Origin of the sequence: Nocardia transvalensis NBRC 15921, from assembly GCF_000308875.1 — a bacterium.
GTDB classification, from domain to species: domain Bacteria; phylum Actinomycetota; class Actinomycetes; order Mycobacteriales; family Mycobacteriaceae; genus Nocardia; species Nocardia transvalensis.
In genome coordinates this window covers 113310-227254 of record NZ_BAGL01000055.1, presented here as the reverse complement: position 1 = coordinate 227254, position 113945 = coordinate 113310, and the positions used below count along the sequence as shown (strand labels likewise).

The window sequence follows — 113945 nt, the reverse complement described above, 5'->3', positions numbered from 1 at the left end:
TGGGTTTGCGGCAGTCCACGGTCAGCGGGCACATCGCCCGGCTCGAGAAGGCCGCCGGGCGCGAGCTGTTCCGCCGCGACACCCGCAATCTCGCCCTCACCGCCGACGGCGCCGCCATGGTCGGATTCGCGCGCGCCATCCTGGACGCGCAGGCGCGGGCCGAGCGCTACTTCTCGGAATCGCGCCTCACCGGCCTGATCCGCCTCGGCGCGTCCGACGACGTCATGGCGCGTGAGCTGCCGGACGTGCTGCTGGAATTCCAGCAGTCCCATCCGGGCGTCGACCTCGAACTGACTGTCGGTCTCAGCGAGAACCTGAAGACCCGGATGGCGGCAGGCGAACTGGACCTGGTGGTGGGCAAGCGGCTGCCCGGCGAGCGCCACGGCGAACTGCTGTGGCGCGACCGCCTGGTGTGGGCGGGCCGTTCCGGCGCAACGGGTTTCGACGATCCGGTCCCGCTGGTCACCTATCCGCCGCCGAGTCTCACTCGCCACGTCGCCCTGCGCGCCCTCGAACGCGAGGGCCGCACCTGCCGCATCGCCTGCACCAGCGACAGCCAGCTGGGCCTGCGCGCCGCGGTCCTGGCCGGCTTGGGGGTGATCGCCCACGCCGAAAGCCTGCTGCCCGCAGGGCTTTTCGCCGTAGACGACCCCCGCCTGCCGGAACTGGGCGAACTCGACTTCGTCCTCCTGCGCCGCCGCAGTCGCCTCTCCGGCCCCGAACGCGCCCTCTACGAGGCCATCAAGTCCAACACCCGCCGCATGCAGCCGGTGTGAACACCACCCGGCCGCTCCGAGGGATCGCTCGTCATCGCGCGTCCACCGGAACTCGGGCCGCCTCGCGTTCGGCCCGCCGCAGGACGGTGACCGCGGTGAGGGCGGCGAGGAGGCTGAAGCCCGCCGCGACGAGGGAACCGCGCCGGAAGCCCTCCGTGAGAGCCGCGGCCGGGCCCGCGGAGACGCCACGCGCGGCCGCGATCGCCACCGCCGCGACGACGGCCGTGCCCAGCGCGCCGCCGATCTCGCGCGCGGTCTCCACCATGCCGCCCGCCAGCCCGCTGACCTGCTCGGGGATACCGACGAACGCGGCGACCTGGACCGCTACCAGCGACAGCCCGACGCCCACCCCGACGCCGAGGAACCCGGGAAACAGATCCGGCCAGTACGCGGCGCCGACCGGGACGCGGGCGAGCCACAGCAGCCCGGCCGCCGCGCTGCCCTGCGCCAGCACGATCGTCCATCCGGCGCCGATCCGCGACAGCAGCGCGGGCGCGATACCGGCGGCGACGACCACCGCGGTAGCGGCGATCGCCAGGTAGGCCACGCCCGTGCGCAGCGCGGAATATCCGAGCACCTGCTGCATGAGCAGCGATGCCTGGAAGATGGTCGCGAAGAAGGCCGCGTACACCAGCGCGGCAACGAGATTCGCGGCATTGAGCGTCGGCCGGCGGAACATCGTCAGGGGCACCAGCGGCTCCGCCGCGCGGTATTCGACGGCGGCGAATACCGCCAGCAGGGCGAATCCGGCCGCCAGCAGGCCGAGTGTGATCGCGGAGCCCCAGCCGTGATCGACGCTCTTGTTGATGGCGTAGACGAGCGCGGTGAGCCCGGCGGTCACCGTGACCGCACCCGCGAGATCGAACGGGCCGCGCTCGGTCCTGCGGTCGGCGGGTACGTATCTCGCGATGAGCGCCAGCATGACCCCGACGATCGGCACGTTGATGAAGAAGATCCACTCCCACCCCGGCCCGGCGGTCAGCGCCCCGCTCACCACGACGCCGACCGAGGCCGCGCTCCCGCCGGCCGCGCCGAGCACTCCGAGCGCCTTGGTGCGCGCGGCGCCCTCGGGAAAGGTCGCGACGAGTACGGCCAGTGCGGCGGGCGCGGCCAGCGCCGCCCCGGCTCCCTGTGCGGCCCGCGACGCGACCAGCTGGGCGAATGATCCCGCCAGCCCGGCGGCGAGCGAGGCGCCCGCGAACAGCGCCAGTCCGGCCAGCAGCACTCGCCGCCGGCCGAGCAGATCCCCGGCGCGCCCGCCGAGCAGCAGCAGGCCGCCGAGCAGCAGGACGTAGGTGATGACCACCCATTGCAGATCGTTCGCCGCGAGGTCGAGATCCCGCTGAATCGACGGCAGCGCGACATTCACGATGGCGATATCGAGTGTGATGATGAACTGTGCCCCGCACATCAGCGCGAGGATCACTCCGGGTTTCAGCGCCCTCGGCTCGATTCGCCGGGACGGTGTGAACATGTCGTTGACCATGCCTGCCACAACCGCCCCGACTCCGGAAACTCGTCGCGCCACCGGGGAGACAGGCATCCCGGGGGCCGACCGGCACGACGAGTTTCGCGGTCGGCGGCGGTTGTGCAGGGTATGTGTCCCGACGTGCAGATGCCTCGCGGCGCCGCAGCATCCGGCCCGGCGACCGTAGCGCTCGGCGGGGTGGCGTGTGAGCGCGCCACCGCGGCGTGGTGCGCGCGGGTCCGGACGCTGATCGCCGACGGCCATCGGACCGTCGACTGCGATGTCCGCGACCTCGCGGGCTGCGCCGCGGCCGTGATCGAGGCGCTGGCACGTATTCACCTCGCCGCCAACCGGTCCGGCGGGCGCATCCGGATTCTCGGCGCGGACGAGGGGCTGCTGCTGGTGCTCGGCCTGGCCGGGCTTACGGACCTGCTGCCCGATCGGTAGCGGTCAGCCGAGCGTCTCGGGCAGCCCGAAGATGCGGAACAGTTCGGGTTGCAGGAAGACGTGTAGTTCGGAGATCTCGCCACCCGAGCACACCAGCACCTGGATCCCGACCGCCTCGAAACGCCCGTCGTGCTCCCGGTACACCGCCGCGGCCGGGCAGCCGTTGGCCTCGATCGGCACCAGCCGCTTGCGGCGGCAGCCGACCTCGGAGTGGGTCAGCCACTGGCGGAAGGCCTCGCGGCCGCGTAGCCAGAACGACACCGGCGGCATATCGATCACGGCGTCGTGCCGCAGCAGCGCGACGATGCCGTCGATGTCGAACCGTTCGAACGCGGCGACGTACCGCTCGAGTAGTCCGGTATCGATCGGTTCGCCGGCCTCCGGCCCCGCCGCGGCCAGCGCCGACCGTGCCCGCCGCAGCATGCTGTTGATCGCGTCGACACTGGTGTCGAGCAGTTCGGCCACCTCGGCGGCGCGCCAGCACAGCACGTCACGCAGGATGAGGACGGCGCGCTGCCGGGGCAGCAGGTACTGCAGCGCGGCGACGAAGGCAAGCCGGATCGATTCGCGGGAGACCGCCTCCTCGGACGGGTCGCCGGTGGCCGAGGCGCTCGGAAACGGTTGCACCCAGGTCGATTCCGGCAGCGCCGCCCCCAGATCACCGCGGGGGTCGGCCGCGGCGACGAGGTCCATCGGCAGCGCCCGCCGGCGTCGATCGGTGGTCGCGTCGATACAGACGTTGGTCGCGATCCGGTACATCCACGGCCGCAATCCGGCAGGGTCGGTGAGCCGATCGGCGGACCGCCACGCTCGCATCATCGTCTCCTGGACGGCGTCCTCGGCCTCGAGCGCGGAACCGAGCATCCGGTAGCAGTAGGTCAGCAGCGGACGGCGCAGTGCGGCCAGCTCCCGTGCCAGCGCGGACCGCGCCGGGGTGAGGGTCGGGTTCATAGGAGTTACGACCGCCGCGGCCGCGAAAACTCGTCGGAGCCGGTCGATAGGCTTGTCGGGTGGCAGATCCAGCGACGTACCGGCCGGCGCCGGGCACCATCCCCGTCGAACCCGGCGTGTACAAGTTCCGGGATGCGTATGGGCAGGTCATCTACGTCGGCAAGGCCAAGAGCCTGCGCAGTCGGCTGAACTCCTACTTCGCCGATATCGCCGCGCTGCACCCGCGTACCCGCCAGATGGTCACCACCGCCGCGAGCGTCGAGTGGACGGTGGTCACCACCGAGGTGGAAGCGCTTCAGCTGGAATACAACTGGATCAAGGAATTCGATCCGCGCTTCAACGTCCGCTACCGCGACGACAAGACCTATCCCATGCTCGCGGTGAGCATGAACGAGGAGTACCCCCGGGTCTTCGTCTACCGCGGCGCGCGGAAGAAGGGCGTGCGGTATTTCGGCCCCTACGCGCACGCCTGGGCCATCCGCGAGACCGTCGACCTGCTGCTGCGGGTGTTCCCGGTGCGCACCTGCTCGGCGGGGGTCTTCAAGCGGCACCGGCAGATCGGCCGCCCGTGCCTGCTCGGCTATATCGACAAGTGCTCGGCGCCGTGCATCGGCCGGGTCAGCGCCGAGGAACATCACCGGATCGCCGAGGACTTCTGCGACTTCCTGTCCGGCAAGACCGACCGGATGGTGCGCGATCTCAAACGCCAGATGCAGGCCGCGGCGGAGGATCTGGACTTCGAGGCCGCCGCCCGCCTGCGCGACGACGTGCAGGCCCTGGAGCGCGCGCTGGAGAAGCAGGCGGTGGTGCTGGGCACCGGCACCGACGCCGACGTGATCGCCTTCGCCACCGACGAACTCGAGGCGGCCGTCCAGATCTTCCACGTGCGCGACGGCCGGGTGCGCGGCCAGCGCGGCTGGGTGGTCGACAAATCCGGCGACGCTGCCGACGACATCGGCGGCGAGATGCCCGCGCTGGTCGAGCAGTTCCTCACCCAGTTCTACGGCGAGCAGGCGGCCTTCGCCGAGCACACCGACACCGATTCCCCGGCCGCCGTCGTGCCGCGCGAGGTCCTGGTCCCGGTGCTGCCCGCCGAGCCGGACCAGATCCAGGGCTGGCTGTCGGAGCTGCGCGGGTCGGGGGTGGGCCTGCGGGTGCCGCAGCGCGGCGACAAGAAGGCGCTGATGGAGACCGTGCAGCGCAATGCCACCGAGGCGCTGGCCCAGCACAAACTCAAGCGCGCGGGCGACCTGACCGCGAGATCGGCCGCGCTGCAAGGCATTCAGGACGCCCTCGATCTCGACAGCGCCCCGCTGCGCATCGAATGCGTCGACATCAGCCACGTGCAGGGCACCGATGTGGTGGCCTCCCTGGTGGTGTTCGAGGACGGCCTGGCGCGGAAATCCGAGTACCGGCACTACGCGATCAAGGAGGCCGCGGGCGAGGGCCGCTCCGACGACGTGGCCAGCATCGCCGAGGTCACCCGGAGGCGGTTCCAGCGGCTGCGCCGGGACCTCGACGCGGCCGAGGCCACCGAACTGCGGTCCGGCCCGGTCCCGGCCGACGGGGGACCGACCGCGCTCGTGGACGTGGGCGACGACGCCGAGCCGCACGTCCCGCCGGGCATCGATCCGAAGACCGGCAAGCCGCGCCGGTTCTCCTATCCGCCGAACCTGTACGTCGTCGACGGCGGCGCGCCGCAGGTGAACGCCGCCGCGGAGGTCCTCGACGACCTCGGCATCACCGATGTCGCGGTGATCGGCCTGGCCAAACGCCTGGAGGAGGTGTGGGTCCCCGGCGAGCCCGACCCGGTGATCATGCCGCGCAACAGCGAGTCGCTCTACCTGCTGCAACGCGTCCGCGACGAGGCGCACCGGTTCGCCATCACCTTCCACCGCAGCAAGCGGTCGCGGCGCATGACGGCCTCGGCGCTGGACTCCGTCCGTGGCCTCGGCGAATCCCGGCGGACCGCCCTGGTCACCCACTTCGGCTCGGTGGCCCGGCTGAAGGACGCTACGGTAGAGGAGATTACGGAGGTCCCGGGCATCGGTGTGGCCACAGCGAAGGCGGTGCTCGCCGCCCTGAACCCGGGCGAGGTGAACGGCGGATGACGGCCCCGGCCCTGGTCCCGCCCCACAACCGGCCGGTCGTGGGGCGGCCCATGGCCGACCGTGGTCGCGGCCCCACAGCCAGGTTGCAGCCGCAGCTCACGGCCCGGTGGCTCCTGGGCCGGTCCGCGGCCCGGTGGCTCCTGGCCCGGTCCCGACCCCGGCGCGCTTCTGGCCGGGGCCGCGACGCGCCCGGGCGCGGGACACGATTATCGACAGACAGGCAGACACGGATCCGGTAGGACATGACCAGCGTCGAATCGAACAGCAGCCCGGCGACCACCCCGTCGTCGGCGGCCGCGTACCCAGAGCCCGCACCCCCCTCGCCTGCCCGTGACGACGGCGGGCGTGTCGAGGTCGTCATCGTCACCGGCCTGTCCGGGGCGGGACGCGGCACGGCGGCCCGCGTGCTCGAGGATCTCGGCTGGTACGTCGCCGACAACCTGCCGCCGGAGCTGATCGGGCGGATGGTCGAACTCGGCGCCTCCGCGGATCCGCCGATTCGCAAGCTCGCCCTGGTCATGGACGTGCGCAGCCGGTTCTTCACCGGAGATCTGTCGGGAGTCACCGAACAGCTGCGCGGCGCCGGGGTGCGGACCAGGGTGCTGTTCCTGGAGGCGTCCGACGACGTGCTGATCCGCCGGTTCGGCTTCGCGCGGCGCCGCCACCCGCTGCAGGGCGAGAGCGCCGACGGTACCCTGACCGCCGGTATCGCCGCCGAACGCGAGCGGCTGTCGCCGGTGAAGAAGGTCGCCGACCTCGTCATCGACACCACCGAACTGTCGGTGCACCAACTGCACCGGCGGCTGGAGGAGGCCTACGGGAGCGGTGCGCCGGCCACCCTCCAGATCACAATCCAATCGTTCGGTTTCAAGCACGGAGTACCGCTGGACGCCGACATGGTGTTTGATGTGCGTTTCCTACCCAATCCCCATTGGGTACCGGAACTACGCGAACACACGGGGCAGGACGCGGTGGTCAGCGAGTACGTGTTGTCCCGCCCCGGGGCCCAGGACTACCTGCGGACCTGTTCGCACCTGATCGACGTCACAACGAACGGGTACCGGCAAGAGGGGAAGCGATACATGACGGTGGCAGTGGGCTGCACCGGCGGTAAGCACCGCAGCGTGGCGATCGCGCTGGCGCTGGGCGAGTTACTTCGCGACCGCGAGCCCGATCCGGGCGACGCGATCCGGGTGGTCCATCGGGATCTGGGGCGCGAATGACCGACCGCGAGACTTCCGCGGCGGCCGAGGATCCGGCGTCCGCGGCGGACCGCGAATCCGGGCCCGCGGTCGTCGCGCTCGGCGGCGGGCACGGTCTGTACGCCACCCTCACCGCGGTGCGGCGGCTCGCCGGGGCGATCACCGCGGTCGTCACTGTGGCCGACGACGGCGGCTCCTCCGGCCGGTTGCGCGCCGAACTGGGCATGCTGCCGCCGGGTGATCTGCGCATGGCCCTGGCCGCGCTGGCCGAGGAGACCGACGGGGTGTGGGCGCGCACGGTGCAGCACCGCTTCGGCGGCACCGGCGCGCTGGCCGGGCATTCGGTCGGCAACCTGATCGTGGCCGGCCTGACCGAGGTGCTGGGCGATCCGGTCGCGGCGCTCGACGAGATGGGCCGGATACTGCGCACCAGCGGCCGCGTGCTGCCGATGTCGCCGACCGCGCTGACCATCGAGGCCGACGTCTCCGGCCTGGAGGCCGACCCCCGGGTGAGCCGCTGCATCCGCGGTCAGGTCGCGGTCGCGACCACGCCGGGCAAGGTTCGCCGGGTGCGGCTGATCCCGTCCGACCCGCCCGCCAGCCCCGAGGCGACCTCGGCCATCGAGCACGCCGACGTGGTCGTGCTGGGACCGGGATCGTGGTTCACCAGCGTCATCCCGCACGTTCTCGTGCCTGGTCTGCGCGAGGCGCTGGTACATACCAGGGCACGAAAAGTGCTGGTACTCAATCTCGCTGCGGAGCCCGGCGAGACGGCCGGATTCTCCGCCGAACGGCACCTGCATGTATTGTCCCAGCACGCACCGGATTTCGCGGTCGAGGATGTGGTGGTGGATTCCGGCTCCGTACCGGAGGGTAGGGAACGCGAACATCTGGCAAGAGCTGCCGAACAGCTGCAAGCACGAGTAACCTTCGCTGATGTCGCCGAGGCGGGGACGGACCGGCACCACCCCGGAAAGCTTGCCGCCGCACTGGATCAGGTGATCCGGCAACCTCGGCCGGAATCAGCAGGGCTTCGAGTCGAAGGACGGCACATGGGCCAGCAAGTGCGGTCCGCGTTGGGTGGAAAGGAGCGGGTCTCGTGGCGATGACAGCCGAGGTCAAGGACGAGCTTAGCCGTCTGTCGGTCTCGCAGGTGAGTTCACGCAAGGCGGAACTGTCGGCGCTACTTCGGTTCGCCGGCGGCCTGCACATCGTCGGTGGCAGAGTGATCGTCGAGGCCGAGGTGGACATGGGATCCATCGCGCGTCGGCTGCGCCGGGAGATCTTCGAGCTGTACGGCTACGGCTCGGATGTGCACGTGCTCGGCGCCGGTGGGCTGCGCAAGACTTCCCGGTATGTCGTGCGGGTATCGAAGGAGGGCGAGGCGCTGGCCCGGCAGACCGGTCTGCTGGATGTGCGCGGTCGCCCGGTGCGCGGCCTGCCGGCCCAGGTCGTCGGCGGCAGCATCGGCGATGCCGAAGCCGCCTGGCGCGGCGCCTTTCTCGCGCACGGCTCGCTCACCGAACCCGGCCGGTCCTCGGCGCTCGAGGTGAGCTGCCCGGGTCCGGAGGCGGCGCTGGCACTGGTCGGCGCGGCCCGGCGGATGGGTATCTCGGCCAAGGCCCGCGAGGTGCGCGGCACCGATCGGGTGGTGGTGCGTGACGGCGAGGCCATCGGCGCGCTGCTGACCCGGATGGGCGCCCAGGACACGAGACTGACCTGGGAGGAGCGCCGCATGCGCCGGGAGGTGCGGGCGACCGCCAACCGCCTGGCCAACTTCGACGACGCCAACCTGCGCCGCTCGGCGCGCGCGGCGGTGGCCGCGGCCGCCCGGGTGGAGCGCGCGCTGACGATACTGGGCGAGGATGTGCCCGAACATCTGGCCGCCGCGGGCCGGCTGCGTGTGCAGCACCGCCAGGCCTCGCTGGAGGAACTGGGCCAGCTCGCCGAGCCGCCGATGACGAAAGACGCGGTGGCGGGCCGCATCCGGCGGCTGCTGTCGATGGCCGACCGGCGCGCGAAGGAACTGGGCATCCCCGACACGGAGTCGGCGGTCACCGCGGAACTACTCGAGGACGCGTAGGCCCGGACGGGAAGAAAGCGGGCGGCGGGCGACGCTGTACCTGAAGGCGGCCCGCCCGCCGAACGCTTTCCCCGTTCCTCACGAAAGGGCACGATCGTGACCGCAGGACACCGCATCACCGTCGAACAGGGCGACCAGCACGTGCGCGTGGTACGCGGCGACCAGGTCCTCGCCGAGAGCACCCGCCCCCTGGTGCTGCGCGAGACCGGCTGTCCCGTGCGCTACTACCTCCCGCCGGAGGACGTCCGCACCGACCTGCTGACGGCGTCGGACACCACTACCTTCTGCCCGTTCAAGGGCACGGCCTCCTACTGGTCGGTCCCCGACGCGCAGGACCTGGTCTGGGGCTACCCGGAACCGAAGGACGAGGTGGCCCAGATCACGGACCACTTCTGCTTCTACGACACCGAGGAAGTCGCGGCAGGTCAAGCCCACTGATCATCCGCGCCACCCCCACCCCCTTTTTCCGGCACGCTTTTGGCCGGAATCTCCCGGTAGATTCCGGCCAAAAGCGTGCCGGAAAAAGGAGAGTGGTTGCGCTGCAACAAATTCCGGAATATGTGTCGGATACCAGGGTCTCCGGTGACGATTCTGTTACTCGAACCCGGGTCCTCCACTGCCCCCACCGAACCGCCGTACCGGCCGGTAACATGATGGCCTGCCGCCGACCGGCCCGGATACGGCCCGTAGTGCCTCGTCACAGTGGGCAGGGGCGTGGCGGATGCCGGAGAACGCGGGCATTAGGGTGGATCTGCAACGGAACGAATCCGCTGAAAGCTGAGGAGCGATAACGTGACTGTCCGGGTAGGTATCAACGGCTTCGGCCGCATCGGTCGGAACTTCTTCAGGGCGGTCGAAGCGCAGAAGGCGCTCGGCACCACGGATATCGAGATCGTCGCGGTCAACGACCTCACCGACAACGCCACGCTGGCGACGCTGCTGAAGTACGACTCGATCCTGGGCCGCCTGCCGAAGGATGTCTCGCTCGACGGCGACGACACCATCGTGGTCGGCGACCAGCGGATCACCGCGCTCGCCATCAAGGAGGGCCCGTCGGCGCTGCCGTGGGGCGACCTGGGCGTCGACGTGGTGGTCGAGTCGACCGGCATCTTCACCGACGCCACCAAGGCGAAGGGCCACCTGGCCGCCGGCGCCAAGAAGGTCATCATCTCCGCGCCCGCCAAGGGCGAGGACCTGACCGTCGTCATGGGCGTCAACGACGACAAGTACGACGGCAGCCAGAACATCATCTCCAACGCCTCGTGCACCACCAACTGCCTGGGCCCGCTGGCCAAGGTCCTCAACGACACCTTCGGTATCGAGCGTGGCCTGATGACCACGATCCACGCCTACACCCAGGACCAGAACCTGCAGGACGCCCCGCACAAGGACCTGCGCCGCGCCCGCGCCGCCGCGCTGAACATCGTGCCGACCGGCACCGGCGCCGCCAAGGCCATCGGCCTGGTGCTCCCCGAACTGCAGGGCAAGCTGGACGGCTACGCGCTGCGCGTCCCGGTCCCGACGGGCTCGATCACCGACCTGACCGCCGACCTGCGCAAGCAGGCCTCGGTCGAGGAGATCAACGCCGCGTTCCAGGCCGCCGCCGAGGGTCCGCTGAAGGGCATCCTGAAGTACAACACGGACCCGATCGTCTCCAGCGACATCGTCACCGACCCGCACTCGTCGATCTACGACGCGCCGCTGACCAAGGTCATCGACGGCCAGGTCAAGGTCACCTCCTGGTACGACAACGAGTGGGGCTACTCCAACCGCCTGGCCGACCTGATCGGCCTCGTCGGCAAGTCGCTGTAAAGCTATGGCAGTCAAGACACTTCACGATCTGCTGAGTGAGGGTGTCGAGGGCCGGGGCGTACTCGTGCGCTCCGACCTCAACGTCCCCCTCGACAGTGCCGTTTCGAGCGACCCGCAAGCGATCGCTAGCGGCGGGACGATCACCGACCCGGGCCGCATCATCGCCTCGGCGCCGACCATCAAGGCGCTGGCCGAGGCCGGGGCCAAGGTCGTCGTCACCGCGCACCTGGGCCGCCCCAAGGGCGAGCCGGACGCGAAGCTCTCGCTGGCTCCTGTGGCGGCGAAGCTGGCCGAGGAGCTGGGCCGCAATGTCCAGCTCGCCGGCGACGTGGTCGGCCAGGACGCGCTGGCGCGGTCCGAGGGCCTCACCGACGGCGACGTGCTGCTGCTGGAGAACATCCGCTTCGATCCGCGCGAGACCAGCAAGGACGACGCCGAGCGCGGCAAGCTGGCCCGCGCCCTGGTCGAACTGGTCGGCGACGACGGCGCGTTCGTCTCCGACGGCTTCGGCGTGGTGCACCGCAAGCAGGCGTCGGTCTACGACGTGGCGCAGCTGCTGCCGCACTACGCGGGCACGCTGGTGGCCGCCGAGGTCGACGTGCTGCGGAAGCTGACCGCCGACCCGGAGCGGCCGTACGCGGTCGTGCTCGGCGGCTCGAAGGTCTCCGACAAGCTGGCCGTCATCGAGGCGCTCGCGCCGAAGGTCGACACCCTGGTGATCGGCGGCGGCATGTGCTTCACCTTCCTTGCGGCACAGGGCCTTTCAGTGGGCACCTCGCTGCTGCAGGAGGAGATGGTGACCACCTGCCAGGACCTGCTGGACCGCTTCGCGGACGTCATCCACCTGCCCGTGGACATCGTGGTGGCCGACAAGTTCGCCGCCGACGCGGAGTCGAAGACCGTGCCCGCGCACGAGATCCCGGACGGCTGGATGGGCCTGGACGTGGGCCCGGAGTCGGCGAAGCGCTTCGGCGCGCTGCTGACCGAGGCGCGGACGATCTTCTGGAACGGCCCGATGGGCGTCTTCGAGTTCGAGGGCTTCGCCGCGGGCACCCGCGCCGTCGCCGAGGCGATCGTCACGGCCACCGGCAAGGGTGCGTTCACGGTGGTCGGCGGCGGCGATTCGGCCGCGGCCGTGCGTTCGCTGGGTCTGCCGGAGGACGGTTTCTCGCACATCTCCACCGGCGGCGGCGCGTCGCTGGAGTACCTGGAGGGCAAGGAACTTCCCGGCATCGCGGTTCTGGAGGACTGATGGCACGCAAACCGCTCATCGCCGGCAACTGGAAGATGAACCTCAACCACCTCGAGGCCATCGCCCTGGTGCAGAAGATCGCCTTCGCGCTGCCGGACAAGTACTTCGCCAAGGTCGACGTCACGGTGCTCCCGCCGTTCACCGACATCCGCAGCGTGCAGACGCTGGTGGAGGGTGACCGGCTGCTGATCACCTACGGCGCGCAGGATGTGTCGACCCACGATTCGGGCGCCTACACCGGCGAGATCAGCGCTCCCATGCTGGCCAAGCTGGGTTGCACCTACATCGTGGTCGGCCACTCCGAGCGGCGGCAGTACCACACCGAGGACGACGCCACCGTCGCCGCCAAGGCCAAGAAGGTGCTGGACAACGGGATGACCCCGATCGTCTGCATCGGCGAGGGCCTCGGCGTCCGCGAGGCGCAGACCCACGTCCAGTACAACCTGGAACAGCTGCGTGGTTCGCTCAAGGGCCTGTCGGCGGAGGAGATCGCCAAGATCGTCATCGCCTACGAGCCCGTCTGGGCCATCGGCACCGGCCGGGTCGCCACTCCGGCCGACGCGCAGGAGGTGTGCGGCGCGCTGCGCGCCGAACTGGCCGACCTGGCCGGTCCGGAGGTCGCCGGTATCGTCCGCGTCCTGTACGGCGGTTCGGTGAACGCCAAGAACGTCGGCGAGCTGATCGCGCAGACCGACATCGACGGCGCCCTCGTCGGCGGAGCCTCCCTCAAGGGCGACGAATTCGCCACGCTCTCGGCCATCGCCGCGGGCGGCCCCCTGCCGTAAATCGTTGCGGCGCAGTGCAATCGGCCCGGCATCACACGGTGGTGCCGGGCCGAACCTTTGCCTTTCTTCTTTTTCCGGCGTGCTTTTGGCCGGAATCCATCGGTAGATTCCGGCCAAAAGCGTGCCGGAAAAGGGGAGAGGCTCGGCGTCAGGGGATGCGGCCCACGGCCCCCAGCATGGACACTGCCTCGGGCCGGGGGTGGGCCCGCCACCCTTCCGGCCGCCACGACATGATCGACCCGATGCCCGGGGGCACCACCTCGGTGCCGGTGAAGAAGCGGCTGAATTCGGCGGTGGACCGTAATCGGAACGGGATGCCGCTGCGCTGGTTGGCCTCGTCGCTCTGGGCCAGGTCCTCGGCGGTGAGGTGGTCGCTGGTGGCGTGCGACATGACCAGGTAGCTGCCCGAGGGCAGGGCCTCGCACAGCGTCCGGACCAGGCCGTAGGGCTGCTGGTCGTCGGTGATGAAGTGCATGACCGCGACCAGCATGAGCGCCACCGGCCGGGTCAGGTCGAGGGTGGCGAGCAGGTCCGGATGGGTGAGGATGCGCTCGGGCTCGCGGACGTCGGCCTCGAGGTAGGCGGTGCGGCCCTCGGGGCTGCTGTGCAGCAGCGTGCGGGCGTGGATCGCCACGATCGGATCGTTGTCGACGTAGACGATGCGCGATTCGGGCGCGATGTCCTGGGCGATCTCGTGCACATTGCCCGCGGTCGGCAGCCCGGCGCCGATATCGAGGTACTGGCGAATCCCGGCCTCGGCGGCCAGGTAGGTGACCACCCGCCGCAGGAATCCGCGATTCTCCAGGGCGGAGAACTGCACGCTGGGGAAGGCCTCGGCCACCATCTCCGCGGATTCGCGGTCGGCCTCGAAGTTGTCCTTGCCGCCGAGCCAGTAGTCGTATCGGCGCGCCGGGTGCGGTTTACTCACATCGATACCGGGAGGTGCCTGCTCGGAGTTCACGCCGGTGTCCTTCCTCTCGACTACTGTGATCATGTCAGCTCGCAGCGTGAGAACCGGTAGCGACCCGTCGCACCGTCCGGAAGGCTTGCCATGCAATTGCAGTACAGCCCCTATGATTTCGAGGTCCACGCCGACCCGTATCCGTACTACGAGCGGCTGCGCGCGCACGCCCCGGTCTTCCGCAACGAGACCGACGATTTCTGGGCCCTCTCCCGGCACGCGGATGTCCTTGCGGCGCTGCGCGATTCGGACCGATTCTCGAGTGCGAACGGGCTGCGCATGGAGCCCGCCTTCTGGGGTCCGCAGGCCGAGCAGTTCTTTTCCTTCGTCGCGATGGACCCGCCCAAGCACACCCGGGTCCGCGGCCTGGTCACGCGGGCATTCACCGCGCGCCGGGTGCAGGCGCTGGAGCCGCGACTACGCGAGATCGCCCGCGGCCTGCTGGAGCCGATGCTGGCCCGCGGCGACTTCGACCTGGTGGCCGAGTTCGCGGGCCCGTATCCGACCGAGGTGATCGCCGAACTGGTCGGCGTCCCGGCCGCCGACCGCGACATGCTGCGCAAACTGGGCATGGAGATCATGTACACCGACGAGGAGTCGACCGATCTGCGGCCGGAGGCCATGCAGGCGATCGGCGCCCTGGTCGGCTACTACACCGAGCTGACGGTGGAGCGCAGCCGCCACCGCGGCGACGACCTGCTGTCGGCGCTGCTCGACGCGGCCGACGACGACGATCGGCTGACGCCCGAGGAGATCGTGGGCGTGCTGATCCTGCTGATCGGCGCCGGTGTCGAGACGGCCATGCTGACCCTGGGCAACCTCTGGCACGCGGCGTGGGAGTTCCCGTCGCAACGCCGCCAGGCCCTCGACGGCCGCATCGACGACTGGATCGCCGAGGGGATGCGCTACGACCCCGCCACCCAGTCCAACCTGCGGACCACGACCGAGGAGATCGAGTTGCACGGCGTGCGCATCCCCGCCGGGGCCCGCATGCTGCTGCTCACCGGTTCCGCCAACCGCGACGCCGAGGTCTTCTCGAATCCCGACACCCTCGACCTGGACCGCGACACCGGGGCGTCGCTGGTCTTCGGCAGCGGCCGCCACCACTGCCTGGGCTCGAACCTGGGCCTGCTGGAGTTGCGCGTCGCGCTCCAGGAGATCTCCGCGCGGGTGGCCGATTACGACATCGATACCGCCGGGCTGCGCCGTATCCACTCCTCGAACAACCGGGGCTTCGCCGCGCTGCCGACCAGCGTCGTCACCCGCTGACGGAGAATTCGGCGAGTTTCTCGGCCGCGGTGACGATCGCGGCCTCGTCGAGCAGGACGGTACCGGTGGCCGGGCCGAGGGGGACGAAACTGTCGGCGCTGGTGACGCGCGCGATGCGGCCGTCGAATCCGGCGTCGAGCAGTGCGGCGCAGACGGATTCGGACACGCCGCCCGAGCGCCGGGTCTCGTCGGCGACCAGGACGCGGCCGGTGGCCCGGGCATGGTGTAGCAGGTCGTCCTCGGGCAGCGGTGCGAGCCAGCGTAGGTCGAGTACGCGGGCGCGAATTCCCCGCTCGGACAACCGCTCCGCGGCGCGCAGGCTCATGGGCACGCCGTTGGCGAAGGTGACGATGGTGAGATCGGTTCCGTCGCCGTAGATTCGGGCCTGCCCGATATCCACCGGTTCTCCGGTGACCGGGGCCAGCCAGCCGTCGTCGCCGGGCCGGTACAGATCGCGGGTGTGGTACAGCGCGATCGGCTCGAGAACGATGCACACCCGGCCGTCCACCCGCGCCGCGGAGACGCAGGTGCGCAGCATGGCGGCCGCGTCGTCGGCGCGGGCGGGGGAGGCGACCACCACGCCGGGGATATCCCGCAGTGCCGCAACGGAATTGTCGTTGTGGAAATGCCCGCCGAACCCCTTCTGGTAGGCGTAGGCGGCGATCCGCGCGACGAGCGGATTGCGGTACTGCCCGGTCGCGAAGAACTGCAGCGTGGCCGCCTCGCCTCGGATCTGGTCGAGCGCATTGTGCAGGTAGGCGAGATATTGGATCTCCGGAATCGGCACGAATCCGGCCAGCCCCGCGCCGAGGGCGGTGCCGAGCACGCTCTGCTCGTCCAGCAAGGTGTCGAAGACACGGCGGGCCCCGTGGACTCGCTGCAATCCCTTCGTGACCCCGTAGACACCGCCCTTGCGGCCGACATCCTCGCCGAACACCAGAACGTCGTCGTCCCGCTCCAGCAACTCCGACAGCGTCCGGTTGATCGCCTGCGCCAGCGTCGCCGGACTCGCCTCGGCTTCGTTCCCCGAATCGGCCGGTGTGGCGACGCCGTCGCGACCGGATGCCTCGTCGGCGATCGGCACCGCGCCCGTGTTCTGCGTGATACCGGGCCCGGGTGAGCCGTGCGTCTCGGCCGCGGGCACCGAGCCTGTGACGGCGGCCGTGGTGCTCATCCGATCCGTCGTGCGAACGGTCGCGGGGATTCCCGTTTCGGGTAGACCGTCGGGGAGATGGCCGGTGCGCCGCACATCGGCGCGCACCCGGTCGGGCCGGGCGGGGGCCAGGGGCGCGGTCACGGCGGCGGGCGAGGTGAGTTTCGGTTCGTGCGCGACACTCTCGGCGACCTCGGCGACGTGGTCGCCGATGGCGTCGTAGCGGGCGAGCACCTCGGCGGCGTCGGCGACGCCGGCGGTGACCAGGAGGCGGGCGGTCGCGGTGAGCGGGTCGCGCGCGAGATCGCCGGAGACGTCGGCGGCCCGGCGGTAGGACGTCTCGACATCGGATCCGGCGTGACCCAGCAGCCGCACCGTGCGCAGCCGCAGAAACGCCGGCTCGCGCTGCTCGCGCACCCACTCCACCGCCAGCTCCGCGACCGACAGCGCCTGGAGGAGATTGCAGCCGTCCGCGCTGAAATACCGCATGCCCGGCCGGGAGCCGTACGCGTGCTCGATCCACTCCGGCGGGGTGGGGACGCTGATACCGATGCCGTTGTCCTCGCACACGAACAGCACCGGCATCGGGATCCGCTGGTGCGCGGTGTGTATCGCGGCATTGATCGCCCCGGCGGCGGTGGAATGGTTGGCGGAGGCATCGCCGAAACTGCACAGCACCACCGCATCCGACGGCCACTCCGTGAACCGGCCGAGCCGTCCGGCGCGGTCCAGCGCGAACGCCAGCCCCACCGCGCGCGGCACGTGCGAGGCGATGGTGGAGGTCATCGGAATGACCGCGGCGGGCTTACTGCCGAAAACCTTGTGCCGCCCACCGGAAATCGGGTCCGAGGCCGCGGCGACGACGCCCAGCAGGACGTCGCGCACCGGATCCGCGTCGGGCACCCGGCGGCTGCGATGAACGAAGAACGCGCCCGAACGATAGTGCAGCAGTGCGGGATCCGAGACGCGCAGCGCGGCCGACACCGCGACGTCGCCCTCGTGCCCGGCCGAGCCGATGCTGTAGTACCCGCGACCGGCCGCGGTCAGCCTGCGCGCGGCGAGATCGAGGTGCCGGCTGGTCGCCTGCGCGTCGAAGTACTCGAGGCAGTCGGCCGCCGTATACGGATAACCCTTCTGGACGGGTTCGTCCGGGGCGCAGCGGGTTCCGGGCTGCGCCGCCGTCACCGTCGCGCGCAGCCGCCGATCCAGGTCCGCTTCCCGTTCGTTGCTCATCTCACCCATGATGGCCGTACTCACCGTGCCCGGAGAACCAGCCCCGTATTGTTGCCCGAATTGCGCAGTGTGAGTGTGTCGGCGTCGATCGTGGTGGTGGTCTTGCCGTCCAGCGCCTCGAGGACCTGTTGCTCGACCTCCATGACCTCGGGCGGGCAGGCCATCCGGGTGGTGGCGATGTCGTGGAAGGTGACGTCGCCGCCGGCGATCTCGGCGCTGCCCGTCATCCGGTTGCATCCGGCGCTGCCGGTCACCTTGCCGTCGGGGGCGAGGGTGAGGGTCGGCTGGACCTCCTCGAGCGTCGCCGACCGCACCTGGCCCTCGGGCCGCAGCAGCGCGGTGACCACCCAGTCGGTGCCGGTCAGCGGCCGGTCGGGCTGAGCGACCTTCTTGTCGAGCAGGGTGACGGTGGCATCGTCGGAGGTGACCGTCAGCGTATCGGCGTCGAGGGTCCACCGAGGGCCCGACTGCAACAGTTCGGTCTGCCAGCCGTCGGCCCCGGCGCGGCCGTCCGGACAGGCCATCAGCGTGGTCGCCATGCCCGTCACCCGCAGCACGTCACCGTCGAACGACACCGGGCCGCTGCCGGTATTACAGCCCGAGTTGGCCGATACCCGCCCGTCCGCGAAGCTGAGCTGGAGTGGGCCGCCGCCCGGGATCGGGGTGCCCTCCACCTTGGTCGATACGAAGGTGCGTCCCATCGGCGTGGGGCCGGGCGCCTCGTCGCCGCCGGAGGAACAGGCGACCGCCAGTCCGAGCACGGCCAGGACCGGAACGAGACGCAGCGTCGCCGACATGCCGCGATCCTACCGGCGGCCGCGCCCGCCATAGGGACCGAACGTGCCGAGCGCGCCGGGATCGAGGATCGTGCCGGGCACGTCCCGGGTGACGGATGGCCCGGGCGGGCGAATTCACTTGGTGGAGGCGGGGTTCGGATGCACAGTCGCTGGTAGGGGGATCGTCGATTCCCGGTGGAAGGTGCGGTAGGCGAGGGCCGCGGTGGTGGCGAAGCCGAGGCACAGGCCCAGCCAGACACCCGGGCCGTGCCAGGACAGGGCGTAGCCGAAGAGGGCCATGGCCGGGATGCCGACGGCGAAGTAGCCGATGAGAGTGTTCTGCATACCCGCCTTGGTGTTCCCGAGTCCGCGCAGCAGGCCGATACAGAGATTCTGGGCGCCCTTGCAGTACTGGTGGACGATGGCGAACCAGAGCAGGGTCGCGGCCGCGGCGGCGACCGCGGCGTCGTCGTGCCGGTCGCGCAGGAACGGGGCGAGCACCGCGTCCGGTGCGGCGATGTACACCAGGCCGACGACGGTCATGAAGGTGAAGGCGAGGGTGAACGTGCGCCGGGCGATCCCGCGCGCGGCCCCGCGGTCGCCACGCCCGACCACGCGGCTCACCAGAATCGAGGAGCCCTGGGACAGGCCGATAGTGAACTGGTAGACGATCTGGGCGAGGTTGTTCACGATATTGCTCGCCGCCAGGGGCACCGGCCCGAATCCGCCCATCATCAGGGTCGCGACGGAGGTGATCGCGGCCTCCGAACCGTAGGTGAGCGAAATCGGGGTGCCCATCGTGACGATCCCGCGCACCGTCGCGGCGTCGGCCCGCCAGGCCCGCAGCGACAGCAGCCCGCCCAGCAGCGGGTCCCGCCGCACGGAGTTCAGGTAGACGCCGCAGGTCCACAGCTGGACGAGGGTGGTGGCCAGCCCGATACCCGCCAGCCCCAGCCGTGGCAGACCCGCCCAGCCGTAGATGAACGCGGCGTCGAGGAGGGCGTTGACGCCGATCGACAGGATCGTCACCCGCATCAGCGATCCCGCCCGGCGCATGCCGACCGCGAACTGCCGCAACACGTTCAGCCACAGCATGGGCACGAGCCCGGGCGCGAGCGTCCAGATGATCGAGCGCGCCGCCGACACCACCTCCGGGCGCTGGCCCAGCACGCCGAGCAGATACCCGATCCCGATCAGGATCGCCCCGCCCGCCAGCGAGACCAGCGTCGCGACGGCCAGCCCGGCCCGCACGTAACCGCGGATCTCGGCGCGCGCGGTCGCGTCGAGTTCGTCACCGCCGCCGCGCTTCTCGGCCTGCCCGACCGCGCCCGACACCATATTGCCGATGCCCGTGACCATTCCGACGCACATTGTCCGAATCTGGTTGTACAGCAGCAAAGCCAGACCACCGGCCGCTACGGCGGCGACCCCGATCAACCCCATCATGGCGAGATCGACTGTGGTCAAGGCGATCTGGGCGAGCTGGATGCCGATGATCGGCCCGGCCGCGGCCAGGATGGCGCGATGGCCGGCCCAGCGAATCGTCATGTGCGTCCTCATGTTCCGGTGCGTTCCAGGTCGGTCGCGGCGAGGCCGACCGAATCGTCGTAGGCGGCGAGCAGGCGCGCGATGCGCTGGTGCGCGAGATGATCGAGCAGGCCGCGCTCCAGCAGCCAGGCGTCGTCGTAGACCGAATCCAGATACTTCTCCCCGGCGTCGCACGCCAGCACCACCACGGTGCCCCCGCGCGGAACGCGCAGCAGCCGGTGCAGGGCGGTATGAATGGCGGCCCCGGCGGTTCCGCCGAGCAGCAGCCCGGTGCGCCGGGCCACGACGCGCGCGGTGGCGAACGCGTCGGCATCGGCCACCTTGCAGCCCTCGTCGATGTGGCGGTAGTCGACATTGCGTCCCACCTCGAATCCGGCCGGGCTGCCCGCGCCGCTCTGCCAGTACGGACTCCCGGCCCCGCCGAAGATGATGGATCCGGCGGGTTCGACGCCGATCGTGCGCACTCGCGAGCCGTGGCGGCGTAATTCGCCGACCGTCCCGCACAGCGAGCCGCCGGTGCCGACCGCGCCGATCAGCCAGTCGACATCGGTATCCAGATCGGCGCGCAGTTCAGCGGCCAGATCCCGGTAACCGGCGCCGTTGCCCGGGTTGTTGTGTTGGTCGGGCCAGTACGCGCCGGTGGCCGCGGCGATCTCGGCGGCCTTGCGCCGCCGCGCGACCGTACTCGGCCCGCCGTCGCCGCCGTCGACGAACACCAGCCGCGCACCCAGGGCCCTCATCGCCCGGAGTTTGTCGCGGGCGGCGTGACCGTCGACCACGGCGGTGAACGTATAGCCGCGTTCGAGCGCGACGAGCGCCAGCCCGGTCCCGGTATTGCCCGAGGTCGGCTCGACGATGTGGCCGCCGGGCCGCAGCAGCCCGGCGCGCTCCGCGTGCAGCACCATCTCCCTCGCCATGCGCACCTTGGCCGACCCGGTGGGGTTGAACTGCTCGAGTTTCAGCAGCAGCCGGGTACCGGTGCCCGTGCGGGTCAGCTCGAACAGCGGCGTGCGCCCGATCAGCTCGGAGGCGCGGCGCACGATGCGCCCGCGGCGGCGCGCGAGCGTGGCGGTCATCGGTCGAGACTCCACTGCCACCGCCCGTCCGCCCGCGTGACCACGACCTTCGGCGGCAGCGGCAGCTGATGGAACTCGCTCTCGTTCTTGTCCATCTGGTAGCCGGCGGTGTTCGGATAGATCAGCAGGTCACCGGCCGCGGGCGGCTGCGGGAACCGGATCTTGCGCCAGGTGAGCACGTCGTACTCCATGCAGCTGGCCCCGCCCACACACGAGGCGATCGGCCGCGATTCCGGTGCGGGATTGCGCGGCAGCAGAATCGGATCGGGCAGGAATTCGCTGCCCTTCCACTGCTCGGACACGCTCATGCTCAGGCCCCCGACCGTGGTGATGCCGTGGTCGTCGTTGCGCTTGAACCCCTGGACCGGGAAGACACTGAATCCGGCGTCGATGAGCAGCGACCGGCCGGGCTCCAGGAACAGCCGGATGTCGTTGTCGCGCAGCTGCCGGGCCAGCGGGACCCCGTCGAACTCGGTGGCCAGGACGGCGTCGAGCATGGCCGCACCGGTCGGGCCCTGGGCGTACGGATAGAACTTGTCGAATGTCTTCCCGGCGTGGAACCAGTCGGCGGTGCGGTCCCGGGTGAACGCTTCCCAGTCCTCGTCGGCGAGATAGCGGCACGCGAACCCGCCGCCCAGGGATATGGCCCGCGCCGCGAGGCCCGCCGCGCGCGCCTTGGCGACGAATTCGACCATCCCCCAGCATAATTGGGCGCGGGGAGCGACGGCGTAGCCGTCCAGGTGGAAGGAGAATCCCGTCATGTCGAGGTGGTCGCGCAGCGTCGCACAGCGGATCAGGGCCTGGTGCAGATCGCCGGGGGACAGGCCGAAACGGCTGTGCGGCGCGCCCGGCGGCAGGACCCGCAGCAGGATGCGAGCGGGCCCGTCGGCGCGGGCGAGTGCGGCGATCCGGTCCAGTTCGTCGAGCGCGTCGACGGCGATCAGGCATTCGTGCCGGACCGCCAGCCAGAGCAGTTCCTCGCTCTTGGCGGCGCCGGTGACCCCGATATCGCGGCCCCGGATGCCGTGGGCGAGTGCGTGGACCAGCTCCGGCGCGCTGGCGACATCCACCGCGCCGCCGAGTTCGGCGACCCGCGGCAGCCAGCATCCGGCCTTGTTCGCCTTCTTGCCGAAATACACCTGCCCGTGCAGCCCGCGTCCGTCGAGCACCGCTTGAAACGCGCGCAGATTGTCGGCGAACTGCTCGGGATACACGACGTGGAACGGCCCGCCGACGGCGTGCGCGATATCGAACAGCAGCCGCGGATCCGTCCGGACCTCCTGTGCCCAAGGCTTTTCCAGGGCGGGCAGCGCGATGGTATTCACGACCACAGCGACACCTGCTGTCCCCGCCCGGCCGCCACGGCACGGGTGGCGAGCGCGTGCGCGACCGGGATATCGGTGATCACCATGCCGCTCGAGAAGGCGAATACGCGGTCCCGCGGGTCGCGGCGTCCGGGTGCGCGGCCGGCGACGATCTCGGGGAGTTCGGCATGGATCGTCACCTTGCCGTCCGGCCCTGCCAGGCGTGTCCCGGTGACGCCCAATTGTCCTGTGCTGGTGGCGATCGCGTAGTCGGCGTCGCGCAGGGCCCCGCTCTCGACGCCCTTGCTGGCGACCGAGATCAGCAGTCCGCCGGGTTTCAGCCAGGCCGTCTGCACCTTCGGATGGGCCGCGCGGCCCGAGGCGGCGACGACGATATCGGAGTCGGCCACCGCGGCCGGAACGTCGTCGACCAGGTCGAGGTCCCGGTCCGGGAAGTACCGCGAGAGCGTGGCCTTCGTCTCGGCGATGCCGTCGGGATGGGTGCCGAACAGCCGCAACTCCCGCAGACCGGGCAGCACGCTGAGCAGGTACGGCAGCGTATTACGGCCCTGGACGCCGGTGCCGATCATCAGCGCGCTGGTCGCGTCCGGCCGGGCGCAGTACTTGGCGATGAGGGCGGTGGTCGCCGGGGTGCGGGACGCGCCGACGCGCTGGCAATCCATGTACGCGAACGGCAGTCCCGTGGCGTCGTCGTACAAACCGATTGTCGTGTAGTACTTCTCGGCGCTGTCGTTGCCCTGCCGGTAGGAGGTCTTGAAGCCGACCTGCTGCAGCGATCCGTCGTAGCCCAGCATGGAGTACGACACCGCGTCCCGCTCCTCGACCGGTATCGGCATCATCAGCTTGGTCGGACACCGCGAATCACCCTGGGCGAAGGCCCGATAACCGTCCTCGACGAGCGCGATGACCTCGCCGGGCGAGATGTCGACGTCGGCCAGATCCGTGCGGGTCAGGATGTGCAGCGTGGGATTCATGTCGTTTCCTCGGTCGAATGACGGCTTGCGCTGTCCCAGTGGCGGATCGAGGCCCCTCAGCTCCCCGGCATCGATGACACGAACCGATCGGCCCGCGAGCGTGACTGCGGCGCAGGGCATTCCGTGGCAGAGGCGGCGAAGAGTATTGCGGCGAAATGTATCCCCACCCGGAGCGAACGCATGTGATCACTTTAAGCTAATGACAATCATTGTCAATAGTGGGTGATTCGTGATCTGGCCCACCGAGGTCGGCGAAGGGGGATTCCCACAACGTTAAGCTGGCGGTTTGTGATCACCTCCAGCACCGAACTGCCGGTGTCGACCTGGTCGCCGCTGGCGTCGCGGATCTTCCGTGCGCTCTGGATCGCCCAGCTGGTGTCGAATCTGGGGACCTGGATGCAGACGGTCGGCGCGCAGTGGCTGCTGGTCGGCGAGCCGAACGCGGCCACGCTGGTGTCGCTGGTGCAGACGGCGACGACGCTGCCGGTGATGCTGCTGGCGGTGCCCTCGGGCGTGCTGGCCGATCTCGTCGATCGGCGCCGGCTGCTGCTCGGCGCGCAGACGGCGATGGCGGTCACCGCGGCGGTGCTGGCGATCGTGACCTCGACCGGCCACATCACCCCGCCGCTGCTGCTGACACTGCTGTTCATCCTCGGTGTCGGCCAGGCGCTCACCGCCCCCGCCTGGCAGGCGATTCAGCCGGAACTGGTGCCGCGCAACCAGATTCCCGCCGCGGCGGCGCTGGGCAGCATGGGTTTCAACGTCGGCCGCGCGGTGGGCCCGGCGATCGCGGGAGCGCTGGTGTCGCTGGCGGGGCCGACGCTGGTGTTCGGGCTGAACGCCGCGTCGTTCGCCGGAATCGTGGCGGTGCTGATCTGGTGGCGCCGCCCGTCCGACGAGCAGGACCTGCCCGCCGAGCGGCCGATCGCCGCGCTGGCGGCCGGGCTGCGCTTCATCCGCGCCGCGCCCGCGATACGGCGGGTCCTGTTGCGGTCGCTGCTGTTCATCGCGCCGGGCAGCGCGCTGTGGGCGCTGCTGCCGGTGGTCGCGCACGCGCGGCTGGGTCTCGGCTCCTCCGGATACGGTCTGCTGCTCGGCGCGCTGGGCGTGGGCGCGGTGCTCGGCGCGACCCAGCTGTCGCGCCTGCGCCGCGTGCTCAGCCCGACGCGGCTGCTCGCCGTGGCGTCGGTGCTGTTCGGCGTCGCGACCCTGGCCGCGGCCGTCGTCTCCAGCCTGCCGATCGTGCTGCTGTGCCTGGTCCTCGGCGGATTCGCGTGGATGAACTCGATGTCGACCCTGAACGCGACCATGCAGCTGCTGCTGTCGTCCTGGGTGCGGGCGCGCGGCATGTCGGTGTATCAGCTGGTGTTCATGGGCGGGCAGGCGCTCGGCTCGCTGGCGTGGGGCCTGGTCGCCGGGGCGTTCGGCACGGTGACCGCGCTGCTCGCGGCGACGGCCCTGCTGGCGCTGTGCGCGATCAGCACGGTCGTACTCCCGATCAAGGTCACCACGATCGATACCACGCCGGCGTCGTACTGGCCGGAGCCGGTGCTGGATTTTCAGCCCGACCCCGACGACGGCCCGGTTCTCATTCTCGTCACGTACCACGTCCCGGACGACACGGCCGCCGACTTCACCGCCGCGATGGCCCGGGTCGGCCGGTCTCGTCAGCGCACGGGCGCGATGGAATGGCGGCTCTACCGGGACGTCGGCGTCGCCGACCGCTATGTGGAGGCGTTCGTGGTGCGATCCTGGCAGGAGCACATCCGCCAGCACCAGGTGCGGCTCACCGCCCAGGACCGGCTCGCCGAACAGCGCATCGAGGAGTTCGTCGTGGGCGAGGCCCGCACCCGGCATCTGGTGGCCGTGCAACCGGTGCGCGGATGGCGCCGAAGTTGATCATCGACGGCCTGTGCGCGAGCTCCGGTGGCGACCGCATAAACTGTCGGCCATGCGCATGTTCCTGGATATCCTCCTGATCATCACCAGCATCCTGCTGGTGCTGCTGGTGCTGCTGCATCGCGCGAAGGGCGGAGGCCTGTCCAGCCTGTTCGGCGGCGGTGTGCAGTCGAGCCTGTCGGGTTCGACCGTGGTGGAGAAGAATCTCGACCGCATCACCATCTTCCTCGGCGTCGTCTGGCTGATCTCCATCATCGGCATCGGCTTCGAGATCAAATTCGCCTGACCGGCAGCATCGCCACGGCGGCGGCCGCCAGTACCGCGGCGGCGATACCGAACGCCGCCGCATAACTCGACCCCAGCACCGGTGCGACGAGCACCGGGCCCAGCATCTGACCGAATCCGTACCCGGCCGTGAGTGTCGCCGCGGCCGCCGGTCCGGCGATATCGCCGCCGATCTCGATGGCCAGCATCGTGATCCCCATGAACGTCGCACCGAACAGCGCCGCCGACGCGATCGCCGGGACCACACCCGTCGAGAAGACCGGCAGCAGCGCCGACACCACTTGCAGGAGCAGCGCGACCGTGAGCGCGGTCACCGGCGACCAGCGCCGCGCGGCGACGCCCCACAGCACGGTCGCGGGAGCGCCCGCCACGCCGACGACCACCCACACCGCCGTCCCCAGCGACTCGTGCCCCGGCGTCCCCACCGCCGCCACCAGAAACGTCCCGATGACGATATAGCCGAGCCCCTCCAGGAAATACGAGACGCGCAACGCCCGCCAGGCGCGCCCCGAGCGGGCCGCCGTGGCCGCGGCGCGAACGCCCGCGACGATATCGAGCCGCAGCGCCGGCGCCAGCAGCAGCGCGGTGAGCGCGGCCGCGCCCAGCCACATCACCTGCCACGACACCACCGGCCGGGCCGCCAGCGCCAGCAGCCCGGTGAGCGCGATCCCGCACCCGACGCCCGAGAACGCGATCCCGGCCGCCCGCCGGCGATTCTCGTGCCGCGCCGCGATCCCCGCGCAGCCGATGAACACCACCGCGCTGGCGGCCCCGGCGAGGAACCGTAGGATCACCGGCGCCGCGACCGGCGCGGGCCAGGCCATGAGCAGCTCGCTCGCCACGAGAACGCCCGCCGCCGACCGGAAGGTGTTGCGGCCGTTCCATTCCGGACGCCGCGCCAGCACCACCGCCCCCACGAGGTACCCCGCGTAGTTGGCCGCGGCGACGATCGCGCCCGCGTGCGCGTCGAGCCGTCCGGCATCGATCATCACCGGCATGAGCGGCGTATAGGCGAAGCGGCCGATCCCCATGGCGGCCGCGAGTCCGGCCGCCGCCGCCAGCGCGGGGGCCAGGCTCTGCTGTCGAGGTGCTGCGATGGTCACCGTATCGACGATAGGATTCGCGCTCCATCCGGTGAAATGCTTTCTGCGCACCATGTATACGCTGGACGTATGGATCTGGAGCTGCGGCATCTGCGGGCGTTCGCCGCGCTGTGCGAGGAGCGGAACTACACCCGCGCCGCGCACCGGCTGCACCTGGCACAACCGTCGCTGACCCGCACGATCCAGCAGTTGGAGCGCATTCTCGACTGCCGCCTGGTCGACCGCACGCCGCGCCGGTTCGACCTGACCGGGGAGGGCGAGGAATTCCTGGCCCACGCCCGCCGCATCCTCGCCGACCTGGACGGGGTGGTCGCCGATCTGCAATTGCGGTCCGGGGTGGCGGTGGGATTCGCGTGGCTGCTGCCCGACGCCTGGTTCGCCGCGGCGCGGACGCGTTTCGAATCCGTCGGCGGCCACGTCGAGATCCACCGCGTCGACGACCCGATCGCCGCCCTGGCCTCCGGATCCATCGATATCGCGCTGTACCGCAAGGACATCCGGCTGCCGAAGACGATGGCGGCGCGCACGATCGGCACCGAGCGCCGGGTGCTGGCGGTGTCCATCTCGTCGCCGCTGGCACGGGCGACCGGCCTGCGCTGGCAGGATCTGGCGGGATACCCCTTGGTGGTCAACACCGTATCGGGGACCATCGACGAAACCTCCTGGGCGGAACCGGATCCCGCGCGCGAGGTCGTCGCCTGCACGAATTTCGACGAATGGATCGAGCTGGTGGCGGCGGGCCGGGGGATCGGCGGCGTCCCCGAACTCGCGCGCACCCGCGCCCCGCATCCGGGTGTCGCCTATGTCGATGTGGCGGATGTACCGCCGTCGCGCATCTACCTGATCTGGCGCACCAAACCCGCGCCGTCGCGCTCGGTGCAGCGGTTTCTCGAGATCGCCTGAGCCCCGGCGCTAATCGATGCCCGCGGCGAATTCGGTGAAGCGCTCGGCGATCCGGTCCGGGAACTCGCCGTTGACGGCGTGGGAGGCGTCCGGCCAGAGTTCGACCCGGGCGCCGGGGATCCGGCGGGCGGCCGCGGCGGCCCGCTCGGCGTCGTGCACGATGCTGCGACCGGCGATGATCGCGAGGACCGGGAGGTCGATGGCCGCGAGTTCGGCCTCGGTGGGCCGCGCGGGCGCCGGCTGCGCGGAGCTGAAATCCCGCATGGCCGAGGCGATCAGGCGGCCCTCCGGCACGGAGTCGTCGCTGCGGGCGCCGCCGGAGATCCAGCCGAGCAACCGGTGCCGGACCGCCATCGGCAGGCCCGGGATCACGCTGCCCAGCGAGACGACGATCATCTTCCAGGTCAGGGGCGCGAAGGTGTTCGCCGGATCGAGCAGTGTCACCGAGGCCGCGCGGCCGGGCCGGTGGATCGCGACCTGGGTGGCCAGCCAGCCGCCGATGCTGACGCCGAACAGGTGCGCCCGCTCGATCCCGAGCCCGGCGAGCGCCTCGTCCACCCATGCCGCCTGATCCGCCGCGCCGGTGAGGGGGCGGTGCTGGCTGCTCGCCCCCGGTTCGCCGATGCTGTCGATCGACCACACCGTGCGGCCGGGGACCAGGCCCGGTAGATTCGCCCGCCACATCGGTGTGGACGCCTGCCTGCCCGACAGCAGCACGAGCGGGATCCCGTCGCCGTCACCGAACCGGTAGCCGCGCACGGGACCGAATGTGGTTGTCGCCGCGGCTGTCTCGTCCGGGACGGGCAGGGTCGCGAGGCCGTCGCGATACGCGGCGGCGAACCGGTCGAAACCCGCCCGGGTCGCGAAGTACCCGATCTTGTCGGCGGGTTTGCCGATGGTCGGCTCCAGGAACAACTCGTCGGCGGTCATGGCAGCAGCGTAACCGCCGGGCGAGCCGCTACTCGAGCCCGCGCTTTCCAGGGGTCCAGAACGGCTTGGTCAGCACCGCGCGGCGCGGCCAGCCCCGGTCCTGGACCAGGTGCTTGCGGATCAGCTGGATCGTCCGCGCCTCGCCGCCGAGGTACGCGATGCCCGGGGCGTCGGGCAGGTCGAGTGCGCGGACGGCGGCCAGCAGGATCTCCGAGGCGGCCGCCGACGCGTCGCCGCGCAGCGGGTGGGACAGCTCGTCGGCGCGGGGGAGCGGCAAGCGGTCCGCCTCGGTGGCGGTTTCGACGGCGCCGTAGACCGGGGTGCCCTCCGGCACCGCGCGCAGCATCGCGCCGAAGGCGACCGCGGCCGTCTCCTCCCCGGCGAACAGATGGTAGGGCGCGCCCTCGCGCAGGGTGAATGTGCCTGTGGGGCCCCGGAACCGGGCCTCCTGGCCCGCCTCGGCGGCCCGGCCCCAGCGCGAACCGGGCCCGTCGCCGTGGTCCATCACGCACAGGTCGAGGAAGCCGGCGGCCCGGTCGGCCTGCCAGACGGAATACGTGCGCGGGTCACCCATGCGGCCGTCGATCCCGGTGAGGAGCCGAACCTGTTGTCCGGGCGTGTAGTCCAGGCGCTCGAGGGCGGGGCCGCCGATGCGCACCCGCTTCATCCGGGCGGCGATCGGCTCGGTCTCCACGATGGTGCCGGCGGCGAGGAACCGATCCATGATCATGGCGCGCAGGCCCCGGGGGCCGCGGGCGGGCGGTGGCGATGCGGTCTGGCGGGTGTCGGTGCGAGGCGAGGACGATTGCGGATTCGGTGTCATGGGAATACCTCGGATCGTTCGGAACCGGAACGGTGTTCACTCGCGGGGCCGGCGGCGTCGCCGGCGGGGGTGCCGAGGCGCGTCGGCGTCGACGTCCTCGATCTCTCGGGTGGCGGCGACGATGATGTCGCGCACCTGCTCGACGACCGTCGGGTCGCCGTGCGCATGGGCGATGGTGGCGGCGGCGGTCTTGAACAAACGCAGTGCGGGACCGAGGATCTCGGCGGCGTCGGGGTCGCGGAACATGCCCCATTCGCCGCGTCGCGTGGCCCGCGCCCAGATGCGTTCGAGCTGTGCCTCGTGCTCGCGAATCTCGTCGCGGCCGGCGGCGGAGAGGTGGAAGACCTTTCTGCCGCTGTCGGTTTCGACGGTGGCGAGCCCCTCGTCCTCGAGTTGCTGCAACGTCGGATAGACCGCCCCGGCGCTGGGACGGTACGCCCCGCCGCAGCGATCCTCCAGGCGCGACATGAGGTCGTACCCGTGGCCGGGCTGCTCGTCCAGCAGGGCGAGCAGGGCGAGGCGAAGCTCCCCGGGACCGAAGAACCTTCCCGGTCCGGGGCCGAATCCGCCGAATTCGGCGAACCGCCGTGGATTCATCTTTCGAAGATATAACTTACGATATACCGGACGCAAGAGGTTCGAGCGTGTCGGACCGTAGACGCTCGGAGGGTCAGCCGACCCGCGGGACGCGTCCGTCGATGTCGGTGAAACCGTAGGCGTCGGCCAGATCCGCTACGCGCCACGCCTTTCCCGTGCGGGCGCGGCGATCGTCGTCGGCGGCCAGGGCCACCACGGCCCGGCCCGGGAAGCGGGGAGTCTCGGCGTCGTTCAGATCGAAGGTGCCCTCGCCGGGCAGGGTGATCAGGCGGCGGCCGTCGGGGCCGGGCGGAACCAGTTGCAGCAGTTCGGTATTCACGATGCCCGGCCAGATCGAGACCGCGGTGACGCCGGTTTCGGCGAGATCGTGGGCCATGTCGGCGGTGAGGCGGTCGACGGCCGCCTTCGCGACGCCGTAGGTGGCGTTGTGGGTGTAGTGCTCCGCGCCCGGGGAGGAGACGCTGACGATGAGCCCGCGGGACTCCATCAGCAGCGGCGCCGCGAAATGGCTTGCCACGTAATGGGATCGCACGCCGATGTCGAAGCTCTCGTCCCATGCCTCGGGCGGCACCTCCCAGAACGGCTTGCCCAGCCAGCGCGACGACGCCGGGGCGTTGTAGACGTTGTTGACCAGGACGTCGAGGCGGCCCTGATCGGCCCGGATCGTCGCGAACAGTTCGAGGACCGCGGCGTCGTCGCGATGGTCGCAGGCGAACGGCACCCCGGCGCCGCCGAGCGCGTCGATCTCCGCCGCGGTCTCGGTGATCGTGCCCGGCAGCTTCCCCGGCGTGGCGGTGCGGCCCGTGACGTACACGGTCGCGCCCGCCGCGCCCAGCTCCAGTGCGATGCCCTTGCCGATGCCGCGGCTGGCGCCGGTGACGACGGCGACCCGGCCGGTGAGTATTCCGTTCACGACTCCGGGACACTACCGTGAAACAAGAACACGTTCTAGGCGTACCTCCGCATTCGCTCCGGCCGTGCGCGGACTGAGGACGGCTACGCCGACTGCACACTAGTCCTTGGGAGGCGAAGTGGAGCCGACACATCGGTTCGTGGAGACCAACGGCGTCCGGATGCACGTCGCCGAGCAGGGGGAGGGGTATCCGGTCGTCTTCTGTCACGGTTTCCCGCACGGGTGGTTCGTCTGGCATCGGCAGCTGGCGGCCGTGGCCGCGGCGGGCTACCGGGCCATCGCCCCGGACCTGCGCGGATACGGCCGGACCGAGGCGCCGGACGGGGTGGAGGCGCATACCAATCGCGCGGTGATCGGCGATCTGCTCGGCCTGCTCGACGAGATCGGCGCCGAGCGCGCGGTCTTCGTCGGCCTGGATTTCGGCGCGCAGCTGGTGTGGGAGCTGGCGTTGCGCGCGCCGGAGCGGGTGGCGGCGGTCGTGGTCCTGAACAACCCGTTCGCGCCGCGCCCGCCGAAGCCGCCGTCGGCGTTCTGGGTGAAGGCCGCCGAGCGGCACTTCCTGCACCTGGCCTACTTCCAGACGCCCGGTGTGGCGGATGCCGAACTCGCGGCCCGACCGCGCGAGTTCCTGGCCCGCGTCTACTACTCGCTCAGCGGCGACTACCACTACCTCGACACCTGGAAGAACCCGCCCGGACTGGGCTACCTCGATGTCCTCCCGCAGGCGCCCGACCTGCCGTGGAGCTGGCTGAGCGAGGCCGAATTCGACACCCTGGCAACGGAATTCGAACGCACCGGTTTCACCGGCGGCCTTACCTGGTACCGCGCCCTCGACCGCAACTGGGAGCTGACCGCCGATCTCCCGACCACGGTCTCCGTCCCCACCTACTTCCTCTACGGCGAGAACGATCCGGATATGGAGGGTTTCAGCGGCCGCGACCCCCTCGCCACCCTCCGCGCCCACGTCCCCGGCCTCCGCGCCGTCGAAAAGGTCCCCGGCGCAGGCCATCTGGTCCAGCTGGAGGCGACGGAGGCGGTGAACACCTTCCTCACCACCCACCTCGAGGCCCTCGAGCTACACCCAGGTCAGAAGGTCGGTGACCGGTAGGCGGCCGCGAGGAATGGCTGTCGGTGCGGCGTGGCGGTTCGGATCCGGATAGCCCGCCGCGACGGCGTGGCGGGGAAGCCAGCCCGGGGGAGCGGCCAGCAGGTTCGCGGCGCGCTGCACGTTGTCGTCGGGGTGGAAGGTGGTCAGGCAGGTGCCGAGACCGCGGTCGTGGGCGGCGAGGCACAGGGACTGGGCGACACGGCCCATATCGAATTCGGTATCGGCGAACCCGTTGTCCTGCGACAGCAGGACCAGCACCAGCGGCGCGCTCGCGAGATGGAGGGCGAAGTTCCCCAGCCGGGACAGCTCCGCGCGCACACCCGCATCGGTCACGGCCACGAAGCGCCACGGCTGGCGGTTGCGCGCGGACCCGGTCCAGCGGGCGGCATCGACAATCCGCTCGACCTCCTCGCGCGGCACCGCGTCGGGAAGGAAGTACCGCACCGACCGCAGCGTCCTGATCGTCTCGTCCACTATTCGCTCTGCTCCCACGCGGCGACCGGAAGCGACAGATAAACGCCGAAATTCTCCAGCCCCGTGGCCTTTTCGATATCCCGGTGCAGTCCCTCGACGCGCTCCTGCCGGTTGTCCGCTCGACTGGCGAACCACTTCGACCGCACCTCGATCACCACGTCCAGCCCGCTGCGATCGAACGGCCCGAGCGCCCGGAATCGAACCTCCACATCCCCGGCCCGCAGATCCCCGTCGTACGGCTCCTCGGGACACTCCACGGCCACCGACACCAGGTGCGGAAGCCGATCTCCCAGGTCCCGCAGCATCCCCTCGGAGACGTGCGGGGCATAGGTCACCTCGACAAGCGGCATCCCACCACCCTATCGACCGCCGGGGAGGTCAGCGGGGGAGGTCGGCGGCGGCGGGCTCGTCGAGGAGGAGGGTGGTGGATTCGGTGCCCTCGGCGCCGGCGGCGGGGATATCGACGGGGGAGGCGCCCGAGACGACGGCGGCTACGGCTTCGGATTTGGCGGCGCCGCCCACGACGAGGACTACGTGGCGAGCACGGCGGACAGCGGGCAGGGTGAGGGTGACGCGGACCGGCGGGGGCTTGGGCGAATTCGTCACGGCCACAACGAGTTCGTGTTCCTCGCGTACGGCGTCGGTGTCGGGGAACAGGGAGTTCACGTGACCCTCGCCGCCCATGCCGAGCAGGTGCAGGTCGAAGGAACCGTGCTCGGCGAGGTGGGCGTGCACCGCCGCGGAGTACTCCGCGGCCGCCTCGACCGGGTCCGGGTACTCGCCGTCGGAGGCCGCCACCGGGTGCACCCGCGCGGGGTCCACCGGCACGTGGTCCAGCAGCGCCTGCCGGGCCTGCAATTCGTTGCGCTCGGGATCGCCTGCGGGAACGAACCTCTCGTCGCCCCAGAACACGTCCAGCCGGGACCAGTCGATATCGCCCGGCGCCTTGCGGACGACCTCCAGCAGGCCGATGCCGGTGCCGCCGCCGGTGATCACGACGGAGGCCGACCCGCGCTGCGCCTGCGCCTCGGTGACGACCGCGACGAACCGTGCGGCGGCCGCCGCCACCAGGTCGTCCGTGCCGGCGAAGACTTCGACAGCGCGTTCACTCATACCCAGCCCTTTCGGTTGCCAACTCACGAGACGTCACTCGTAGGTCACCTTGTCGATACCCGCCAGCGCCTCGGCATAGGTCTCGTCGTCGTCCAGCCGCCGCAGTTCCTCGACGAGACAGTCCTTGGTCTCCCGGCGCGCGAGGGCGAAGCGCTGGTCCGGTTCCCCGGTGCGTGAGAGGGTCGCGGTGCGGCCGGTCTGCGGACGGGTGATCGCGATCGACACCGTCGGCCGGTGCAACTCGACCTTCAACTCGCCGACCCGCCGCCGGACCGGGCATTTCAGCCGGGCCGCCAGCCAGCCCGCCAGCACGTCCAGCGCCGGCTCCTCGTACAGCCCCGACACGGTCACCGACTCCACCGGCTCGTACGGCGGTTCGTCGAGCGCGGCGGCCAGCAGCGCCCGCCAGGACGTGATCCGGCTCCACGCCAGATCGGTGTTGCCGGGCGCGTAGGACACCATCCGCTTCTTGATCGCCTTCTGCGGATCGGCGGCGAAGGTGGCGTCGGTGATGCGGCGAATCGCCAAGCGCCCCACCGAATCCTTCGACGGGTACTCCGGGGCGCCGCGCGGCCACCACGCCACCACCGGAGTGTCCGGCAGCAGGAACGGGATGACCACGCTGTCCTCGTGACTGATCAGCTCGCCCTGGAGCCGCAGCACGATCACCTCGGACGCGCCCGCGTCGCCGCCGACGCGGATCTGGGCGTCCAGCTTCGTCTCCGAGAAACGGTCACCGCGCGCGAGAACGATGACGCGGCAGGGATGTTCGCGGCTGGCGTCGTTGGCCGCGTCGATGGCGCCCTCGGCCTCGGAACTGTCCAGCGTGCACACCACCAGGGTGAGCACCCGGCCGGTGGTGATGACGCCGTTGCTCTCCGCCAGTTGCACCAGCCGCTTGGCGACGTCGCGGGTGCTGGTCGCGGGCATGTCGACGATCACGGCCGCCGCCATTCCCGCCCGGTGCGGGCGAGCATCGAATCGGCCGACCAGGGACCCCAGGTCCCGGCCTCGTAGGATTCGGGCCGCCCGTCGGCCGCCCAGTGCTCGAGCACGGGATCGAGGATGCGCCAGGACAATTCGACCTCCTCGTTGACCGGGAACAGGGACGGCTCACCGAGGAACATGTCCAGGATCAGCCGCTCGTAGGCCTCGGGCGACGACTCGGTGAACGACTCGCCGTAGCTGAAATCCATATTGACGTCGCGCACTTCCATGCTCGACCCGGGCACCTTGGACCCGAAGCGCAGCGTGATGCCCTCGTCCGGCTGCACGCGGATGACCAGCGCGTTCTGCCCCAGTTCCTCGGTCATGGTCTGATCGAAGGGCAGGTGCGGGGCCCGCTTGAACACCACGGCGATCTCGGTCACCCTGCGGCCCAGGCGTTTTCCGGTGCGCAGGAAGAACGGCACGCCCGCCCACCGCCGGGTGTCGACGTTGAGCGTGATGGCCGCGTAGGTCTCGGTGCGCGAGTTCGGGTCGAAGCCCTCCTCCTGGAGCAGGCCCGCCACCTTCTCGCTGCCCTGCCAGCCGGCCGTGTACTGCCCGCGCGCGGTGGTCTGGTCCAGCGGCTCCACGAGTTTCGTGGCCGACAGCACCTTGATCTTCTCGATCTGCAGCTGCCGCGGCTGGAAGCTGACCGGATCCTCCATCGTGGTCAGCGCCAGCAGTTGCAACAGGTGGTTCTGGATGACGTCGCGTGCCGCCCCGATACCGTCGTAATAGCCCGCGCGCCCGCCCAATCCGATGTCCTCGGCCATCGTGATCTGGACGTGGTCGACGAAGTTGGAATTCCAGATCGGCTCGAACATCTCGTTCGCGAACCGCAGCGCCAGCAGGTTCTGCACCGTCTCCTTACCGAGGTAGTGATCGATGCGGAACACCGTCTCCTCGGGGAACACCTGGTTGACCAGGGCGTTGAGTTCCTTCGCGCTCTTCAGGTCGTGCCCGAACGGCTTCTCGATCACCACCCGCCGCCACGGCTTCGACCGGCCCTCGCCAGGCTCCGGCGGCTGCGCCAGCCCCGTGCGGGAAAGCTGTTGCAGCACAAGGGGAAACGCGTTCGGCGGAATCGACAGGTAGAAGGCGTGATTGCCGCCGGTGCCGCGGTCGTGGTCGAGTTGCTTCAACGTCGTCGCGAGTTGCGAGAAGGCGGCGTCGTCCTCGAAGCTGCCCTGCACGAAGCGGATTCCCTCGGAGAGCTGGTCCCAGACCTCCTGCCGGAACGGCGTCCGGGCGTGCTGCTTCACCGCCTCCAGGACGACCTCGGCGAAGTCCTCGTCCTTGTAGTCCCGCCGCGCGAACCCGACCAGCGCGAAACCGGGCGGCAGCAGCCCCCGGTTCGCGAGGTCGTAGATGGCCGGCATGAGCTTCTTACGGGACAGGTCACCGGTGACACCGAAGATCACCATGCTGCACGGGCCCGCGATCCGGGGAAGCCGCTTGTCGCGCTCGTCGCGCAGCGGATTCCCCGGAGCGGCCGTCGTCTCTGCGCCGGCCATCGCGGTCAGTTGTTCCCGGTGGTTTCGAGCTCGGTGGTCGTCGCGGTGAGCAGTTCCTCCCACGACTTCTCGAACTTCTCGACACCCTCGCGCTCGAGCACCACGAAGACGTCGTCGAGGTCGACACCGACGGCGGTCAGCTTGTCGAAGACCGCCTGGGCCTCGGCCTTGGTGCCGCTGATCGCGTCGCCGCGCAGCTCACCGTGGTCGGCGTAGGCCTCGAGGGTCTTCTCCGGCAGCGTATTGACCGTATTCGGGCCCACCAGCTCGGTGATGTACATGGTGTCGGGGTAGTCCGGATTCTTCACGCCGGTCGACGCCCACAGCGGCCGCTGCCGGTTGCCGCCCGAGGACGACAGGTGCGCGAACGTCGAGGTGTGCTCGCCGCCGTCGAAGACGTCCTGGTACTCGGCGTAGGCCAGGCGCGCGTTGGCGATTCCGGCCTTGCCGCGCAGCTCGAGGGCTTCCGGCGTGCCGATGGCCTCCAGCCGCTTGTCGATCTCGGAGTCGACGCGGGAGACGAAGAACGAGGCGACCGAATGGATGTAGCCCAGATCGTGTCCCGCGATCCGCGCATTGCGCAGGCCGTCCAGGTAGGCGCCCATGACGCTGCGGTAGCGGGCCACCGAGAAGATCAGCGTCACGTTCACGCTGATGCCCTCGCCGATCACCTTCGAGATCGCCGGCAGGCCCTCCTCGGTCGCGGGGATCTTGATGAACAGGTTGGGCCGGTCGACGATCTTCCACAGCTCGATCGCCTGCGCGACGGTCTTGTCGGTGTCGAAGGCCAGCCGCGGGTCGACCTCGATCGAGACCCGGCCGTCCACGCCGCCGCTCGCCTCGAAGGTCTCGGCGAACACGTCGCAGGCGGCGCGCACGTCGTCGGTGGTGATGGTGCGGATCGCCGATTCGACGTCCGCGCCCCGCGCGGCCAGCTCCTTGATCTGGTCGTCGTAGGCGTGGCCCTTGCTCAGGGCACCCTGGAAGATGGTCGGATTCGTGGTGACGCCGACGACGCTGCGGGTGGCGATGAGGTCGGCGAGGTTGCCGGACCGGATGCGGTCCCGCGACAGATCGTCGAGCCACACCGACACTCCCGCTGCGGACAGTGCGGCGAGTTTCTCGTTCTGTGCCATGTCGCTTATCCCTTCACCTTGTCGAGCGAACGCCGGGCGGCCTCGACCACGGCGTCGGCGGTGATGCCGAACTCGCGGAACAGGGTCTTGTAGTCGGCCGACGCACCGAAGTGCTCGATCGACACGATCTCACCGGCGTCACCGACGAACCGGTACCACGGCATCGAGATGCCGGCCTCGACGCTGACGCGCGCGCGGACCGCGGGCGGCAGCACCTCGTCGCGGTAGGCCTGCTCCTGCGCGTCGAACCACTCCACGCACGGCATCGAGACCACCCGGGTGCCGATGCCCTGCGCCTCCAGCGTAGTCCGGGCCTCGACCGCGAGCTGCAGTTCGGAGCCGGTGGCGATCAGGATCACCTGCGGTGTGCCGGTGGACGATTCGGCCAGGACGTACCCGCCCTTGCGCACGCCCTCGTAGCTGGTGCCCTCCACGACGGGCAGGTTCTGGCGGGTCAGCGCCAGGGCCGAGGGGCCGTCGATGTGCGGCTTCTCCGACACCTGGTACGGCGAGTGGTGCTCGCCGCTCTCCAGCTCCAGCACCGCGCGCCAGGCGTGCACGGTCTCGTTGGCGTCGCCGGGGCGGACCACGTTCAGGCCCGGGATGGCGCGCAGCGCGGCCAGGTGCTCGATGGGCTGGTGGGTCGGGCCGTCCTCGCCCAGGCCGATCGAATCGTGGGTCCAGACGTAGACCGCGGGGACCCGCATCAGCGCGGCCAGGCGCACGGCCGGGCGCATGTAGTCGGAGAACACCAGGAAGGTGCCGCCGTACGGGCGGGTGTGGCCGTGCAGCGCGATGCCGTTGAGGATCGCGCCCATCGCGTGCTCGCGCACACCGAAGTGCAGCGTGCGGCCGTACGGGTTCGCCTTCCACATGCCGGTGGAGATGGACTCCGGGCCGAAGCTCGGCACGTCGGGCATGGTGGTGTTGTTGGATTCGGCGAGGTCGGCCGAGCCGCCCCACAGCTCCGGCAGCACCGGCGCGAGCGCGGCGAGCACCTTCCCGGACGCCTTGCGGGTGGCGACCCCGGCCGGGTCCACGTCGTAGGAGGGCAGGCTGTCGGCCCAGCCCTCGGGCAGCTTGCGGGCCTGGATGCGGTCGAACAGCTGCTTGTTGTCCGGGTTGGCCTTCGCCCAGGCGTCGAACTGCTCCTGCCAGGTGGCGCGGGCGGCCTTGGCGCGGTCGGCGGCGTTGCGGCGGGTGTGCGCGATGACCGCGTCGTCCACGTCGAAGTTCTTGTCCGGGTCGAAGCCCAGGGCCTTCTTGGCGCCGGCCACCTCGTCGGCGCCCAGCGCGGCGCCGTGCGCGGCGCCGGTGTTCATCTTCTTCGGGGCCGGATAGCCGATGATGGTGCGCAGCAGGATGAACGACGGCTTGTCGGTCACGGCCTGGGCCTCGGTGAGGGCCTTCTCGATGGCGACGACGTCCTCGCCGCCCTCGACGACCTGCACGTGCCAGCCGTAGGAGCGGTAGCGCTCGGCGGTGTCCTCGGAGAGGGCGATGGAGGTGTCGTCCTCGATGGAGATCTTGTTGTCGTCGTAGATCACGACGAGATTGCCCAGCTGCTGGGTGCCGGCCAGCGACGACGCCTCGGAGGTGACGCCCTCCTCGATGTCACCGTCGGAGGCGACGACATAGATGAAGTGGTCGAAGGGGCTCTCGCCCTGCGCGGCGTCCGGATCGAACAGGCCGCGCTCGCGGCGGGCGGCCATCGCCATGCCGACCGCGGAGGCCAGGCCCTGGCCGAGCGGGCCGGTGGTGATCTCGACGCCGGGGGTGTGCCGGAACTCCGGGTGGCCCGGGGTCAGCGAACCCCACTGGCGCAGGTTCTTCAGATCGTCGAGTTCGAGGCCGATGCCCGCCAGATACAGCTGGATGTACTGGGTGAGGCTGGAGTGGCCGCACGACAGCACGAAACGATCGCGGCCGACCCAGTCGGGGTCGGCCGGATCGAAGGTCATGACCCGCTGATAGAGGGTGTAGGCCAGCGGCGCCAGGCTCATTGCGGTACCCGGGTGGCCGTTGCCGGCCTTCTGCACCGCATCGGCGGCGAGCACGCGGACGGTGTCGACGGCTTTGGTGTCCAGATCGGTCCAGTCGACCGGGTGGTTCGGCTGGGTGAGGGCGCGGATGTCGTCTGTGACTGACACGACCGAGGTTCTCCTGACCTTCTCGTCAACTATGCGGTTTACGGCGGCGTGCTGCTGTGCGCGCGGGATGTACCACCACCCTAGAGGCCGATCGAATCGCCGCACGCGGGAACCCGGCAACGACGGGCCCGTGTCGCGGGTTCGTTACCGGGAATCGGGGATGCGGGAGCCTCCGTCGCTGTGCCGTTATCGGAGAATCCGGTGGTCGTGTGCTCGCACGACGCCTGGGGCACGGGCGGATTCGCGGCGGGTGGGTGCGGGACCACATCCCCCGTGGGTCTACCATCCTGTGTAGTAGTAGCGGCCCCGCGCGGCACGCTGCTGATTCCCGACCGGATCGATGCACCACCTGCGAGGAGAAACAGTGCGGATTGGGCAACAGCCGGGTGACGCGCATGGCTCCTCCGCGACGGCGCTCGCCGATCGTGTCACGGGCACCGGTCCCGTCTCGGCCCTGGCTCGCCGGGTGCTGGCCTATATCGCGCTGACCAAGCCGCGGGTCATCGAGCTGCTGCTGGTCGCGACGATTCCGACGATGCTGTTGGCCGACCGCGGCCACATCGATATCCGGCTGATCCTGGCCACGCTGTTCGGCGGCTGGATGGGCGCCGCCAGCGCGAATACGCTCAACTGCGTCGCCGACGCCGATATCGACAAGGTCATGAAGCGGACGTCGAAGCGGCCGCTGGCCCGCGACGCCGTGCCGACCCGGCACGCGTTCGTCTTCGGCGTGCTGCTGGGCGCGGGATCCTTCGCGTGGCTGTGGTGGCAGGCGAATCTGCTGTCCGGGCTGCTGGTGGTCGCGACCATCCTGTTCTACGTCTTCGTCTACACGCTGGGGCTCAAGCGCCGTACCTCGCAGAACGTGGTGTGGGGCGGCGCGGCCGGTTGTATGCCCGCGCTGGTCGGCTGGTCGGCGGCGACCGGGACCATCGGCTGGCCCGCGATCGTGCTGTTCCTGGTGATCTTCTTCTGGACGCCGCCGCACACCTGGGCGCTGGCGATGCGGTACAAGGAGGACTACCGCGCCGCCGGGGTCCCGATGCTGCCCGTGGTCGCCACCGAGCAGGCGGTGACCAAGCAGATCGTCGTCTACACGTGGCTCACGGTCGCCGCGACGCTGGCCCTGATCCCCGCGACGGGTGTGGTGTACGCGGCGGTCGCGCTGGTCGCGGGCGCGTGGTTCCTGCTCATGGCCCACCAGCTGTACTCGGGCGTCCGCCGGGGTGAATCCGTGAAGCCCCTGCGACTGTTCCTGCAGTCCAACAACTATCTGGCCGTGGTCTTCTGCGGCCTCGCTGTCGATTCGGTGCTCGGCTGGCACATTCTCGGCCACACCCTGTTCGGCTGACACGCGGGCGTACATTTCCGTCAAGACGGCTATCCGTCGAGCACCGATCGGTACGACTACTCCGCCCCGCTGACGACCGCGCGGGGGTCGACCCTATGTCCGAGTTTCTCGTCGACCCGCCGCCAATCGTTCCAGGTGCGGTGCATCGGCTGCGGCTTCTACTTCGAGGCGTGCCCTACGACCGGTGGCCGGTTCGGGCGTCGTGGTGCTCGAAGCGTTACGGCTCAGGGGTTTCCGGTGCCGGGGCGAGTTCGGCCGCCGTGTCTTCCGGTTCGGGGGCGGGCGACGGCGCGGCTTCCGGCTCGGCCGCGGGCAGCTGCGGTGCCTGCGGCTCGGCGGCGGGCTGCCGCGGTGTCTGCGGCTCGGCGGCAGGCTGCCGCGGTGCCTCCGGTTCGACGGCAGGTTGCGGTGCTGCTTTCGGTTCCATGGCGGTCTGCGGCGCATCGGCTGCCGGTGGGCCACCTACCGGCGGACCGGCGGCGACCGGCCCGCCCGCGGGCGGGTTGGGCGCGGGCGGCGCACCGGCGGGCGGGTTGGCCTCCACCGGAGCGCCCGGCGGCGGAATACCTTCGGGGAGTGCACCGGCCGGCGGCGCACCCGCGGGCGGGAGCGCACCGGGCGGCGGATTACCCTCCGGCGGGGCGGCCGGCGGAGTGCCTTCGGGCGGGCCGCCCGCCGCCGGGCAGTCGGGTTGCAGCGGATAGCAGGCGGGGGCGGGCGTGTCCGACGGAATGGTGCGGTCGGGCAGCGAGGTCGTGGGCGTCGTCGAGACCGTGGTGCGGGACGCCGGGGGCGAGGAGGGCTTGTCGTCGTCGTTCCCGCCGCTGCACATGGCGATGACCAGGAGCAGGAGAACCAATATCCCCAGGATGACGAGGGGCACGATGCCCCGCCCACGCTGCCTCGGCGGTTTGGCCGGACGCGGCTCGAAGGGCACCGAATACGGCTGCGCGGGTGAGGAATAGGACGGCGTGGGCGCGGACGTGAAGTCGCGCTGCTGGTATCCCTGACCCGGCCCGGGCCCCTGCCGCGAGACGCCGTACATCGGCACCGTCGGCGCGGACTGCCCCGGCTGCGGTCCGTAACCCGGTGCGGCGGAGGAGGTTTCGCGCTGGCCGTAACCTGATGCGGCGGAGGCTGATTGGCGAGGATAGGACGGCGGAGCCGGCGTGCGCCGGGGTGCGGAGCGCTGCGGCGCGGCGGGCGGAGGCCCACCGGCACCTGGAATCGGCGCGGGACCACCCGGAGGAGGCGGAATCGGGGCCCCGGACCCGGGCGGGGGAACCGGCGCCGGGGCCGGGATCGGCGCTGCCGCTGCGGCTCCCATCGCTCCGGCCGCTCCCGCCACCGCGCCCGCACCGGCGGCCCGCTCGGTCCTCGTCTCCGAGGAGGGCGCGGCGGTCCGGCCACCCCGAGGCGGCGGGAACCCCTCCGCCGTGAGATCGGAATAGGTTGCCGCCGCGGCGAATCCGAGCGCGCCGAGCGCCTGGCCCACCTGCGCGGCGTCCCAGGTGTCCGGCCCGGCGGGCGTTCCCGTATCGGCGTCCCCGTCGGTGAGCTGGGTGAAGTAGGCGCGCAGCGAGGACGGCCCGTCGCCGACCACCACGTCGAGACCGGGTGGCATCGCGCCCTTCTCGAGGCTGACGCGGGTGCCGAGCTGGGGGATCACCAGCACGATGCCCATGACCGCGACGTGCTCGCGACCGGGCGCCGCGCGCAGCACCTGCTGGATCTCCGCGGTGCGGTCGCGGACCTCGGTCATCGGCTCGGTGCCGTCCTGGACGCCCTCCAGCGGCGCGATATGGCCGTCGATCGTCCACGGCCCGGTCTCGGCGACGGTCAGCGGCCCGTTGATCCGCTCGGTGAAGCCCTTGATCACGACGACCACACAGGTCTTCGGCGTCCACACGACCAGGTCGGCGCCGTGCGCCTTGACCACCGCGATCCCGGACAGGGCGTGCGACCCGGTCCACGACTTCAACCAGTTCACCACCGTCCGTTCCGTGCTGGACAGTCGCGACGGGTCGTCGTTGCGGACCTTCACCAACATCCCAGATCAACCCCTGATCGATGCGAAACCTGCGGACCACCCAACCGGACGAATCGGCTTGTGCGGCAGCACAGATCATTCAGCATCGGATCCGGGCCGTCGCGGGCGGGTCACCCCTCTTTACACGAGAGCCCGACGGGCCGGAAGGGCTACGGAGGAGTAGCGCCCGAGATCATGCGGGATGACGGTGTTATACCGCCTACCGGGCGGCAGGTGGCTGGACATCCGTCCGCCAGGCGACGTACCCGTCGGGCCGCACCAGCACGCGGGTGCCGGCCCCGGCGGCGTAGTCGGCGAAGGCGTGCCCGTCGACGGCGACGAGCCGGCCGTCCGACGGCGTCGCGCCGGGCCCGATGATCGAATACGCCTCGATGCCTTCGGCGTTCGGGCCCGACCCGTCGAACGACAGCAGTGTCGCGTGCGGCCCGCGGAACAGGTCGAACAGCCGCACCGGAGTGCCGTCGGCCCGGCGCAGCGGTGCGTCGGGCGCCCGGTCGCCGGAGACGAGGGGACCGCTCGAATCGGCGGTGCGATAGGTGATGTCGAGCTGCTGAGTCTCCGGGCCGCGCCGCATGGCGTCCTCGTCGCCGGCGACATGCTTCTCCATCAGGCCGGTGCTGATACCGAGCACCCGGGCCGCGACCGCGCGCCGCTCGGTCTCGTAGCTGTCGAGCAGGGCGTCGGGGCCGAGCGGGGCGTTACCCAGGTCGAGGCCGCCGCGCAGCGCCGCCGCGAGCTTCCAGCCGAGGTTGTAAGCATCCTGGATGCCGGTGTTCATCCCCTGCCCGCCGGTGGGCGGGTGCGCGTGCGCGGCGTCGCCGGCCAGGAACGCCCGGCCGTCCCGGAAGCGTTGCGCCAGCCGTACATTCGGCCGCCACACCGTCGACCAGGCGAGTTCGCCGATCCGGAGGTCGGTGCGGTGGGTGAAGCGCTCGACGTAGGACTGCAGCAGCGCGCGCGTCGGTTCGACGTCGTCGGTCAGGGGAGCGGCGAACTGGAACAGCCGCCCGCCGGGCAGGGGCGACAGCGCGATCCCGGTCATCGGCGCGTCCGGCTCGGCGAACCAGTAGCCGTAGGTGTGGTCGAGCGCGTCGATGCGGACGTCGCCGAGCAGCATGCGGATCGACTCGTCGGTGGTGCCCTCGAACGGGATGCCCAGCACCCTGCGCACCGTGCTGCGCCCGCCGTCCGCGCCCACGAGATAGTCCGCGCGCACGGTCTCGGGGCCGCCCGGGCCCGCGAGGGTGGCGGTGACGCCGCTGCCGTCCTGCGTGAAATCGGCCAGCGCCGTGGACAGTTCGACCCGGACGCCGAAGTCGGCGAGGCGGTCGCGCAGCAGGCGTTCGGTATCGGACTGCCCGAGCATCAGCGGATTCGGATACGGCACCGCGGGCGTGGCCTCGCGCGGCTCGAACATGCGTCGCTCGGTGGCGAACTCCCCGCCGAGATAGACGTGCATGGGGGCCGGTGGCCGAGCCGCCGCGCGGACGGCGTCGAGGACGCCGAGATCGTCGAACACCTCGAGCGTGCGCGGCTGGATGCCGTCGCCGCGGGATCCGGCGAAGAACTCCGCCGCCCGGTCGACGATGCGGACCTCGACGCCGCGGCGGGCGAGATCGATGGCGAGGGTGAGGCCGGTCGGTCCGGCTCCGGCGATGAGTACCTGGGGTGACATGGTGTTCTCCGTTTATGAATTACGATTCAGTGAATGCGGATTCAGTATTAAGCTTGGTAGTGTCCGCTGTCAAGGAGGTGGTGATGGCCACGGGTCGGGCGGAGGCGGGGCGGCGCAAGGAGCGGTCGGCGGAGACCGAGCAGGCGCTCAAGGACGCGGCGCGGCGCCTGTTCGCCGAGCGCGGCTATCTGAACACCAAGATCACCGACATCACGGCGGCGGCGGGCCGCGCGGCGGGGTCGTTCTACAACCACTTCTCCGGTAAGGAGGAGCTGTTGCAGGCACTGCTGAAAGACTTTGCCGCGGAAGGCGATACGGCCGCCGAGGAGCGTGAGCACAATCCGGACTTCACCGATACGGACGCGGTCCGCTTTCACGTCGAGCAGTACTGGACCTTCGCCCGCCGTAACTGGCCGGTGCTGCGCGCGGTCGGTCAAGCGGCCCTGGTGAGCGACGAATTCGCCCGGCTGGCGGGCCGGTTCTCGATCGAGCAGCGCGCGGAGATCAGCGACCACCTCGACGGTTTCGCCGCGGCCGGCCTGCGCCTGCCGAGCACCCCGGACGCGAGCCTGGCGATGATGTTCCTGACCGTGCAGAGCCTGCTCGACGCGGTGGAGCAGGGCACGGTGACGCTCACGGACGACGAAGCGGTCGAGGCGTTGACGCGGTTCGTCTACCGGGGGTTGACCGGCCGCGACTACTGATTGCCGCTACTCCCAGGCGTGCGCGTCCGGCAGGGGCGGATGGTCGGGATTCGGCTCGTCGTCGATCGTCACCTCGACTCCGTAGCGGTCGAGTTCGCGTGCCACGCGGGCCGCGACGTGCCGGGCCGCGCGGTAGTCGACCGCGACGCCGCCGACCGGGAAGCGCAGCCGGATGTGCACCTCGTCGGTGGGCGCCTGGACGGGTTCACGCCAGGCGGCGTCCTGGGACATGGTCGTGGGGGATTCGGCTCGCACGGCTCACCACCGCCTCGATGCTGTCATCAGCCGGCCTTCCGGTGGCAGGACATCTCTCGCGTGGCCCGGCGGCCGCGGTCGGCTCCGGCGCAGAACGCGGAGATCATCGGCAGACTCCGCAACCGCTGATCCAGCAGCGAGCACTGTCCGGGCCGCGCACCGGCAACCGGCGGCGCCTGAACACCGATGATCTGCGAGCTGTTCGCCATTGCCTGCCTCGTTGCGGATGCCGATGTTCGCACTCGGCTCCGGAGGTCCGGCGGCGGCTCCGGCGCCGAATGTTTGTGCAATTGTGCTTGCATCTGCACACGATGCGATAGCGTTGCTGTGTTGCCGGTCGTTGCCAGTCGATGCAACGCTGGTCGAAGTCATTGCGCTGGAACGGAATTGTTAGCTACATGAACGACTGGCAGACTTTCGGTGGTGAGTTGCGGCGCCTGCGCCTGCAACGCAACAGGTCGCTGCGCGGCCTCGCGAAGAGTATCCGCTACGACGTCGGGGCATTGTCGCGAATCGAGAACGGTCTTCGTAAGCCGCCCATGCAGATCGTGCACGAGCTGGACGGCGAACTCGATGCCGGCGGTTCGCTGATCCGCATGATGACCGACGGCGGGGCCACCACGGTGGACGTCGTCAGCGTGGCTGCGGCGGATTCGCTGGCCTTCGCCGACTGGGCGACGGGCGACGCCGCGGGCCGCCTGTCGGTCGAGAGCCTGAACTACGAGATCGCCCGGATCGCGACCAGCTACGTCCACGCCCCGCCCCGCCCGCTGCTGGTCGATCTCCAAGCGCTGCGCGATCAGGTGTGGCAGCTACTACGGACCGGCCCCGGCCCCACGCAATCTCGGGAGCTGATGTTTCTCGGGGGAGTGGCCATCGCGCTGCTGGCCCAGTTGTCCGGCAATCTCGGCCGGCCGATGGCCGCCATGCAGCACGCCATGGCGGCCGAGCGGCTGGCCGAGCGGGCCGAGCATACGGGCCTGCTGGCCTGGCTGGCCGGTACCAAGGCGCTGATCGCCGAGTGGAGCGGAAACCCTACTCGCGCACTGGAATTCGCGCAGCAGGGCGTCGCCGTCGCGCCGGCCGGCGAGCAGCGGGTGCGGCTGGCCGCGCTGGAGGCCCGGTGCGCCGCCCGCCTGGGCCGCATCGACGAGGCCCGCGCGGCCGTCGCGCGTGCGGTGGCGGCGGCGCAGCAGCCCGCGGATCGCGACGACGTCACCGGATTCGGCGGGGTGCTGCGGTTCCCCGCGGCGAAGGCCGCCTACTACGCGGGCAGCACCTTCCGCCTGATCGGCGACTACCCCCAGGCCGAACACTGGGCGACTGCGGCCATCGCCGCCTACGCCGCAGGTCCGAGCGACGAACGCAGTTACGGCGACGAGGCGCTGGCACGCGCCGACATCGCGATCGCCTCGATCGCTCGCCACGCGGTCGACGACGCCGCCGAGATCTTGGCGCCGGTCCTGGTTCTTCCCCCTGGCCAGCGCATACACCCCGTCATCGAGGGTATCAAGCAAGTGGGGCACCATCTCGACGCCGCCGGGTGCCCCCAATCCCCGACCGTCGCGAGCCTTCGTGAGGCACTCGCGTCGTTTCCCACCTGCGAACCCCCGGCATTGTGATGATCGACGTATCCACCGAACAAATCCTTGTCACCGCCTGTCAGCAGGTGGGATTGCGCACGGACGACGCCCGACTGCTGCGCGTGCACTCCAACGCCGTCTATGTCGTCGACGACCGGGTGGTCATCCGGATCTCCCGATCGCCGCAGCACGGCATCCGCGCGGGCGCCGCCGTCGCGGTCGCGCACTGGCTGGCCGGTCAGGGCCTGCCGGTCACCGAGCCGATGATCGATCGGCCGGTGCACAGCCACGGCGCCACCGTCACCTTCTGGCGGTACTACCCGCAGTACACCCGCACGCGGCCACCGGCGCGCGAGCTGGGCCGGATCCTGCGCCACCTGCACGCGGTGGGGGAGCCGCCCCCTTTCGGGCTGCCGCGCTACGTGCCGCTGGCCGGGCTCACCCAGACCCTCGCCGCCGCGCCGCGCGTCCTCGCGCCGGGCGACCGGCACTGGCTCGCGGAACAGGCGGGTGTGCTGATCGAGGAGTACGGGCGGCTCGACTCGGCCCTGGGCACGGGCCTGGTGCACGGCGACGCCTATCCCGGAAATACGCTCTGGAACGGTGATTCGGTCCTGCTGGGCGACTGGGACGAGGCCAGCGTCGCCCCGCGGGAACTCGATCTGGTCAATACCTATCAGGGCATTCGCTTCGGGCACACCGAGAACGAGCTGCGGGAGTTCGCGCTGGCCTACGGCTGGGACGTCCGCGCCTGGGTCGGATTCCCGATCCTGCGCGCGATGCGCGACCTGCACACGCTGACCTCCTACATCCGCCGCGCCGAATACGGCGACGCGGCGGCCGCGAACGAGCTGCGCCACCGCCTGCGCAGCCTGCGCGATCCGGAGCAGACCGACACCCGCTGGCACGCGGTGGCGTGAACGGGGTTACGGCACCAGCACGAGGGAACCGGTGGTGCGGCGGCCCTCCAGGTCGCGATGCGCCTGCTCGGCCTCGGCCAGCGGATAGATCGCGCCGATCCGCACCCGCAGCGTGCCCGCGGCGATCGCGGTGAAGATATCGCCTGCGCGCCAGAGCAATTCGGCGCGGTCGCGGGTGTAGTGCACGAGTGTGGGCCGGGTCAGGAACAGCGAGCCGCCGGCGCTGAGACGCTGGGGATCGACCGGCGGCACCGGACCGCTGGCGGCCCCGAACAGCGCGAGCATGCCGCGCACGCGCAGCGAGTTCAGGCTGGCGTCGAAGGTGGCCTTGCCGACGCCGTCGTAGACCGCGGCCACGCCGATGCCGTCGGTGAGCGTGCGAACCCGCTGTGCCAGATCGTCGCCGTAGCGCAGGACCTCGGCGGCGCCCGCCTCGCGGGAGAGGGCTTCCTTCTCGTCGGTCGATACGGTGGTGATCACCCGGACGCCGCGCGCGGCCGCCAGCTGGGTCAGCAGCAGCCCCACCCCGCCTGCGCCGGCGTGCACGAGGACGGTCTCGCCCGGTTCGGGCCGGTAGATCGACTCGATCAGATAGTGCGCGGTCATGCCCTGCAACAGCGCGGACGCGGCCACCGGGGCCTCGACGCCGGCCGGGACCGGGACGGCGACGGCCGCGGGCACCACCACCTTCTCCGCGTAGCTGCCGGGCGCGGCGGCCCAGGCGACGCGGTCGCCGACGGCGAATTCGGTGACGTCCGGCCCGAGGGCGGCGACCACGCCGGTGCCCTCCGCGCCCGGGATATAGGGCACGTCCTGCGCGTAGACACCCGTGCGGATGTAGGTGTCGATGTAGTTGATGCCGATCGCCTCGGTGTCGACCAGGAGCTGACCGGGGCCGGGTTGTGGGTCGGAAACCTCCGCCGGACGCAGAACCTCGGGCCCACCGTGCTCGGAAACTCGAATGGCGCGCATGACAAGGTTCTACACCCGCCGCACTGTGATCATTCCCGCCGGGCGGTGGCCGCGAACCTACTGGACGGTAAACTCGGCGCATGACCGAAACCGCCACCGCCGCGAAGCCGTCGCCCTCCGTCGTCGACTCGGTGCAGGAATTCGTCTCCGAGCACGGGGGTTCCGCCACCGCCGTGTTGCAGCCCGTCGGCCGCGCCGGCGTCCGGATGACTTTGGTGGGCTCCGACGGCGTCCTCGGCGACCGCATGGTGGCCGATCTGGCCACCGCGAAAGCCGTGGTCGAACTCGTCGACGGGGTCTCCGAGACCGAGCACTGGGATCGCGAGCTGACCTCCGTCGTCACCCCGGCCAAGGGGCACTGGGCCAAGATGGCCGGCTGGGTCGCGCACCAGACGCGATACCCCAAGGCGCGCAACGAGCGCTGAGCGGTCTGTTAGCGTCGTGCCTCCAGGGCGTCCGCGGGCGCTGAGGTACGCACGAACAGTGGGAAGTATGCGAGTTCGACATATCGCCGCCGGGCTGGCGGCAGGGGTGATCTCCCTTGTGGCCGTTGCCGTTCCGGCGGACGCCGAGGGCCCGGCCGCGCTGCGGGTGTGCACGACCGGCGACTATCCGCCGTATTCGGTGGGCGACGGGAACGGCGGCTACCGCGGCGTCGACATCGATCTGGCCCGGGGACTCGCCGCCACCGTGGGCCGGCCGATCGAATTCGTCCCACTGACCTGGTCGTCGATGAAGACCGACTTCGCCGCGCTGAACTGCGATATCGCCGCGGGCGGGATCTCCGATTCGGCGGCGCGGCGCGAGTTCGCCGAGTTCTCCATGACTTACGGCACCGACGGTAAGGCGCCGATCACCCGTACCGCCGACGCCGACCGGTACGCCACGATCGAGCAGATCAACCGGCCCGAGGTGCGCGTGATCGCGAACCGCGGCGGCACCAACGAGGAGTTCGCACGCAAGAACTTCCCGAACGCGCAGCTCACGTTGTGGCCGGACAATGTCACCATCTTCGACGAGATCGCCCAGGGCCGCGCCGACGTCTTCGCCACCGATTCGGTGGAGGGCCGCTATCGGGTGCGCACCCATCCGGATCTGACGGTGCTGCATCCGGATCGGCCGTTCGACTCCTTCGGCAAGGTCTTCCTCGTCCGTAAGAACGATCCGGTGCTGGCCGCCGAGGTGAATGCCTGGCTCGCCGCCCAGACGGCCACAGGCGGTGTGGATCGGCTGTTCGCGGACTGGATCGGCCCGGGCGCGACGGCGTAGCGGGCGCTACGCTGCCGGTATGTCCGACAAGCACGCGAGCAGGACCGCCGTGATGGTGTGCCAGGCCCGGGCCGTGGGCGACGGCCGCTTCGGGATCGGCCGGTTCGCCGATCCCGTTGCCGCACAACTACTCCGGCCGGACGAGCGCGCGGTGGTCGAGCAGGTCCGCGCGGAGCGGACCCCCGCCGACTGGCGCGACCGCATCGGATACGGCCTCCTCGAGGCCGTCGTGCCGGTCCTGGTCACCCGGACCACCGTCATCGACGAGGCCGTTCGCGCACAAGGTAATCCGCAACTGGTGGTCCTGGGCGCGGGCCTCGACGCACGGGCCTGGCGGATGCCGGACCTGGCCGGCGTCGAGGTCTTCGAGGTCGACCACCCCGCCTCGCAACAGGACAAGCGCGACCGCGTCGACGGCCTGGAACCGCTGGCCAAATCATTGACCTACGTCCCCGTGGATTTCGCCAGAGACTCCCTCGGCGACGCGCTGGCGCAGGCCGGCCACCGCGAATCACTACCCACCACCTGGATCTGGGAGGGCGTCCTGCCCTACCTCACCCAGCCCGCGGTCGACGCCACCCTGACCAGCCTCACCGCCCGCTCGGCCCCCGCCAGCCGCCTCATCGCCACCTACTCCCTCCCGAACCGTTTCCACGGCCTCGGCCGCCGCATCCTGAGCTTGAGCACCCGTCTAGCCGGCCGCCAGGACCCCCTGGAACACGAGAAAACCGTCTCGGCCTGGACCCCGGAACAAATGCGCACCCTCCTGTCCCACCACGGATTCACCGTCACCGCGGACGACGACTTGTCCCCTGTAGCAGAACAATTGGGCCTCTCGTCCCGCCGCTGGAACAATCTCGGCCGCGTAGTCGTCGCAGACCTCCCCAAAGCCTGAGGCGGATCCGACTCCGGCTCAGCCGCAACAGCTTCCCCCGCAGCAGCCGCCGCCGGCGGCTGGTGCGGGGGCATTCGCAGAACCCGTCAGCCCCACCGTATTCAACAACTTCACCGTGTCACTGTGGCCACCCGGACACGACGCGGGAGCGGCGGACTCACTCATCGGCCGCACCACTTCGAACGTGTCGGTGCATTCACGGCAGCGGTACGCATAGGTCGGCATGCGTGAATTATCGCGGGACGTGCGGCGGAGATCCAAGCCGCGGGGTGGAAAGGATGGGCGCGGCGGGCGTCACTGCCGCTGCCGCGCACCAACCCGCGCCTCGCCGATACCGGGGGGATGGCGGTCCACGGTCGTCGTGCGAGGCATCCCCTGGCCGCGAACGACCTCACCCGGTCACGCAGCCGCTACACAGTGTGCGGGGCCGCAGCGATCACCGGAAGTGCGCAATGCGCCAACTTCGGCACGAACGCGCCAATTCCTGATCGCCGATCCGGGACGACAGCCCGGTCAGGAGGCGTGTGCGACGGTCGCGTCGGCGGTCGCCCCCACCTTCTCCCGGCTGCGCAGCGACGCCCACAGCGCGGCCGTGGCGGCGGTGCAGGCCGCCGCACCCCCGACGTGCACGGCCACCAGCGCGGCGGGCACATCGGTGAAGTACTGCACGACACCGACCAGCCCCTGCGCGCAGACCAGCGCGATCAGCACGACGAGCCGGTTGCGGATCGCGGGCGTCATGCCGACCGCGACGAGAGCGAACGCCAGTCCGACCAGCAGCGCCAGATAGGCGATCAGCAGATCGGCATGCAGGTGGACCAGCGGCACGATCTCCACCTCGAGCCGGGTCACCTGTCGCTCGATGCTCTTGTCGCCGGCGTGCGGCCCGGCCCCGGTGACCAGCGTCCCGGCGACCAGCGTGCCGGACAGGGCGAGGGCGCCGAGGACGGTGAGCCAGCGCAACGGCGCGGGCACCTGGGTCACCTCGACGCCGTCGTCGGGCTCGCCGATCTTGGCGAACAGCTGCACAGCCAGCCACACCATCACCATCGACGCCAGCAGATGCACCGCGACGGTCCACCACAGCAGCCCGGTGCGCACGGTGATACCGCCGATCACCGCCTGCACCACGGTCCCGCCGGGCATGAGCCACGCGTAGACGATCACCTCGCGCCGCCGCCGGGCGCGCACGACGGCCAGCACGACCAGCGCGGCGCACAGCGTCACCGCGAATGTCAGCAGCCGGTTGGAGAATTCGACGACCTGGTGCAGCACCGGCACCTCTGCGTGCGCCACCGGTGTGAAGCTGCCCGGGAAGCACTGCGGCCAGGTGGGGCAGCCGAGCCCCGACGAGGTCACGCGGACGATCGCGCCGGTGACGGAGATGCCCGCCTGGGAGAGGATCACCGCCAGCGCGACGATCCGCTGCACCCGCAGCGAGGGCAGCGGGAGCAGATCGACCAGTCGCAGGAACGCGCGAGACAGCACGCATCGATCCTAATCGACTCTCAACTACAGCTTGTAGTGGGTAGCCTGTTCGCCGCCCGGCGCGGGCTCCGCGGGGCCGTCCGGCAGACTGGGCGGATGCCGTCCAGTGAACAGCCCGCTCGGCCGACGCCCGCGGATCTGGCTGCCGCGCAGGGCAGGACGATCCCCGACGTCCTGGCTCCGGACCTGCGGGTTCTTTTCTGCGGAATCAATCCTGGCCTGTGGTCGGGGGCGACGGGGCACCATTTCGCCCGTCCCGGGAATCGGTTCTGGCCCGCCCTGTTTCGCTCCGGATTCACGCCGCGCCTGCTGCGGCCGGACGAGCAGGACGAGCTGCTCGGCCTCGGCCTCGGTATCACGAACGTGGCCGCGCGCACGACCGCCAAGGCCGACGAGCTGACCGCGGACGAACTGCGCGACGGCGGCCGGGCCCTGGTGGAGCGGGTCGCGCGCAACCGGCCGCGGGTCCTGGCCGTCCTCGGCATCGGCGCGTATCGCACGGCCTTCGGTCGTCCGCGCACCGCCGTTGGCCGCCAACCGGATTCGCTCGGCGACACCGAGGTGTGGGTGCTGCCGAACCCCAGCGGGCTCAACGCCCACTACACGCTCGATGCCCTGGCCGCGGAATTCCGCGCACTCCGCGAATCCGTCGAATCGGCGTAGCTCCCGGCGTGTGACATGAAACTCGCAGGCAATACCCGTACTTGAACGGTGTTAAAGTGAGCGACGCTCATGAACACTGTGATCGATACGCGGGTCCGGCGGATACGCCGCATCACCGCGTCCTCCGCGGGTGCGGCCCTGGAAAGCTACGAATGGTCGCTGTACGCGCTGCTGGTGACCTACTTCTCGCCGCGATTCTTCGGCGGCGACCTGCAGCATTCGGTGCTGTACGGATTCGGCATCTTCGCGGTCGGATTCCTGATCCGCCCGATCGGGGCCTTGGTGCTCGGGCAACTGGCGGATCGGCGGGGCCGTCGTCCCGCGCTGGTGCTGTCCATCGGCTTGGCGGGAGTGGCGACGCTCGGGATGGCGCTGACGCCCGGCCACGAGACCATCGGAGCCGGCGCCCCGATCCTGCTACTGGTGTGGCGGCTGGTGCTGGGCTTCTCCTTCGGTGGCGAGCAGGCCGTTGCCCAGGCGTATCTCTACGAATCCGCCCCGCCGAAACGACGCATGCTCGGCACCAGTGTGTACTCGATCTTCTACGGCCTCGGCACGATCACCGCGAACCTGCTGGTGGCGGGCCTGGCGACCACGGCCGGAACCGATGCCCTGCGCGACGGCTACTGGCGGATCCCGTTCCTCGTCGCCGGGGTGCTGTCGCTGGCGTTCATGCTGGCGCGGCGCTCGATTCCGGAGACGCTCGACAGCGAACTCCACGAGCAGCCGGTGCGCTGGCGACGGGAGTGGCGGTCGCTATTGGGCCCGTCGCTGGCGGTCGCCGGGCTCACCGCGGGCACCCTGGCGTCCTACTACTTGTGGGTCAGCGCGCCGACGAGCTACGCGATCACCGTGCTGAAACTGCCTGACGGCCAAGTGTTGTGGGCGGGTGTGCTGGCCCAGGTGGGCTATATGGCGGCGGCCCCGCTGTTCGGCGCCCTCGCCGACCGGGTCGGGCCGTTGCGGTGGGTGGCGGGCGCCGCGCTCGTCCTGGCCGCGCTGACGCTGCCGATGCAGATCCTGCTGAATTCCGCGACGCCCGTGACATATTGGGTGCTCATGGTGGTGGGTTCGATCGGCGTCGTGACCCTCGCCGCCACCGTCACCGGCGCCACGGCCATGGTCGCCCCGGCACGGCACCGGGTAACGGTGATGGCCCTGCCCTACAGCATCACCAGCGCCCTGTTCGGCGGCACCACACCCGCCCTGAAAACCAAGTTCGCCGCCCACCCGGCCCTGTTCTCCCTCTACATCATCGCCCTGCTCCTCATCACGACGATCACGGCCCTGGCGGCAAAGCCGTTGTTCGCCAAGGCCGCAGCCGCGGACGAAAAGGCTGCCTCCGTCACGGCCTGAATCACCGATCCTCGTTCTCTAGGCGGTCCCGAATCGCCTCGACCGACTTGTCCCTCGGAATGCGTTGAGGCCACAGGCAAACTGCGAGTACCACCAGCGGAAGCGCAACCGCTACTACAAGACCGACCTCCCACCCACTCATATCTGAACCACCCACCGCGCGAACGACATCCGCGGTCACACCGACTCCACATCGACCAGATGCATCAGCAGATCCACCGTGAGCGCGTGCAGATGCCCCGGCGACGGCACGATCACCGCATCGACATCGAGAACGCGAACCAATTCCACCGGCCCGAGCCGCGATTCCTCCGGCGGCGACACCACCACATACCCCAGCCGCCGCCCCAACCTCCGAACCATCGCCAACTCGGAGTCCACCGCACACCCATCCCAATCCACCCATTCGAGCGCGGTCGGTTGTGCCCGCATCGTCGTTACCTCCCTCTGTCGGTGACATTCAGATTCGTCCCCGAGACGAGAGGGAGAGGGACAGCTCTGGGACAGGAAGACGTGGCACCGGCACCCGTCTACGCTCGATGTATGGGCGAATATGTCGGCCAGGCCATCGCCGCCGAGCGCAAGATCGCCGGACTGAGCCAACGCCAGCTGGCGACGCGGGCGCAGTACAGCCTCAGCATGGTCAAGGCCGTGGAGCAGGGTAGGGAAGTGGCGTCGGCGGGATTCATCGCTGCCGTATGCAAAACCCTCGGCGTCGATCCCGACCGGCTGTACGGGACGCCCTACCTCGAAACCCTCGAAGAAGAGGGTCCTTTGGAAGGTCTCGCGGAATTACGGGCCATCCTCGCCGAGGGCGGCTATGTGCAGGCAGTGGAGCCGCCGAGCCGCGAGGAATTGGCCGCCGAACTCGCGGCGATCGAGCAGGCGATGCACAAGGACCGGATCCGTCGCGCATTGGAGAAGTTGCCTACTCTCATCCGGCAACTGCACGGCGCGATTCGCGACGCCGATGGCGACCGTGCGCGCGGCGCGTACGAAATGCTCTGCGCGGCATACATCGCGGCCGAGTGCGCGTGCTGCCGTCTGGGGTATTCCTCGCTGACCGCGCTCGTTCTCGACCGGCTCGATTCGGCGGCCACTCACACCGAGGACCCGGGCTACGCCGTTCGTAGCCTGATGAAACGATCTCGCCTGCTCATGGCGTACGGTTCGACCGACGTGGCGATGTCGCTCGTCGATCGGGGCCTGCGCCTGGTCCCCGGCGACAGCGAGGGTGAGCGCGTCCTACGTGGGTACGGCCACCTCCGCGGCGCGATCGTCGCGGGCCGAGGCCGCCGCCTCGACTCGGCACGCGAACACATCGAGGAAGCCCGCCGGATCGCGGCGCCCATGCGCCGTGAAAGCACCCTGTACACAACCGATTTCGGTCCTGGAAACGTCGAGATCCATTCGTGCGCCGTGGAACTCGAAGCCGGCGACCCGGGCAAAGCCGCCATCGACGGTTCGGCACTGTGCCTGCCCACGGACATCGCCGCCCCCCGAGCAGGAAACCACTGGCAAGACAACGCCCGCGCCTGGCTGATGTCCGGCAAGCCCGACCGCGCCCTGGCCGCCCTGAACAAGGCCAGGGCGGCAGCGCCCCAGCAGACCCGATTGCACCCTTCGGTGCGCGAGACGGTCCACGGCATAGCAATGGCCCAACGCCGCCAGTCGGACGGATTGCTCGGATTCGCATCCTGGCTGGGTACAAGCTTGTAATTTCTCGACACCGCTCCAACCTCCGCCGGGCTGCATCGGGCCTTGCTGGGACGATAGGTGTGTGAACGATCAGGGACGTCCGGTGTTGTATGCCCTCGTGACGGGTTCGCCTGCGGCTCGGGATGTGGGGCGGTTGGTGGGGAGGGCGCAGGGGGACGGGTGGGAGGTGTGTGTGGTCGCCTCGCCCGATGGGCTGAAATTCGTTGATGCCGAGGCGTTGTCGGCGCTGACCGGGTATCCGGTGCGCAGTGGGTACAAGGATCCTGGTGAGCCGGATGTGCTGCCGCCCGCCGATGCCATGATCGCCGCGCCGCTCACCGGGAACTCGCTGGCCAAATGGGCGGCGGGGATTTCGGATACGTTGCCGCTGGGGCTGCTGGTGGAGGCGTACGGCAAGCGGTTGCCCGTGGTGGCGGTGCCGTTCTCCAATCGCGCCCAGCTGAGCTTTCCGGCGCTCCAGGAGGCGATGCGCACACTGTCGGAGTGGGGGGTCACGGTGCTCGCGGGCGACGACCTGCCCACTGCCCACGACCCGGGCACCGGCGGCGAACACCTGCCGCTCTTTCCGTGGGATCTCGCCTGGCGTTCGGTGCTCGACCATCCGCTGCTGGCGGTGGAGCATCGGTCGAACCGGCGTGCGGCCGAATGACCGCTTCGGGCCGACGGCACCGCTACGTGGTCGGCGTGGGGCGGCGGGGTATCACTCGTCCGGGGAATCGCCGCCGGGAAACAGGATCGGGCTGATCAGATACGGCCGCCGCCCCTCTCCAGGCCCGTTGGCAACCAACGGCGCGACGAGTTCCCGAAGACCCTCGAGCATGCCCGCCAACTCGTCCGGGCTCAGCCACAGCGTCCCCTGCCGATAACTGACCGAATCCGTGAACGGCTCGGCTCCGGGCCGGTCGAGATAGGCGTTGAACTCCGCGATCAGGACCGCCATGGCCGCCGCGAACCCACGGCGATGCGCATCCGTCGTCATCGCGCCGCCTTCTTCCGGCGCGATCGTCCGGCGATCGGCTCGCAGGCGATATGAGCGCTCCACGGCTCCGCGCACCCGCCGCTCGTCGCCGACCTCCACCATGCCGCCGTCGACGAGCAGGCCCAGGTGCCGGTAGATACTCGTCCGCGGCACATCGGTCAGGTGCTCGCACAACTCGCTCGCGGTGCGCAGCCGCCCGCCCGACAGCGCGTGCACGATGCGCAGTCGCACCGGGTGGAGCAGCAGGTCCGTGGCATCCATAGGCGAACTATCCCATTTCTGGTACCGTTCCCAAAATTGGGATAGATGGAGAAGGTGTGCCATGCGGGATGTGCCAGGACGCTCGATCGCCGTGTGCGGCACCGAGATCTACGTCGAGGAGTCCGGCTCCGGCGAGACGACGGTGGTATTCGAATCCGGCACGGGCGCCGGGCGCACGCTGTGGGATCCGGTGGCGCCGCTCCTGGCCGATATCGCCACCACCGTCGCCTACGACCGCGCCGGCCGTGGCCGCAGCGGTCCGCCTCGCGCACCGCAGTGCATCGATGATATGGCGGCGACCCTCACTGCCGTGGTCGAGGCACTGGCACCCGGCCGGGTGATCCTGGTGGCGCACAGCATGGGCGGACTGGTCGTGCGCAGGGCTGCCGAGAACCTCGCACCGGCAGGGCTCGTACTGGTCGACCCGACGCCGGAAGCGGCTCCGTCCTACGACGATTGGGCGGCGACGGCCCGCAAGACCGACCGGATCCTGGCCGTCCAGCAATCACTCGCCCGCATCCGCCCCCTCATGCGCGGCATGACCGCGTCCTACGGGCGCATGTTCCCCGCCGACACCTACGCCACGATGCTGGCCGAGGACTTCACTCCCGAAGGTCTCGCCCAGACCCGCCGCGAACTGGCCGCCGTCGAGGACGGGATCATCGAGTTCCGGAGCCGCCCACCGCAACCCCCCGCCTGCGAGATCGTCGTCCTCTCCGCGACCCGCGCCAACCGCCTCCGATCCCGCAACCACGCCACCCTGCGCGAATACCAGCGCCGCTACGCCGACCAGGTCGGCGGCCGCTTCGAGGACGCCGACTCCGAGCACATCGTCCCCGCCGAACAGCCCGCCCAGATAGCCGCCGCCGTCCGCCGGGTGATCGAAGCCGGCGGATGACGAACCGCCCTCGGTGAGAATGGACCCGTGACGACGATCGCGCTGTTCCATTCCGTCTACGGCCTGCGAGGCGTGGAGATCGATGCCGCGCGCCGGCTCCGCGCACTCGGCCACGAGGTGCACTCCCCGGACCTCTACGCGGGCCACACCGCACCGACGATCGAGGCGGGATTCGACCTGAAGGACCGCATCGGCTGGGACACCGTCGTCGCCCGCGCGAACGAGGCCCTGGACGACCTGCCGGAGAATACGGTGCTGATCGGATTCTCCATGGGCGCGGGGGTAATCCACGACGTCCTGCCGGCGCGGCCCGGCGCCGCGGCCGTCCTGTTGCTGCACGGCCTCGCCGACGTCCCGGTCGGGGCGCGCCCGAATCTCCCGGTGCAACTCCACATCGCCGACCCCGACATCTTCGCGACACCGCATCAGGTCGCCGCCTGGCATCGCACCGCCCGGGCTCGTGCGGCCTCGGTGGACCTGCACACCTACCCGCACGCCGGGCATTTCTACACCGACGACACCCTCCCGGACCACGACGCCCGAGCCACCGAACTCACCTGGCAGCGCGTCGCGGATTTTCTCCGCGACCTGGAATCCACCCGCAATATTTGACTTATGATTACAGAAAATCTACCGTCGAACCCGTGGCACGTACGAAGAGCTTCGATCCCGAGGACGCCGTCGCCAAGGCGATGGAGGTGTTCTGGCGCAAGGGTTATGCGCGTACCACGCCGCAGGATCTGGTCGACGCGATCGGGATCGGCCGGGGGAGTCTGTACAACGCGTTCCGGGGCAAGCACGATCTGTTCGAGCGGGCGCTGCGGCGGTATCAGGCGCAGGAGACCGTGCGGCTGATCGACCTGCTCGACGGGCCGGGCTCGCCGCGTGAGCGGGTGCGTGCCGCACTGACCCTGGTGCTCGAGGCGTCCTGCGAAGACCCCGACCGGCGTGGGTGCCTGGCCACGAATACGGCCGTCGAGCTGGGCGGCGACGACGAGATCTCGGACCTGCTCGTCCGGCGCATCTTCGACCGCCAGCACGAGGCCTTCCGATGTGCCGTCGAGGAAGGGCAGCGCGCCGGGGAATTCGGCGGCGATCTCGACCCGGCGGAAGCGGCCAACTTCCTGCTCACCACCATCAACGGCATGCGCGTCCTCGCCAAGGCCGATCCCCGCCCGGCCCGGCTCGCCGGACTGGTCGACACCGCGCTGCGCGCACTGTAATCCACCTCCGCACACCGGATTGTCTGCCAGTGTGCTGCCCGCAAATTGTAACTGTAGTTACAGAAAAGGAGTTCATCATGGACCTGCGACTGGCAGGAAAGACCGCCGTCGTCACGGGCGCCAGCAAAGGCATCGGCCTCGAGATCGTCCGGGCGCTCACGGCCGAAGGCGTGCGGGTCGTCTCCGCCGCGCGCACCGTCAGCCCCGAATTGCGCGACCTCGAGGGCCCCTCGACCGCCGTCCCCGTCGACCTGGCCACCGCGGACGGCGCGGCTGTCCTGATCGACCGCGCGGCCGAAATCCTCGGCGAGATCGATATTCTCGTCAACAATGTCGGCGGCGTCGTCCCCGGCAGCGCCGACGCCGCCGGATTCCTCGACATCACCGACGACGCCTGGCAGCGCACCTACGACCTCAACCTGTTCGGCACCGTCCGCGTCATCCGCCGCGCCCTGCCGAGTCTGCTGCGGCAGCGTGGCGTGATCATCAACCTCTCCTCGATCGGGGCCCGCGCCGCCTACCACCCCGTCGACTACGGCACCGCGAAAGCCGCGCTGACCAACCTCACCAAGGCGCTCGCGGAGGAATTCGGCGCGCAGGGCCTGCGCGCGCTCACCGTCTCACCGGGACCCACTCGCACCCGCAACTGGTCCGCGCCCGACGGATATGCCGCCGATGTCGCCGCCAAGAACGGCGTCACCCTCGACGAATTCCTCACCCAGGCCCCGGCCCTGATGGGAATCACCACCGGCCGCCTCACCGAACCGCACGAGACCGCGGCCCTGGTCACCTTCCTGGCCTCCTCCGCGTCCGGAAATCTCACCGGCGCGGACTACTTGGCCGACGGCGGCGCGATCAAGACCGTCTGACGCTCATTCGAAACGGAACCAGCGCACCGCGAGCACTCCCGTGACCAGCCCCCAGACCACCAGCACCGCCAGCCCGTACCAGTCGACGCTGAGCCGCATGGCCTGCTCCAGCGCCTCGGCCAGCGCGCCGGACGGGATGAGGCGGGCGATGATATTGAGCCATCCCGGCACATCGTCGGCGGCGAAGACGAGAGTGGAGGTGCCGAGCATGACGAACCACAGGATATTCGCCAGCGCCAGCACGATCTCGGCCTTCAACGTGCCGCCGAGCAACAGGCCCATGGCCGCGAATGTCGCGGTGCCGAGAGCGATCACGAGAGCGCCGAACGCGAGACCCCCGAGCGAGGGCCGCCAGCCCAGCGCGACCCCGATCACCCCGAGCAGAATCGACTGCAGCACCACCACGATCAGCACCGCCGCGCACTTCCCGCCCACGATGCCCCAGCGCGGTAATGCGGTGGCGCCCAACCGTTTCAGCGCCCCGTAGCGCCGATCGAACCCGACCGCGATGGCCTGCCCGGTGAACGCCGTGGACATGATCGCGACCATCATCACGGCCGGGACCACCCGCCCCACCCGGTCGTCACCGAGCGTGCCCAGCGGCAGCAGCGTCAGCCCGATCAGCAGCGTGATCGGAATGAACATGGTGAGTAACAACTGTTCCCCGTTGCGCAGCAACAGGATCAGTTCCATCCGCGTCTGGGCGGTCAGCATCGCCGCCCGCGCCGCCGGCCGCGGCGCGGGAGCGAACGTCCCCGGCTCGAACCGGTTCACAGCCTCGGTGCTCACGGCCGACCTCCGCGCATTGCCCGCACCCCGTGCGCTGCCCGCACCCCGTGCGTTGCCCGCACCCCGTGCGTTGCCCGCACCCCGTGCGTTGCCCGCACCCCGTGCATTGCCCGCACTCCGCGCGTTGCCCGCGCCGCGTGCATTTCCCGCACCCCGTGCACGTTCTCGCACCCCGTGCATGACGCTGTAGCGAGTGCGGGAGTGCGGAAGGGGTGCGAGGGGGCTCGGCCGCGCCGAGAGTGGTGGGCACGGGAGGTCATCCGCGTAGCTCCCTTCCGGTCAGGTCGAGGAAGACGTCCTCCAGGCGGCGCTGATCGATGCGGATATCGGTGGGCAGCACGTCGATTCGCGCGCACCACGCGGTCACGGTGGCCAGGACCTGGGGAGTAATGTCGCCGTGCAGCAGGTAGGAGCCGGGGGAGGTCTCGCACGGCGCGAAGCCCTCGGGCAGTGCGGCCTGCAACAGAGTCAGGTCGAGTTTCGGCGGGGCCGTGAAGCGGAGCTGCCCTTCGGCGCCGGTGGAGGTGACCTCCGCGGGCGTGCCGGCGGCGACGATGCGCCCGTGATCGATGATGACCAGGCGATCGGCGAGCTGTTCGGCCTCGTCCATCATGTGCGTGGTGAGCAGGACGCCGACGCCGTCGCGGCGCAGCGCCTCGATCAGCTCCCACACCAGATGCCGGGCCTGGGCGTCCATTCCGGCGGTCGGCTCGTCGAGGAACACCATCTCCGGTCGCCCGACCAGCGCGCACGCGAGCGCCAGCCGCTGCTGCTGGCCGCCCGACAGCCGGCGGTACGGGGTGCGGCGCGCGTCGTGCAGGCCGAGCGTGCGCAACAGCCAGTCCGGATCCAGCGGGTCGGCCGAATACGCGGCGACCAGATCGAGCATCTCGCCCGCGCGCGAGCCGGGATAGGCGCCGCCGCCCTGCAACATGACACCGATACGCGGCCGCAGTGTGTCGGAATCGGCGATCGGGTCCAGGCCCAGCACCCGCACCGAGCCGGCGTCGGGAGCGGTGAACCCCTCGCACATCTCGACGGTGGTCGTCTTGCCCGCGCCGTTCGGTCCCAGGAGGGCGACGACCTCGCCCGTCCGCACCTCGAATCCGACGCCGTCGACCGCGGTGGTGTCCCCGAAGCGCTTCACCACGCCGTCGATACGGACGGCGGCGGGCGAGCCAGCGCTCACGGCGTCACCCGCCCACCGGCCGCCGGCGGTGCGACCGATGAATAGTGCGCCGAGGGTTCGCTCGCAAGCTCGCTGCTCGGCTGTGTCCATTGATCGCTCGCAAGCTCGCTCACGAGGACACACCGTATGCGGCGGGCTCCTGTGACGGAGCAGACACCCCTGGACGGCCGCGCCACGGCAGGAGATTGCGGGTGAGCACGATGAACCCGACGCCGACGATCACCACGGCCACCGCGGCCTCGATGATCTGGAAGACCCCGAAGTCGGCGCCGCGCGGCATCAGCATCACGCTGACCACGGCCGAGAAGACCACGGCGGGAACGCGGAAGGCGCGGGTGGTTGCCCAGGCGGCCAGCGGCACGATGGCCCACAGCAGATACCACGGCTGGACCACGGGGAACAGCAGCACCATCGCGGCCAGCGAAACACCCAGCGAGCCAACGGGATGCAGCCGCCCGGTCCAGGTCGCGATGAGCATGCGCACGATGATGAAGCCCGCGACCGCGCCGGCGATCGGCCGGGTGATGCTCAGCAGCGCGGTGGTGTGATCGCCCAATCCCAGCAGGACGCCGCCGAATCCGGTGACGATGCCCAACGCCGTGGGCAGCGACATCCAGCTGCGCACCGCGCCCGCCACGTTCAGCGTATGCGTCCAGCCGAAGCCCAGCCCGCTCACATAGGCGATGAGCACCGTGGTCACGACCGCGATCACGCCCAGCACCGCCGCGGACTTCAGCAGCGGCCGCAGCCCGGGACCCCAGCGGCGGGCCAGGGCCATGCCGACGAAGCCCAGCACGATCAGCGAGGTGATCTTGATCGTCGAGGACACGGTGATCACCACGGCCCCGAATATCAGCAGCGACCAGGCCCGCCGGTCGAACGGTTTCCCGATGAGATCGGACCCGTTCGCGGTCGGATTCACCACATCGTTCTTGGACCCGATCCACGGCTCACCCGCGAGCCCCCGCAGGCAGAACTCCATACCCGCGAGCATCAGGCCGAGCATGAGCCCGTCGTTGTGCACGCCGCCGACCAGGTGGAACAGCACCAGGGGATTGGCCGCCCCCAGCCACAGCGCGCTCACCGGGGCCACCCCGCAGCGCCGCGACAGCCGCGGCAGGGCCCACACGATCAACGCCACTCCCGCCAGCGCCAGCACCCGGTGGGCCCAGACGCCGAAGATGATGTTGTCCCCGGTCAGATGGGCGATGCCGCGTCCCATCCAGAGGAACAGCGGCCCGTAGGGCGCGGGGGTGTCACGCCAGATGTTGGGGACGTTGTAGGTCAGCACGTTGTGCAGGCCGAGCCCGGTCGCCGGGCCGACCTCGTACGGGTCGAGCCCCCGCGCGGCGATCTCGCTCTGCGCGAGATACGAGTAGACGTCGTTGGAGAACAGCGGCGGCGCCACCGACAGCGGGATGATCCACAGCAGCAGCGTGCGGTCGAGCTGCGAGCGGCTGAGCCGGTGCACCGGCGCGCTGCCGAATCCGCCGACCGCGAACCGGCCCAGCAGCAGCCACGCCATCACGACCAGCACCGTGCCGATCATGCACATCGCCAGCGAGGAGGTCTGCCAGCGCGCGAACACCCCGATCACCCGCACGCCCGACACCGGATTTTGCACCACCGGCTGCGCCGCCACCCCGAGCGCGCTGATCGCCATCAGCACCGACCCGGTCGCCCCGAGCAGCCGAATCCGCTTGAACTGCACCGTCTCCCGGGCATCGAGCCCCGGGACCTCGCTCTCGATGGTGTGCAGTACGGCGATGGTGTGATCGGCGGCGGGCACGTCCAGGCCCAGCACTCGGCGGCCGGTCTCGATGATCTTGCGCCGCGCGCCCTCCAATGCCACCACGAACCAAGAGCCTAGTTCGCCGGTACTGCCGTCCGGCATACCTCCCCGTGCGGACTTCCCCACCACCCCGTCACCCAGGCCGGGCCCTTCGCTTTCCCGGCACGCTTTTGGCCGGGATCCCGCGAGATCCCGGCCAAAAGCACGCCGGGAAACGAGGGTCGTGCCGGGAAACGAGGGGCAGTGCCCGGAAACTCGGTGTGCCGGGGACGAGGGCGGGGCTATAGGCGACCGTTTCGTTATTCGCCGCTGGGGTGGAGTGGGATTGTGGGGTTTGTCGCACTTGCGGAACTATCTTCCGCGGGGCGGGCCGTCGGCGCGGCGCGGGCACTCGTGGCAACCGGTCAGTGCGTGCGGATCGCGGTGCGGCCGAATGTGATTCGCCTGGTCGGGGCGTGGCGCGGGCGTTTTCCGGTCGTTTCGCGGTGGACGGGCAACCGTGCAGGTAGCGATGTCTGTCCGCCCGTCCGGACCGGCTACTCAGGTGACCCTTACTAGAATGCGGGAAGGAATTCCGTCACACTGATGTTGTGAAAACCGTGGGTTTGCGGACGGAAGCAGGCACCGGGCGCCGCGAGGGCGCCCGGAATACTGCCGCGCCCGCATCGCCCGCGGGCGAGGGCCACACCCGGGAGGCCGTGATCCAGCTGCTGCTGGAGCAGGGCCCGATCACCGCGACGGCCATCGGCAAGCGGCTGGGCCTGAGCCCGGCCGGGGTGCGCCGCCATCTCGACGCCCTGATCGAATCCGGCGAGGCCCGGGCCATGCGCTCGGCGCCGTGGCAGCAGAAGGGCCGCGGCCGGCCCGCCAAGCAGTATCAACTGACCGCGACGGGCCGCGGCAGGCTGGGTCACGCCTACGACGACCTGGCCGGCGCCGCCATGCGCCAGCTGCGCGAGATCGGCGGGGATTCCGCGATCGCCGAATTCGCGCGTAAGCGGGTCGCCACGATCGTCACGGGAATCGACAAACTGGCCCGCCACACGCCCGAATCGACCGAGGAGAAGGCCGAGGAGATCGCCGAGGCGTTCACCGAGGCCGGTTTCGCCGCCTCGACCCGCAAGGTCGGCGCCGGCGTCCAGATCTGCCAGCACCACTGCCCGGTCTCGCACGTCGCCGAGGAGTTCCCGGAGCTGTGCGCCGCCGAGTTGGAGGCGTTCCGCGAACTGCTGGGTACCCACGTCCAGCGGCTGGCCACCATCGCCAACGGCGATTGCGCCTGCACCACGCACGTCCCGCTGTTCGTATTGCCCAATGCGGGGGATCCCGGCCAAAAGCATGCCGGGAATGTGGGAGTGGAGAATCACGCCGGGACCATGGACGGCGGGAACCACGCTTTGACTACGGATGTAGAGAATCCAGATGAGACCGCTGCACAGCCCGCAGTGGCGAACACGATCGACTCCGGAAGGAGTGCCGAATGACGACCACCGCCGACCAGGCGCAGCCGCTGACCCAGGAGGAGACCATTGCCTCGCTGGGTAAATACGGCTACGGCTGGGCCGACTCGGATGCCGCCGGTGCCAGTGCCAAGCGTGGCCTGTCCGAAGAGGTCGTGCGCGACATCTCGGCCAAGAAGAACGAGCCGGAGTGGATGCTCGAGGCCCGGCTGAAGGCGCTGCGCATCTTCGACCGCAAGCCGATGCCGACCTGGGGCTCCAACCTCGAGGGCATCGACTTCGACAACATCAAGTACTTCGTGCGCTCGACCGAGAAGCAGGCCGCGACCTGGGAAGAGCTGCCCGAGGACATCAAGAACACCTACGACCGGCTGGGCATCCCGGAGGCCGAGAAGCAGCGGCTGATCGCCGGTGTGGCCGCGCAGTACGAGTCCGAGGTCGTGTACCACCAGATCCGCGAGGACCTGGAGAAGCAGGGCGTCATCTTCCTCGACACCGATACCGGTCTCAAGGAGCATCCCGAGATCTTCCAGAAGTACTTCGGCTCGGTCATCCCGGCTGGTGACAACAAGTTCTCCGCGCTGAACACCGCCGTGTGGTCGGGCGGCTCCTTCATCTACGTGCCGCCGGGCGTGCACGTCGACATCCCGCTGCAGGCCTACTTCCGGATCAACACCGAGAACATGGGCCAGTTCGAGCGGACCCTGATCATCGTCGACGAGGGCGCCTACGTGCACTACGTCGAGGGCTGCACCGCGCCGATCTACAAGTCCGACTCGCTGCACTCCGCGGTCGTCGAGATCATCGTGAAGAAGGGCGGCCGCTGCCGCTACACCACCATCCAGAACTGGTCGAACAACGTCTACAACCTGGTCACCAAGCGGGCCAAGGCGGAGGCGGGCGCGACCATGGAGTGGATCGACGGCAATATCGGCTCCAAGGTCACCATGAAGTACCCCGCGGTCTGGATGACCGGCGAGTACGCCAAGGGCGAGGTGCTCTCGGTGGCGTTCGCGGGCGAGGGCCAGCACCAGGACACCGGCTCCAAGATGCTGCACCTGGCGCCGCACACCTCCTCGACCATCGTGTCGAAGTCGGTGGCGCGCGGCGGTGGCCGGGCCTCCTACCGCGGCCTGGTCCAGATCAACAAGGGCGCGCACGGCTCGAGTTCGTCGGTGAAATGCGATGCGCTGCTGGTGGATACGATCAGCCGCTCCGACACCTACCCCTACGTCGACATCCGCGAGGACGACGTGACCATGGGCCACGAGGCCACCGTCTCCAAGGTGTCCGCGGACCAGCTGTTCTACCTGATGAGCCGCGGTCTGACCGAGGACGAGGCGATGGCCATGGTGGTGCGCGGCTTCGTCGAGCCCATCGCCAAGGAACTCCCCATGGAGTACGCGCTGGAGCTGAACCGCCTGATCGAACTGCAGATGGAAGGAGCCGTCGGCTGATGCCGGTCGAGAACGTTGCGGAGGCGGGCGAGGCCAGAACTCCCGCGCTCAACAAGGGCGAGGTGTTCTCGTCCTTCGACGTGAACGCCTTCGAGGTGCCCTCGGCCAAGGACGAGGCGTGGCGGTTCACCCCGCTGCGCCGGCTGCGCGGTCTGCACGACGGCACCGCGGTGCGCGACGGGAAGGCGACCGTGCAGGCGGGCCCGCTCTCGGACGCGCAGGGCGCGCTGCCCGGCGTCACCGTCGAGGTGGTCGGGCGTGCCGACACGCGCCTCGGTGAGGCCGGTGTGCCGACCGATCGCGTTGCCGCGCAGGCGTATTCGGGCTTCGAGGAGGCGACCGTCGTCGCGGTGGCCGCCGAGACCGAGGTCGCCGGGCCGATCGCCGTGACGATCACGGGGCCGGGGGCGGACAAGACCGCCTACGGCCACGTGCAGATTCGCCTCGGCAATTTCGCCGTCGCCACGGTCGTGATCGACTACCGCGGCAGCGGAACCTACGCGGAGAACGTCGAATTCGTTCTCGGCGACAGCGCCAAGCTGACCGTCGTCGCCGTCCAGGACTGGGCCGACGACGCCGTGCACGCCACCGCCCACCACGCGAAGCTGGGCCGCGACGCGACCCTGCGGCACACCGACGTCACCCTGGGCGGCGACCTGGTGCGCCTGACCGCGACCGTCCGCTACGACGGCCCGGGCGGCGACGCCGAACTACTCGGCCTGTACTTCGCCGACGAGGGCCAGCACTTCGAGCAGCGGCTGCTGGTGGATCACGCGGTGCCGCACTGCAAGTCGAACGTGATGTACAAGGGCGCGCTGCAAGGCGATCCGCGCTCGCCCAAGGGCGACGCCCGCACCGTCTGGGTGGGCGACGTGCTGATCCGCGCGGCCGCCGAGGGCACCGACACCTTCGAGCTGAACCGCAATCTGGTGCTCACCGACGGCGCCCGCGCCGACTCGGTGCCGAACCTGGAGATCGAGACCGGCGAGATCGTGGGCGCCGGGCACGCCTCGGCCACCGGGCGTTTCGACGACGAGCAGCTGTTCTACCTGCGCGCTCGCGGTATCCCGGAGGAGGCGGCGCGGCGGCTGGTCGTGCGCGGCTTCTTCCACGAGATCATCCAGAAGATCGCGGTTCCCGAGGTCCGGGAGCGGCTCGAGGCGGCCGTGGAGGCCGAACTCGCCGCCGTCGGCGCCTAGCCCTCACCCACACTTTTCCCGGCGCGCTTTTGGCCGGGAACCACAGCCCAAAGGAAATAGATGACCACCCTCGAAATCAAGGACCTGCACGTCGAGGTCGCCAACCCGGACGAGTCCGGGGAGCCGATCAAGATCCTCAAGGGCGTGAACCTCACCGTGAAATCCGGTGAGACGCACGCCATCATGGGCCCCAACGGCTCCGGCAAGTCCACCCTCTCCTACGCCATCGCCGGCCACCCCAAGTACACCGTCACCCAGGGCACGATCACCCTGGACGGCGAGGACGTCCTGGAGATGTCCGTCGACGAGCGGGCGCGGGCCGGGCTGTTCCTCGCCATGCAGTACCCCGTCGAGGTGCCGGGCGTCTCCATGTCCAACTTCCTGCGCACCGCCGCCACCTCGGTCCGCGGCGAGGCCCCCAAGCTGCGGCACTGGGTCAAGGAGGTCAAGGAGTCGATGTCCGAGCTGGAGATCGACCAGGCCTTCGCCGACCGCTCGGTGAACGAGGGCTTCTCCGGCGGCGAGAAGAAGCGCCACGAGATCCTGCAGCTGGGTCTGCTCAAGCCGAAGATCGCCATCCTCGACGAGACCGACTCCGGCCTGGACGTGGACGCGCTGCGCATCGTCTCCGAGGGCGTCAACCGCTACAAGGAGCGCGAGAACGGCGGCATCCTGCTCATCACCCACTACACCCGCATCCTGCGCTACATCCAGCCGCAGTTCGTGCACGTGTTCGTGGGCGGCCGCATCGTGGCCGAGGGCGGGCCGGAACTCGCCGAGGAACTGGATGCCAACGGGTACGTGCGTTTCACACAGACAGCAACCGCAGGAGCCTGATATGACCGCAACGGTGCCGCAGCCGCGCACGCTCGATGTCGCCAGGATCCGGGCCGACTTCCCGATCCTGAGCCGCACCGTGCGCGACGGAAAACCGTTGGCGTACCTGGATTCCGGAGCGACCTCGCAGCGCCCGCTGCAGGTGCTCGACGCGGAGCGGAAGTTCCTGCTCGAGCACAACGCCGCGGTGCACCGCAGCTCGCATCAGCTGGCCGAGGAGGCCAACGAGGCGTACGAGGGTGTGCGCGCGGCGATCGCGTCGTTCGTCGGGGTCGGCGCCGACGAGATCGTCTACACCAAGAACGCGACCGAATCGCTGAACCTGGTCGCCTACGCGTTCTCCGACGACCGCTTCCCGCACCGCCTCGGCCCGGGCGACGAGATCGTCATCACCGAGCTGGAGCATCACGCGAATCTCGTGCCCTGGCAGGAGCTGGCCCGCCGCACCGGCGCCCGGCTGCGCTGGTACGGGGTGACCGACGACGGCCGCATCGACCTGGACTCGCTGGATCTGTCCCCGGCGACCAAGGTGGTCGCGTTCACGCACACCTCCAATGTGACGGGCGCGGTCGCCCCGGTGGACGAATTGGTCCGGCGCGCCAAGGAAGTCGGCGCCCTGGTGGTGCTCGACGCCTGCCAGTCGGTGCCGCACGCCCCGGTGAACTTCCGCGAGCTCGGCGTCGACTTCGCCGCGTTCTCCGGCCACAAGATGCTCGGCCCCTCGGGCGTGGGCGTGCTGTACGGCCGGCGCGCGCTGCTGGAGCAGACCCCGCCGTTCATCACCGGCGGCTCCATGATCGAGACCGTCTACATGGACCACAGCACCTTCGCCCCGCCGCCGCAGCGGTTCGAGGCGGGCTCGCAGATGATCTCCCAGGTCGTCGGGCTGGGCGCGGCCGTCGAGTATCTCACCGATCTCGGCATGGACGCCGTTGCGGCCCACGAGCATTCGCTGGCGGGCGCGGCCCTGGAGGGCCTGGGCGCGCTGGACGGCGTCCGGATCATCGGGCCGACGGAGAATGTGGAGCGCGGCGGCGCGGTGTCGTTCGTCGTCGACGGCGTGCACGCCCACGACGTCGGCCAGATCCTGGACGACGAGGGCGTCGCGGTCCGCGTCGGCCACCACTGCGCCTGGCCGCTGCACCGGCGCTTCGGCATCGCCGCCACCGCCCGCGCGTCGTTCGCGGTGTACAACACCCCGGACGAGGTCGACCAGCTGATCGCGGCCGTGCGGAAGGCTCAGAGCTTCTTCGGAGTTGCATAGATCATGCGCATGGAGCAGATGTACCAGGAAGTGATCCTGGATCACTACAAGCATCCGCACGGTCGCGGGTTGCGGGAGCCGTTCGGCGCCGAGGTGCACCACGTCAACCCGACCTGCGGTGACGAGGTCACCCTGCGCGTCCACATCGACGACAACGGTGACGTCGCCGACGTCTCCTACGACGGGCAGGGCTGTTCGATCAGCCAGGCCGCCACCTCGATCCTCACCGACCAGGTCGTCGGCCTGCCGGTGCAGCAGGCGCTGAAGACGGTCGACTCGTACAGCGAGATGATCTCCAGCCGCGGCACGGTCGAGGGCGACGAGGAGGTCCTCGGCGACGGGGTCGCACTGGCCGGTGTGGCCAAGTACCCGGCGCGCGTGAAGTGCGCCCTGCTGGGCTGGATGGCGTTCAAGGACGCCGTGGTCCGGATAACCTCGGCAGAGGAGTCCAAGCTCGTGATGGGCAACGCTACGTCGGAGAATGGTGAGCACCATGAGTGAGACACCCGCGCAGGAGCAGCAGCTGTCCGCCGAGGAGCTGGAGCAGCTCGAGAACATCGAAGAGGCGATGCGCGACGTCGTCGACCCCGAGCTGGGGATCAACGTCGTGGATCTCGGCCTGGTCTACGGGCTGCGGATCGAGGACGACATCGCCGTGCTGGACATGACCCTGACGTCGGCGGCCTGCCCGCTCACCGACGTCATCGAGGACCAGTCGCGCAATGCCCTGGTGCGCAGCGGCCTGGTCGAGGATCTCAAGATCAACTGGGTCTGGATGCCGCCGTGGGGTCCGGACAAGATCACCGAGGACGGCCGCGAGCAGCTGCGCGCCCTCGGCTTCACGGTCTAGTCCCGGGATATCGGTTGCCGTCCGCGAGGGTGACGCGGGCCCGCCGGCGCTCCAACGGCGCGCGGCGATGAGCGGCCCCACGCGGCTGAGCTGGATAGGTCCGTTCGTGGGCGGCGTGGCGGCGGTGCTGACCGCACCGCTCGCCGCGGCGGTCGTCGCTATCGTGTACCGCTTCCCCGTTCCGTTCGGCGAGTACGCGCGCGGGCTGGAAGATGCCGGGACCGCGGCGCTGGCCAGCGTGTTCTATCTGATGTTCGGTGGCGTGCTCGTGCTGGCGGTCGGAGGCACGGTCGCCGGGTGGATCGTGCAGCGTTCCGCCGGAACCGATTCGGCACGGGTGGGCTGGGCCAGCCTGGCCGCCGCGTTCGGCGTCGCCCTGGTGTGTGCCCTCCTGCTGGCCACACTCGAATTCTTCATCGGCCCTTGGTGATCGCCGCCGAGCAGCGCCACGGTAGCGTCCGGGCGCAGCCGCAGCCTGCCGTCGCGTATCAGGTGCTGCCCGTAGGTGCGTGGCCGACCGCTTTTCCGTCCGGCTCGGTGGTGCTGCTGGAATCTGGCTGATCTCAACCCTTCTGACCGGCGCGGCACGACCCTATTCTCGCTCGGCGAGCACTACGCCGAGAGAAGGGCCACCATGTCGTTGCTGGACACCGCGCCGGCCGTCCAGCGCGAAGGCGAACGCGCGGAGCGGCTGAGCGCCACCGAGACCCGGACCGCCGTGGCGGCGAGCCTGATCGGCACCACCGTCGAGTGGTACGACTTCTTCCTCTACTCCACCGCCGCGGGCATCGTCTTCGACAAGCTGTTCTTCCCCAACAGCAGCGCGTTCGTCGGGACCATGCTGTCGTTCGCGACCTTCGCCGTCGGATTCCTCATGCGTCCCATCGGCGGGCTGGTATTCGGGCACATCGGCGACCGCATCGGCCGCAAGCGCACCCTCGCCTTGACGATGGCGATCATGGGCGGCTCCACCGCGCTGATGGGCGTGCTGCCGACGAGCGCCGCGATCGGCGTCGCCGCCCCGATCCTGTTGCTGGCATTACGTATTCTTCAAGGCTTCGCGCTGGGCGGGGAGTGGGCGGGCGCGGTGCTGCTGGCGGTCGAGTACAGCCCGCGCCGGAAGGTCGGGGTGTTCGGCAGCTATCCGCAGATCGGGCTGGCGCTCGGGCTCGCGCTGGGCACCGGCGTCTTCGCGCTGCTGCGCACGACTCTGAGCGAATCGGCGTTCCTCGACTACGGATGGCGAATCGCGTTCGGCGCCAGCGTGGTTCTGGTCGTGATCGGCCTGGTGGTGCGGCTGAAGATCGACGAAACGCCCGCGTTCCGGGAGGTCGACCGGCTCAACCGGATCTCGAAAGTGCCCGCGGTCGAACTGTTCCGGAACGCGCGCACCCGGCGCAACACCGTGCTCGGGCTGCTGTCGCGGTGGGGTGAGGGCGCGGCGTTCAACACCTGGGGCGTCTTCGCGATCAGCTTCGCCACCGGGCATCTGGGGTTCCGGCAGGTGCCGGTGCTGACCGCGGTCACGATCGCCGCCGTGGTGATGGCCGTGCTCATCCCCGTATCCGGTTGTCTCACCGACCGATTCGGGCCCCGGCGGGTCTACATCACCGGGATCGCCGCCTACGGTGTGCTCGTCTTTCCCGTGTTCGCGCTCTTCCAGGCCGGGAATATCGTGGTGTTCACCCTCGCGATCGTCGCGGTGTTCGGTGTGGCGCACGCGCTGTTCTACGGCGCGCAGGGCACCTTGTACGCGGGCCTGTTCCCGCCCGAGGTGCGGTACACGGGACTGTCTTTCGTGTACCAGGTCTCGGGCATCTATGCCTCGGGCATCACGCCGATGATCGTCACCGCGCTCATCGCCGCGGCGGGGTCGACCCCGTGGCTGGCGTGCGGATATCTGGTGGCGACGTCCGTGGTGAGCGTGATCGCCACGCTGTTCATCAGCGAAGAAGACCGCCTGACCGGCTGATTCCGTCAGCGCCGGTCGTCCGCCGCCAGTACCCGGGCAGCCTCCCGATCGGCCTTCGTATTCGGTTGCAGCGCACGCGAACCCGCGAGCTTCGCGCGAATATGATCGGCGATCGTGGTCGGCTCGTAGGCGCTGCCCGCGCCGATACACGACGGCAGCGTCTCGATCACCGCGTCGATATTGCCGTCGTGGAAATACGCGGCGCTGCGGCGTCTCTCGATGGCGCCGTTCACGATCGGCGGCCGCACCCGGTGCAGCGTCGACATCCACCGGTCATTGGTCCAGCGCGCCATGAGGTCGCCGAGATTCACCAGCAGCGCACCGTCCGCGGGCCGCACGTCGTGCCAGCGCCCGTCGGCGGACAGCACCTGCAATCCGGGAACCTGGTCGGCCCACAGCACCGTCACGATCCCGTAGTCGGTGTGCTCGCCCATGCCGGTGAGTTCACCGTCGAGGTCGATCGCACCCGGCGGCAGCGCGTAGTTGTTCATGCGCAGCACGTCGAGGGAGTGGTCGGTGTACCGGTCGAAATAGCCGGGCGGCAGTGCCAGCGCGTCCGCGAAGATCGTGGTCAGCACGCGCGCCACCCGCGCCGCCTCGGCGAAGTACGCCTCCACCGCCGGGCGGAACTCCGGAATCTGGCCGGGCCAGAGATTGTCGGCATAGTCGGCGGCCGGGAGATCCAGGCCCGGATAGCGATCCGCGGTGACTCCGACATTGAAGGCCTCGAAGAAGTCGTTCATCCGATCGGCCGCCCGCACACCCAGGCTCAGGCTGAGATTCTCGCTCTGTGGCGGTGAGTATCCGCGATTGATCTCCGGCGGCGTCCGGTAGTGCTTCTTGGCCTCGAGGTCGAGCGCGAAGAACGCGTCGAGGGCCGTGGCGAACTTCGTGATCACCGCGTCCGGGATGCCGTGGCCGACGATCTGCATGAACCCGACCGTACCGGCGGCCGTGTCGATCTGCCGGGCGACCGTGGCGCGCTCGACGTCGGACCCGGAGCCCGTGTACGAGGCGATATCGATGGTCGGCACATGGAATTCCATGGGACTGGCCCCTCTCGATCGGGCGGTGATCATCGACGATAGCCGCTGACCGGGGAGGTGGCGCGCCGAGCCGAGCCGGGGGCGGGAAGTGGCGGATAGTGGACAGACCCGGCCGCCGTGGAGAAGGATCGCCTAGTCAGGTTGCCTTCACGAACGGAGTGGAACTCTTTATGTCCTTGGTATCCAGGGCGGCCGCCGTGCTGGCCGGTGTGGCGCTCGCGGGGTTCGGCGTAGCCGGTCCCGCGTCGGCCGCCGGACCTCTGCACGGCGCGATCGCGCTGTCCGACAGCACCGGAACGGTGGCGTCGGCGGTCAACTACAACGACGCCGGGCCCGCCGACGCCGCGGCCAACGCGCACTGCGGTGTCGGTGACTGCCGCGTCGTGCTGCACTTCACCGACGGCTGCGGCGCCGTGGCGCAGGGCGCCGACCGCAAGGTCGCCGTCGGCTGGGGCCCGACCAAGGTGGAGGCGGAGAAGCAGGCCCGCGACGTGCTGGGCCTCACCGCTCCGCCGTTCCCGGACCTGGGCAGCGCCAGCCCCCGCCCCGCCCAGATCGTGCTGAACGCCTGCACGTCCAACGCGGCGGGCTGAGAGTTGTACGCGCTTCGGCCGGTCCGGGTTTCCCGGGCCGGCCGAAGTCGTTCGGGGGAAAATCGGATGCGGTCGTGTCGCCGCATTGGCTAGCGTGGCGGGCATGAGACTCGTGTGTGGCAAGAAGATACGGGACGTGGACGTCGGTTAAGCCGAACGACTTCTCGGCGGGTACCGGACGGTGCGCGTCGATATGGGCACCGGTGACGGACGCGCGGTCCTCGCCGCCGCGGCGGCCGACCCGAAACTCCTGGTGATCGGCGTCGACGCCCACGCGGCCGGAATGACCGAATCGTCGCGCCGTGCGCTGCGGTCCCGCGACGGCCTGCCCAACGCGCTGTTCGTCGCGGCCGCGGTCGAGAACCCGCCGCGGGAACTGCACGGGATCGCCGACGAGGTGACGGTGAACTTCCCGTGGGGCTCGCTGCTGCGCGGCCTGCTCACCGCCGACGCCACGGTACTCGACGGACTGACCCGGCTGATGAAACCCGCAGCGGCACTGCGCATCCTGTTGTCGGTCACGTCCCACGACGGCCTCCCCGGCCTGCCCCCGATCGACGACGCCGCCGCCCTGTGGGCCCTGGCGCCCCGTTTCGCTGACCACGGCCTCACGATCGAGACCGTCACCCCGGCTGGAGCGGCAGATGTCGTCGCGGCGGGTTCGAGCTGGGGTAAGCGCCTGAGAGGCGGTGCTCACCGTCCCGTGTGGCGAATCTCGGCGACGCGCGCCGAGCCCACCGAGCGCGCGGGATGATGCGCTTCGTACCGCGAATCAAGACGGGAAGACCTCGCTGAGTGCGGGTTCCGGGCGCGGAACATACTGAGCCGTCGCGCATTTCGTGTCATGCTGGGGTTGCGGGCGCGAGGAAGGGCCGGAGATGCAGTATCGACCGTCGGCGACGGAGTTGTTGGATACGCTGGCCGAGCTGATGAGTGAGGTGCTGCTGCCGGAGTTGCCGGACGCACTGCAGCACCGGGCGCGGGTGGGCGCGAATGTGGCGCGGATCCTGCGCCGGGAACTCCAGCAGGGGCCGGGCGCGGTGGAGCGGGAGCGGGAGTTGCTGGCCGTGGCGGAGTCCGCCGGTTCCGAGGAGGACCGGTGGCGGGCGCTGGTCGAGATCGTGCGGGCCGATCTCGTCGTGTCCAAGCCGGGATACGACGCGTGGGAGGGCGAGTGAACGCCACTATCTGCACCGGGCTCGGCCGATTTCTGACGACGGAGATCGGCAGTCCGGTGGCGGTCTCCAATGTGCGGCAGGTGTCGGCGGGGGCGCGCCGCCGCACGCTCCTGTTCGACGCGCGGGAACACGGGTGCACGCGGCGCCTGGTCGCGACGATCGTGCCCGCCGCCGTGGAACGCATTCCGGTGAACGCGGAGGCCGAGGTGCGGGAACTGGCCCGCATCCACGGCGTCCCCGCCCCGGAGGTGATCGGCGTCAGCACCGATACCGGCTTTATCGGCGCCCCGTTCCTGATCTCCGAGCACATGGACGGGGAAACGGTGCCGCGCAGGGTGTTGCGGCTGGTGCACGCCGCCGGAATCGGCGAGCGGACGGCGTACCAGCTGGGCCAGGCCATGGCGCGACTGCACCGCGTCGATCCGGCGGTCGCGCCCGGCGAACTGCCCGGGGCGACGGCCGCGGATCCGGCCGCCGTGGAGCTGGCGGACGCCGAGCGCGGCGTCCGCGCCCTGCTGCCCGACCGCCCGGTATTCGCCGCCGCGCTGCGCTGGCTCAGGGCGCGGGTGCCGTCGCCGCCGGAGCGAAAGGTGCTGCTGCACAACGATATGCGCAACGGCAACCTGATCGTGGACGGCGACGGCCTGCGCGCGGTACTCGACTGGGAGGGCGCCCAGCGCTTCGGCGACCCCATGCGCGATGCCGCGTGGGCGGCGCTGCGCATGTGGCGATTCGGCCTGGACTCCGCCGAATTCGGCGGCTTCGACGGCCGCGAGCCGTTCGTGCGCGGCTACGAGACCGCGGGCGGCCGTTTCGATCCGGACCGGTTCCGGTGGTGGAAGGTCCTGTGCACCCTGGGCTGGGGCGTGGGGCTGGCCGGCCAGGCCGCCGCCCATCTCGACGGCACGGTTCGCGATATCGTCATGGCGGCCAGCGGTAGGCGCATACCGGAGATCGAGTGGGATCTGCTCATGCAGATAAAACCCGAAAGCTAGGAGCGGCAGTGGATTTCGACCTTCCCGTAGAACTGGTCGGCTATCTGGCCGAACTGGACGAGTTCATCGAGCGGGAGATCGTTCCCCTGGAGGAGGCCGACGACAACAGCCGGTTCTTCGACCATCGCCGCGAGAACGCCCGCACCGACTGGGAGCGGGGCGGGCTGCCCAGCGCCGACTGGGAGGAACTGCTGGCCGAGGCCCGCCGCCGGGCCGATGCCGCCGGGCACTACCGCTACGCCTTCCCGCGCGAGTTCGGCGGGCGCGACGGCACCAATCTCGGCATGGCCGTGATCCGCGAACATCTGGCCCGCCGCGGCCTGGGCCTGCACTGCGATCTGCAGAACGAGCACGCCGTCGTCGCCAACAATGTCGGGCTGCTGCTGATGCTGGAGTACGGCTCGTCGCAGCAGCGGTCGGAGTGGGTGGACGGCCTCGCCGCCGGGACGAAATTCTTCGCGTTCGGCATCACCGAACCCGAACACGGCTCCGACGCCACCCATATGGAGACCACCGCCGTGCGCGACGGCGACGACTGGATCATCACCGGCGAGAAGACCTGGAACAGCGGCATTCACGCGGCCGACGCCGACCTGATCTTCGCGCGCACGGCGGGCGCGCCGGGCGAGGCGGCCGGGATCACCGCCTTCCTCGTGCCTACCGAGACAAGGGGTTTCACGGTCGAGGAATACCTGTGGACGTTCAATATGCCGACCGACCACGCCCGCGTCACACTGCGGGACGTGCGGGTGCCGCGTAGCGCGGTCTTCGGCTGCGAGGGCCGGGGCCTGGCGGTGGTCCAGCACTTCTTCAACGAGAACCGGATCCGCCAGGCCGCCTCCAGTCTCGGTGCGGCACAGTACTGCATCGATCAGTCGGTGGCATATGCCAAGCAGCGCAAGCCGTTCGGCACGCCGCTGGCCGAGCAGCAGGCCATCCAGTTCCCGCTGGTGGAACTGCACACCCAGTGCGAGATGTTGCGCGCGCTGATCCACAAGACCGCGTGGACCATGGACCGGCACGGCACCTTCGCCGCCTCCGAACAGGTCTCGATGTGCAACTACTGGGCCAACCGGCTGTGCTGCGAGGCCGCCGACCGCGCCATGCAGGTGCACGGCGGCCTCGGCTACTCCCGGCACCGGCCGTTCGAGCACATCTACCGCCACCACCGGCGGTACCGGATCACCGAGGGGGCCGAGGAGATCCAGATGCGCCGGGTCGCGGGATACCTGTTCGGCTTCCTCACCTCGCGGGCCCCGAAAGGCGTGTAGCTCAGCGGCGCAACACCTTTCGCGCGAGATAGTTACCGGCGAACTGCACGCCCTGCACACCGGCGACGATGATGAGCGTCGCCACCAGCGTCACCTGCCAGTCGAAGCGCTGATAGCCGTACACCAGGGCGAAGTCGCCGAGCCCGCCGCCGCCGACGGTGCCCGCCATGGCCGACATGTCGACGATCGCGATCACCACGAACGTGTAGCCGAGCACCAGTGGGCCCAGCGCCTCCGGGATGAGCAGGGTGAGGATGATCCGCAGCGGCCCCGCGCCCATCGACCGCGCGGCCTCGATCACTCCCGGGTCGACGGTCACCAGATTCTGCTCCACGATGCGCGCGATACCGAACGAGGCGGCCACGATCATGACGAACGCGGCGGCGTCGGTGCCGATCGTGGTCCCGACGACCTGCAATGTCACCGGTCCCAGCGCGGCCAGCAGGATGATGAACGGGATCGGCCGCACCACATTCACCAGCACGTTGAGCAGGACGTGGATCGGCGCGTTGGCCAGCAGTCCGCCCTTGCGGGTGGTGTAGAGCGCGGTGCCGAGAACCAGGCCGATCACCCCGCCGACCACGAAGGTGACCAGCACGAGATACAGGGTGGTGCCGATGGATTCGGTCAGCACCGGCCGCAGCTTGTCCCAATCCGTCTGTGCGGCAGCCAGTGTCACGCGGTCCTCCGCTCCAGATCGTCGATTACCGTCGCCACCGCGTCGTCCGGGCCGTCGAGTGCGAGGGTGATACTGCCGAAGGTCTTGTCCTGCAACGAACTCACGCCGCCGTAGACCACCTCGAACCGCACGCCGGAGCGCGCCGCGGCGGTGAGCGCCGCGCCGACACCGCGATCGTCGTCGATATCGACGGTGACCAGGCGGCCCGGGTGACGTTCGCCGAGGCGCCGCAGTTCGTCGGTGCCCGGCTTGGTGTGCAGCACGGTCTCGATGAAGGTACGGGTGGCCTCGGCTTGCGGCGCGGCGAAGACGTCGAAGGTGTCGGCCAGTTCGACGACGCGGCCCTCGGCGAGCACCGCGACCCGGTCGGCGACCGCCCGGATGACATCCATCTCGTGCGTGATGACCACGATGGTGACGCCCAGCTCCCGGTTGATCTTGCGCAGCAGCCGCAGCACCTCGCCGGTGGTCTGCGGATCCAGTGCCGAGGTCGCCTCGTCGGCCAGCAGCAGCGACGGCGAGGTCGCCAGCGCCCGGGCGATGCCCACCCGCTGCTTCTGCCCGCCCGACAGCTGGTCGGGGTAGCTGCGCGCCTTGTCCGCGAGGCCCACGAACTCGAGGAGTTCGGTCACCCGCGCCTTGCGCTTGGCGCGCGGCCAGCCCGCCACCTTCAGGGGGTATTCGACATTGCCGGCCGCGGTGCGCGAGCGGAACAGGTTGAACTGCTGGAAGATCATGCCGATATCCCGGCGCAATCCGCGGACGCGCGCCTCCGGTACGCCGGTGATCGGTGTCCCCGAGACCAGCACGGTTCCGGACGTCGGCTTCTCCAGGCCGTTGATCAGACGCACCAGCGTGCTCTTGCCCGCGCCGGAATAGCCGATGACACCGAAGATCTCGCCCAGCTCGATGCGCAGATCGATATCGTCGAGCGCGGTGTGGCGCTGCTTGCCGACGGTGAAAACCTTCGTGACGGAACGGAATTCGACGGCCGGTGGGTCCGCGCTCACTTCTGTGCTCGGATGCCGTCCTGCACCCGCTGCAGGATCTGCTGGACCTCGGGGCCGGTGCGCCGCACCTCGACCGCGGTGTTCTTGGTGATCTCGGCGTGGGCTCGCTGCACCTCCGGGTCGTGCCAGAGGTCGACGATCGTCTGGTAGACCGGCTTGTCCTTGTCGTCGGCCCGCGTCACGACCACGTTGATGTAGGGCTCGGCCGCCGGGTCCTTCGGGTCGTCTTTGAACAGCGCCGCGTTCGGGTCCACCCCGGAACGCTCCAGGAACGTGTTGTTGATGACCGAACCGTCGACCGAGTCCAGCGACAGCGCCGTCTGCGCGGCGTCGACGGTCGTCACCTTGACCTTGGAGGCGGCCTTGTCGACGTCGGCGGGGGAGGGCTGCGCGACGCCGGGGGCGAGTTTGACCAGGCCCGCCTTCTGCAGCACGTTCAGCGCCCTCGCTTGATTGGTGGGGTCGTTGGGAATCGCGATCTCGCCGCCCTGCGGGATCTCGCTCACCTGCTTGTGCTTCTTCGAATACAGCCCCAGCGGCACGATATAGGTGGCGCCGACCGGTGTCAGATCGTCGTTGTTGGCGACGTTGTACTGGCCCAGGAATTGCAGGTGCTGGAAGAGGTTCACGTCGATCTGCTGCTGCGACAGAGCGAGATTCGGTTGCTTGTAGTCGGAGAAGTTGGTGATCTTCAGCGTGATCCCCTTCTCCTTCGCCTTCTGCTCGAACACGTCCCAGGAATGGTCGCGATCGGTGGTGCCGATCCGGACGACATTGTCGGAGGACGCGTCACTGCCGCCGCAGGCCGTGAGGGTGAGGGCCGCGGTCAGCGCCAGTACCAGGGTCGCCGGTACCCGATGGAATTTCACTCGTGCTCCCGAATGCTTGTCGCGATGTAACCCGGCAATCCAAGCGACAGCGAGCGGGGGAGGACAACGGTTGCGCTTGTGGTGAGCGAAACCCTCGCCGCCGCGCCGGCCCGAGGCTAGGTTGCCGACAATGCGACTTCTGCGCCGTTTTCCGGCGATTACCGTCCCGATCGCCCTGGGCGTATTCCTGGCGGCGCTCCTGACCTCCTGTGGCGCGGAACACTCTTCGGATGTGGTGCGCGTCGGCGTGAACGATCTCGCGCTGCCGCACTGGGAGGTATTGCGGAAAAAGGCCGCGGCGCAAGGCATCACGGTCGAATACGTGAACTTCACCGATTACAATCAGCCGAATCCCGCACTCGCGCAAGGACGGATCGACCTCAACAAATTCCAGCACATCCGTTATCTGGCGAATTACAACGCGCGCAACGACGACACCCTGGTGCCGATCGGCGCGACGGAGATCTTCCCGCTGACCCTGTACTCGGAGAAGCACCGGTCGGTCGCGGATATCCCGGCGGGCGGGCGGATCACGCTGAGCAACAACCCGGCCAATCAGGTCCGCCCGCTGCTGGGGCTGGCGGCCGCCGGGCTGATCGTGCTGAAAGGCGGCGCGACCTGGGATTCCAAGATCGAGGACGTCGACACCGGCGCGTCGAAGATCCGGCTGACGACGATCGACCCGACGCTGACCGCGCAGTCCCTCGACAGCGTGGACGCGGCCTTCGTCGACGACACCTTCGCCCGCCAAGCCGGCCTGGGCCACGACCAGGTCATCTTCACCGACGATCCGCAACGTCCCGAACTACGCCAGTACATCAACGTCTTCGCCGCCCGCGCCGCCGACAAGAACGACCCGAAACTCCTCGCGGTAGCCCGCCTCTACCACGACCCGGAGGTCGAGCAAGCCGTGCGCGCCGAGGCGGGCTACGACGGCATCTTCAAGACCGACGACCCCGCAGACTTGGAGGCCGCGCTGCACGAGCTGGAGGGCCGGTTCCGGAATTGATCCGTGCGCCCGACGGTCGGTCGATCTCATTTTTCCGGCATGCTTTTGGCCGGAAACGAATTCAGTGCGTAGGCAACCGCTCGGTGGACCCCTCCGCCAAGGCCTTCCGCACATTGCCGATGCCGAACCGCACCCCGGCGCCGTAGACATCGTCATCCAGCACATCGGCGCGCGTCTCGGCCATCTCCACATGACGCCGCGACGCCTCGAATGCCCCCAGCCGCCGATAGTTGTCGGCCAGATTCAGATGCAACGAAGGATAGAACCCCGCCACACTCAACGACGAATGATGTTGTTGCGCACGGTCGTCGGTCAGCGCATCGGCGGCGTCCAGGGCACGCACGTCCCAGGTCAGCGCCTCGGCCGCGTGCTCGCACACATCCGCGAGGTAGTGCGCGAGGGTACAGCGGTGCAGCGGATCCCCGGCGGCGCCGATCGACTCCCACAACCCCAGTAACCGCTCCCGGGCAGCGGCCGCATCGCCCTGCCGCCCGAGCACCACCGCCTCGTTGATCGCCGTCATCGTCGCATCGGTCGTCGTCATGTCGATCACCGTAGCGCCGGGCACCGACAAGTCCGCCGGTGTCGGAAAAGCACTGGCCCGCCGATGGATTCAGCGGCGCAGCCGGCCGGTCCGCGCGAACGTGCGCTTGGTGGTGGGGGAGAGGCCGGGCGCCGCGTCGTCGGCGGTCAGCTCCGGCTCGTCCGGGTTGGGTCGCACGAACAACCGGACGGTGGTGGTGTCGACGAATTCGTGCCGCGTCATCATCGCCGCCGACGCCGTATTACCGGACTCGACGTCGGTGACGATGCGGCGCGCACCCCGCTCGAACAATGTCTCGCAGCAGACCTCCACCAGCCGCCCCGCGATTCCCCGGCCCTGCATATCGGGAGCCACCGCGATCCATTCCAGATATCCCCAGTCGTCGCGCAGCTCGAATTCCATGGACCCGAGGACGAACCCCACGACCCGGTCGGAGTCCAGCGCCACCCAGCACGAGCCGTCGGGATTGTCGAGATGCTCCGCCACCGAGGTCAGCGACCACGACGTATACGGCTTGGCCTCGGTGTCGAACACCTCGGCGCCGAGATCGAGTACCTCGCGCAGGTGCCCGAGACCCATGGGGACGATCGCTGTGCCGGCTTCCATGGCCGCCAGTGTGCCAGCTCTCCGAGCCGGAACCGCGCAGCCGCGTCAGGCGCCTTTCCGGGTGCTCTGTTTGGTGGTCTTCTTCGCGGCCTTCGGCGCCGCTTTCTTGGCGGCCTTCTTCGCCGGCTTCTTCTCCGCGGCGGGTGCGTCGGATTCGGATTTCGACCCGCTGCGCCGGCCCGTGGCCTCCAGGCTGCGCTGCAGCGCCGCGACCAGATCGACGACCTCGGCATCCATTTCCGCCGGCGCCGCCTCCTCGTGCCGGATCACCTTGTTCGATCCCGATTCGATCGCCTCGTCGAGCATCCGCTTGAGTTCGATCTGATATTCGTCCTTGTACAGGCTCGGATCGAATTCGTCGGACATGCTCTCGACGAGCGTCTCGGCCATCGAGATCTCCTGCTTACGCGGCTCCGGGGCACCGTCGAGGGATTCGAAATCCACCGCGCGCACCTCGTCGGGCCACAGCAGCGTCTGCAACAGCAGCACCCCGTCACGCACCCGCAGCGCCGCCAGGCGCGTCTTCTGGCGCAGCGTGAAATGCACCAGCGCCACCCGGTCGACCTGCTCCAGCGTCGTGGCCAGCAGCACATACGCCTTGGGCGTCGTGGAATCCGGCTCCAGGTAGTAGCTCTTGTCGAACAGGATCGGATCGATCTGCTCCGACGGCACGAACTGCAGCACCGGAATCTCGTGCTTCTCCGCCACCGGCAGTTTCGAGAAATCCTCGTCGGTCAGAACGACCTTGTCCCCCTCGGGCGACTCGTACGCCTTGTCGATATCGGCATACTGCACCGACTGCCCACACACCGTGCACACCCGGTCATATTTGATCCGCCCACCGTCCTTGGCATGCACCTGATGAAACCTGATGTCATGATCCTCGGTAGCCGTATAGACCTTGACCGGGACATTGACCAGGCCGAATGCAATAGAGCCCTTCCAAATGGACCGCATATCGCCACTGTACTTTTCACCCCACCTCCTTCGCAGCCGATCGGCCGCGACCTGCGGTTTCAGGGTGTTGGTGGGTGTCGCTGGCGGACCTGTGACGGGTGCGTTGGCGCGCGCGGCGGGCAGGGTGGCTACATGCGTGAGGTCGGGGTTCGGGATGGTGGGGTGATCGTTTCCGAGCGATCTGTCGATCGTTGCGTGTCGGAGCGGTCCGACCCGGTGCCGAGAGTGTGGGGCAGGGGGGACGGGCAGCGATAGCGATCTGAAGCACAGCTTCGAACGACATGTTTGTGTGCTGATCGCGTGTGCGAGGGGGGCTCTAGTGCGCCCTCGGGACACCGGTGACGAGTTGTGACGAAAGCGTGACGGCAGTGTCGACGGAGAATTGTTCCCGGAGATGCCGGGCCGGAACTGATTCGCCTGCTGAACCCAGGTTTTCGACGGGTCACACCGGCGTTCGGACACCGCCATAACGGCGTCGTCGGATTCTGCGAGCCAGAACCGATTTCGCTACCGTCGCGCTCGTGGCGGCACGGCCCCGCCACGGACCGGCATCGACGCCGGACTCGCCTCGAAGGGTCGGAAGTTGATCGCGCAACCGGGCACCGCCCCGGTGGAAGGACATACATGGAGAACACATCCGTGACCGAAACAGCCGGCACCGGCGTGCCGCCGGAATCATCTTCGGTCGCGACCATGATCCAGCTGCTCGCCGGCTTCCAGATCTCGCAGGCGCTGTACGTGGTGGCCGAACTGGATATCGCCACTCACCTCGACGACGGGCCCCGGACCATCGATGATCTCGCGGCCACCTGCGGCGCGCGACCCGAGGTGCTGCGCCGGCTCGTGCGGAGTCTGGCCCCGCTCGGGATCTTCCGCGGGTCGGACGAGGACACGGTGGAGACCACGCCCCTCGGCGCCACGCTGTCCACTCGGCGGCCGGATTCCCTCCGGGATATCGCCCGGTACTGGATGGAGACGCACTACCTTCCGTTCAGCGAGCTGCTGAACACTGCCCGGACCGGCACACCGGCCCCCCAGCAATACCTGGGGCAACCCTTCATCGATTGGGTCGTCGCGACCCCCGGCATGGCCGAATTGCAGAGCCGGGCGATGGCCGGTGTGACCGGCGGGCTGCGTGATCGGATGTTCGAGAACTACCGCCTTCCCGCAGGCGATATCGTCGCCGATATCGGCGGAGCCGACGGCACTATTCTGGCTCGCCTGCTGAGTTCCGAGCCGACTCGCCGCGGAATTCTCTTCGACCTGCCCGGGGTAGTCGAGACCGCGCGGAAGAAGCTCACCGAACTCGGGATGACCGATCGCATCGACACCGTTCCCGGGGACTTCTTCGAGTCCGTACCGTCCGCCGATGTCTACGTGCTGGCCGCGATCATGCACGACTGGGACGATGCCTCCTGTATCCGCATTCTGCACTCCATCACGAGTGCCGCGGCGCCGGGCGCGCGGGTGGTGCTGATCGAGGGCCTCGTTCCACCCGGCGACGAACCGCACGCCACCAAACTGATCGACCTGACCATGCTCGGCATGACCACCGGCAAGGAACGCAGCGCCACCGAGTTCGAGGAACTCCTCGGCGCCGCCGGGCTCACCCTGGATCGGATCGTCCCCACGCCGGAGCAGTACTCGTTCATCGAGGCGCACATACCGTAACGAATCCCGGCTTTACGGCACGGCGGCGGCGGGTGTGGCGGCGACGATGTCGCGTGCGAGGCCGAGGTCTCCCTCAGCCGTGTAGATCACGGTCGCGGGATCGCGCCGTCCGCCGGCCAGCAGGCAGAAGTCGACGACATCCATGGCGATCCGGGTGTCCGGGCCTCGGGGCGCACCGGATGTCGGTGGGATGATCCACTGCCCGCCGCCCGGGCCGGAGAGGGTGATCTCGGCCGTGCCGCCGACCGGTGCGCCGCGATGGGACCGGAACGCGGCCGGCAGCGTTCGGATGCTCATATTCGCCATGGATGCGAGATTCTCGGGTTTCGGAACCGGAATTCGCACACCCGCTGTTCCCGCGATATCGGTTGTGCGCAGCCAGATGTCGAAGGCGCGCGCGACCACCGCGTCGGGAAGCGGCAGATCGGCCGACAGCCGGATCACCGTCTCGACGGGCGTCTGCGGCAGGGCCGCGCAGATTCGGGCCGCCTGCGCGAGCCACTGTGTACGGAGCTGTTCCACCGACGGCATACCGTCGGCCGGAAGGGTGGCGAGTGCTGTCTCCAGGCCGATGTGCTGCGCGAGCACGCTGTCCACGGCGGCCAGACGGCTGACCACTTCTCGCACCGGCGGGCCCGAGTCGTCGGCGTTCCATCGGTGGATCACCGGCCGGAGCCAATCGGTATCCGACAGTGTGCGTAATACCTTGTCCAGCACCAGAACCTGCGCCGCGTACGGACAGTACTCCGAGGCGGTTTCGATGATGTCGGTCCAGCGGCGCGCACTGGTCTCCCGGAATGCGGCGAGGAGGTGGTCGCGGGTCGCGACGCTCAGTCCGTCGGGCCGCTGTGGGCCCACTGGCGGCTCGCTCGCCAGTTTCCGGACGTAGCGTGTGGTTTGCCGGATCTGTGTGAGGTAGTTCTCGCACGAGGGGCAGGCAGCCAGGTGCTCGATGAGCCGTATCTCGGTCGCCTCGTCCAGAGCGCCGTCGAGGAAAGGTGTGACGAGCCCTGGCAATTCATCGCAATCCATTGCCCGGAGCCTTTGTGTTCGGTTGCTACCTGCGGATATTCGTGCAGTATATCCCGCCTACCCGGATATCCGCCCCGGCCGGGGAGCGGACGGTTGTAACGAATGCGGTGGGTGGCGGCACTGTCTGTCGTGATGTGCAGGTCTGTTCAGGCGAGCGCCTGATGACGAACATGCCGGGTGTCGATACTCACCGCACGGCGTCGCCGCGGGTGCTGGTCGCCGACGACAATCCGTTGATACGCGACGTTGTGCGCATACACCTGGAAAGGGACGCGCTGGCGGTGGTCGAGGCAAGCGATGGGAATACGGCGATGGAAGTACTCAACGGGTGTCCGGATGCAGCGGAGGGGGACCGTGACCTCATCGACCTGGCCGTTATCGACGTGTGCATCCCCGGGCGGAACGGGATCGACGTCTGCCGGGCGATTCGGGCGGGGTCGCACCGGCCGGACCTGCCGATCATTCTGATCTCCGGCCTCGGCGTCCAGGACCGGCACCGGGTTATCGGTCTGGAAGCGGGGGCCGACGATTACGTCGCCAAGCCGTTCAGCCCTCGGGAACTGGCTCTGCGTGTCGGGGCGGTGCTCCGCCGATCCCGGCCGCCGGCCGGGGCGGTTGGTGCCGAGCTGTGTGCCGGCGGCATTCGGGTGTCGCCCGATACGCGGGCGGTTCTCGTCGATGGGGTCCGGGTGCATCTCACCGCTCGGGAGTATCAGTTGCTGGAGTTCCTGCTGCGGTATCCGTACCGGGTGTTCAGCCGCGGGGAACTGCTGGCCCGTGTCTGGGGTTGGGAGTACGGCGATTTGTCGACGGTGACCGTGCACGTGAAGCGGCTGCGCGCCAAGCTCGGTGCGCATCACCGGATTTCGACCGTGTGGGGGCGTGGGTATTCGTGGGGGCGTGACGAGGCCATCGATGTGGCGGCTCAGTGACGCCAATCGCGGAATGCGGCGAGAAGTGTGTCGCGTGCGACGGGGGAGATGCTGTCGGGCGGCAGCTCACCGACGGACCGAATCGTTCGGCGGAACTGCTCCAGGTAGGCGTCGCAGCCGTCGCAGAGGGTGAGGTGCTCGATGAAACGCTGCTCGGTCTCGGCGTCCAGGGCGCCGTCGAGGAATGCCGTGACGAGTTCGACGAATTCATCGCAGTTCACGGGCTCACCGATCGTTCCGCATCGAAGTACCCCGCCAATGCCGCCCGCACGACGGCCCGTGCCCGGTGCAGGATTACTCGTTGATTGCCCGGCGAGATATCCAACATCTCGCACACCTCCTCCGAGCTGTAGCCTTCCATGTCGCGCAGGGTGATGACGATGCGACTGCGATCCGCCAGGGTGGCTACTGCCGCGGCGACCGTCCGCAATACCTCCGAGCGTTCGGCGGCGTTCTCCGGCTCGGACCAGCGCTGCGGTTTCTCTCCGGGCCTCCAGTGTCCCGGGTACGGATCGCCGACCGGCTGGAACCGGCTCGGCTCCACGGTGGCTGCCTCGTCGTCGGGGGTCATGCTGCCGAAAGGAATGGTCCGGCTTTCTTTCGTGCCGCGCTTCTTCGCGGTGTTCACCAGAATGCGGAACACCCATGTCTTGAGTGCGGACCGCCCCTCGAAGCCGTCGATGCCGCGGATCACGGCCAGCCAGGTCTCCTGGACGACCTCCTCGGCGGAAGCGTTCGACGAGACGAAGGACCGGGCGAGGCGCAGCATCGACGCCGACCACGCGTCCAGCACAAGCTGAAAGGACCGTTCATCGCCGGCGCGGAGCCGATCGGCCAGGACATCGTCCGGCGGCAGTGTCCCCTCGGAACTCACAGGATCTCCTCGAACTGGATGCAACCCCAGGCACTGTAGCCGTACGGGCACAGTGCCGCTCGGGGGAGCCGACCTGTTCGTGTCGTCGAGCCGGTTGTGAGTCAGCGTCCGGCCGGCGGGTCGAGGTATCTGCCTACCCAGGCCGTGAGGACGTCGGCGACGTAGGTCGCCTGTGCGGAGTCGGTGAGCAGGTGGTCGGCGCCGTCGAGGGAGACGAAGGACTTGGGGTGTGGTGCGGCGTCGTAGATCTGCCGGGCATTGCGCAGCTCGACCACCTCGTCTCGAGGGGAGTGCATGACCAGCAGGGCGCAGCGCAGGTTCGCGATGCGTTCGCGCTGCCGCTGTCCCCGGATATCGTCGAGAAAGCTGCGCCGGAATGTGAAGGGGCGCCCGGCGATCGAGACGACGGCCGATCCCTCCGCCTCCACCCGGTCGCGGGCAGACCCCAGCAGATGTTCGATGTGCGCGGGGTCGGCGGGTGCGCCGATCGTCGCTACCGCACGCGTCTCGGGGATACCGTGCGCGGCGGCGAGAACCGCGGCGCCGCCGAGCGAGTGGCCGATCAGGATGCTCGGTGCGTCGATCGTCGCCCGCAGGTAGTCGGCCGCGTGCCACAGATCGTCGACCTCGGAGCTGAAATCGGAACCGGCGAATTCTCCGTCGGACTCGCCGAGCCCGGCGAAGTCGAACCGCAGGACCGCCACGCCGCGTTTCGCGAGCGCGCGGGCGATCCTGGCCGCGGCGGCGATGTCCTTGCCGCAGGTGAAGCAGTGCGCGAACACCGCGGTGGCGATACACCGATCGGTGGGCCGTTCCAGCCGCCCGGCCAGTCGGATTCCGTCTCGTCCAGTGAAAGTTACAGCGTTGCTGACCATTTCGTATCTATCGGTATTCGGGGTTCTCGAAGTCGAACCGCTCGCCGGTGTCCCATTCCGACCGCTGATTGCCGTGCGCCGGAATGCCGCCGTTGTCCTTCAGCAGCCGCGCCAGATGCATCAGGTTCCAGGTCATGAACGTGGTGTTGCGGTTGGTGAAATCGTTGTCCGGACCGCCCGATCCGGGATCCAGATAGGACGGTCCCGGACCCGCCTCGCCGATCCAGCCCGCATCGGCTTGTGGCGGAATGGTGTATCCGAGATGTTGCAGGCTGTAGAGGAGATTCATCGCGCAGTGTTTGACCCCGTCCTCGTTGCCGGTGAGCAGGCAGCCTCCGGCGCGGCCGTAATAGGCGTATTGGCCGCGGTCGTTGAGTGTTCCGGAGTTCGCGTACAGCCGCTCGACGACCTTCTTCATGACGGAACTGTTGTCGCCCAGCCAGATCGGGCCCGCCAGCACGAGAATGTCGGCGGCCATCACCCGCTCCTGGAGCGCGGGCCACTCGTCCGCCGGCCAGCCGTGCTCGGTCATGTCCGGCCACACACCCGGGGCGATGTCGTGATCGACCGGGCGCAGGTGCGAGACCTCGACTCCGTTCTTGCGCATGATGTTCGCGCTGACATCGATCAGTCCCCGGGTATTGCTCGTCTCCGGGGATCGTTTCAAGGTGCAGTTTATGAACAGTGCCCGCAGGTCGTCGAATGCGGTCATAGTGGTGTCCTCCTACCGGGTCGGTGTCGTAGATACGGGTCTTGCGGTGGTGGCGAGGTGGCCGCCGGGCGAGTGAGGGAGCCCGCCCGGCGGCCACCGTGGCGGCAGGGTGCGCGGATGGCCCGGCACCGGTTGAGCCCGCCGCCATACCGCAGCCGGGGCCGCTGGGCGGTTCACCCGGATGCGACAATCTTCAGTGTCGTTGGGGCGGTGGGTGTTACAGTTGTCGCTGCGGTTTCCGGCGGACGTGCCGCCGGGTGATGTCGAGGCCGACGAATGCCCAGACCACCGCGATCACGACGAGTAGTCCGACGGGGTAGTCGCGGTCGAGGATGGTCGGGTTCCCCGCCACCGCACCGGACCGCTGCACGACGGGGACGGCGACCAGCAGCAGGGTGACGGTACACAGCCCGCCCCAGACGATCGATGCCCACCAGCCGTCCGGGAGCAACCGGCGGGCGAGCAGAGCGACGACCGCACAGACGGGAGCGAGGATCGCGTCGTGCAGCAGGATGCCCCCGACGAACCAGCCGGCGGTGGACATCAGGCTCGCGGGGTCCTGCTCCAGAACCAGATCGATTCCGTACCAGGCGAGCCAGATTCCGGCGAGTCCGAGCAGTATCCGGATGGCGGTCATGCCCGCACCTCGATCCTGGAGAGCCATTTGGTCTGCAGCACGCCGGGCCGGTTCGGGGCGATCAGGCGGCAGGGGTAACCGTGGTCCAGTGAGAGCTCTTCGCCGTTGAGGCGCAACGCGATCAACGTCTGGTCATCGACGACGTGAGTGTCCGGGAGGAGTGTGTTGCTGTAGAGGCCGCCCTGTTCGAGCGAACGGAACGCGACATCGCCGCCGCGGTAGCCACCGGCCGCGGTGAGCAGGTCGCGCAGCCGGACACCGGACCAGTGCGCCGACGCGCTCCAGCCCTCGACACAGGCCAGCGGCAGCACGGCCGAGGTCTGCGGCAGCGCCTCCAGCTCGGCCCGGGAGAAGCCGCGCTCGGTGCCGCCGGTGGCCACGGTGAGCTGGTAGGTGCCTTCCCGGGCGCGGTCGGTCACACCGGCCTCGGTGGCGGTGCGATTGACCGGAAGTCCTTGGGGCCCTTCGCCGGTGCGTGGTGACAGCACGGAGATCCAGCGCAGCCACGGCACGGACTGCCCGGCCACGGCGACTCCCGCGAGTGCGGTGGCGGCGATCGCGGCGCCGAGAACGCCGCGCCGGGTCGGGCGGTCGTCGTTCCGTGTGTCGGTGCGGGGGGTATCGGTCCCGGTACCGGTGCGTGCGGCGTCGGCCGCCGGTCTCGCCAGTGCGGTCCGCACCACCGGTAGTTTCACGGCCAGGTGGACGGCCAGTGCGCCGAACGCGACGTAGGCCATGGCGTAATGGGTGCTGGTGAAGAAGAATTTCCACGGATAATACTGCGCGGTGTTGAACAGCCCGGTCGCCAGCTGGAAGATCATCGAACCGACCAGTACCGCAATCGATCCACGCTCGAGCAGCCGGAGGGGATTGCCGATCAGCGGCCGCGCGAACAACCTCGGGAACACCGACCACAGCTTGACGATCAGCAGCGGGATCGCCATGACGCCGGAGATCACGTGTGCGCCCTGGGTGACGCGGTAGAGCCACGGCGGATTGGCCGGCCAGTGGAACCAGGGTGTCGGATGCTGCACCCAGTGGCTGATCAGACCGGTCACGAAACAGACCGTGACCGCGATACCCAGCGCGATGCCCACCCGCGCGGCGACGGCGGCCGACCGCGCGGGTGAAATTCGCCGGGTGACGGTGCCGGGTAGCAGCAGGCCCGCCTCGGGCGTGGAATCATCCTGTGCGGCTGAAGTTTTCACCTGTCGTTCCTTCGCGTGCCGGCGACCCGATCGGCGCCCGGGGTAGCGAGCGACTTGCTGTCTACGTCGATCACGTACTAGACGCTACGGTCGGCGCACCGGGTAAGCACTCCTAAAGGAATGAACAAATTGTGACGTCCGGTATCGCCGACGCCGTGTATTGCGTTGAGCGGCCGATTGTTCGGTGCCCGCGGTGCGCCGTCACAATTTCGTCACCGAATCCGGGGGTGTCTCCCGGGTGCGTATCGGCCATGATGTGACCTGGAATTTGCGTGCGGGCACGCCCTTCGATAGGTGTCACGAATCATATTGGTGTGCAACGGAAGTCGATGGTCACGATTCCTGTCCGGGCCAACCGGGCGGGTGTAACGCGGCACCCGCTCGCGGGCACTGTGTCCGGCGGGTGGCTCGATGGCGGCGTTGCCGGCCGCGTGATGGCTTGCCGCGCCAGGGATGACGGAGAGTGAGATGGAACGGATACGGACGATGGCGCTGCCGCGCCTGTCCGCGGGCGTGGTCGCCGCGGTGGCCGCGGGCGTGGCGGTGGGGCTGCTCGCGACGGTGCCGGGCGGGGGAGCCGAGGCGCCACCGTGGGGCGCCTGGATGGTGCACGCGGTGATCTTCGGCGCGGTGCTCGGTCTGCTGGGCGGAGGACGGAAGCAGAGCCTCGGGTCCTCGTTGGCGGCGGGTCTGCTGCTCGGCCTGGCCGACTGGCTGTTCGGGCAGCTGACGCTGTCGGTCCTCGTTTCGGGATCGGTACCGAAATGGACATTGGCCGAGGCGGTCTCGACATTCGACGAGCTGGTGCGGACCGTACTGCTGGGTGCCGTCGCGGGCCCGGTGATGTACGGGCTGGTCGCGCTGTGGCACCGGCGCGCCGCCACCGATGCGACCGTGCCGCGCAAGCCCCACATCGTCGTGGTCGGCGGCGGATTCGGGGGCGTCGGCGCGGCTCGCCGGCTGGACGCCCTGGTCGCGCGCGGCCTGCAGGTCGAGATCACGGTGATCAGCGAATCGAACTTCCTGCTGTTCACGCCGCTGTTGGTCGGCGTGGCCTCGAGCACGCTGGAACCACGGCATGTCAGTGCACCGGTGCGGGCGGCGCTGGGTTATGCCTCGTTCCTGCACGGGCGGGTGGAATCTGTCGACCCCGAGCGCCGGGAACTGCTGGTCGCCGCCGGAAGCCAAGGCAGGCAGCGGGTTCCGTACGACGAGTTGATCCTGGCCGTCGGCGCCGTGCCGCAACTATTCGATCTGCCGGGAGTGGCGGAGCACGCGTTGACGATGAAAACCATCGATGACGCCAACCGGTTGCGCAACCGCGTACTCGCCGCCCTGGAACAGGCCGATCTGGAAACCGATGCGGCCGAACAGGGTCGGTTGCTGACCTTCGTGGTGGCCGGTGGCGGGTTCGCCGGGACCGAACTGATCGCCGAGCTGTTCGACCTGGTACACGGCGTGCTGCACCACTATCCGCGGCTGCACGACGCCGAGCCGCGCTTCGTACTCGTGCACTCCGGCGACCGGCTGTTGCCCGAACTGCCCGCGGACCTGGGTGATTACGCACTGCGCACCCTGCGGGGCCGGGGGGTCGAATTCCGGCTCGGTACGCGAGTGGTCGAGGCCGGGCCGAGCAGCGTGCGGTTTTCCGATGGTGCGCGGATCGAGGCGCGCACCTTCGCATGGACGGCGGGCAACCGACCGAACCCGCTCGTCGAACGCATCGGGCCGGGAGGAGGCAGCGGCCCGCTGCAGGTCGACGAATGCCTGCGGGTGACCGGTATGGACGGGGTCTGGGCCATCGGAGACTGCGCCCGGATTCCGGATCCGGCCCGACCCGGAAGCTACTACCCGCCGACCGCGCAGCATGCCATTCGTGAAGGTAAGGCGGTGGCGGACAACGTCGCCGCGGTCGTCCGCGGACGTGCGCCGACGCCGTTCCGTTTCGGCGGGCTGGGAATTCTCGTATCGCTCGGGCACCGGAGGGCGGCGGGGCAGGTATTCGGGCGCAGGGTCTCCGGTCTCACGGGATGGGTGCTGTGGCGCGCGGTGTATCTGGGAAAACTGCCCGGGGCCGAAAAACGACTGCGGGTGGCCGTCGACTGGCTGCTGGATCTGGGCTTCTCCCGTGACATAGCGCTCACCTCGACCGAGATCATCTCCACCACGGCACCGGACAGGAATCGACATGCGTGAATCGCTCGAAGTTACCGGCCCTGCCGCCGCACCGGAAATCTCGAATCCGTTGGGCGACAGGTCGTTACCTCTGACTCGGGGGGCATTGTTCGGCGTGGTCGCGGGATCGGCCGGTGGTGTCGCGTTCGGGGCGATCATGGCGCTGATCGGATTCCTGCCGACGGTGGCCGCCCTGGTGCGATCCGACAGCCCGGTGGTGGGGACCGTGGTGCACATGACGATCGCGGCGATCCTCGGCGCCGGATTCGGCGTGCTGGCCTCGCGGCAGACGATCGATGGCGGCGACCTGCTGTTCTGGGGGTTGATCTACGGTGTCGCGTGGTGGTTCGCCGGGCCGCTGACACTGCTGCCGGCACTGTCCGGCGATCCGGTCCGCTGGACCGTGGCCGACGCCCGGGAATTGTTTCCCAGCCTGGTCGGCCACCTGGTGTACGGCGCCGTGACGGCGGCCGTATTCGCCGTGGCCGCCAAGCGGTTTCCTGGTCGGTCGAGCCGGGGCGTGGATATCCGTACCGCCGCGTTCGCGACGCTGGCCGGGATCGTCTCCGGACTGCTGCTGTCGGCGGTGTTGCGGCCCATGCAGGGCGGTGGCTACACGCTGGTGATCGCCGGATCGTTCCTCGGCGCCGGTTACGGCCTGCTGTTCGGCGCTCGCCGGGAGGGAACCGGTCCCGCGCTGATCCGTGGCACGGTGTACGGGTTGCTGTGGTGGCTGGTCGCCGGGCTGACATTGCCGTCGTTGCTCGCCGGTGACGGTCTGGACTGGACCGCGCAGGCGGCTCGCGCAGCGGTTCCGGCGTTACCGGGATATCTCCTGGTAGGCGCCGGGACGGCCGCAGCGTTCCGGTTGTTCGACGGTGTCACGCGGGCAGTGCTGTCCGATGACGTTCGCGACGGGTACGCGGACCGACTGATCGCCGGCGGGGCCGTGTCCGTGCTGCACGGCATCGTCGCCGGTCTGACCGGCGGGGTGGTGTTCACCGGCGTCATGGTGGCGGTCGGATTCCTGCCGACGGTGGCGGCGCTGGCGGACTCCGGATCGGTGATCGTCGGACTGGTTGTGCACCTGCTGATCTCGCTGACGATCGGTGTCACGTACGCGCTCTTCTTCCGCGGCAGGAGTTTCGATGCCGCCGCCGGGATCGGATGGGGTGTGTCCTACGGCCTGCTGTGGTGGGTACTCGGCAACCTGCTCCTGCTGCCGCTGCTGCTCGGTGAGATGCCGCACTGGTCCGCCGAAACGGTGGCCGAGGCGTTTCCCTCGCTCGTCGGCCACCTGTCGTACGGGGCCGTGCTCGGCCTGACGTATCAGCGATTGGAACAACGGGTGTCGCCGCCGCCCCGCAGCCGGGCGGCGTCGGCGCGAACCCTGGCCCGAGACAACCAGATCCGCACGGCCGCACCGGCTTTGTGGAGCCTGGCGGTGTTCGTTGCCGCTCTGGTTCCGGTGCTGGTTTCCTGAGCGATTCGGCACGACAGAGCCGGTGGCCCGTGCATCGCACCGCCGCCGGAATCCCCCGCGAAGTTTGGAGACACGATGACACAAGCGACCGAATCCATCCCCACCTGCGCCTACCCAGGCTGCGACAACCGTGCCGAACCGGCCGAGCCCGGCGCTCCGGCGGCCGCGCCACAGTACTGCGCGAACCCGGACCACAACTCACTGGGCGTATTCCGCCGACTCCGGGCCCGCCGCAAGCAGCGGAAGTCGGAGCGTGAGGAAACGAAATCCCTTGGGACACAGAACGCGCCGGGGACCGCCGAACCCACAGGCCCGGTCGTGACCGACCCCGAGTCAGTCGGGGGCCTCGGGATGCCGGAGGGGTGGCCGGAGTCGCCGGAACCGGCGCCGACTAGGGCCGTGGACGCTGCGATGCAGTCTCGCGCCGCACTGGTTGACCTGCTGGAACGGCTGTCCGCCGAGCTGCCCGACTACCTGGAGGAGCTGGCGGTCATCACCGATTCCGCGGCCGCCGAGGCCCGGATCGAGGCGATCACCCGCGCGGCGGCCGAGCAGGCGCTGGTCGCGGAGCGGCGTGCTCTGGTGGCCGAGCAGGCGGCAGATCTGGCCGTCATCGAATTGGAAAGGGCCGAGGCGCAATTGGCGGCGCAGGTCGATCGGATTCGTATCGAGACCGCCGACCGGTTGGCCGCCGTGCGCGGGCCGAGTTCCGAGGAGATCGAACTCGAGCGCCTGCGTCCCGCTGTAGTCACGAGCCCGGCGGAGGCGGCCGAGAAGGACTGATCCGAAAGACGTTTCGCCGCTACGCCGCTCGTCCGTCATCGGCCGGGCGGTGGCGGTGCAGTACCTCGACGCAGAGTACGGACGATCCGATGCAGAGAACGGAAAGCGATATGTCCCTGAAACGACTGTCCCGGCGGCGGCTTGTGGCCGGTTTCGCGGTATGCCTGATCGCTGTCTCGGCGATCGGCCTCTACTTGTTCCAGCCCTGGCGACTGTTCACCACGCACCGAGTGGACGAGGCCGCGGTGGTGGCCTCCGATGGCCAGGCCCCGCCGGTAGTCTCGATAGGAAACCTTGTCTCCCACGAACATACGACCTCCGGATCGGTAAACCTGCAGCGTGCGCCGGACGGTGGGGTGACGCTGCGGATCGCCGATCTGCACACCTCCGACGGCCCGGCACTGCACGTCTGGCTCACCGATCAGCCGCTGAGCCCGGACGACTGGCACAACCTCGACGACGGCCGCCACATCGACCTCGGCGCATTGAAGGGCAACCAGGGCAACCAGAACTACGAGGTCCCACCCGGAACGGACCTCACCGGTTTTCCCACAGTGGCGATCTGGTGCGAGCGTTTCGGCGTGTCCTTCGGCGCGGCCACTCTCGCCCGGCCCTGATCACCAGCGACACCCACGAGCCGGCATCGCACCTCGTCAAGGCGAGCGATGCCACCTGTTCTCGTGATGTTGCGGAGGCCCTGGCCGGACAGGATGCCACGATCTCTGCCCTCGGTGGCGACGGGTCGTCGCCGGTCCCGGTGGCGCTGCCGGTGTGTGGCTTGAAGTACGAGCATCTGTTCCGTGGCGTGATCGCCGACGGCGACGCGCTGGACACCTCGGGGGTGTCAGCGGGGCCACGGCCCCGCCCGGGTTTCATCGGACTGCTCCGATCATCCGCAGGACGTCGATGATGCGGCCGGTCTGTTCCTCCGGCGACATCGCGGGGGCGGGTTCCGGCGAGCCGATGCCGACGAGGTTGACCTTCGGGCCGCGGTCGGCGAAGGGAATGATCTTGTTGTGGATGAGGTCCATAAGCTTCTTCAGGTTCGACGGGGAGGTGGTGTCGAGCGGGCGGGCGCCGAACAGCATCGGAATGGCGGCGCGGGCGGTGCCGTCGAGTGACTGCAACAGCGGTCCCAGCCAGGCGAGGGTGGGCGCGAGGGGGCCCAGCGCGGTGAGCACGAAGAGGAGGCTGACAATCGTCTCGATGGAATCGGTGGTGTGCTGCACGCCCTCGGTCGTGAGGAGCTGGTCGAAATCCGGTGTGTTCGAGAGCAATCCGTCGTCGACCGTGGCCTGTAATCCGGCGACGAGGTTGTGAATGGAGTTCTGGTTGTCGGCGAGGTCGGTGAAGTCGCCGCCGAGTATTCCGGCGATGCGGGCGGTGTCGCGCGGATCCTGGGGCATGACGCCGTTGAGCTTGTGGACGATGGCCTGCAGATCGCTGATCGCGCCGCTGCCGACGAAGACAGCCAGTCGCGCCATGATGTCCTCGATGGGCGGCGACTGGCTGGTGTCCGACAACGGGATGGTCGCGTCCGGGGCGAGCATGGCGGTGGCGGCGGGCGGCGCGGTGAGGGCGATGTGGACATCGCCCAGCGGTGTCTCCTGCCGCAGTTCGGCGGTGGTGCCGACCGGCAGGTGGGCCGATTTCGCGATCTCGACGTCCGCGACGACATGTCCCGGCACGGCCGGGCGATCGGGTTGTGCCGCAACGGCGTCGACGAGGGTGACATCGGTCAGCTCGCCCACGCGGACGCCGTCGGCGATGACCTTGGCGCCGCGCGGGAGGTTGAGCACGTCGGCGAACTCGATCCGCAGGTGGTAGGTCTGCCCGCCGACTCCGCTTCCGGGGACCGGGATCTCGGCCGGCTGCACATCGCACCCGGCGGACGCCAGGGCGAGGACGGCGACGAGCAGGGCGGGAATTCCGCTGCGCCGGAACACGAACAGCACTCTCCTGAATGCGGCCTCACTGCCGCCAGTCCCGGGGACGCGCGTACGCCCGCCTCCTGAATAGCCGCGCACTAGAACACCACCGTGAGATCTCGGCGAGTCAACCGGTGAACGCCCCAGAAATAGGTGATGAGCGGCATGGTGCACCAGAGCACGTTGATCACCACGAACTTGATCCACATCTCGGCCGGGCTCGTCATGCTCGCCAGGTTGTTCGCGATCTCCACCCCGAAATAGATCGCGGGCAGCGTGACCTCGACGATCATCCCCGCCATGATCAAGGAGAGCTGAGTGTTCGTGAACCGCCTGCGATTGCGGAAGAACTGCGCGAGCGCATACGCCTCGAAGACCCCGACGAACAACGCGATCCATTCGAGAACGACGATGAGCGAATCTCCGTTCAGGTAACGCGCGTCGCCCCCGAGCAGGATGGGCGACCACATGTACGACCAGAGCGCCCCGTTCTGCACACCGTCCCTGATCTGGGCGAAGAACAACAGCCACGGCAGCTCCCAGATGAATCGTGGTATCAGGGCGATGAAAACCCAGACGATGATCATCGCGCCCAACCGCTCCGAGTTCGTTCGTCCGCGTTGTCCCGGAAGCGGGAGCCACGGCAGCGCGAGCGCCGTCGCGAAACAACCGACGACCACCAGAACCAGCCCGTTGGACGCGACGGGATGCGATACCCCGACCTGGAATTCGAGGTACCAGAACACCACCTGCACCGCGAAGAAGACGGCCAGAACGCCGAGCAGCGCCTTCTGCAGCGAGGAAAACCCGCGCCTCGCCGGCCGATCGCACGTGCCGTCCCGGCGACTGGTCTCCGTCATGGACCGAACCTCCATCGAGGGTAGGGATCGCTCGGTGCAGCGATTGCGTGCGCATCCTCGAGCGCGACTCCGCCGAAAGCATTGCACATGCAATGTTTTGCGGGCAAGCGTCAGGCCGGTGCCGGTTCGGCAGACGAACCCCTGAGTCGACGATCGGGAAGCCGCCACAGGTGTCCTAAGCTGGAGGGAATGAGGAAACATGGCACGTTCGGCGGGCTGCGGCGGTGACTGCTCGTGGACGCTCGGCTCCGCGCCGTCCGATCGCCGGTCGTCAGGAGCGGGGGGACCGGACCCGTGAATTGTTGATCGACGAGACGGTCCGGTGCGTCCGGGAAGAAGGATTCTCCGCGGCCAGCGCCCGCCACATCATCGAACGTGCCGGGGTGAGCTGGGGTGTCATCCAACATCACTTCGGTGACCGCGATGGCCTGTTGACCGCGGTGATCGACGATGCCGTCGACAGCTTGGTCGCCTCACTCGAAGCATTGTCCGATCCCGCGCTCATCATCGACACGGAGGAGTTGGTGCGAGCGACGTGGGAGGCGTTCGCGAACCCGAAGGCAATGGCCGGGTTGGAAATCCTCATCGCGACGAAGGACCTGCGAAGCACGCTGAACACAAGGCATATGCAGCGCCTTTTCGCCGCCCTGGCGGGTGTGAACCGGCGATTCGATGCCGGCGGCGACCGTGCGCACGCCACCGCCCTGGGCATGCTGCTGTGGACGACCCCCGTAGCGATGATGATCGCCGAGACATTCGCGACACTCCCGCTCCCGGTGGAGGACGCGCAGAAAGCGATCGCCGGGCTGATCGATCATCATCGCTGACCGCGCGGACCGCACCGGCCCACGGCGGGCGCCGCCGCAACAGCCCGTGGCTATCGGACCGCAGCGTATGAAACACGCTCCGATGAGAGCCGAACCGGGAACCTCCGCCCAGCAGACGTGCATTCCGGACTGGCCAACCCAACCCGGCATAACGCGCGCTGAGCGCGGTCGCTGCATCGCCGGCGTAAACCTCGTGACCAGCGAGATCCTGTGAGAATCTTGACGCAAGACACATCGCTGACCAGGTCCGCATGCGCGATGACTTGGGCCCGGTCACCACTGCCTTCCGGGGATGGGTGCCACCCTCACCGCCGAATTCCTCGCCACAACCGGCGGCATCGGCCGATACGCCAGGGGGGACAAGCAAGGGCCCAGGGCAAGAACCACCACCAAGCCGTATTCGCCTTGGCTCGCCGCCGCGCCAACGTATTACACGCAATGCTTCGCAACCGGCAACCCAGCAGTGTCAGCTGAACTGCAACGGCTGCTTGATGATTCGCCCGAACAGGGCACGAGAGCCACGATCCGGTAGCGCGATAAGCGGTATGTCCGGACGTCGTGCCGCGACGGGCCGACGTTGCGTGAGCTACACGTATTCGGTTGTCTTTCCGGCCTTTTCAGAAGTCCGCTGCCCCTCCGGATCGTTCCGTCGAGTTCTAGCTGGGCCACCGTGGGCTGTGCACGTCTCCGAGTGCGCTCTCATGTGGATGTGCGCGCGAATCCCCTTGACGTTCTCTGGGGGATAGAGACCTGTGGCGTGGTGTTGTGTCGCAGACACTCCGGCGGAGTTTGCGACGGTTCTCCTGACACGTTCGGCCTGAATTCTTCGCTGCGCCACCTGATTTGGCGACCACTGCGAAGCAATTACATGATTCGATGGAGCGACATCCGAGCAAGGGGAGGACCCGCATGAACCCAGTTGCCGATGCTATCCGCCACCCAGATCGCAGCGGGGCGGGTCCTGCTGCGCAAGGCACGTGATGCTGATCGGGAAGGGCTCATCGAGCTACGAACCGACCCTGAAGTCGGGGCTTACATCGGCGGCCCGCTTCTTCGGGAGGGCGTCGAGCAATATCTGGACGGAATCGGCGGCGCAGCCAACGCAACCGCCACTCCCGGCACCTTCATCGTCGCCGACAAAACCACCGACAATCTCCTGGGAACAGTTGAACTCAAACGGCGCCCTGCCGACTGGCCCGGTCACGTCGCCGACGACGGCGAGGAACTGGAGCTGGGTTACCTCATACGACGCGACGCCTGGGGCGCCGGACTGGCGTTCGAGGCCGCCACCGCAGTGTTACGCGCAGCCGCAAACGAACTCCCCGACCAGCCGGTCCTCATCCCGACCCAAACCGCCAACACACGCTCGCTCAGACTCGCAATTCGCCTCGGATTCCAGCCGGTCACCACCTTCGAGTGGTTCGACGCCGACCAGACTCTATGCCTCGCCAGTCTGCACTCCTTCAAAGCCTGAACGACAACGACATCCAACCCTGCATGACCGATTCCATGGACCGCGAGGCATTGCTGAACGCCGACTTCCGCATCGACGAGACTATGTTGCCAAGTGTATTGTCCGCGGCTCGATTGCTGAGTGTGACCCACAGTGGATCAACTCAGCTGAGATTGGGCGCATTCTTCCGTCGGCCGATCTGGATGAGATTCGCGCTGGTCTTCGAAAATACCGCGCAGAGAGCGTTGAGAAATGTCACGGTTGTCATCATGGTCACGAACTTTTTCGTGGCGACGTCGGCGGTAATCGGGCTGCCGGCATGTCGGCGTTCACTAGGGACACACTGCGTTTCGCGTAGTCACGACTCCAGATAACGGGAAAGGTTCGTCAGCGACGACAGGATGCCCTCCGCGTGGTCACGGGCGCGAATCCCGACCGGCACATTCCGCGCCTCGAACTCGACGACGGTTCCTTCCTGGACGCCGCGCAGCCTCCACTCCATCTGCATCGTTCCCTGAAACGCCGGGTCGTTCGATTGGAAGTCGACCTCCTGCACGATTCGCTCGCCCGGAACGAGTGTCGAGATACGCACGTCGGACACATCCGAATCGGCCGACGTTTTGCCGGGGGAATCGGCGGCGTCGTCATAGGTCAGTACGAGGCGGTACGAGCCGCCCGGGCGCATATCGAACCGCTCGAACCGGCCCCGCATCCCCTCGGGCGGTAGCCAGGTGAGCAGGGCGTCACGGGCTACCAGGGCCTGGAAAACCTCGGCCCTGTCGAGATGGATCAGGAGGCTTGCACGATCCGTTCTGCTCATATCTCGATCCTAGAAGCACTGAACAAAGCGGACTCATCGACCAGGGTCCCGCTTCACCGTGCCGTATTCACAGCGTTATCAGGCGACTGCCGACCCGCAGTGGCACCGAGCGACCCGCCGCCGAATCCGATGCCGTCCCGTCGAAACCAGTGCTGAACCGGTGAGATCGCTTCGGCCGCAACCCTGCCGCCGCACACTATGTTGGCTGAGTGGAGTTGACAACGGATTTCGGGCGCGGTGCGTGGCTGCTGGCGCGCGTCGGCGCGGACGGGGTCGGCAACGTCGCGGGTACGGGTTTCGACGCTTACGCGCGGATCCTGCATCCGGTCGAAGCGACCCGCCGCCACGCCACGGGCACCGACGAGTGGGGCAATCCCGAGATCGTGGAGGAGGCGATGTGGCCGTGGGCCGAGGTCGCCGCGCGCAACGGCAGAGTGATGCATCCACTGGTGCAGTGGCGCAGCCTCACCGACAATGAGGACGAAGCGGCGATGTCGTTCGACGACGGCTGGGAAGTCGGCCAGACCGTCGAGGGGTGGTTCCACCCGCGCCTGCTGGCCGCGCTCAGTGTCCACCTCCGCGCTGCCACCACGGCGCCGGAGGAGGTGACGGCCGGAGTGTGGAATGGATTCGGCGAGTTGAATTCGTCCTCCAGTGCGCTGTTCGTCGCGTCCACCGACAGCGATCCGCAGAGCGTCGAGCGCGAGCGAGCCCGAATCGAGGCCGAACTGGCTGCCTCTGTCGCACCGGAGGTCAGGCGGGCGATGGAGACAGGGCCTTTCCTGCGGTGGCCGGGACGCGACTTCATGCTGTTCGACACCAGTCTTTCCGAGCTAGCCGAGCCCAGCTGGGTACATGCGGCGGGCCTGGGATGGACGTCCGACTTCCCCGGAGTGATGCCCCAGCTGCTCTGGCCCGCCGACCACGCATGGGTCGTGGCCAGCGAGATCGACTTCGACTCCACGATCGTCGCCGGCCCACGGACTCTGATCGACGCGGTCCTGGCCGACGATCGTTTCGAGGCCTTCCCGATCGCCGAGGAGTCGGATCTGAGCTGGGACGGCGACCGCATCAACCCCGCGCCGAATGCCTGACCCTGTCAGCGTGCGGGCACCCACCGGCGAGGCGGACCGCGGATTGCGGATTGCAAGTACATGCCGCGTTCTAATTGTTCGGGCGATGCCTGCCGGAAGCGAACAGCCCCATGCGCCGTCGACACTCGGCCACGCAATCCCCTCTCAGCACCGTTCCCTCTCCGCGTCCGCGGCGGTGCGGAAAGTTCAGGGGCCGTTCATATTTCCCCGCTCGTTGGCGGGTGTTCCGCGGTGGCCCGGTGCGGAATTGTCCGTTATCTCCGGTATGGGCGTAGCGAAATCCGCTGCGGCACAGCCACTCCGCTTCCCGTCCCAGCCGGTTGGTTTGCTGTACGTTTGCCTGATGGGGAATTCAGGCAGTGTGAACGTCATGGAACGCAGCCCGGCCGCGCACGCGCGAGCGATGGTGGGCCACCACTACACGACCGACGACTTCTACGAGGTCGGGCGGGAGAAGATCCGGGAATACGCCACGGTGGTGCGCGACGACCATCCTGCGCACCGCCGGGACGCCCACGCGCTCGCGTCGGGTTACCGTGGACTGCTGGCGCCGTCGACGTTCGTGTCGCCGGTGGGCATGCGTGCGCAGCAGACGTTGCTGGAGCAGGTCGCGGTGGGGTACGACCTGAGCCGATTGCTGCAGACCGACCAGGTACTGCGCTTTCACCAGCCGATCGTCGCCGGGGACCGATTGGCCTGCGACGTGTCGCTGGAGTCGTTCGAACAGGTCCGGGGCCGCGACATGATGGTCATCAAGAATGCCGTGTCCAATCAGCGCAACGAACTCGTGCACACCGCCTACACCACGGTGCTCGTCGGCGCCACGGGACAGACGGATCCCGCGGTGGCCGCAGCCGCCCGAAATCTCCTGGCGCACAACCTGATGAACATCGTGCCCGACGGCTCCGAGGCGGCATCGCCTGCGGTGGCGCTGTCGACGAGTGGTCTCGATCCGGTAGTGGTCACCGACCGGCCCGCGCCGCGCGGGCGCCGCATCGACGAGGTCTCGGCCGGTGAGGAACTGCCGCATCGGACCGTGCGCCTGACCCGTGGCGACCTGGTGCACTACGCGGGTCTCGCGGGGGACGGCAATCCGATCCATTGGAGCGACGAATTCGCTCGCCTGGTCGGGCTGGAGACTGTGGTGGCGCACGGCGTGCTGGTGATGGGTATCGGCGCCGGGCACATCACGTCCTGGCTCGGCGATCCCGGCGCGGTCGAGGAATACTCGGTCCGGTTCACCTACCCGGTGTATGTCGACATCGAGCACGGCGCGACGATCGAATTCGCCGGGCACGTCAAGTCCGTGGACCCGGCCACCGGTACGGCCGTGATCGCGATGGATACCCGATGCAACGGCAAACGAGTATTCGGGCACAAAGCCACCGCGACCGTCCGATTAGCACGCGCATAGCGGGCGAGACCACGGCCCTCGGCCGGCGTCGGGTTCAGGGGCCTCTATGGCTCCGGGTCTCTCCTCGCTGTGGTGGATCTCGGTTCTGCGCAGTGTGAGGAGCGCGGGTCGCCGGGCTACAGGGGCACGTGGCGTGGAATCGCACAGGGCAGCTCGATGTCAGTCGAAGTCCAGAGGGGTGGGTCTACGAATGGGTTTGGCACGTGGATGGCTATCGGCCACCGTGCTGCCGGTAGCATCGGGCGCTGGGGCGCTGCCGGTCGAGTTCGAGCGGGAGCCACGGGAATGGAGACCGGATGCGTTGGGGCCCAGTGATTGCGCTTGTCTCGGCGTTGCTGGCGGGGTGCGAGAGCACTGAGTCGGTCCCGGCATTGCAGTTCGGATCCGCACGGCCCATCGGCACAATCACAGTTCCGGCGACCCCGATCGGAGCGTTACCCGGTGAGAAGTGGCCGGATGCGTGCACGTTGGTGAACGACGAGGAGCTGAAAGCAATTGTGCCGCAGGCGACCAACATACTGCGCCGTCCCCGCGAACTGATCTTGGTGGATCTTTCGGTGTTTCACCGTACGGGCGGCGCGCGGGTGCCCCGAGCGAGCTGCGATATGGATATGGCCTTGCCCTCGAAATGGGGTGACCGATACAACCTCCATTTGAAGGTGGGGATGAGTCGCATCGGCTCGACCGAGGTGGTGCGGCAAGCCTTCCAGGAGGGGCTCGGCGATGCGGCCGCTACGTCGACCGGTCCGCAGCTCGGTGCCGAAGACTGCTACCACCCCGCACCGCGTTCCGGCAGTTATGTCGCCGACAGTTTCGTTGCCATATCGTGTGTGAAGGGACAGTACTTCTTCGGTGTCGCAGGTAGCTCGGGAGCATCGGAGTTGTTCACCGAGTCCAGCGAGCCCGGTGTCAGAGCGACCGCGATGGAAACGTTGCGTGTGAAGGTACTGACCGAGCTCGTTCGTACGCTCACCGCGAAAATGAGCTGATACTCGAGAGTGCTTGTTCTGTAGCGTCGATCCGATCTCGTCGCGGAGAACCCGAATGCGCCGAGCGGCATTTCCGGATCTCCTACGGCTTGCTTCTTCGGCTGCGACAGAACGCAGACCAGTAGCCTGCCAGTGCAGCGGATGTGCCACCTGGTCGCGGTGATCATGCTCTGGCCTCGCCGCCCGTACCCGAAGGCGAGCAGTCCGTTACCGGCACTGTCCTCCGCTGTCCTCGTCATCTGCTGACGTGACGCACTGCCATCGGGAAACAACGTCCGGGTGTAAATCTGGGGGATTGTGAAAGAGCGTGTGCCGGGCGGCATCGGACACCCCGCACTGGTTGCCTGGCGGGTCGCGAGACTGTGGCGAGTAGTGCGAGGCCGATGCCGCAGCCGCGAGCGGTGGGGTGAACGAAGTGCCGTGCACGGCGGTGACTTTCCGCGCCCCGGCCCGTCCAAGGATAGGAGGGGGCTGCCCGAGGTCGATGTGCGGCAGCGTCGGAAAGGCAACGCCTTCATATACTGCCTGCGGAAGGCTTATAGGAGAACATGAGTACACCAAGCATCACGGTGGACCTGCCGCTGCATCCCACCGTGGTGAACGCACTGTGGCATGCCAGGTCGGCGGCCGGCTCGCGCCCGATCGATACCCGGGATCTGTTCGTCGCTCTGATGCAGGTCGACGTGTCGGGCAAGTGGAGTCGAATCTCGTTGCACTGCGGGGATTCCGATGTGCTGGCGGGCAAGGTCGCGGTGGACCCGGCGACCGGCAGCTCGTCGCACTGGGAAGGTATCCGGCTCACCGATACGTGTGCGGCGGCGCTGCGGAACGCTGCCCGGCTGGCCCGCCGGTACAACCTGGAAGGCGTGCCGGTCGGGATGCTGGCCGTGGGGCTGGTCGGCGATGGTTCCACGGCCGCGGCGCAGGTCCTGCACGACGGATTGGGACACAGCGAATTGGTCGCTTTCCTGCACTCGGACATCCTGGGCACCACCCCGCAGAACCTCGAGCGAGAACTGTCCCCGACCGCGGACGAAATCCCGCATGCACAGCCCGCTTTCGGGCCGGGTCCAGTGGGCCGAACTCTCTATTGTCTCCACTGCGGGGCCACACCCGCTGCCGCGGTGACCATCCGCAGCCATCGCGGATTCGTGCTGTGGATGCAATTCGTCCGCATGCCGGGTCCGTTCTGCCGAGACTGTGGTTTGGCCACTCTGCGCAGGATGACGATCGAAAGCGTGTGGCTGGGCTGGTGGGGACCTCTGTCGTTGTTCATCAACGCTGTCACTCTCGTGGCCGACATGTCTGCGCATTCGCGGATCGTCCAGCTCCCGCCACCGATTCCGGGCATGCCCGGCCGTCCGATGGATCCTGGTAAGCCGCTGTTCCACCGGCCCGGCGCCATCGGATTCCTGATCCCGGTCAGCATCCAGCTGTTGGTCACGGTCATCCTGCCGCTGCTGTCGCCGTGAGCTGCATGACCGTTCGGCATCGCGCTACCGCATGCCCGGGGCCGCGCCCTGCACAGACCCGCCGAAGACCGAGGAGGATCAGTGGATTCTTTCAATCCGACCAGTGCGACGGATGCGGCCTTGTCGGCCGCGTTGGCGGCGGCGATCGCCGCGGGGACGGCGGAGATCGCGTCGGCCCACCTGCTCCTCGCGCTGTTGGATGCGACGGACGGCAGCGCCGTAGCGTTGCTGCGGGATGTCGGCGCCGACGTGGCGGCGCTGCGCGACGCCGCCGGCGCGATCGCTGAACGACTGCCGCGTGCGGAAGACCCGAGTACCGCACCCCGCCTCGCCGGTACAGCGCTCGCGGCGTGTGCGGCGGCGCGGCGGCTGGCCACCAACCTGCGCTCGGAATCCGTTGCACCCGACCATGTCCTGGTCGGCTTGGCCACCGACGACACCGAGGAGGCTCGACTGCTCGCCGCGCACGGCGCCGACGTTTCAGTGTTGACAGGGGCGCTGCTCGCGAGCCGCGAGCGTGGATCGACCACCACGGTAAATCCGCAAGCCCGGCACCTGCGAGAGAAATACAGTACCGATCTCACCGAACTGGCCGTACTGGGCGGGCTCGATCCGGTAGTCGGCCGCCTGCACGAGATCCGGGAAATGGCGATGGTGTGGGGGCGGCGTACCCGCAACGCCGTCGTGCTGATCGGTGACCGCGGCGTGGGCAAAACAGCGATCATCTCCGGCCTGGCGCAGCGCATCACGGCGGAGGACGCGCCGGAACCGATGCGCGACAACGCAGTGGTGTCCCTCGACCTCCGCGCTGTCCTGGCGAACGCGCGTTCGCTCGGTGAGTTCGACGAACTGCTGGCACGCGTACTCGACGACATCGAAGATCGGGCCGGACGAGCCGTCGTCTTCCTCGACGAGTTGCAGACCGTCTCTGCGGTAGCCGCTGAGTTGGCGGTAGCCGCGAGCGACCTACTGACACCGTTGCTCGCTCGTCCCGCGTTGCGGCTGGCCGCCGCGGCAACACGCGCGCAGTACGACAGACTGGTCGAGTCCGACGAAGCCCTATCGCGGCTGTTCCAACCGGTAGCGGTCGGCCCCCTGTCGCTGTCGGAAACCCTCGACGTGCTGCACGCCGTGAAAGCCCGTTACGCGGCGCATCACGGCGTCGACATTACGGATGCCGCGGTGGTCGCCGCCGCTGAACTCGGTCCCCGATATGCCCCCGGACCACAGCCGGAGGCAGCGATCCACCTGCTGGACGCGGCGGCTGCGCGACTGCGCATGGACGAGCGAGATCGGCCGCTGGCCGGCGAAGACGTCGCCCAGCTGGTCCGGCGGTCGGAAGGTGGCCTCGACCCACAGAAGCCTGGCGTCCCACCGCCGAGCGCTGCTGCCGCCGAAACGTCACCTGCCCGCCGAACGCCCGCCGAGATGACGGCTCTGGCAGCGTCATTGCTGACGGGAGGAGACACCGCCGGTGCGCGGCACTGGTATGAGAAGGCGGCCGACGCGGGCGACGCCGACGCGATGTACACGCTCGCGACGGTGCTGGAACAGCAGGTTGTCCGGCAAGGCTTGCTCGAGCGAATGCGGCGCAGGCACCGAAACGGCGGTGATCTCGCCGAATCCGAACTCTGGCTGCGCCGGGCGGCAGTAGCGGGTCACCCGGACGCGATGGTTGCCCTCGCCGCACTTCTCCGGAGAGACGGACAAGCCGACGAGGCGCAGATCTGGGAACAGAGAGCCGCAAACGCGGGCTCGGCGGCCCGGCCGTTGCCCAAACAACCGCCGCCATCCATCATTCCCCCGGCCCCGGCCCCGGCCCCGGCCAACGAATTTCGGCGTCTCCTCGGCATGGTGATGGGTAATCACGCCACCGCAGAGCGGCTTATCGCTTTGGAGCAGCGGCGGACGCCGAGCGCTGATCGCGCGGTACTGATCGCGCGGGCCATCGATAAACTGCAGCACGATCGACGGTAATATTGACGGATATCGATATCGGAGGTGGGTGGACAGGCGCCGCAAACGAAAGCTCGGCAGCCGATCGCTACGCAGGGCCACATAATCGGTATGGCCGAGCGGCGCCTAGCCGTGCCGTGAGGTGCCGGGCCAGTTGGCCATTCCGATCGCAGACGGGGACGTGACCACCAGCGGTACTGCTCCCGCGACAACCTCACCCCGCGCTCGGCCGGCGGCGGCGTCAGATCGGAGGTCTGGAACCGATCGGCCATCATGTCCCGCAGCCGCCACCCGTGGCTCCTCTTCTTGACCACGGTGTCACATAACAGCATTCGCCCAGTCGGTCCGTGCGCCGACGCGCCCGGCGATCTCGAGCGGTCCTCGGTGGACGCGTGCGTGTAGATCCTGGTCGTGGCCGCATGCGATTGACCCACCTGCTCTTGCACAAACCCTGCGGGGTAACCGAATTCGGCCGGATGGGTGACAAGCGCGTGACTTTTCCGCAGTGACCGTGTGCGCTTGGGTTCGTGTCGATGTGGTCGATTCTCTCTACCGCATTGGCGACACTGCCGCAGGAACCGTAGTTCGGTGTCCAGTTGGCGGACCAGGATCGCTGCGCGGCCGTCGTGCTCGGTGGCTCCATGTGGCCACTGAGATCCTGCCAATATCTTGACGCAGGCACACGTGTCGTGCGGCTACTTGCGTACCACGTAGCGCAGATGCAGGACGCCGGGATCCTCCAGCGTGCGGACCAGATCGAGTTCTGTGTGCTCGGACGGGAGTCCCTCGAACAGCCGCCGGCCTCGGCCGAGCAGGACCGGCCGGAGTTGGATGTCGATCATGTCGAGCACGCCGGCCTTCAGGGCCTGCTGGCCGGTGTACGCGCCGTGCATCATCACGTTCCGGCCGCCCGCGGCCTGCTTCGCCTGTTCGACACAGGAGGTGATGCCCTCGGTGACGTAGTGCACCCGCTCGTACGGGTTCTCCGCCGGTGGCTGGTGTGTCGGCACGAAGATCGGGACGCCGTCGTGGTGGTCCCCGCCCCAGTAGCCGGCGAAGTCCCCGGTCCGCTTGCCGGTGATCACGGCGCCGGTCGCCATGGCCTCGTCGAACACGAGTCGGCTGTTGGGATACGTGGGGCGGAATGTGTGGGGCACGTTCGCGTCGGACGCGCCGCCGCCGGTCAGCCAGTCCATCAGTCGCATCCCGTTGGTACCCGCCGGGTTCTCGGCGTTGTCGTCCGGGCCGGTGATGAACCCGTCGAGCGACATGGCCATGGTCAGGAATACTTCCGACATTCCACTTCATCCTTCACATCCGGCTGGCGGTATGCGTTGAGACGGACGTCGGAAACTCATCGGCATTTCCGGATACTCTGCCCGACAGTCGATCTCCCGACCAGGGCACGCTGTTCTGCTGTTACTTCAGTTCCGGCCTGAACGTCGCTGACAACCGATGAGCGGGATCAGCTTCACAGAGCACGACAATAAACACCCGCTCATCGGCAGAAGCGGATGTTGGTTGGGTTCGGACGTAGGGTGAGGTCCCGTGGGGTCGGACGGCGAGGTGGACTGCTTACGGTCAGCGCTCTCATGAGTTCTCGAGAAGCTTGGCGCCGAATATGGACAACACCGGTGGGTGTGCTCGCCATCGTGATGGCTGTGTTCCAGCGATGGTACGAACGAGGTTGCGAACGTCCCGAAAAATTGTGCCGATCGATGTAGAAGAACCCGAGCGCCCTTCGTCGTCTTGATGAGAGGAGTATCGGACTCCTCCGGCACAAGGGAGGATGATGTCATGCACTACCTGGCGCTGTTGTTCGGGCGTGAGGACGGGACTGTGCAGCCGGGCACGCCCGAATTCGATGCCGAGGTCGAGCGTTATGCCGAGTTCGAGGCGAAGGCGGGCCGTGCGATCGCCGGTGGCGCGGCGCTGTTCCCGTCGGCGACCGCGACCACCGTGCGGCGGTCGGGCGAGCAGACGTTGGTCTCCGACGGGCCGTTCACGGAGCAGGCCGAGGTGGTCGGCGGGTTCGATGTCTTCGATTGCGCGGATCTGGACGAGGCGATTCAACTCGCCCGGCAGCTGCCCGCGGCGGAACAGGGCGCTGTCGAGGTGCGGCCGATGGTGCAGTGGGACGCGCCGAAGGATCTGGGCTCCGACGGCTGGCTCGCATTGCTGTGGGAATCGCCGGACACGGTGATCGAACCCGGCACACCGGCCTGGGAAGCGGCGATCGGCGAGCATCAGCGGTTCGCCGATCGGGTCGGCGCGGCTATCCGCGGTGGCGGCGCGCTACATCCGCCGTCCGCCGCCACCACGGTACGTGTGCGTGCGGGCGAACTGCTGCTCAGCGACGGGCCGTTCGCCGAATCGGCTGAGGTGGTCGACGGCTTGTATGTACTGGCAGCGCCCGATCGGTCTCATGCGATCGACTACGCGGCGCAGATTCCGCTCAGCCCGACGGGGCGTGCCGAGGTGCGCCGGATCGTGGACCTCGAGTGACGGCCATGGGCTCGGCCGACTTCATCGACGATGTCTATCGGGCCGAATTCGGCCGGGCCCTCGCTACCGTTGCCCGCCTGGTCGGCGATATCGGCCTGGCCGAGGACGCGGTCCAGGAGGCATTCGCCGACGCGCTGCGGACCTGGCCGGTGTCCGGTCGCCCCGCGAATCCGGGCGCCTGGATCACGACGGCGGCCCGCAACCGGGCACTGGATCGGTTGCGACGCGAATCGGTCAGGGTCGCAAAAGAATTCACCGCCGCGCCGCACGACGCACCGAGGGAGGAGCCGGAGGTGTCACCGATCGCTGACGATCAGCTTCGGATGATCTTCACCTGCTGCCATCCGGCACTGTCGCCCGAATCGCAGGTGGCGCTCACTCTGCGGCTGGTGTGCGGACTGCGCACCGCCGAGATCGCCCGCGCGTTCCTGCAGCCCGAACATACGGTGGCGCAGCGCCTGAGCCGCGCCAAGGCGAAGATCCGGCAGGCCGGTATCCCGCTGCGGGTGCCGCCGGAACCGCTGCTGCCGGAACGGCTTCCGAGCGTGCTGTCGTGTATCTACCTCGTGTTCAGCGAAGGCTATTTCGCGACCTCGGGCCCGTCCGCGGTGCGCGACGAGCTGTGCGACGAGGCGATTCGGCTCGGCCGGCTGCTGTGCGGGCTGCTGCCCGGCGAACCGGAGGTCCGGGCGCTGCTCGCGCTCAAGCTGCTCGACGACAGCCGGCGGGCACAACGCCGCTCGGCGGAGGAGGGCCTGGCGCCCCTGGAGGAACAGGACCGCACCCGGTGGAACCGCGCGGCGATCCGAGCCGGACTGAGCTGCCTGGTCTCGGCCGCCGAACAGGGCCGCAGCGGACCGTATCTGGCACAGGCGCGGATCGCGGGCGCCCACGCCGTCGCGCCGAGCTGGGCGGATACGGACTGGCATGCGATCGTCGCCGCCTACGACGAACTGCTGTACTACACCGAATCGCCTGCGGTGCGCGTGAATCGCGCGGTGGCAGTGGGCTTCCTGTACGGGTTCGACCGGGGCCTCGCGGCGCTGGACGAGATAGCCGACCACCCGCGCCTGGCCGGGACCAATCTGGTCGCCGCCACCCGCGCCGATCTGCTCCGCCGCGCCGGTCGATACTCCGACGCCGCGACCCACTACCGTCTGGCCCTCGAGCTGACGACCAACGACCAGGCCCGGCACTTCCTGCAGCGCCGCCTCACCGAGATCGAGTCGGCGAGCTGACGACCGGGCTCGCAGGACAGCGTATGGCCTTCCGCTCGCCGAACACGCGTGGCCGCAGGCGTCAGGCGTTGCTGCGACACCTGTTCAATCGCGCCACCAGGTGTCGAAGGGGACCGGGACAGCACGCCAGGCGGAGGCCCAGCTCCTGCGGCAGCGCGACGCCCTGGCGTTTGGTCGGGCCGCTTTGATGTTGCCGCGCACGAAATCCCGCAACTGCGGCTGTTCGCTGTGCCGGTTGGGGAGGCCGGTGCCTCAGCGACGGAGGCGGTTGCGGAGGGTCGCGGCCAGCCTTATCGGTTGCGCTCTGCCTCCTCGACTACGACGTGCTGGCGGCTGTTGGTGACGTCATATCGGGTAAGGCATTGGTGAACTACCTGGGCGGACAACCGGGCTCGGCGCTATTGCGGGTGCAGCGTGGCAGGTCGGGCTCAGCCACACACCGGACGCACCGCAGGGAGAAGGCCGAAGTCTACGTCAGCATCGGACACCGGATTTTGTCCGCTATCGATGAGGGCGGTTGTTCGTGTACGTCGAGAGCCCCTGCTTGTCATACAGGTCGATGTTCACCGACGCGCATTGTTCCGAATGACTGTGCTATCCGGAGGAGTCGTCGGGCGGCGTCTCTTCGTCGGTCGCGCGCGCATAGCGCCGCGCATATATGTCGCAGTACCGTTGCGTCTCGTCCTTATCGGCCACTAAATACTCGGTATGCCGCTCGATGATCGCGGTCCATCGCGAAACCTCCGCAGCGGTGAATCGATTCTCCGGATTTCCGGTGGTAATCACCGCACCGAATTCGGCGATGGCGAGCGCGGCGGCTCGCTCGGCGGCCGGAGTCCGTGCGGCGGCACCGATTGCCTGCATGACCCTCAGAACGGGGACCGGTAGCCGATGCCTCGGGTCCAACGGGCTGCCAGGTGACCGTTCGCCGGATCGGTCCTCGAGATCGATGATTGTCGATACGGTGCCCTTCGTGGGGCGATCGGAAACAGTGGGCCCGGGCTCGGCACTGAATCCGCGGCGGTCTCGGGTGAGCCGATCGATCGCCTCGTGGATGAGTGCGGCGCGATCGCCGTCGGGCCTCTTCTGCTGTTCGTAGGCGATGAGGCGTTCCGCGGCCTCGCGGTCGCCCATTGTCATTGCCACGAGCTGCGAGTACCCGGGCGGTTCCGTG

At 69.0% G+C, this 113945-nt stretch carries 111 protein-coding genes and 2 pseudogenes (2 of these 113 cut by a window edge); 61 read left to right on the top strand and 52 right to left on the bottom strand.

The genetic code is table 11. The features are described from left to right. Positions 1 to 776, top strand: partial view of a LysR family transcriptional regulator gene (locus ON41_RS17835; RefSeq protein ID WP_040748744.1) — the 3' portion only. The gene continues 82 nt to the left of window position 1, outside the view; only the last 776 of its 858 coding nucleotides appear in the window; its start codon lies beyond the left edge, outside the window; its stop codon occupies positions 774 to 776. A 31-nt stretch (positions 777 to 807) separates the two neighbouring features. Here ON41_RS17835 and ON41_RS17830 read toward each other — a convergent pair whose 3' ends face one another. Next, positions 808 to 2250, bottom strand: a complete 1443-nt coding sequence (locus ON41_RS17830) for an MFS transporter (RefSeq protein ID WP_063709899.1) — start codon at positions 2248 to 2250, stop codon at positions 808 to 810. Between the two features lie 135 nt (positions 2251 to 2385). On the opposite strand from ON41_RS17830, the gene ON41_RS41630 reads away from it, so the two are divergent. Then, positions 2386 to 2691, top strand: coding sequence for an STAS domain-containing protein (locus tag ON41_RS41630; protein WP_157185517.1), 306 nt, complete (start codon positions 2386 to 2388; stop codon positions 2689 to 2691). Between the two features lie 3 nt (positions 2692 to 2694). Here ON41_RS41630 and ON41_RS17820 read toward each other — a convergent pair whose 3' ends face one another. Then, a complete protein-coding gene (locus tag ON41_RS17820; RefSeq protein ID WP_040748743.1) occupies positions 2695 to 3642 on the bottom strand; it encodes an RNA polymerase subunit sigma-70 in 948 nt (315 codons plus the stop codon). Positions 3643 to 3701: 59 nt separating this feature from the next. On the opposite strand from ON41_RS17820, the gene uvrC reads away from it, so the two are divergent. The 8 genes from uvrC (at position 3702) to tpiA (ending at position 12887) form a co-directional block, all read left to right on the top strand. Continuing rightward, on the top strand, positions 3702 to 5753 hold the full coding sequence (gene uvrC, locus ON41_RS17815) for an excinuclease ABC subunit UvrC (RefSeq protein WP_040748742.1): 2052 nt from the start codon (positions 3702 to 3704) through the stop codon (positions 5751 to 5753). 242 nt (positions 5754 to 5995) lie between these two features. Continuing rightward, positions 5996 to 6976, top strand: a complete 981-nt coding sequence (gene rapZ, locus ON41_RS17810; protein WP_040748741.1) for an RNase adapter RapZ — start codon at positions 5996 to 5998, stop codon at positions 6974 to 6976. After that, complete coding sequence (locus ON41_RS17805) at positions 6973 to 8064, top strand: gluconeogenesis factor YvcK family protein (RefSeq protein ID WP_040748740.1); 1092 nt, start codon at positions 6973 to 6975, stop codon at positions 8062 to 8064. Before rapZ ends, ON41_RS17805 begins: the two co-directional genes overlap by 4 nt. Then, entirely contained in the window at positions 8055 to 9038 is a 984-nt protein-coding gene (whiA, locus tag ON41_RS17800) for a DNA-binding protein WhiA (protein WP_040748739.1), read from the top strand. Before ON41_RS17805 ends, whiA begins: the two co-directional genes overlap by 10 nt. A 96-nt stretch (positions 9039 to 9134) precedes the next feature. After that, positions 9135 to 9476 carry a DUF427 domain-containing protein gene (locus ON41_RS17795; protein ID WP_040748738.1) on the top strand — a complete coding sequence of 114 codons (342 nt, stop codon included), beginning with the start codon at positions 9135 to 9137 and terminating at the stop codon, positions 9474 to 9476. 354 nt (positions 9477 to 9830) lie between these two features. After that, on the top strand, positions 9831 to 10850 hold the full coding sequence (gap, locus tag ON41_RS17790; RefSeq protein ID WP_040748737.1) for a type I glyceraldehyde-3-phosphate dehydrogenase: 1020 nt from the start codon (positions 9831 to 9833) through the stop codon (positions 10848 to 10850). Positions 10851 to 10854: 4 nt separating this feature from the next. After that, positions 10855 to 12102 carry a phosphoglycerate kinase gene (locus ON41_RS17785; RefSeq protein ID WP_040748736.1) on the top strand — a complete coding sequence of 416 codons (1248 nt, stop codon included), beginning with the start codon at positions 10855 to 10857 and terminating at the stop codon, positions 12100 to 12102. Then, positions 12102 to 12887: a triose-phosphate isomerase gene (gene tpiA, locus ON41_RS17780; protein ID WP_040748735.1), complete on the top strand. Its 786-nt coding sequence runs from the start codon at positions 12102 to 12104 to the stop codon at positions 12885 to 12887. The genes ON41_RS17785 and tpiA overlap by 1 nt, the downstream gene beginning before the upstream one ends. Before the next feature lie 148 nt (positions 12888 to 13035). Here the strand turns inward: tpiA and ON41_RS17775 are convergent, their stop codons facing one another. Next, entirely contained in the window at positions 13036 to 13848 is an 813-nt protein-coding gene (locus ON41_RS17775; RefSeq protein ID WP_040748877.1) for an SAM-dependent methyltransferase, read from the bottom strand. Between the two features lie 90 nt (positions 13849 to 13938). Between ON41_RS17775 and ON41_RS17770 the strand changes: the two genes are divergently transcribed. After that, positions 13939 to 15117: a cytochrome P450 gene (locus tag ON41_RS17770; protein ID WP_040748734.1), complete on the top strand. Its 1179-nt coding sequence runs from the start codon at positions 13939 to 13941 to the stop codon at positions 15115 to 15117. Here ON41_RS17770 and ON41_RS40345 read toward each other — a convergent pair. The 6 genes from ON41_RS40345 to ON41_RS17740 all read right to left on the bottom strand — a co-directional run bounded on the left by ON41_RS40345 (position 15107) and on the right by ON41_RS17740 (position 23202). After that, positions 15107 to 17503: a thiamine pyrophosphate-dependent enzyme gene (locus tag ON41_RS40345; protein WP_040748876.1), complete on the bottom strand. Its 2397-nt coding sequence runs from the start codon at positions 17501 to 17503 to the stop codon at positions 15107 to 15109. The genes ON41_RS17770 and ON41_RS40345 overlap by 11 nt on opposite strands. Positions 17504 to 17523: 20 nt before the next feature. Further along, positions 17524 to 18300 (bottom strand): META domain-containing protein, encoded by a 777-nt coding sequence (locus tag ON41_RS17760; RefSeq protein ID WP_040748733.1) that lies wholly within the window; start codon positions 18298 to 18300, stop codon positions 17524 to 17526. Between the two features lie 114 nt (positions 18301 to 18414). Continuing rightward, positions 18415 to 19827: an MATE family efflux transporter gene (locus ON41_RS17755; RefSeq protein ID WP_063709892.1), complete on the bottom strand. Its 1413-nt coding sequence runs from the start codon at positions 19825 to 19827 to the stop codon at positions 18415 to 18417. Positions 19828 to 19835: 8 nt separating this feature from the next. Beyond that, complete coding sequence (locus tag ON41_RS17750) at positions 19836 to 20903, bottom strand: PLP-dependent cysteine synthase family protein (protein ID WP_040748731.1); 1068 nt, start codon at positions 20901 to 20903, stop codon at positions 19836 to 19838. Continuing rightward, positions 20900 to 22228, bottom strand: coding sequence for an alanine racemase (locus ON41_RS17745; protein WP_246829549.1), 1329 nt, complete (start codon positions 22226 to 22228; stop codon positions 20900 to 20902). Before ON41_RS17745 ends, ON41_RS17750 begins: the two co-directional genes overlap by 4 nt. Then, positions 22225 to 23202 (bottom strand): ornithine cyclodeaminase, encoded by a 978-nt coding sequence (locus tag ON41_RS17740; RefSeq protein ID WP_040748729.1) that lies wholly within the window; start codon positions 23200 to 23202, stop codon positions 22225 to 22227. The genes ON41_RS17745 and ON41_RS17740 overlap by 4 nt, the downstream gene beginning before the upstream one ends. Before the next feature lie 291 nt (positions 23203 to 23493). Here ON41_RS17740 and ON41_RS17735 point away from each other — a divergent pair, with 291 nt between their 5' ends. After that, positions 23494 to 25101, top strand: a complete 1608-nt coding sequence (locus ON41_RS17735; protein ID WP_040748875.1) for an MFS transporter — start codon at positions 23494 to 23496, stop codon at positions 25099 to 25101. Positions 25102 to 25153: 52 nt separating this feature from the next. Beyond that, positions 25154 to 25387: a preprotein translocase subunit SecG gene (secG, locus tag ON41_RS17730; RefSeq protein ID WP_040748874.1), complete on the top strand. Its 234-nt coding sequence runs from the start codon at positions 25154 to 25156 to the stop codon at positions 25385 to 25387. Here the strand turns inward: secG and ON41_RS17725 are convergent. Next, entirely contained in the window at positions 25374 to 26489 is a 1116-nt protein-coding gene (locus ON41_RS17725) for a YbfB/YjiJ family MFS transporter (RefSeq protein WP_246829547.1), read from the bottom strand. The two genes, secG and ON41_RS17725, sit on opposite strands and share 14 nt — an antisense overlap. A gap of 69 nt (positions 26490 to 26558) precedes the next feature. Here ON41_RS17725 and ON41_RS17720 point away from each other — a divergent pair, with 69 nt between their 5' ends. Next, the gene (locus tag ON41_RS17720) at positions 26559 to 27392 is read left to right on the top strand and encodes a LysR family transcriptional regulator (protein ID WP_040748728.1); all 834 of its coding nucleotides are present in this window, start codon (positions 26559 to 26561) and stop codon (positions 27390 to 27392) included. 9 nt (positions 27393 to 27401) lie between these two features. On the opposite strand, the gene ON41_RS17715 is transcribed toward ON41_RS17720, so the two are convergent. The 4 genes from ON41_RS17715 to ON41_RS17700 form a co-directional block, all read right to left on the bottom strand. After that, complete coding sequence (locus tag ON41_RS17715; RefSeq protein WP_051161766.1) at positions 27402 to 28322, bottom strand: alpha/beta fold hydrolase; 921 nt, start codon at positions 28320 to 28322, stop codon at positions 27402 to 27404. A gap of 28 nt (positions 28323 to 28350) precedes the next feature. Beyond that, positions 28351 to 29145 carry a siderophore-interacting protein gene (locus ON41_RS17710; RefSeq protein WP_246461608.1) on the bottom strand — a complete coding sequence of 265 codons (795 nt, stop codon included), beginning with the start codon at positions 29143 to 29145 and terminating at the stop codon, positions 28351 to 28353. Positions 29146 to 29181: 36 nt separating this feature from the next. Next, positions 29182 to 29742: a PadR family transcriptional regulator gene (locus tag ON41_RS39135; protein ID WP_051161764.1), complete on the bottom strand. Its 561-nt coding sequence runs from the start codon at positions 29740 to 29742 to the stop codon at positions 29182 to 29184. Positions 29743 to 29815: 73 nt separating this feature from the next. Further along, a complete protein-coding gene (locus tag ON41_RS17700) occupies positions 29816 to 30655 on the bottom strand; it encodes an SDR family NAD(P)-dependent oxidoreductase (RefSeq protein WP_040748727.1) in 840 nt (279 codons plus the stop codon). 160 nt (positions 30656 to 30815) lie between these two features. Here ON41_RS17700 and ON41_RS17695 point away from each other — a divergent pair, with 160 nt between their 5' ends. Next, on the top strand, positions 30816 to 31763 hold the full coding sequence (locus ON41_RS17695; RefSeq protein ID WP_051161810.1) for an alpha/beta fold hydrolase: 948 nt from the start codon (positions 30816 to 30818) through the stop codon (positions 31761 to 31763). On the opposite strand, the gene ON41_RS17690 is transcribed toward ON41_RS17695, so the two are convergent. The 7 genes from ON41_RS17690 to tkt are packed head-to-tail and all read right to left on the bottom strand — an operon-like array spanning position 31731 to position 39137. After that, complete coding sequence (locus tag ON41_RS17690) at positions 31731 to 32237, bottom strand: nitroreductase family protein (RefSeq protein WP_218003489.1); 507 nt, start codon at positions 32235 to 32237, stop codon at positions 31731 to 31733. The genes ON41_RS17695 and ON41_RS17690 overlap by 33 nt on opposite strands. Then, complete coding sequence (locus tag ON41_RS17685) at positions 32237 to 32587, bottom strand: hypothetical protein (protein ID WP_040748725.1); 351 nt, start codon at positions 32585 to 32587, stop codon at positions 32237 to 32239. Before ON41_RS17685 ends, ON41_RS17690 begins: the two co-directional genes overlap by 1 nt. Positions 32588 to 32615: 28 nt before the next feature. Further along, positions 32616 to 33350, bottom strand: a complete 735-nt coding sequence (gene pgl, locus ON41_RS17680; protein WP_040748724.1) for a 6-phosphogluconolactonase — start codon at positions 33348 to 33350, stop codon at positions 32616 to 32618. 33 nt (positions 33351 to 33383) lie between these two features. Next, the gene (gene opcA, locus ON41_RS17675; RefSeq protein ID WP_338088231.1) at positions 33384 to 34292 is read right to left on the bottom strand and encodes a glucose-6-phosphate dehydrogenase assembly protein OpcA; all 909 of its coding nucleotides are present in this window, start codon (positions 34290 to 34292) and stop codon (positions 33384 to 33386) included. After that, positions 34289 to 35851 carry a glucose-6-phosphate dehydrogenase gene (zwf, locus tag ON41_RS17670; RefSeq protein WP_040748722.1) on the bottom strand — a complete coding sequence of 521 codons (1563 nt, stop codon included), beginning with the start codon at positions 35849 to 35851 and terminating at the stop codon, positions 34289 to 34291. The genes opcA and zwf overlap by 4 nt, the downstream gene beginning before the upstream one ends. 5 nt (positions 35852 to 35856) lie before the next feature. After that, the gene (gene tal / locus ON41_RS17665; protein WP_040748721.1) at positions 35857 to 36987 is read right to left on the bottom strand and encodes a transaldolase; all 1131 of its coding nucleotides are present in this window, start codon (positions 36985 to 36987) and stop codon (positions 35857 to 35859) included. A gap of 5 nt (positions 36988 to 36992) precedes the next feature. Further along, entirely contained in the window at positions 36993 to 39137 is a 2145-nt protein-coding gene (tkt, locus tag ON41_RS17660; protein ID WP_040748720.1) for a transketolase, read from the bottom strand. Positions 39138 to 39501: 364 nt separating this feature from the next. Between tkt and ON41_RS17655 the strand changes: the two genes are divergently transcribed. Next, complete coding sequence (locus tag ON41_RS17655) at positions 39502 to 40488, top strand: heme o synthase (protein WP_040748719.1); 987 nt, start codon at positions 39502 to 39504, stop codon at positions 40486 to 40488. 217 nt (positions 40489 to 40705) lie between these two features. On the opposite strand, the gene ON41_RS17650 is transcribed toward ON41_RS17655, so the two are convergent. Together ON41_RS17650 and ON41_RS17645 are read right to left on the bottom strand one after the other, a co-directional pair. Further along, complete coding sequence (locus ON41_RS17650) at positions 40706 to 42538, bottom strand: hypothetical protein (protein WP_040748718.1); 1833 nt, start codon at positions 42536 to 42538, stop codon at positions 40706 to 40708. Between the two features lie 199 nt (positions 42539 to 42737). Further along, entirely contained in the window at positions 42738 to 44213 is a 1476-nt protein-coding gene (locus tag ON41_RS17645; protein ID WP_040748717.1) for an FAD-dependent monooxygenase, read from the bottom strand. A gap of 83 nt (positions 44214 to 44296) precedes the next feature. Here ON41_RS17645 and ON41_RS17640 point away from each other — a divergent pair, with 83 nt between their 5' ends. After that, positions 44297 to 44917, top strand: coding sequence for a TetR/AcrR family transcriptional regulator (locus ON41_RS17640; RefSeq protein WP_040748868.1), 621 nt, complete (start codon positions 44297 to 44299; stop codon positions 44915 to 44917). Positions 44918 to 44923: 6 nt separating this feature from the next. Here ON41_RS17640 and ON41_RS17635 read toward each other — a convergent pair whose 3' ends face one another. Beyond that, positions 44924 to 45172: a hypothetical protein gene (locus tag ON41_RS17635; RefSeq protein WP_040748716.1), complete on the bottom strand. Its 249-nt coding sequence runs from the start codon at positions 45170 to 45172 to the stop codon at positions 44924 to 44926. 26 nt (positions 45173 to 45198) lie between these two features. After that, positions 45199 to 45381, bottom strand: coding sequence for a hypothetical protein (locus ON41_RS17630; protein ID WP_040748715.1), 183 nt, complete (start codon positions 45379 to 45381; stop codon positions 45199 to 45201). A gap of 189 nt (positions 45382 to 45570) precedes the next feature. On the opposite strand from ON41_RS17630, the gene ON41_RS39130 reads away from it, so the two are divergent. Further along, positions 45571 to 46794 (top strand): NsdA family TPR-like regulatory protein, encoded by a 1224-nt coding sequence (locus ON41_RS39130; RefSeq protein WP_051161762.1) that lies wholly within the window; start codon positions 45571 to 45573, stop codon positions 46792 to 46794. 47 nt (positions 46795 to 46841) lie between these two features. Further along, the gene (locus ON41_RS17620; RefSeq protein ID WP_157185516.1) at positions 46842 to 47675 is read left to right on the top strand and encodes a phosphotransferase enzyme family protein; all 834 of its coding nucleotides are present in this window, start codon (positions 46842 to 46844) and stop codon (positions 47673 to 47675) included. Positions 47676 to 47681: 6 nt separating this feature from the next. Here the strand turns inward: ON41_RS17620 and ON41_RS17615 are convergent, their stop codons facing one another. After that, the gene (locus ON41_RS17615; RefSeq protein ID WP_040748713.1) at positions 47682 to 48647 is read right to left on the bottom strand and encodes a quinone oxidoreductase family protein; all 966 of its coding nucleotides are present in this window, start codon (positions 48645 to 48647) and stop codon (positions 47682 to 47684) included. An 80-nt stretch (positions 48648 to 48727) separates the two neighbouring features. Between ON41_RS17615 and ON41_RS17610 the strand changes: the two genes are divergently transcribed. The 3 genes from ON41_RS17610 to ON41_RS17600 all read left to right on the top strand — a co-directional run bounded on the left by ON41_RS17610 (position 48728) and on the right by ON41_RS17600 (position 50811). After that, entirely contained in the window at positions 48728 to 49072 is a 345-nt protein-coding gene (locus tag ON41_RS17610) for a hypothetical protein (RefSeq protein WP_040748712.1), read from the top strand. Positions 49073 to 49139: 67 nt separating this feature from the next. After that, on the top strand, positions 49140 to 49916 hold the full coding sequence (locus ON41_RS17605) for a transporter substrate-binding domain-containing protein (protein ID WP_083905427.1): 777 nt from the start codon (positions 49140 to 49142) through the stop codon (positions 49914 to 49916). A gap of 19 nt (positions 49917 to 49935) precedes the next feature. Beyond that, a complete protein-coding gene (locus tag ON41_RS17600) occupies positions 49936 to 50811 on the top strand; it encodes a class I SAM-dependent methyltransferase (protein ID WP_040748711.1) in 876 nt (291 codons plus the stop codon). An 18-nt stretch (positions 50812 to 50829) separates the two neighbouring features. Here ON41_RS17600 and ON41_RS40340 read toward each other — a convergent pair whose 3' ends face one another. After that, positions 50830 to 51036 carry an FmdB family zinc ribbon protein gene (locus tag ON41_RS40340; RefSeq protein ID WP_083905426.1) on the bottom strand — a complete coding sequence of 69 codons (207 nt, stop codon included), beginning with the start codon at positions 51034 to 51036 and terminating at the stop codon, positions 50830 to 50832. Between the two features lie 288 nt (positions 51037 to 51324). Further along, positions 51325 to 52299, bottom strand: a complete 975-nt coding sequence (locus tag ON41_RS17595) for a COX15/CtaA family protein (RefSeq protein ID WP_040748710.1) — start codon at positions 52297 to 52299, stop codon at positions 51325 to 51327. A gap of 96 nt (positions 52300 to 52395) precedes the next feature. Here ON41_RS17595 and mug point away from each other — a divergent pair, with 96 nt between their 5' ends. Next, positions 52396 to 52962, top strand: a complete 567-nt coding sequence (gene mug / locus ON41_RS17590) for a G/U mismatch-specific DNA glycosylase (protein WP_040748865.1) — start codon at positions 52396 to 52398, stop codon at positions 52960 to 52962. Positions 52963 to 53031: 69 nt separating this feature from the next. Then, a complete protein-coding gene (locus tag ON41_RS17585; RefSeq protein WP_040748709.1) occupies positions 53032 to 54318 on the top strand; it encodes an MFS transporter in 1287 nt (428 codons plus the stop codon). A 177-nt stretch (positions 54319 to 54495) separates the two neighbouring features. On the opposite strand, the gene ON41_RS17580 is transcribed toward ON41_RS17585, so the two are convergent. Next, on the bottom strand, positions 54496 to 54750 hold the full coding sequence (locus tag ON41_RS17580; protein ID WP_040748864.1) for a hypothetical protein: 255 nt from the start codon (positions 54748 to 54750) through the stop codon (positions 54496 to 54498). A gap of 111 nt (positions 54751 to 54861) precedes the next feature. Here ON41_RS17580 and ON41_RS17575 point away from each other — a divergent pair, with 111 nt between their 5' ends. Then, positions 54862 to 56037, top strand: a complete 1176-nt coding sequence (locus tag ON41_RS17575) for a helix-turn-helix domain-containing protein (RefSeq protein ID WP_040748708.1) — start codon at positions 54862 to 54864, stop codon at positions 56035 to 56037. A 61-nt stretch (positions 56038 to 56098) separates the two neighbouring features. Further along, on the top strand, positions 56099 to 56686 hold the full coding sequence (locus tag ON41_RS17570) for a flavoprotein (RefSeq protein ID WP_040748707.1): 588 nt from the start codon (positions 56099 to 56101) through the stop codon (positions 56684 to 56686). 51 nt (positions 56687 to 56737) lie between these two features. Here the strand turns inward: ON41_RS17570 and ON41_RS17565 are convergent, their stop codons facing one another. Then, positions 56738 to 57277 carry a helix-turn-helix domain-containing protein gene (locus tag ON41_RS17565; RefSeq protein ID WP_040748706.1) on the bottom strand — a complete coding sequence of 180 codons (540 nt, stop codon included), beginning with the start codon at positions 57275 to 57277 and terminating at the stop codon, positions 56738 to 56740. Positions 57278 to 57338: 61 nt separating this feature from the next. Here ON41_RS17565 and ON41_RS39125 point away from each other — a divergent pair, with 61 nt between their 5' ends. From ON41_RS39125 to ON41_RS17545, 4 genes are all read left to right on the top strand, one after another. Further along, positions 57339 to 58175: an alpha/beta fold hydrolase gene (locus ON41_RS39125; protein WP_051161754.1), complete on the top strand. Its 837-nt coding sequence runs from the start codon at positions 57339 to 57341 to the stop codon at positions 58173 to 58175. 27 nt (positions 58176 to 58202) lie between these two features. After that, on the top strand, positions 58203 to 58787 hold the full coding sequence (locus ON41_RS17555; protein WP_040748705.1) for a dienelactone hydrolase family protein: 585 nt from the start codon (positions 58203 to 58205) through the stop codon (positions 58785 to 58787). A gap of 32 nt (positions 58788 to 58819) precedes the next feature. Then, complete coding sequence (locus tag ON41_RS17550; RefSeq protein ID WP_040748704.1) at positions 58820 to 59398, top strand: TetR/AcrR family transcriptional regulator; 579 nt, start codon at positions 58820 to 58822, stop codon at positions 59396 to 59398. A gap of 77 nt (positions 59399 to 59475) precedes the next feature. After that, positions 59476 to 60267, top strand: coding sequence for an SDR family oxidoreductase (locus ON41_RS17545; protein WP_040748703.1), 792 nt, complete (start codon positions 59476 to 59478; stop codon positions 60265 to 60267). 3 nt (positions 60268 to 60270) lie between these two features. Here the strand turns inward: ON41_RS17545 and ON41_RS17540 are convergent, their stop codons facing one another. The 3 genes from ON41_RS17540 to mptB form a co-directional block, all read right to left on the bottom strand. Then, positions 60271 to 61056 carry an ABC transporter permease gene (locus ON41_RS17540; protein WP_040748702.1) on the bottom strand — a complete coding sequence of 262 codons (786 nt, stop codon included), beginning with the start codon at positions 61054 to 61056 and terminating at the stop codon, positions 60271 to 60273. Positions 61057 to 61312: 256 nt separating this feature from the next. Beyond that, a complete protein-coding gene (locus ON41_RS17535) occupies positions 61313 to 62245 on the bottom strand; it encodes an ABC transporter ATP-binding protein (protein WP_040748701.1) in 933 nt (310 codons plus the stop codon). A 109-nt stretch (positions 62246 to 62354) separates the two neighbouring features. Continuing rightward, the gene (mptB, locus tag ON41_RS17530; protein WP_051161751.1) at positions 62355 to 64139 is read right to left on the bottom strand and encodes a polyprenol phosphomannose-dependent alpha 1,6 mannosyltransferase MptB; all 1785 of its coding nucleotides are present in this window, start codon (positions 64137 to 64139) and stop codon (positions 62355 to 62357) included. Between the two features lie 497 nt (positions 64140 to 64636). Between mptB and ON41_RS17525 the strand changes: the two genes are divergently transcribed. The 9 genes from ON41_RS17525 (at position 64637) to ON41_RS17485 (ending at position 73076) form a co-directional block, all read left to right on the top strand. Beyond that, positions 64637 to 65521: a helix-turn-helix transcriptional regulator gene (locus ON41_RS17525; protein ID WP_040748861.1), complete on the top strand. Its 885-nt coding sequence runs from the start codon at positions 64637 to 64639 to the stop codon at positions 65519 to 65521. After that, positions 65518 to 66954: a Fe-S cluster assembly protein SufB gene (gene sufB / locus ON41_RS17520; RefSeq protein ID WP_040748700.1), complete on the top strand. Its 1437-nt coding sequence runs from the start codon at positions 65518 to 65520 to the stop codon at positions 66952 to 66954. The genes ON41_RS17525 and sufB overlap by 4 nt, the downstream gene beginning before the upstream one ends. Continuing rightward, entirely contained in the window at positions 66954 to 68153 is a 1200-nt protein-coding gene (gene sufD / locus ON41_RS17515) for a Fe-S cluster assembly protein SufD (protein ID WP_040748699.1), read from the top strand. Before sufB ends, sufD begins: the two co-directional genes overlap by 1 nt. A 60-nt stretch (positions 68154 to 68213) precedes the next feature. Continuing rightward, positions 68214 to 68990 (top strand): Fe-S cluster assembly ATPase SufC, encoded by a 777-nt coding sequence (gene sufC / locus ON41_RS17510; protein ID WP_040748698.1) that lies wholly within the window; start codon positions 68214 to 68216, stop codon positions 68988 to 68990. 1 nt (position 68991) lies between these two features. Continuing rightward, entirely contained in the window at positions 68992 to 70254 is a 1263-nt protein-coding gene (locus ON41_RS17505; RefSeq protein WP_040748697.1) for a cysteine desulfurase, read from the top strand. 3 nt (positions 70255 to 70257) lie between these two features. Then, positions 70258 to 70755 (top strand): Fe-S cluster assembly sulfur transfer protein SufU, encoded by a 498-nt coding sequence (sufU, locus tag ON41_RS17500; protein WP_040748696.1) that lies wholly within the window; start codon positions 70258 to 70260, stop codon positions 70753 to 70755. After that, on the top strand, positions 70748 to 71104 hold the full coding sequence (locus ON41_RS17495) for a metal-sulfur cluster assembly factor (RefSeq protein ID WP_040748695.1): 357 nt from the start codon (positions 70748 to 70750) through the stop codon (positions 71102 to 71104). Before sufU ends, ON41_RS17495 begins: the two co-directional genes overlap by 8 nt. Positions 71105 to 71171: 67 nt before the next feature. After that, positions 71172 to 71534 (top strand): hypothetical protein, encoded by a 363-nt coding sequence (locus ON41_RS17490; RefSeq protein ID WP_157185515.1) that lies wholly within the window; start codon positions 71172 to 71174, stop codon positions 71532 to 71534. Between the two features lie 204 nt (positions 71535 to 71738). Next, positions 71739 to 73076 carry an MFS transporter gene (locus ON41_RS17485; RefSeq protein WP_040748693.1) on the top strand — a complete coding sequence of 446 codons (1338 nt, stop codon included), beginning with the start codon at positions 71739 to 71741 and terminating at the stop codon, positions 73074 to 73076. A gap of 5 nt (positions 73077 to 73081) precedes the next feature. Here ON41_RS17485 and ON41_RS17480 read toward each other — a convergent pair whose 3' ends face one another. After that, entirely contained in the window at positions 73082 to 74122 is a 1041-nt protein-coding gene (locus ON41_RS17480; protein ID WP_040748692.1) for an isopenicillin N synthase family dioxygenase, read from the bottom strand. Between the two features lie 170 nt (positions 74123 to 74292). On the opposite strand from ON41_RS17480, the gene ON41_RS17475 reads away from it, so the two are divergent. The 5 genes and pseudogenes from ON41_RS17475 (at position 74293) to ON41_RS17455 (ending at position 78159) form a co-directional block, all read left to right on the top strand. After that, positions 74293 to 74715 (top strand): DUF4189 domain-containing protein, encoded by a 423-nt coding sequence (locus ON41_RS17475; protein ID WP_040748691.1) that lies wholly within the window; start codon positions 74293 to 74295, stop codon positions 74713 to 74715. Between the two features lie 169 nt (positions 74716 to 74884). Continuing rightward, positions 74885 to 75469, top strand: a pseudogene (warA, locus tag ON41_RS39120) (16S rRNA (adenine(1408)-N(1))-methyltransferase WarA); the annotation flags it as partial. Between the two features lie 124 nt (positions 75470 to 75593). Next, on the top strand, positions 75594 to 75893 hold the full coding sequence (locus tag ON41_RS17465) for a DUF6285 domain-containing protein (protein WP_040748690.1): 300 nt from the start codon (positions 75594 to 75596) through the stop codon (positions 75891 to 75893). Continuing rightward, positions 75890 to 76888, top strand: coding sequence for a phosphotransferase family protein (locus ON41_RS17460; RefSeq protein WP_040748689.1), 999 nt, complete (start codon positions 75890 to 75892; stop codon positions 76886 to 76888). The genes ON41_RS17465 and ON41_RS17460 overlap by 4 nt, the downstream gene beginning before the upstream one ends. 8 nt (positions 76889 to 76896) lie before the next feature. Then, on the top strand, positions 76897 to 78159 hold the full coding sequence (locus tag ON41_RS17455; protein ID WP_040748688.1) for an acyl-CoA dehydrogenase family protein: 1263 nt from the start codon (positions 76897 to 76899) through the stop codon (positions 78157 to 78159). A gap of 1 nt (position 78160) precedes the next feature. Here ON41_RS17455 and ON41_RS17450 read toward each other — a convergent pair whose 3' ends face one another. From ON41_RS17450 to ON41_RS17440, 3 genes are read right to left on the bottom strand one after another with little or no spacing between them, the layout of a single operon-like run. Next, on the bottom strand, positions 78161 to 78832 hold the full coding sequence (locus ON41_RS17450; protein WP_040748860.1) for a methionine ABC transporter permease: 672 nt from the start codon (positions 78830 to 78832) through the stop codon (positions 78161 to 78163). Between the two features lie 2 nt (positions 78833 to 78834). Further along, the gene (locus ON41_RS17445) at positions 78835 to 79848 is read right to left on the bottom strand and encodes a methionine ABC transporter ATP-binding protein (RefSeq protein ID WP_040748687.1); all 1014 of its coding nucleotides are present in this window, start codon (positions 79846 to 79848) and stop codon (positions 78835 to 78837) included. Beyond that, complete coding sequence (locus tag ON41_RS17440; RefSeq protein WP_040748686.1) at positions 79845 to 80717, bottom strand: MetQ/NlpA family ABC transporter substrate-binding protein; 873 nt, start codon at positions 80715 to 80717, stop codon at positions 79845 to 79847. Before ON41_RS17440 ends, ON41_RS17445 begins: the two co-directional genes overlap by 4 nt. 130 nt (positions 80718 to 80847) lie before the next feature. Between ON41_RS17440 and ON41_RS17435 the strand changes: the two genes are divergently transcribed. Continuing rightward, positions 80848 to 81726, top strand: coding sequence for a MetQ/NlpA family ABC transporter substrate-binding protein (locus ON41_RS17435; RefSeq protein ID WP_051161743.1), 879 nt, complete (start codon positions 80848 to 80850; stop codon positions 81724 to 81726). Positions 81727 to 81787: 61 nt separating this feature from the next. Here the strand turns inward: ON41_RS17435 and ON41_RS17430 are convergent, their stop codons facing one another. From ON41_RS17430 to ku, 3 genes are all read right to left on the bottom strand, one after another. Then, positions 81788 to 82270, bottom strand: a complete 483-nt coding sequence (locus tag ON41_RS17430; protein WP_040748858.1) for a hypothetical protein — start codon at positions 82268 to 82270, stop codon at positions 81788 to 81790. 69 nt (positions 82271 to 82339) lie between these two features. Then, complete coding sequence (locus ON41_RS17425) at positions 82340 to 82876, bottom strand: GNAT family N-acetyltransferase (RefSeq protein WP_040748685.1); 537 nt, start codon at positions 82874 to 82876, stop codon at positions 82340 to 82342. A gap of 45 nt (positions 82877 to 82921) precedes the next feature. Next, entirely contained in the window at positions 82922 to 83833 is a 912-nt protein-coding gene (gene ku / locus ON41_RS17420) for a non-homologous end joining protein Ku (protein ID WP_040748684.1), read from the bottom strand. Between the two features lie 639 nt (positions 83834 to 84472). Between ku and ON41_RS17415 the strand changes: the two genes are divergently transcribed. Then, positions 84473 to 85504 (top strand): methyltransferase, encoded by a 1032-nt coding sequence (locus tag ON41_RS17415; RefSeq protein WP_169336493.1) that lies wholly within the window; start codon positions 84473 to 84475, stop codon positions 85502 to 85504. 12 nt (positions 85505 to 85516) lie between these two features. Here the strand turns inward: ON41_RS17415 and ON41_RS17410 are convergent, their stop codons facing one another. After that, on the bottom strand, positions 85517 to 86536 hold the full coding sequence (locus ON41_RS17410; protein WP_040748683.1) for an anti-sigma factor family protein: 1020 nt from the start codon (positions 86534 to 86536) through the stop codon (positions 85517 to 85519). A gap of 170 nt (positions 86537 to 86706) precedes the next feature. Here ON41_RS17410 and ON41_RS17405 point away from each other — a divergent pair, with 170 nt between their 5' ends. Next, a complete protein-coding gene (locus ON41_RS17405; protein ID WP_051161808.1) occupies positions 86707 to 87468 on the top strand; it encodes a response regulator transcription factor in 762 nt (253 codons plus the stop codon). On the opposite strand, the gene ON41_RS17400 is transcribed toward ON41_RS17405, so the two are convergent. The 6 genes from ON41_RS17400 to ON41_RS17375 form a co-directional block, all read right to left on the bottom strand. Continuing rightward, complete coding sequence (locus ON41_RS17400; protein WP_040748682.1) at positions 87462 to 87689, bottom strand: anti-sigma factor family protein; 228 nt, start codon at positions 87687 to 87689, stop codon at positions 87462 to 87464. The two genes, ON41_RS17405 and ON41_RS17400, sit on opposite strands and share 7 nt — an antisense overlap. After that, entirely contained in the window at positions 87686 to 88342 is a 657-nt protein-coding gene (locus ON41_RS17395) for an RNA polymerase sigma factor (protein WP_040748681.1), read from the bottom strand. The genes ON41_RS17400 and ON41_RS17395 overlap by 4 nt, the downstream gene beginning before the upstream one ends. 101 nt (positions 88343 to 88443) lie before the next feature. Continuing rightward, positions 88444 to 89217, bottom strand: a complete 774-nt coding sequence (locus tag ON41_RS17390; RefSeq protein ID WP_040748680.1) for an alpha/beta hydrolase — start codon at positions 89215 to 89217, stop codon at positions 88444 to 88446. A gap of 7 nt (positions 89218 to 89224) precedes the next feature. Continuing rightward, positions 89225 to 89929 (bottom strand): flavodoxin family protein, encoded by a 705-nt coding sequence (locus ON41_RS17385; RefSeq protein WP_040748679.1) that lies wholly within the window; start codon positions 89927 to 89929, stop codon positions 89225 to 89227. Positions 89930 to 90146: 217 nt separating this feature from the next. Further along, positions 90147 to 90566, bottom strand: coding sequence for a hypothetical protein (locus ON41_RS17380; RefSeq protein ID WP_040748678.1), 420 nt, complete (start codon positions 90564 to 90566; stop codon positions 90147 to 90149). After that, positions 90563 to 91726, bottom strand: a complete 1164-nt coding sequence (locus tag ON41_RS17375; protein ID WP_184782367.1) for a molybdopterin-dependent oxidoreductase — start codon at positions 91724 to 91726, stop codon at positions 90563 to 90565. Before ON41_RS17375 ends, ON41_RS17380 begins: the two co-directional genes overlap by 4 nt. A 516-nt stretch (positions 91727 to 92242) precedes the next feature. On the opposite strand from ON41_RS17375, the gene ON41_RS17370 reads away from it, so the two are divergent. The 4 genes from ON41_RS17370 to ON41_RS17350 all read left to right on the top strand — a co-directional run bounded on the left by ON41_RS17370 (position 92243) and on the right by ON41_RS17350 (position 96832). Next, positions 92243 to 93970: an NAD(P)/FAD-dependent oxidoreductase gene (locus tag ON41_RS17370; RefSeq protein WP_157185513.1), complete on the top strand. Its 1728-nt coding sequence runs from the start codon at positions 92243 to 92245 to the stop codon at positions 93968 to 93970. Positions 93971 to 94064: 94 nt separating this feature from the next. Next, positions 94065 to 95432, top strand: a complete 1368-nt coding sequence (locus ON41_RS39115; RefSeq protein WP_157185512.1) for a hypothetical protein — start codon at positions 94065 to 94067, stop codon at positions 95430 to 95432. Between the two features lie 411 nt (positions 95433 to 95843). Then, complete coding sequence (locus ON41_RS17355) at positions 95844 to 96215, top strand: hypothetical protein (protein ID WP_040748677.1); 372 nt, start codon at positions 95844 to 95846, stop codon at positions 96213 to 96215. A gap of 110 nt (positions 96216 to 96325) precedes the next feature. Then, positions 96326 to 96832 carry a DM13 domain-containing protein gene (locus ON41_RS17350; RefSeq protein ID WP_040748676.1) on the top strand — a complete coding sequence of 169 codons (507 nt, stop codon included), beginning with the start codon at positions 96326 to 96328 and terminating at the stop codon, positions 96830 to 96832. A gap of 255 nt (positions 96833 to 97087) precedes the next feature. On the opposite strand, the gene ON41_RS17345 is transcribed toward ON41_RS17350, so the two are convergent. Both ON41_RS17345 and ON41_RS17340 read right to left on the bottom strand, forming a co-directional pair. Beyond that, positions 97088 to 98170 (bottom strand): MlaD family protein, encoded by a 1083-nt coding sequence (locus ON41_RS17345; RefSeq protein WP_246829546.1) that lies wholly within the window; start codon positions 98168 to 98170, stop codon positions 97088 to 97090. A 71-nt stretch (positions 98171 to 98241) separates the two neighbouring features. Further along, a complete protein-coding gene (locus ON41_RS17340) occupies positions 98242 to 99003 on the bottom strand; it encodes a membrane protein (protein ID WP_040748675.1) in 762 nt (253 codons plus the stop codon). A gap of 224 nt (positions 99004 to 99227) precedes the next feature. Here ON41_RS17340 and ON41_RS43090 point away from each other — a divergent pair. The 3 genes and pseudogenes from ON41_RS43090 to ON41_RS17330 form a co-directional block, all read left to right on the top strand. Next, positions 99228 to 99386, top strand: a pseudogene (locus ON41_RS43090) (TetR/AcrR family transcriptional regulator); the annotation flags it as partial. Positions 99387 to 99434: 48 nt separating this feature from the next. Then, positions 99435 to 99830: a hypothetical protein gene (locus ON41_RS17335; RefSeq protein WP_246829554.1), complete on the top strand. Its 396-nt coding sequence runs from the start codon at positions 99435 to 99437 to the stop codon at positions 99828 to 99830. 925 nt (positions 99831 to 100755) lie between these two features. Continuing rightward, positions 100756 to 101304: a GNAT family N-acetyltransferase gene (locus ON41_RS17330; protein ID WP_040748673.1), complete on the top strand. Its 549-nt coding sequence runs from the start codon at positions 100756 to 100758 to the stop codon at positions 101302 to 101304. 337 nt (positions 101305 to 101641) lie between these two features. Here the strand turns inward: ON41_RS17330 and ON41_RS17325 are convergent, their stop codons facing one another. Continuing rightward, on the bottom strand, positions 101642 to 102103 hold the full coding sequence (locus ON41_RS17325; protein WP_040748672.1) for an SRPBCC domain-containing protein: 462 nt from the start codon (positions 102101 to 102103) through the stop codon (positions 101642 to 101644). Between the two features lie 209 nt (positions 102104 to 102312). Between ON41_RS17325 and ON41_RS17320 the strand changes: the two genes are divergently transcribed. From ON41_RS17320 to ON41_RS17300, 5 genes are all read left to right on the top strand, one after another. Further along, the gene (locus ON41_RS17320) at positions 102313 to 103197 is read left to right on the top strand and encodes a hypothetical protein (protein ID WP_040748671.1); all 885 of its coding nucleotides are present in this window, start codon (positions 102313 to 102315) and stop codon (positions 103195 to 103197) included. A 370-nt stretch (positions 103198 to 103567) separates the two neighbouring features. Next, complete coding sequence (locus tag ON41_RS17315) at positions 103568 to 104611, top strand: fused (3R)-hydroxyacyl-ACP dehydratase subunits HadA/HadB (RefSeq protein WP_246461612.1); 1044 nt, start codon at positions 103568 to 103570, stop codon at positions 104609 to 104611. A gap of 470 nt (positions 104612 to 105081) precedes the next feature. Beyond that, positions 105082 to 105600: a hypothetical protein gene (locus ON41_RS17310; RefSeq protein ID WP_157185511.1), complete on the top strand. Its 519-nt coding sequence runs from the start codon at positions 105082 to 105084 to the stop codon at positions 105598 to 105600. A gap of 548 nt (positions 105601 to 106148) precedes the next feature. Next, positions 106149 to 107072 (top strand): hypothetical protein, encoded by a 924-nt coding sequence (locus ON41_RS40335; RefSeq protein ID WP_157185510.1) that lies wholly within the window; start codon positions 106149 to 106151, stop codon positions 107070 to 107072. 81 nt (positions 107073 to 107153) lie between these two features. Further along, positions 107154 to 109049 carry a Clp protease N-terminal domain-containing protein gene (locus tag ON41_RS17300; RefSeq protein WP_051161732.1) on the top strand — a complete coding sequence of 632 codons (1896 nt, stop codon included), beginning with the start codon at positions 107154 to 107156 and terminating at the stop codon, positions 109047 to 109049. A gap of 674 nt (positions 109050 to 109723) precedes the next feature. Here the strand turns inward: ON41_RS17300 and ON41_RS17295 are convergent. After that, positions 109724 to 110326: a dihydrofolate reductase family protein gene (locus tag ON41_RS17295; protein ID WP_040748668.1), complete on the bottom strand. Its 603-nt coding sequence runs from the start codon at positions 110324 to 110326 to the stop codon at positions 109724 to 109726. Between the two features lie 499 nt (positions 110327 to 110825). Between ON41_RS17295 and ON41_RS17290 the strand changes: the two genes are divergently transcribed. Both ON41_RS17290 and ON41_RS17285 read left to right on the top strand, forming a co-directional pair. Next, a complete protein-coding gene (locus ON41_RS17290) occupies positions 110826 to 111533 on the top strand; it encodes a YciI family protein (RefSeq protein WP_040748667.1) in 708 nt (235 codons plus the stop codon). Positions 111534 to 111538: 5 nt separating this feature from the next. Next, entirely contained in the window at positions 111539 to 112771 is a 1233-nt protein-coding gene (locus ON41_RS17285) for an RNA polymerase sigma factor (RefSeq protein ID WP_040748666.1), read from the top strand. Between the two features lie 594 nt (positions 112772 to 113365). Here ON41_RS17285 and ON41_RS17280 read toward each other — a convergent pair. Continuing rightward, positions 113366 to 113945: the final stretch of a YqgE/AlgH family protein gene (locus ON41_RS17280; protein WP_083905423.1), read on the bottom strand. Its footprint extends 2990 nt past the window's final position; the window shows 580 of its 3570 coding nt (coding positions 2991–3570); the start codon falls outside the window, past its right edge; the stop codon is at positions 113366 to 113368.

Excerpts from the sequence above, each read along its gene's own strand:
- ON41_RS17615 (WP_040748713.1), bottom strand. The coding sequence starts at position 48,647 with ATGCGCGCCATTCGAGTTTCCGAGCACGGTGGGCCCGAGGTTCTGCGT.
- ON41_RS17405 (WP_051161808.1), top strand. The coding sequence starts at position 86,707 with ATGCCGGGTGTCGATACTCACCGCACGGCGTCGCCGCGGGTGCTGGTC.
- ON41_RS17380 (WP_040748678.1), bottom strand. The coding sequence starts at position 90,566 with ATGACCGCCATCCGGATACTGCTCGGACTCGCCGGAATCTGGCTCGCC.
- ON41_RS17610 (WP_040748712.1), top strand. The coding sequence starts at position 48,728 with ATGACCGAAACCGCCACCGCCGCGAAGCCGTCGCCCTCCGTCGTCGAC.
- ON41_RS17545 (WP_040748703.1), top strand. The coding sequence starts at position 59,476 with ATGGACCTGCGACTGGCAGGAAAGACCGCCGTCGTCACGGGCGCCAGC.
- ON41_RS17820 (WP_040748743.1), bottom strand. The coding sequence starts at position 3,642 with ATGAACCCGACCCTCACCCCGGCGCGGTCCGCGCTGGCACGGGAGCTG.
- ON41_RS40345 (WP_040748876.1), bottom strand. The coding sequence starts at position 17,503 with ATGAGCAACGAACGGGAAGCGGACCTGGATCGGCGGCTGCGCGCGACG.
- ON41_RS17315 (WP_246461612.1), top strand. The coding sequence starts at position 103,568 with ATGGAACGCAGCCCGGCCGCGCACGCGCGAGCGATGGTGGGCCACCAC.
- ON41_RS17770 (WP_040748734.1), top strand. The coding sequence starts at position 13,939 with ATGCAATTGCAGTACAGCCCCTATGATTTCGAGGTCCACGCCGACCCG.
- ON41_RS17755 (WP_063709892.1), bottom strand. The coding sequence starts at position 19,827 with ATGACGATTCGCTGGGCCGGCCATCGCGCCATCCTGGCCGCGGCCGGG.
- ON41_RS17715 (WP_051161766.1), bottom strand. The coding sequence starts at position 28,322 with ATGACCGCCGACGAGTTGTTCCTGGAGCCGACCATCGGCAAACCCGCC.
- ON41_RS17805 (WP_040748740.1), top strand. The coding sequence starts at position 6,973 with ATGACCGACCGCGAGACTTCCGCGGCGGCCGAGGATCCGGCGTCCGCG.
- sufU (WP_040748696.1), top strand. The coding sequence starts at position 70,258 with ATGCGCATGGAGCAGATGTACCAGGAAGTGATCCTGGATCACTACAAG.
- ON41_RS17495 (WP_040748695.1), top strand. The coding sequence starts at position 70,748 with ATGAGTGAGACACCCGCGCAGGAGCAGCAGCTGTCCGCCGAGGAGCTG.
- ON41_RS17710 (WP_246461608.1), bottom strand. The coding sequence starts at position 29,145 with ATGACACCGAATCCGCAATCGTCCTCGCCTCGCACCGACACCCGCCAG.
- ON41_RS17720 (WP_040748728.1), top strand. The coding sequence starts at position 26,559 with ATGGATCTGGAGCTGCGGCATCTGCGGGCGTTCGCCGCGCTGTGCGAG.
- ON41_RS17480 (WP_040748692.1), bottom strand. The coding sequence starts at position 74,122 with ATGGAATTCCATGTGCCGACCATCGATATCGCCTCGTACACGGGCTCC.
- ON41_RS17390 (WP_040748680.1), bottom strand. The coding sequence starts at position 89,217 with ATGGTCAGCAACGCTGTAACTTTCACTGGACGAGACGGAATCCGACTG.
- rapZ (WP_040748741.1), top strand. The coding sequence starts at position 5,996 with ATGACCAGCGTCGAATCGAACAGCAGCCCGGCGACCACCCCGTCGTCG.
- ON41_RS17785 (WP_040748736.1), top strand. The coding sequence starts at position 10,855 with ATGGCAGTCAAGACACTTCACGATCTGCTGAGTGAGGGTGTCGAGGGC.
- ON41_RS17350 (WP_040748676.1), top strand. The coding sequence starts at position 96,326 with ATGTCCCTGAAACGACTGTCCCGGCGGCGGCTTGTGGCCGGTTTCGCG.
- ON41_RS17385 (WP_040748679.1), bottom strand. The coding sequence starts at position 89,929 with ATGACCGCATTCGACGACCTGCGGGCACTGTTCATAAACTGCACCTTG.
- ON41_RS17290 (WP_040748667.1), top strand. The coding sequence starts at position 110,826 with ATGCACTACCTGGCGCTGTTGTTCGGGCGTGAGGACGGGACTGTGCAG.
- ON41_RS39135 (WP_051161764.1), bottom strand. The coding sequence starts at position 29,742 with ATGAATCCACGGCGGTTCGCCGAATTCGGCGGATTCGGCCCCGGACCG.
- ku (WP_040748684.1), bottom strand. The coding sequence starts at position 83,833 with ATGCGGTCCATTTGGAAGGGCTCTATTGCATTCGGCCTGGTCAATGTC.
- ON41_RS17830 (WP_063709899.1), bottom strand. The coding sequence starts at position 2,250 with ATGTTCACACCGTCCCGGCGAATCGAGCCGAGGGCGCTGAAACCCGGA.
- sufB (WP_040748700.1), top strand. The coding sequence starts at position 65,518 with ATGACGACCACCGCCGACCAGGCGCAGCCGCTGACCCAGGAGGAGACC.
- sufC (WP_040748698.1), top strand. The coding sequence starts at position 68,214 with ATGACCACCCTCGAAATCAAGGACCTGCACGTCGAGGTCGCCAACCCG.
- ON41_RS17585 (WP_040748709.1), top strand. The coding sequence starts at position 53,032 with ATGAACACTGTGATCGATACGCGGGTCCGGCGGATACGCCGCATCACC.
- ON41_RS17355 (WP_040748677.1), top strand. The coding sequence starts at position 95,844 with ATGCAGTCTCGCGCCGCACTGGTTGACCTGCTGGAACGGCTGTCCGCC.
- ON41_RS17640 (WP_040748868.1), top strand. The coding sequence starts at position 44,297 with ATGGCCACGGGTCGGGCGGAGGCGGGGCGGCGCAAGGAGCGGTCGGCG.
- ON41_RS17605 (WP_083905427.1), top strand. The coding sequence starts at position 49,140 with ATGCGAGTTCGACATATCGCCGCCGGGCTGGCGGCAGGGGTGATCTCC.
- tal (WP_040748721.1), bottom strand. The coding sequence starts at position 36,987 with ATGGCACAGAACGAGAAACTCGCCGCACTGTCCGCAGCGGGAGTGTCG.
- ON41_RS17740 (WP_040748729.1), bottom strand. The coding sequence starts at position 23,202 with ATGAATCCCACGCTGCACATCCTGACCCGCACGGATCTGGCCGACGTC.
- ON41_RS17430 (WP_040748858.1), bottom strand. The coding sequence starts at position 82,270 with ATGACGACGACCGATGCGACGATGACGGCGATCAACGAGGCGGTGGTG.
- ON41_RS17325 (WP_040748672.1), bottom strand. The coding sequence starts at position 102,103 with ATGAGCAGAACGGATCGTGCAAGCCTCCTGATCCATCTCGACAGGGCC.
- ON41_RS17575 (WP_040748708.1), top strand. The coding sequence starts at position 54,862 with ATGGGCGAATATGTCGGCCAGGCCATCGCCGCCGAGCGCAAGATCGCC.
- ON41_RS17505 (WP_040748697.1), top strand. The coding sequence starts at position 68,992 with ATGACCGCAACGGTGCCGCAGCCGCGCACGCTCGATGTCGCCAGGATC.
- pgl (WP_040748724.1), bottom strand. The coding sequence starts at position 33,350 with ATGAGTGAACGCGCTGTCGAAGTCTTCGCCGGCACGGACGACCTGGTG.
- ON41_RS17565 (WP_040748706.1), bottom strand. The coding sequence starts at position 57,277 with ATGGATGCCACGGACCTGCTGCTCCACCCGGTGCGACTGCGCATCGTG.
- ON41_RS17600 (WP_040748711.1), top strand. The coding sequence starts at position 49,936 with ATGTCCGACAAGCACGCGAGCAGGACCGCCGTGATGGTGTGCCAGGCC.
- secG (WP_040748874.1), top strand. The coding sequence starts at position 25,154 with ATGCGCATGTTCCTGGATATCCTCCTGATCATCACCAGCATCCTGCTG.
- ON41_RS17330 (WP_040748673.1), top strand. The coding sequence starts at position 100,756 with ATGCTATCCGCCACCCAGATCGCAGCGGGGCGGGTCCTGCTGCGCAAG.
- ON41_RS17295 (WP_040748668.1), bottom strand. The coding sequence starts at position 110,326 with ATGTCGGAAGTATTCCTGACCATGGCCATGTCGCTCGACGGGTTCATC.
- ON41_RS17750 (WP_040748731.1), bottom strand. The coding sequence starts at position 20,903 with ATGACCGCCACGCTCGCGCGCCGCCGCGGGCGCATCGTGCGCCGCGCC.
- ON41_RS17580 (WP_040748864.1), bottom strand. The coding sequence starts at position 54,750 with ATGCGGGCACAACCGACCGCGCTCGAATGGGTGGATTGGGATGGGTGT.
- ON41_RS40335 (WP_157185510.1), top strand. The coding sequence starts at position 106,149 with ATGAGTACACCAAGCATCACGGTGGACCTGCCGCTGCATCCCACCGTG.
- ON41_RS17340 (WP_040748675.1), bottom strand. The coding sequence starts at position 99,003 with ATGACGGAGACCAGTCGCCGGGACGGCACGTGCGATCGGCCGGCGAGG.
- zwf (WP_040748722.1), bottom strand. The coding sequence starts at position 35,851 with ATGGCCGGCGCAGAGACGACGGCCGCTCCGGGGAATCCGCTGCGCGAC.
- ON41_RS39130 (WP_051161762.1), top strand. The coding sequence starts at position 45,571 with ATGAACGACTGGCAGACTTTCGGTGGTGAGTTGCGGCGCCTGCGCCTG.
- ON41_RS17685 (WP_040748725.1), bottom strand. The coding sequence starts at position 32,587 with ATGCCGCTTGTCGAGGTGACCTATGCCCCGCACGTCTCCGAGGGGATG.
- ON41_RS17645 (WP_040748717.1), bottom strand. The coding sequence starts at position 44,213 with ATGTCACCCCAGGTACTCATCGCCGGAGCCGGACCGACCGGCCTCACC.
- ON41_RS17485 (WP_040748693.1), top strand. The coding sequence starts at position 71,739 with ATGTCGTTGCTGGACACCGCGCCGGCCGTCCAGCGCGAAGGCGAACGC.
- ON41_RS17695 (WP_051161810.1), top strand. The coding sequence starts at position 30,816 with ATGCACGTCGCCGAGCAGGGGGAGGGGTATCCGGTCGTCTTCTGTCAC.
- sufD (WP_040748699.1), top strand. The coding sequence starts at position 66,954 with ATGCCGGTCGAGAACGTTGCGGAGGCGGGCGAGGCCAGAACTCCCGCG.
- ON41_RS39125 (WP_051161754.1), top strand. The coding sequence starts at position 57,339 with ATGCGGGATGTGCCAGGACGCTCGATCGCCGTGTGCGGCACCGAGATC.
- mug (WP_040748865.1), top strand. The coding sequence starts at position 52,396 with ATGCCGTCCAGTGAACAGCCCGCTCGGCCGACGCCCGCGGATCTGGCT.
- ON41_RS17490 (WP_157185515.1), top strand. The coding sequence starts at position 71,172 with ATGAGCGGCCCCACGCGGCTGAGCTGGATAGGTCCGTTCGTGGGCGGC.
- tpiA (WP_040748735.1), top strand. The coding sequence starts at position 12,102 with ATGGCACGCAAACCGCTCATCGCCGGCAACTGGAAGATGAACCTCAAC.
- mptB (WP_051161751.1), bottom strand. The coding sequence starts at position 64,139 with ATGCCGGACGGCAGTACCGGCGAACTAGGCTCTTGGTTCGTGGTGGCA.
- ON41_RS17760 (WP_040748733.1), bottom strand. The coding sequence starts at position 18,300 with ATGTCGGCGACGCTGCGTCTCGTTCCGGTCCTGGCCGTGCTCGGACTG.
- ON41_RS17630 (WP_040748715.1), bottom strand. The coding sequence starts at position 45,381 with ATGGCGAACAGCTCGCAGATCATCGGTGTTCAGGCGCCGCCGGTTGCC.
- ON41_RS17285 (WP_040748666.1), top strand. The coding sequence starts at position 111,539 with ATGGGCTCGGCCGACTTCATCGACGATGTCTATCGGGCCGAATTCGGC.
- ON41_RS17475 (WP_040748691.1), top strand. The coding sequence starts at position 74,293 with ATGTCCTTGGTATCCAGGGCGGCCGCCGTGCTGGCCGGTGTGGCGCTC.
- ON41_RS17465 (WP_040748690.1), top strand. The coding sequence starts at position 75,594 with ATGCAGTATCGACCGTCGGCGACGGAGTTGTTGGATACGCTGGCCGAG.
- ON41_RS17370 (WP_157185513.1), top strand. The coding sequence starts at position 92,243 with ATGGAACGGATACGGACGATGGCGCTGCCGCGCCTGTCCGCGGGCGTG.
- ON41_RS17410 (WP_040748683.1), bottom strand. The coding sequence starts at position 86,536 with ATGGATTGCGATGAATTGCCAGGGCTCGTCACACCTTTCCTCGACGGC.
- ON41_RS17425 (WP_040748685.1), bottom strand. The coding sequence starts at position 82,876 with ATGGAAGCCGGCACAGCGATCGTCCCCATGGGTCTCGGGCACCTGCGC.
- ON41_RS17435 (WP_051161743.1), top strand. The coding sequence starts at position 80,848 with ATGCGACTTCTGCGCCGTTTTCCGGCGATTACCGTCCCGATCGCCCTG.
- ON41_RS17650 (WP_040748718.1), bottom strand. The coding sequence starts at position 42,538 with ATGTTGGTGAAGGTCCGCAACGACGACCCGTCGCGACTGTCCAGCACG.
- ON41_RS40340 (WP_083905426.1), bottom strand. The coding sequence starts at position 51,036 with ATGCCGACCTATGCGTACCGCTGCCGTGAATGCACCGACACGTTCGAA.